We start from the raw sequence: 90,424 nt of genomic DNA on the forward strand, positions 1-90,424 counted from the left end.
CACGGTGAAGTTGTTCGCGCACCGGCCGGAGAACGACCACTTCCACGGCTACCTGCTCGACGACGTTCGCACCGGGATCGAGATCCTGCGCGAGATCGTGACCGCCGGTTACCGGCCTTCGGTGGCGCGGGTCTACTCCGAGCAGGACGCCGCCCAGCACTTCGCGCACTTCGCCGACGGCAAGTGCGTCGCGGTCTTCCTCGCCGAAGGACCGGCCGGGCTCGCCGAGGCCACCAGCGCGGAGATCGACCGGGTGGTGCGCGAGCACGCGCACGAACGCGTCGAGCCGGAATTGATCCGCGAGTGGTTCGACGACCTGAACTGGGGCCCGGACAAGATCCTCGCCGAACAGCGGACCATGCTCGCCGAACGGCGACTCGGCTACACCACGGAGGTATCCGCCAACTGGTCGGTGATCGGCGACATCTACGAGGCCGTCATCGCCCGGATCACCGCGGAATTCCCGCGCTTCGCGGACATCACGCTGCTCGGCGGGCACTCCTCGCACAGCTACCAGACCGGCACCAACATGTACTTCGTCTACGACTACCGCATCAATTGCGAGCCGCGGGAGGAGATCATCGAGTACCACGTCCCGCTCAACGCGATCATCGTCGAGGAGACGCTGGCCCGCGGCGGATCGATGGTGCACCACCACGGCATCGGGAAGTACCGCGCGCCGTGGACCGAGCAGGAGCACGGCAGTGCCTACCCGGTGCTGCGCAAGCTCAAGGACGCCTACGACCCCAACGGAATCATGAACCCGGGCACCATCTTCCCCACCGGAGACCGGTGATGGCGGACTACCTGCTCGGCATCGACAACGGCTCCCAGAGCACCAAGGTCGCCGTGTTCGACACGCGCGGCACAGTGCACGCCCGGGCCCGCGTTCCGTTGCGCCCCAACGATTCCCCGCGCCCCGGTGTCGTCGAGCATCCGGACGACGACCTGTGGGATTCCATCGGTGCCGCGACCCGCGCGGCGCTGCGCGACTTCGCAGGCGGTCCGGAGCAGATCCGCGGCGTCGGGATCTGCACGATCCGGTTCTGCCGCGCCATGTTGCGCGCCGACGGCACGCTCGCCCAGCCGGTGCTGAGTTGGATGGACGAACGCGTTTCGCGGCCGTACCAGCACGTGAATCCGGACGTCCGCTACGTCACCACGTCTTCCGGCTACATCACCGCGCGGATGACCGGGCGGTTCCGCGACACGGCGGCGAACTACCAGGGCGTGTGGCCGATCGACACCGACAGCTGGGACTGGGTCGCAGCACCCGACATCCCGCGGGAGATGCTGTTCGAGCTCGTGCAGCCCGGCGAGAAGCTCGGCACCGTCACCGCGCGAGCAGCCGCGCACACCGGGCTGCCGGAAGGTCTGCCGGTGTTCGCCACGGCCAACGACAAGGCGGCCGAGGCGCTCGGCAGCGGCCTCGCCGACGACCGCAGCGTGCTGCTGTCGATGGGCACCTACATCGCCGGCATGACCACCGGAACGCGCAACGTTGCCGACGCCGAGGCGTTCTGGACCAACTTCGCCTGCCGCCCGCGCGAATACCTCTACGAGAGCCGCGGCATCCGCCGCGGCATGTGGACGGTCAGCTGGCTGCGCGACCTGCTCGGCTCCGAAGATTGGCTCAACGAAGGTGCGGCCACCGTACCGGCCGGTTCCGACGGGCTGATCGCGGTGCTGGACTGGCTGGCCCCGGTCGACGCGCCGTTCCGCAAGGGCGCGTTCCTCGGATTCGACGGCAGGCAGGGACCGTTCCACATGTACCGGGCGGTGCTCGAAGCGATCGCGCTGACCATGTGCGCCAACGCGGGCGACATGGCAGGCGAACTGGGCGCGGAGTTCGAGCGAGTGCTGGTCTCCGGCGGTGGCGCCGGATCCGACGTGCTCGTGCAGATCGTCGCCGACGCGTTCGACCGGCCCGCGCGGCGTGCGCAAGGCGGGGCGGAGCTCGGCTCGGCGATCTGCGCAGGCGTCGGGCTCGGCCTCTTCGCCGGTTTCGACGAGGCGGTGGCGGCGATGGTCCGCAATGGCAGCGAGTTCGTTCCCGACCCGGAGGCGCACGAGCAGTACCGGCGGCTGCGCGAGGTGTACCGCGCACTGCCCGGCCACACCGACCCGCTGTTCGCGTGGCTGGCCACCGCCGGGCGGTGAAACCCGCCTACATCGACCAAACGTCCACATTGGACGAGGCGATGGCGGTCGCGCCCGCGCTCAGCGCGGCCAGCACGTCGTTCTTGTCGCAGACCAGCCCGCCCGCGATGATCGGCACGTCGGTGTCGTTGCGCAGCCACTCGATCACCCGCGGCACGCACCCGGGCAGGATTTCGATGTAGTCCGGCCGCGAGATCGCCAACTGCTTGCCGAGGTTGTGGTACGAGAACGAGTCGACGAGGAAGAACCGGTGCACCGCAAGCAATCCGCGCTTCCGGGCCGCCTTGACGATCGACGCCTTGCTGCTGAGCACCCCGTCCGCCCGGGTGCGTTCGCCCACGAACTCCACGGCGACGTCGCGGCTTTCCAGCCCCTCGACCATGTCCACGTTCACCAGCACGACCTTCCCGGCCGCGCGCAGCCGGTCGACCAGGTCCGGCAGCGTCAAGATCGAGCCGCAGAGCAGGAAGACCACGCCTGGTTCCGAGTCGATGACCGAGCGCGCCCCGGCCTCGTCCTTCACGCTCGCCACGACCGGGGAATCCAACAGGACATCACGCACCGGCGCACTATGGCACACCGCCCGCCCGCTGCTTCCGCGCCACGGCCCTCGCCCTGCTCGAATCGCCGTCGTAGCCCGCCTGGCGCTACGCCGCCATGAGCGTCAGCGGGCGGTTTCGGCGGAGCCTGGCCGCACTCGTGTCTTTCCTCGCCGCCGACGAGGCCGGTTTCATCGCCGACCAGATCCACACGCTAGACAGCGGCCGCACGGCCAAGCTGAGCCTGCCTTAGCACTACGTCGTGGCGCCCGAACACTCCGTCGCCGCCAACGACAACGGCTGAGAAATGCGAACGCCGAAACCTGCCGCGGCGATCAGCAGCGTTCGCCCAACGGGTTCAGGCGAGCGGCCGCAGGCTGTCGAACCAGTCCTGCGGCACGTCTCGGGCGCGCGCTACGTACACCGTGACATCGGCCTTCGTGGGTTCGCCGACGACGGCCGCGCGCGCCACCGGCAACCCGCCGACACGCTCGACGCTGCTCACCAGCGGCCCGACCTTGGCACTGGTCGCCGGGGTGAACCGCCCGACCGGCTCCCCATCGAGTCGGACCTGCACCAAGTCCAGCGGCTTGCCCGCCTTCTCGACCGTGATGCCGTGGAGGGTCACCGCGACGTCCTGCCCGGCATACGGCAGCAGGAAGTCGACGTGCTCTTCCTCGCCCGTCACCTGAAACGCATTGCCGAACGGCAGCAGCACGGCGTTGGCGTCACCGGGCATCGACGCCGGGTAGCCGAAGTCCTCGGCTTCCGCGACGAAAAGCGTGACGCGGGCCCGGAATCCGCTCCCGTTGTAGTTCTCGGCGGCCCACACGCGCGCATCGACCGTCACAGCGCAACCTCGAGCGGTGCTGACCGAGACCTGCGGGAAATACCCAGCGGACTTCTCGTGCGGGAGGTAGCCAACGTGGTGCCCGCGCACGAAGACAGCCACCGCATGCCCCGCACCGTGCGGATTGCCGGGGTCGGGCACCAGCACTGCCTTTTCCCGCGACTCGGAGCCGCCGGGCTCCTTGTACTCCGGCGCCCCGGCGAACAGCGCCGCGATGGCCTTCTCGTGAAAGGACTCGCCCGCGACCTCGATCGTGCTCCAGGGACGCCCCCACGGTTCGAGCGGCCGACCCGCCGGGTCTGGCGGTACGTGCTCGTTCCCGGCGCCGGACTTCGGTCGGCGGACCGGTGCGGGTGGCGCGGTGATCGTTGGAGGCCCCGGTTCGGCCGCGTTCGTCGTTGCGGCCGTAGGTGCCGGTAGAGCCGAAGAGACCGCAGCGTCCGCCAGCCGCGCGCTCGTCAGCAACGGCGTTCGCGGACGGGCGCGGAGAGTCCGCTGCCACCACGTCGCGGCCTCGTGCCGCGACAGTTGCAAGGACCAGCCGAGCCCTCCGGATGAGGACAGCGTGACTTCGGAATAGCTCATCACCGGCAGGCGGCGGTTGTTCTTGAAGCGGCGGTCCGGCCCGCCCTTCACGTTGGCGTACTGCCACGTTTCGCCGAGCCGCACTCCATCGCGAGGTATCGAGCCTTCTTCGACGAACCTGATCCGGCGCACGGTCACATCGAGGTGGTTGTAGTCCACGTCGCTCCAGCGACCACCGGACTTCACCAGCAACCTGTCGGGCAGGAACAGCAGGCTGTGCCGCTTTGCCTGCACCGTGGGGACTTCGACGTTCGCGTTCAGCGCGAGCGGCAACCTCGTCGGAAACGACAGGTCGTGCCGCGACACGAGATCACCGGCGCCGGCGTTCGTCTTCCGGTCGTGCGTCCGGTTGAGGTGCGTGCTCGTCTGCACCCGCCATTTGCCATCGGTCCGGGCGAACGCGGGCCACCCGGTGACGAGGTCGTTGAACCACTTGGTCAGGTCCGAATCGACCTCGTAGTGCAGCACGACGCGGCGCCGCGCGAAGCCGACCAGAGCAACGACCAGCGCCGCCACCGCCGGGATGAAAAACAGCGGCACGGCGAAGGAAACGAACGCGCAGACGACGGTCGCCCAACCCCACCCGGTGATCCAGCGCTGCGCGCGGTTGAGCTGGGCTGCGAGTTCGTCGGCCCCGGTGGGCACCAGTTGCTCAGCGCCGGCACCGATCAGGTCGGTGGTCGTGGTGTCGCCGGGCAGGTGGACCGGGCCGCGGTCAACCGCGGGAGCTTTGCTGCTCGGCGTGCGCCTCGTCGTCGTACGGCGAGCACGTGGTCCTGAGCCGGAGTTCGCATGGACCGAGAATGGGCCGACGCCACTGCTGATCCCCAGCCCCCGCGTGCTCACTCGGACGCGAAAGAGTCGTGGCCCGATGCGGACTCCGAAACCCATAGGTCTCAGGATACTCGCGGAAAACGGCGCTGACGCTCGTTCTGACGTTGGACGTCGTTGCCGCGTCCGCTCCGGTGCGTGCGCGAGCGCTGCTCCAATGGGGTCACCACGCGCCGCGACGTTCAACAATCCCGGCGGCAATGCCACCCAGCGCTGAACACGATTTTCCTATGCCGGGTGCGTAATTCGTCTTTGCCACTGGCTCTATTCCGCAACTATTTCGAAAGCACGGATGCGTCGAAGCCGACGGCCTCCAACGCCGCCTTCGGGTCCGCGACGAGCTTCCGGGCGTCCAGATCCATCAGACCGAGAACGCATCCGATCTCGGCCGACACCGCACCACTGTCCTTGGTGACCACCGAGTCGAGGTGGAACGACTTCCCCTCCCCGAAACTCACCTCGCAGGACACCTCGAACCGCTCATCGACCCGCAACTCCTGCCGGAAGTGCACCGTGGTGCTCAGCAGCACCGGGGCCAGGTTCTTCTCGATCAGCCCGTCCCAGTCGCAACCGGCCGCCCGGAACCCGGCTACTCGCGCCACCTCGCCGTACTGGTGGTACACGGCGTGGTTGACGTGACCGAGGGCGTCCAGCTCGTAGCTGCGGACCTGAAGGGGAACACGAATAGCCACCAGCCCACCCTAACTACCGAGCCCGGCGACCGACCGCATTCATGACCACGATCGCAAGCGACCTCGACGGCCGAACACACCACGCGCAACGCGTTTTCGCGGTGGTTCGCTCAGAGCGCGGTGGTGCGCGTCCGGTGCACCTCGGGAAGGGCGTCGATGACGCTACGCAGGTGCTCGCGCATCGCCTGCTCGGCTGCCGCCGGGTCGGTCGCGCAGATCGCCTCGATGATGGCCACGTGCTGGGGCAGCGACACGGAGGGGCGCCCCGGGTGCATGGCCAACCGGAACTGGTGGCGCACGTTCTGGCCGCGCAGCCTGCTGAGCACCTCGTGCGCGGTCTGCTGCCCGCTGACCCGCAGCACCAGCGAGTGCAGCCGCTTGTTCAGCTCGGAGTAGCCCCACACGTCGCCGCCGGAGACGGCGGTCCGCATCTGCTCGCCGATCTCGCGCAGCTCCGACCGGTCCTCGTCGGTGGCGCGTTCCGCGGCCCGCGCCGCGCACAGGCCCTCGACCGCCATGCGGACCTCGGTGATCTCGATGGCCTCCTCCAGCGAGACCGCGCGCACCCGGGCGCCGCGGTTCTGGATGCGCTCGACCAGCCCTTCGGTGGTCAGCTGCACCAGCGCGTTGCGCACCGCCGCTCGGCTGGCGTCGAACTGCTCGGAGAGTTCAGCCTCCACCAAGCGCTGGTTGGGCGCGAAGTCACCCCTGGTGATGGCCTCGCGGATCACGTCGGCCACCGGCGGCTGTGCGGCCGGCTGCTCGGCGTCGCGCTTCGCTGTCGTCACTGCCCTACCCCGTACCGATTTTTGCTAACAATTTTGTCCATCAATGCTAACGGGCGGGTGGACGACCGGTGCGCCCGTCCTCACCGGGCGGACCGCGAACAGCGGCGTTCAGGCGGTGGGCGCGTCACCGGTCAGCCGCCGCAGCCAAGTGATGGTCGCGTCGCAGACATCGGTGGCGGCGCCGAGCTCGTCGAGGTACGAGCGGCAGTCGCGCATCTCGTGCACCCGGCGAGCGGCGTGCCGGCTGCTCCCGTCGATGAGCCGGTCCACGAGTTCGGCGCTGCCCAGCTCGGCCGCGATCTGCTCGCGTGCCCACTGCGCGCATCCCGCGCGCTCGGCGGCCGAGACCGACTCGAGCACGGTGGCGGCCAGGCCCTTCATGAACACGCTCCGCAGCAGCTTCCGCCCGGCCGCGGCACCGACTTCCGCGTCGAGCACCTCCACCGCGGCACCCGCGGGTCCGAACACCTCGGCCACCGTCCCCGCACCGGGGCCCGAGACCACTAGCGGCGTGCGGGCACCGGCGCGCGGGACCGGCGCCAGCACCGCCACATCGGCGACCGGAGTGCCGGGCAGTGCGGCCTCGACGGCGCGCTTGGTCGCCACGTCCGCGCTGTTGAAATCGGCGAAGCACGCACCTGCGCCGGATTCGGCGACCTGACCGGCGGCGTCTTCGGCGAACCGGGCGCCGGTCAACGAGATCACCAGCCCGGCACCGGACGCGGCGCGCGCCGGGGACTCGGCGCGCTCGACGCCGTCCGGGAACGGCACGTCCGCCGGGTCGAAGGCCACCACCGCATGTCCGGCCGCGAGCAGGTCGGCGGCGTAGCACCGTCCTGCCTCCCCCATCCCGAGAACCGCAACGCGCACAACTACCTCCCGCGACATATCGACATCCGAATCGGGTTCAAGCCCGGCATCGGGTTCAACCACGGCGCAACCTGATCGTGGCGGTCGCCAGCGCCATCGTCACCGCCGCGAACAGACCCGTCACCGCGAACGCGGCGAAGCCGTAGTCGGCGTGGCCCGCGGCGAGCAGCGTCCCACCGAGCCAAGGCCCGAAAACCGCGCCGAACCGGCCCACGCCGGCGACCCACCCCAGGGCGGTGTCGCGGTCGCTCGCGCCGTGATGGGCACCGACGGTCGCGTAGACCATGGTCTGCCCGCTGAACAGCAGCAGTCCGGCGAAGAACACCACGACGTAGAGCACCGCGACCGGAAGGTGCGCCCCCAGCAGGTAAACGAAGACCGCGGTCAGCGCGAACCAGATGACGACGATCCGGCGCGGCCCGACGGCGTCGGCGAGGCGGCCCGCAACGAACATGCCGACGATGCCCCCGCCGTTGAGCGCGGTGGAGAACAGCAAGGAGTCGCCGGTCTCGTAGCCGAGATCGCCCATGATCTTCGGAAGCCACTGCCCGACCCCGTAAACCAACATCAAGCCGGCGAACGAAGTGAGCCAGAACAGCGACGTCGTCGACCACTGCCGGTCGCGGAAGAGCGCCTTCAGGCTCTCCAACCGGTCCGGGCGCGCGGACGCGGGTGCCGCGGACGCAAGGGCGTAGCTCGCCTCGACGGCCGCGGCGGCGTCCGGTCGGCCACGAGCCGCCAAGATGGCCGGGGATTCCGGCAGCAGCTTGATCGCGCCGGGCAGCAGGACCACCGCGGGTACCGCGCCCGCGATGAACACCCACCGCCACCCGGCGGTGTCGACCAGCGCCAGTGCGATGAGCGGAGCGATCGCACCGCCCGTCTGGTGCGCGGTCATGATGATGCCGGTGGCCAGGGCTTTGCGGCCGCCGGTGGTGAATTCCATGCCGTAGGCGATCGCGATCGGCAGCAGCGCACCGAGCCCGAATCCGCACAGCAGCCGGAAAAGTCCGAACACGCCCGCGCTCGTGGCCAGCCCGGAGCCGAGGGTGGCCACGGTGAACACGATCACCGAGGCGAACACCGCCGGGCGGCGCCCCACCCAGCGGGTGACCGTGCCGGAAAGGATCGTGCCGACGAGCATCCCGAACGTGGTGTAGCTGCCGATGTCGCCCGCGGTGGCGTCGGTGAGACCGAGATGGCCGTCGCCGATCATCTCGGGCAACGTCGCGCCGTAGACGAAGGTGTCGATGCCGTCGAGCAGGACCAAGGCCCAGCAAACGGCGACGACGATCATGCGCCGCCGGGCGGCGCTGGGTGGTGCGGACGCCGTTGAGTCCGACGGGTCTCGAGTCATGGAGTTCCTCGCTGGGGGCTGTTCATGAGCGGCACCGGCCGCTTGCGGTTCGGGGGTCCCTAATCGATCGGCGCTAATCGATCGGCGGGCTAGTCGATCGGCGGGGTGCCGTGGGTGTGGAAGGACTCGATGGTCTGCAAGCCCCATGCCTGCCCCTTCTCGCGCTCCTTCGCGGTCCAGGTGATCAGCGGCCAGTCGGGGGCCAGCACCAGGCGGGTCAGCGGGTTGCACAGCTCGATGCGGTTGCCGCCCGGCTCGTAGACGTAGAGGAAGAACGTCTGCTGGATGGCGTGCTTGTGCGGTCCGGTCTCGACGAACACACCGGTGTCGACGGCCAGGTCGGCGGCGCGCAGGATGTCCTCGCGGGTGTCGGTGGCGAACGCGATGTGGTGCAGCCGCCCCGCGGAACCGGTCCGATCCTCGGTGTGCACGAGGTCGTAGGACTTCTGGGTGAAGGTCTGCCAGCGGGCCGCGATCTTGCCGTCGTCCAGCCGGATCTGCTCGGTGGGTCGCGCGCCGAGCGCGTCGATGAGGAAGTCGCTGGCCTGCTCGACGTTCGCCGCGAGGTAGTTGACGTGGTCCAGGCGCCGGACGCCGACACCGCGGCCGGGTTTGGCCTGCGGCTGGTTCTTCAGCTCCGGGGCGAGTTCGGGCGGCGCTTCGTACCAGGACGTTTCGTGGTAGAGCGCGATTTCGTGGCCGTCCGGGTCCGTGGTGATCCACAGTGGACCAATGCCGGGCTCGTCCCGGACCCATTCGCCGGAGGCACCGGTTGCTTCCACGGCGGCCTTGCGGCGTTGCAGCGCCTCGGCGGAGGAGCAGCGCAACGCCGTGCGGCCGATGCCGGACCGCTCCCGGCGCGTGACGACCAGGCTGTGGTGCTCGTAGTCGTCCCAGGTCCGAAGGTAGGTGTGGGCGCCGTCCTGGCCGGTGACCGTCAGACCGAGGAAGTCGGTGCAGAACGCGACCGTTTCCGCGGGGCATGGCGTGAAAAGCTGGGCGTGGCCGAGATGGGCGACGTCGCCGAGCGGAGGACGCGTGGGCGTGTCGGCGACCATCCGCTTGAGGGTGCTGAGGTTCTCCGGGACGGCGATGGCGGGCATGAGGTCCTCCTCGGATCAGCGATCGGTGGCGCGCTCGTGCTCCGGCGACGTGGCCTGCAGCCGGATCTTGCGGGTGGCCGGACCGAACAGCGCCAGCGCGAGCGCGCCGACGATCCAGGTACCTGCGATGAAGCCGAAGACCGTCCGGTACCCGTATCCGCTGTAGAGCGCGGCGATGATCAACGGCCCGACCGCGTTCGACAGCCGCCCCAGGCCGTAGGAGATCGAGGTGCCCAGCGAGCGGCCTTCGGTGTCGTAGAGCTCGGGCGAGTAGGCGTAGGCCAGGGACGTGTAGCCGCGTTCGAACAGGTTGACCGCGAAGCCGAAGACGACGACCAGCACCGGGACGAAGGTCAGCCCGTACAACAGGCCGGAACCTGCGATGACCGTTCCGAACACGACCAGGCACCACTTGCGCTCGAACCGGTCGGTGACCTGCGCGGCCAGCAAGGACCCCAGCGGTGCGCCGACGGTGGTCAGCGCGACGAAGAAGACGGAGTCCTCCACGCTGACGCCTTCGGCGGCCAGCAGTGTCGGAGCCCACGAGGAGAAGCCGAAGAACCCGATCGTCTGGGTGATCCACAGCACCGAAAGCAGCGCGGTCCGCGAGAGGAACTTCCGGTCTCTGAGCACGGCCGATCCGGGCTTGGCGGCGCGAGCCTCGCCGACCGGCCCGACGGCCGCGGGCAGTTCTCCGTGCTCCGCCGCCGCCTTGGCCTCCAGTCCTCGCAGCACCGCCTCCGCGTCGTTGTGGCGGCCGCGGGATTCCAGCCACTGCGGGGATTCGACCAGGTTGCGCAGGAACAGCAGGAACAGCACGCCCGCAGCGCCCCACAGGTAGACCAGGCGCCAGGTTTGCTCGCCGAGCGGGACCACCGCCGAGGCGATGAGGTTCGTGACCGGGGTCCCGCAGATCCCGATCATGATCACGTACGCCTGGAACTTCCCGCGCTGGGCCCGCGGGAAGAGTTCGTTGAGGTAGACGACCGCGACCACGGTCATCGCCGAGAGCCCGGCGCTGGTCAGGATCCGGAACAGGCCCATCGACGCGATGTCCCAGGCGAACACCGTCGCCAACGACCACACCGAGAACCACGTCGTAGTCAGCGTCAGGGCCCGCTTTCGACCGAGCCGGTCGGCGAGCCCACCGGCCACCACCGAGCCGAGGAACATGCCGACGAACGACAGCGACGTCACGTAGGCGATGTGCTCGACGTCGGCGCCCCATTGCTGGCGCACTTTGGGCGCGGTGATGGCGAAGGTGTTGATGTCGGCGAACTCGAAGAAGTAGGCGAAGGCCAGCGCGGCGATCGTGCGCTTGTGGAACCTCGAGATCGGTAACCGGTCCAGCCGGTTGGCCGAGTTCGCGACCCGGTCGGGCCCGTCCCGATCAGCGGACTGCTGCACTGCGGTCTCCTCATGGCAAGAGCGGGCTTCGTCGCCCGGTGTTCGCTCCGGTGGTTCAGGCGGGCTCGTCCGGCCAGTACAGCCGCATCGGGTTGTCCACGAGCAGCGCCTGCCGCTGCTGGGCGGTGACCGCGATCCGGGGGACGTGGTCCAGCAGCAGACCGTCGTCGGGCATGTGGTCGGTCAAGTTCGGGTGCGGCCAGTCGGTGCCCCACAGGACCCGGTCGGGGAACGCCTCGACGACGCGGCGCGCGAACGGGACGACGTCTGCGTAGGCGTGCTGCTCGCCGCCGAGGGCGGGCGGGCCGGTCTTGGACAGGCGTTCGGGGCAGGAAACCTTCACCCACGCCCCGCTGCGCGCCACGAAGTCGAGGAACTCGGCGAATTCCGGGCCGTCGCGGTCTTTCGCGACGTCGGGGCGTCCCATGTGGTCCACCACCAGCGGGACCGGCAGGGACAGGAAGAACTCCGCCAGCCCGGGCAGGTCCGGGGCTTCGAAGTAGACGACCGCGTGCCAGCCCAGCGGGGCGATCTTCGCGGCGATGGTCTCCAGCGCCCGCATCGGCACGGTCTCGACCAGCCGCTTGACGAAGTTGAAGCGAACACCGCGCACACCCGCCGAATGCAGCCGCTCGAGCTCTTCCCGCGGCACATCGGCGTCCACTGTGGCCACTCCGCGGGCGGAGCCGCCGGAGGCGCGCAGCGCGTCGAGCAGGGCGCTGTTGTCCTTGCCGTGGCAGGTCGCCTGCACGATGACGTTGCGCGCCAAGCCGAGGTGATCGCGCAGTCCGAACAGCTGCTCCTTGGTGCCGTCCACCGGCGTGTACTTGCGCTCCGGGGCGAACGGAAACCGCGCGGCGGGGCCGAAAACGTGGCAATGCGCGTCGACGGCCCCGGCGGGCGGGACGAACGTGGGGCTGCTGGGTTTCGAGGCCCAGGGCAGCCATCCGGGAGTGACTTCGGGCGCGGTGCTCATCGATCTCCTCCTGCCGCCCGGGCGGACGACATGCGTCGTTGCATTCGAGGCGACGATCGGTCGTCAGTCGCGGTAGGTCAGTCCCAGATCGGCCAGCTTGGGACGCATGCCGTAGAGGTCCAGGCCGAGCACGCCGTCCTGGAAGCGGGTGCGCTTGCCCGCCTCGCTGTCCTCGCGCCCGGCCGCGGCCTTGGCGACGTCGGCCGCCTCGGCCACGGGCACCACGACGACGCCGTCGGTGTCGGCGACGATCACGTCGCCCGGGTTGACCAGCGCGTTGGCCACCACGACGGGCACGTTGACCGAGCCGAGAGTGGCCTTCACGGTGCCCTTCGCGTTGATGGCGCGGGAGAACACCGGGAAGTCCATCTCGCGCAGCTCGTCGGTGTCCCGGCAACCGCCGTCGATGACCAGCCCACCGGCACCGCGGGCACGCAGCGAGGTGGCCAGCAGCTCGCCGAAGAAACCGTCCTCGCACTCGGTGGTGCAGCCGGCCACGAGCACGTCACCGTCCTGGACCTGCTCGGCGGCGACGTGCAGCATCCAGTTGTCGCCCGGTTGCAACAGCACGGTGACGGCCGTGCCGCAGAGCTTCGCGCCCTGGTAGACGGGGCGGATGTACGGCCGCATCAAGCCGATTCGGCCCATGGCCTCGTGCACCGTGGCCACGCCGAACCTCGACAGGGCCTCGACGGCCTCGCGATCGGCGCGCTCGATGGTGCGGTGAACGACTCCGAGTTCGTGCACGGTGCGGACTCCTTCGTGGTGAGTGGTTCAGCGGCCCTGTGTCGTCAACCGGCCCTGGGCGGTCAACCGCGCATCCAGCCGCGGGTAGACGCGTCGGGCGTTGCGCTCTTCGACCGCTTCAAGGGATTCCTCGGTGAGCCCGGCGTTTTCGACGTAGCGGCGGGTGTCGTCGAAGTGCTGCCCGGTGCGGGGGTCGATGCCGCGGACGGCGCCGACCATCTCCGAGGCGAACAGGACGGACTCGTGCGGGATCACGTCGAGCAGGAGATCGATGCCGGGTTGGTGGTACACGCAGGTGTCGAAGAAGACGTTGCCCAGCAAGGCTTCCTCGGGCTCCGGCTTGTCCAAGGCCTGTGCCAGACCGCGGAATCGACCCCAGTGGTAGGGAACCCCGCCTCCCCCGTGCGGGATCACCAACCGCAGCCCGGGAAAATCGGTGAACAGGTCGCCCTGCAACAGCTGCATGAACGCCGTGGTGTCCGCGTTGAGGTAGTGCGCGCCGGTGGTGTGGAAGGCCGGATTGCAACTGGTGGACACGTGCACCATGGCCGGCACGTCCAACTCGGCGAGCTTGTCCCACACCGGGTACCAGTGCCGGTCGGTCAACGGCGGCGAAGTCCAGTGCCCGCCGGAGGGATCGGGGTTGACGTTCACCGCGACCGCGCCCAGCTCCCGCACCGCACGTTCCAGCTCGGGCACGACGGTCGCCGGGTCCGACCCGGGCGATTGGGGAAGCATCGCGGCGAACGCGAAGCGCTCGGGGTAGAGCTCCGCGACGCGGTGGCACAGGTCGTTGCAGATCCGCGCCCATGCCGAGGAAGTCTCGAAATCACCGATGTGGTGGGCCATGAACGAGGCGCGCGGCGAGAACACGGTCACGTCGATGCCGCGCTCGTCCATCTGACGCAGCTGATGCGGCTCGACCGACTCGCGGATCTCGTCGTCGCTGATGATCGGCCCTGCGGAATCGGGCCGCTGCGACGGGTCGGTCAGCCCGGCGACCTGGGCCTCGCGCCAGCGACCGAGCGGCGCAGGGGCGGTGGTGTAGTGACCGTGCACGTCGATGATCAAGCGAACTGCTCCTTCGTGCGGGGTGTCCAGCGGGATGCCGGGACGAGGACGTCGCCGGACATCAGCAGGCGCGCGGTGCGCAGCAGCGCCGAGCGCACGACGCGCGGCGGATCGGAGGAGTCGAGTCCGAGGGTCACGCTGAACTCGCCCGAGGGATGTTCCACCGAGACGGTCGGTTCAGTGCCGACCAGACCGGTGGCGACGTCGTGGGCGACGCTTCCGTCGAGCACGCAGGCGGTCGCCGCGGTGACCGCCGCCAGCACGCCGATGGACTGGTGCGCCACCCGCGGGATGAGACTCCGGGTGGACAAGCTGCCGCCGCGCTGGGGCGGCGCCACCAGGGTCATCTTCGGGTAGTTCTTGTCCGTGACGTCGCCGAGGCCCATGGCCTCGCCGCAGACCAGGCGCAGCGCCTCCACCTCGTCCTTGAGGTCGTCGTCGCCGTCGATCTCGGCGGGCGGCTCGTAGCCGGTGCGGCCCAGTCGCGCGGCCTCGACGATCACCAGCGGCTGACCGTTGTCGATCAGCGTCACGTCGACCGGCCCGAGCCCGGGGATCTCGACGGTGTCCCGCACGTTCCCGGTGGGCAGCAGCGCGCCTGCCACCGAGCCCGCGGTGTCGAGGAACCCGATCTCGATCGGCGCGGCACCCCCGGGAACACCGTCGATGCGGGCAGCACCGGCGTATTCGACGTACCGCTGCCCGTCCGGACCCGCGGGCGTGCGGACCGCGATCTCGGCGACCATCCCGGTGTTGCGCGTCAGCACCCGCGCGGTGGTGCGGTCGCCGCTCGGGACGACCATGGCGGTCTCGATGGCGAACGGCAGCACCGCGGCGAGCATGTTCCCGCAGTTCGCCGTCACGTCGACGGTCGTGCCGCCGGGCTGCGCCTGCCCGAACGTCCACTCCACGTCGATCCCGGGCCGCGTGCCCGGACGCACGATCCCGAGCTTGCTGGTCAGCGGGTGCGCTCCGCCGATTCCGTCGATCTGCCGCTGGTCGGGGGATCCGAGTGCGGCGAGCAGCACGGCGTCGCGGGTCGTGACGTCCGCGGGCAGCGCCCGCTCGTCGAAGAACGGTCCCCGCGAGGTGCCGCCACGCATGAACAGGCACGGGATCGCGGTCTGCGAACCGCGGCGGCGCGAGCGCGCGGCGGGGCCGTCGGCGTCGACGGGCATGGCACTCCTCCATCGAGTCGTCGCGAGCGCGAGGTCCTTCATCGGCTCTCCGGCAAGCTAGACTATGAACACGATTGTTCACAATCTTTTCGACAAAATTCCTCGCCATCTTGCGCATCGCGTGCGATCGGCTTGCGCCGGGACGAGCGGCGATCACGGCGGCACTACGCTCGGACCGCGCCGCGGCACCGTGGACGCGGCCACTGCCGGCGGCCCGTGACCTGGCCGCCCGGCCGGCGACGCACAAGGAGCACCTGTGAAGTACAGCCCCTCGACCGAGAAGAATCCGCTGCCTTACTCGCCGTTCAAGAGCTGCACCGTTCCCCGGCCCATCGGATGGCTCTCCAGCATCAGCACCGACGGCGCCGAGAACCTCGCGCCCTACAGCCAGTGGCAGAACCTGACCTTCGATCCCCCGATGGTCATGTTCTCGGCCAACCAGTACCCCGACGGACGCCGCAAGGACACCGTCCGCAACGCCGAGCAGACGGGCTGGTTCGTCTGGAACATGGCCACCTGGGACCTGCGCGATGCCGTCAACATCAGCGCGATGGAGCTGTCCCCGCACGAGAGCGAGTTCGACCGGGCGGGAGTCACCCGCTCCGAGGCGGACCTGGCGCCCGGGCCGATGGTCGCCGAAAGCCCTTGCCACTTCGAGTGCCGGTACCTGTCCACGCAGCGGCTGCCCGGCGAGAGCAACGTCGGCACCGTCGACGTGGTCTTCGCCCGCGTCGAACGCATCCACGTCGATGACTCGGTCATCGGCGACAACGGCAAGCTGGACATCCGGACCATCCAGCCGATCGCCCGCATGGGCTACTTCGACTACACCGTCATCACCGAGACATTCGAGATGCGCGTCCCCGGTTCCAGCGCGGAGGCGCAGTACGGCCTCCAAGGGCAGTCGGCCTGACTGCTCAGGCCCCGCGCGCCGAGGCTTCGCGCCGGGCCTGCTCCGGCCCCGCCGATGCCGGGCCTGAGTCAGCGTTCGCGCCACCTCGGCGTCAGTCCTTCCGGCCTCGCGACGACCGAGCACGTTGATGCGCCTTGGTGCACCATCGCCTCCGTGCCCGGCAGCAGGGAGGTCACCGTGGTCCAACCGCAGGTCGCAGAACGACGTGGCCGCTGACCGGGGCCGTGCGCCGGTGACGCGGCCACGTCGCCCCGCACGCTCGTACTCGCGGAAGTGAGCTCGTCGTGATGGGCGGCGGTGAGCAGCACGAGGAGCGATCGACCGTGGTCCGGCTCGGCCGCAGGGCGTGGGCATTGCTGGGCATCGTCGGCGTGCTCGTCATCGCCTGGCTGGTCGTCTCGCAGCTCGCGGTCGTGGTGGTGCCGGTGCTGCTGGCGCTGTTCGTCGCCGCCGCGCTGGCTCCGCTGGTGAACCTGCTCGGCCGGCTGCACGTGCCGCGGCCGCTGGCCGCGCTGATCGCGGTCGTGCTCGGGCTCGCGGTGATCGCGGCAGCCGTCTGGCTCGTGGTGCCCGCCTTCGTCGCGCAGCTCCCGCAGCTGTCCTCCGCGCTGGGGCAGGCGACCGAGCAGCTCGACCGGGTGCTCTCCCGCACGCCCTTCTTCGGCCCGGGTGTGCACGTGCGGGCCATCGTCGGAAGCCTCACGACGCAATTCTTCGGCGGCGGCTCGATCCCGGCCGCGCTCGGCACCGTGGCCACGGTGTTGTCCTCGGTCGTGCTGCTGCTGGTGGTGGTGCTGTTCTACCTGGCCGAGGGGCGTTGGCTCGCGGCTGCGCTGGTCGGCTGGCTGCCCGCGGCGCGGCAGGACGAGGTTTGGCGGGTGCTGGCGCGGTTGTGGCAGGTCGTCGGCCGCTACTTCCGCGCGCTGCTCGTCGTCGCGCTGTTCGACGCGGTGTTCATCGGCGCCGGCCTGGCGCTGCTGGGTGTTCCGCTGGCGCTGCCGCTGGCCGTGCTGGTCTACCTGGGCGCTTTCCTGCCTTACCTCGGGGCCGTGCTCTCGGGAATGCTGGCGGTGCTGGTCGCGGCGGCCGAGCGCGGACTGCTCACCGCCGTGCTGGTGCTCGTGGTCGTGCTGGTCGTGCAGCAGATCGAAGGCAACGTGATCCAACCCGTGGTGATGGGCAAGATCGTTCGCGTGCCCGCGTTCGTGGTCCTGGTGGCCATCGCCATCGGGTCCGCGCTGCTGGGCGTGCTGGGCGCCTTCCTCGCGGTGCCGGTCGCGGCCTGCGTCGAGCACATCATGCGGCACCTCAGCGGACGCACTGCGGAGAGCTGAGCCGCGCTCAGCCCTGCGTTCGCTCCGCTTCCGGGTCGCCGCGGAGCCTTTCCAGCCGAGCCGCGAGCATGAGCTCGAGCGCCTGGCTGAGCGCGAAGACCAGCGAGGCCAGGAACCCACCCACCGGCCACGCCACACCGGTGGGCAGCACCGACGCTGCCAGGATCGCCGCCCCGAGCCCGAGACCGACCGAAACGATGTCCAATGCGGTCCCCAGCAGGACCACCGATCGAGGCGCCGCGCCGGCGTGGCGACGGAACCCGTGGGTGGTCAACGCCTGCAGAACGGCGAACGCCACGACCGCGCACAGCGCGAACCCCGCGATGTCGAGCAGCGTCGGCGCTCGTGCCAGCTGGTTGAGCGCCCCGTACGACGAGGTGATCGTGATGGAGAAACCGAACGCCGCGCTGTTGTCGATCACGGCGGTCTGCAGTCCCACGCGGGCGCTGCGCCTGGCGTGGGAGGCTTCGCTGTCCGGCCCCGGATCCATGAGCGCACGGTAAGGGATCCGGGACGATCGTGATCGGCGATGGACGCCCGAACGGCGCCGTTTGTAGCGTCGGGGCCATGTCCGACGACACCGCTGTGCAACGGCACCTGATCCGCTACTCGGGCGGCGGCGCCTTCAGCCCCGGAATCATCGATCGCGCCGCGGGCAGTTCGGTGTTCACCGAGGACGGGCGCGAGCTGCTCGACTTCACCTCGGGGCAGATGAGCGCGATCCTCGGCCACGCGCACCCGGAGATCGTCGCGACGGTCCGGGAGCAGGTGGGCCGCCTGGACCACGTCTACAGCGGCATGCTCAGCCGCCCGGTCCTCGAGCTGGCCCGGCGGCTGGCGGGGACGCTGCCGGAGCCGCTGGACAAGGCGGTGCTGCTCACGACCGGTGCCGAGGCGAACGAAGCCGCCCTGCGGATGGCCAAGCTCGTCACCGGCGGGCACGAGGTCGTCTCGTTCGCCCGCTCCTGGCACGGCATGACGCAGGCCGCCGCGAGCGCCACCTACAGCGCCGGGCGCGTCGGCTACGGGCCCGGCGCCAGCGGCAACTTCGCGCTGCCCGTCCCGGACAGCTTCCGGCCCGGCATCGTCGACGCCGATGGGAACCTGGACTGGCGCCGCCAGCTCGACCTCGGCTTCGAGCTGATCGATGCGCAGTCGGTCGGCAGCCTCGCGGCCTGCCTGGTCGAGCCGATCCTGAGCTCCGGTGGCGTCGTCGACCTCCCGCCCGGCTACCTGGCCGCGCTGCGGGACAAGTGCCACGAGCGGGGCATGTTGCTGATCCTGGACGAGGCGCAGACCGGGCTGTGCCGTACCGGCGACTGGTACGCGTTCGAGCGCGATGGCGTCGTCCCGGACATCCTCACGCTGTCCAAGACCCTCGGCGCAGGGCTGCCGTTGGCGGCGGTGCTCACCAGCGCCGAGATCGAGCAGCGAGCCCACGACCGCGGGTTCCTGTTCTTCACCACGCACGTCAACGACCCGCTGCCCGCCGCCGTCGGGAACGCGGTCCTGGACGTGCTCGCCCGCGACCGCCTGGACCTTCGCGCCCGCGAACTCGGCGACCGGCTGCGCAGCGGACTTGCCGAGCTCAGCGAGCGGCACGAGGTGATCGGGGACGTCCGCGGCCGCGGACTGCTGATCGGGATGGAGCTGACCGGCGACCCCGATTCAGCCGGGAACGCCGACGCGCCCGGAAACGCCGATGAGCCCAGGAACGCCGATGAGATGGGTGCCGCGGTGACCCGGCGCTGCGCCGAGCTCGGCTTGCACATGAACATCGTGCAGCTGCCGGGTATGGGCGGGACGTTCCGCATCGCTCCGCCGCTGACCGCCACCGAATCCGAGATCGACCGCAGCCTCGCGATCCTCGACACCGCCCTGAAGGACCTGCCGGGCTGACGTTGCTCGCGTCACCGCTCCGCGGCCGTGACGCCCGAGTTCGCCCGCAGCCCGGTGAGCCGGCACAGCGCGGCGAAGCCGTCATCGGTCCCGGGCCAGTGCCTGCGCACCGCGGGCGCGCCCGCACGGCGCACGAGCGAGCGCAGCACCAGCGTGACGACGATGACGTCGTCGGCCCAGCCGAGCACCGGGATGAAGTCGGGCACGAGGTCGATCGGGAGCGCGAGGTAGCCCAGCACCAGCCCGACGCGCCAGCGAACACCACGCGGGGCGTCCCGGTCGGCCAGCAGCCGCCGCAGCAGCCGCAGCGAGTCGGGCAGCAACCGCGCCGCCTCCCGCAGCACGCCCCGGCTCGGACTCGAGGTCGCGAGCGCGGCGACGAGCGCGGCGACGAGCGCGACCCAGGCCAGCACCAGGCACCCGGCGGTGCCCGCTAGCAACTCGCCCCAGCTCAATGCGTTCACGTCGGCTCTCCCGTCGGGGCTCGGGCGTGCGGGACTGCTCCGCAGTGTAGGCAGCGCCGCGCGCGGCTCGGACGACTCGCCGGGACCGCGGAAGCCGGGCTGCGGCCGAACGCCGTCGGAGGGCCCGGGCGCCATCGAAACCGGGCGCCACCGAAGCGGGGCGCCACCGAAGGGCAGCGCGCCAGGCGCGAGCCTTCCCACGTCCAGGCTACCGGGCGGCAACTCGTGATCAATCGAGAGCCGGTTCAGCAATAAGGCACAGCAGTGATCCTGATTACAACCTCGCTGCCCTGGGTTATTGTTGATGTGATGCGCAGCACGCTCGAGAGGTGGCGAGTGACCTGTGCTGTCCGAGAACGGACGGTCGCGGCTCCTGCTCGGCGTAGACGAGCGGTGGCTGCCTGCCCACTTCGGTCCGGCCGGGTGCTGACGTTCCGGGAACCAACGGTCCGGTGTGGACACCAGGGATCACGGGCGAGCGAGTCCGCCGCGGCTTTCCGGAATCGGCGTGCTGGGTTCGGCGACGAGAGGCGGTTTTCGTGAGCAGCGAGATCAAGCGCACGCGTGATCACGGGTGTGGCGCACACGTGCACAGCAGGAGGTGGGACCGATGACGGCCACTGCAGACGATCGGCAAGCCGAATTGACCGCAGCGGGCCTGTGCGGCCAGAACAAGGCGACGCTGGGGCGGATGCTCGGCACCGGGAACGTCGAGCACGCCGAGGAGGGTCCGGACGGCCGGATGCGCGCCACGGTCCGGATCCGGGAGGACGAACTGTGCTGGGACCCGGCGACGATCATCCTGCCGCACGGCGGTGACCTCGAGCTCACGGTCATCAACGACGACAAGAACACGCACTGCGCGGTGCTGCCCAGCAACGGCGACAACATGATCATTTGGTTGGTGAACCACTCCAAGGGCACGGCCGATCTCCGGCTGCAAGGGCCCGGTTACTACTGGTACAGCTCCACGACCGGCAACGACGAAGGCCGCGGCCTCACCGGCGCGATCGTCGTCAGCGGCGACGTCCCCAAGCACGCCCGGCTCGACCGTCCCGCCCAGCCGCGCCCGTAGACAGGAGCACATCATGACCGACTACGTCGATGCAGGTCAGGCCGTCCCGCTCGGGACGCTCAGCAACGTCAAGGGCAGCGCGCCCGCCACCGGGAACGTCGATTACGAGCGCGTGCGCAACGCCCGGTCGGAGCCGCAGAACTGGCTGACCTACTACGGCACCTACGACGGTCAGCGCTACAGCAGCCTGGATCAGATCAGCAAGGACAACGTCAAAAGCCTTTCGCCCGCCTGGGTGTTCCAGGCCGGTTCGACGGGGCTGCACTCCGGCGCGTCGACCTACTCCTTCGAAGCCGCCCCCATCGTCGTGGAGGGCATCATGTACGTGTCCGGCCCGGACGGGAAGGTCTGGGCGCTGGATGCGGAGACCGGCGAAGAGCTCTGGCGCTACAAGCACGCCTCCCCCTTCGACGTCTCGCTGTGCTGCGGGAACGTCAACCGCGGCGTGGCCGTGGGGCACGGCAAGGTCTACCTCGCCACGCTCAACGCCCACCTGGTGGCGCTGGACGCCCGGACCGGCGAGCCCGTCTGGGACGTGACCATCGGCGACGTGCGCGCCGGGGAGAGCCGCACCGTGGCGCCGCTGCTGGTCAAGGACATGGTTCTGGTCGGCAGCTCGGGCGGGGAGTTCGGCACCCGCGGGAACCTAGACGCGTTCGACGCGCACACCGGGGAGCGCCGCTGGCGCTGCTACACGATCCCCAAGCCCGGTGAGCCCGGATCCGAAACCTGGCCCGCCGACGGCGAGGCGTGGCAACGCGGCGGGGGCAACTGCTGGGTCACCCCCACCTACGATCCGGACCTGAACCTGATCTACCAGGGCACCGGCAACCCGGCACCGGACTTCGACGGCGCCGTGCGTCCTGGCGACAACCTCTACACCGACTGCGTCATCGCCGTGGACGCCGACACCGGCGAGATCCGCTGGCACTACCAGTTCACCCCGCACGACCTGTGGGACTACGACTCCACGATGGAGAACCTGCTGTTCGAGCACGAGGGGCGCAAGCTGCTCGCGCACGCGGACAAGAACGGCTACTTCTTCGTCCTGGACGCGGTCAACGGCGAGCTGGTCCGGGTGTTCCCGTTCGTCGACCGGATCACCTGGGGCGAGATCAGCCCCGAAGGCGAGGTCACCGCCAAGGTCTACCCGGACGCGGAAGGCGTGCCGGTGCACTTCTGGCCGGGACCGGCCGGAGGCAAGGAATGGACGCACATGGCCTACAGCCCGCAGACGGGGCTGATCTACGTGCCGGTGCAGGAAGTCGGGGCCACCGCCACCCGCCGACGCCGCGAGTTCAAGGAAAGCATCCCGTACTGGGGCGCGGGAGTCGCCGTGGACCTCGACGACCACTACGGGTACGTGGCCGCCATCGACCCGCTCACCGGCGAGGAGAAGTGGCGCTGGCGCAACGAGTACCCGATGTGCGCCTCGGTGCTGACCACGGCGGGCGGGCTGGTGTTCACCGGACTGCCCACGGGTGAGTTCGTCGCCCTGGACGCCGTGACCGGCGAGAAGGTGTGGCAGTTCCAGTGCGGCAGCGGGCACCACAGCAGCCCGACCACCTACAGCGTCGACGGCCGCCAGTACATCGCGGTCCCGACCGGTTGGGGCGGCTGGATCGAGGGCTTCCTGCCCGGGCTGCTCGGGGGCTCGGCGGGCGACGCGCTGTTCTCCTTCGCACTGCCGGAGTAAGACCGCAGCGGGGCGTCGGCTCGGAACCGACGCCCCGCGAGGTCCCGATCGACTCGAGAGGACGGGACACCGTGCAACTCCACGGCCGCGACGACGGCGGGGTCGCCCGGCTGCCCGGGGAACCGGCGAGCGCATGAGCACCGATCGAACATTGGCGCAGCCGCAGACCAGGAGATGGATCTGCGAGCTCTGCGGCTGGGTTTACGACCCCGAAGAAGGCGACCCCGACGGCGGCATCCCGCCGGGGACGCGCTTCGAGGAGATCCCCGACGACTGGATGTGCCCGATCTGCGGGGCGACGAAGTCGGATTTCCGCGAGCTCGAGCCGGGCGAGCAGATCCCGATGTAGTGCGACCCCCGATGCAATGAGGCCCCGACGCATGAGGACGCTGATCGATGATCGCCGGGTACGACCACTTCGTCACCCTCGCCGATTCGCTGCAGTGGGACGAGTTCGCCCTCGACCTCGACGCCGACGTCCAGGCGTGGCCCCGATTGCGGGACGCGGAGCGCACCCAGCTGCTCGGACTGACGGCCGGCTTCTGCATCGGTGAGAACTCGGTCGCGGGCGAGCTCGGTTCGTTCCAGGTCGCCGCGGGCGACGAGTCGATGGCGGCGGCCTTCCGCGCGCAGGAGCGCGACGAGAAGCGGCACGCGCGGTTCTTCGACCGCGTCGCGGCCGAAGTGGCCGCCGTCCCGGGAGCCGACGTCCCGGCCCGGCTCGACGTGCTGCGCGAGCACGTCAGCCCCGAGATCGTGGAGCTGTTCGAGAAGCGGCTGCCCGCCATCGCCAAGCAGCTCGCCGACGACCACTCGGGGCTGGTTCCCGCGGTCGGGCTCTACCACATGATCCTCGAGGGCGTGGTCCTGCTGGCGGCCCAGCACGCCATGCTCGACGCGCTCGAGCACCTGTCGGTGCAGCTGCCGGGGCTGCACAAGGGCATGGAGCTGGTCCTGCGCGACGAGCGCTGGCACATCGGGTTCGGCTCGCGGGTCATCCAGAACGCCGAGATCCTCGACGACGAGATGGAGGAACTGCTGCGGGCGGGCGAGCAGGCATCCTCCGCGTGGGGAGAGCTGATCTCGCCCGATGCCATCGAGAAGACCGCGCAACTGCACCGGCGCAGGCTCAAAGCCGTCAACATCAAGTTCTGGTGAGCGTGCGCCCTCGGCGAGCGTGCTCGCTAACGCCGCACGACAGCTCCGAGCCATCCGGAGCACTCGATTCCCGGTCCGCAGCAGCGCGATCGACACGAGCGCTGCTCATTACAAGCACGGTGCACCTCGGCTATGGTCGATGTGACACACAGCACCTATGGCACGGCGCTGTCGTGCAGCTGAAAGGGGGTGCAGACATATGGAGTCGGAAACCCCGCAATGGGAGCCGCCCCGGTTCGAGGAAATCGGTTGCGCGGCCGAGGTGACGATGTACGTCGCCCAGGTCGAAGACTGAAACCGGCGAGCGTTTCTCGAGGCCACCACGGACATCGGCCCGCCGGTGCCCGCGGTGGCCGCCTCGCCGCCGGAGCCGCGAGAGTCGCCGCAACCTCCCGGATCAACTGTGGACACAAGGAGTCGGCGTGCTGGTGCGAGTGCTGGGTTCTGCGGCGGGAGGCGGTTTCCCGCAGTGGAACTGCGGATGCCCGTGTTGCCGGGCGGTGCGGGAGGGTTCCCGGCCGTGCCTGCCACGCACCCAGTCATCGATCGCGATCAGCGCCGACCACGAGCAGTGGTTCCTGGTCAACGCATCGCCGGACGTGCGCGCCCAGCTGGAGGCGTCGCCGGCGCTGCTGCCCGCCGCGGGCAGGGCGACACCGCTGCAAGGGGTGCTGCTCACCGACGCCGAGCTGGATCACGCGCTGGGCCTGTTGCTGCTGCGCGAGGCCGAATCGCTGGAATTGCACGCCACCGCCGCGGTGCACGAGACGCTGCGCACGGACAACTCCTTGCTGGCCACGTTGCAGGCCTACTGCCCGGTGAAGTGGCGGGAGGTCGTGCCCGGCGAGGACGTGGCGCTCGGCAACGGCCTGAGCTATCGGGCGTTCGACGTCCCCACCACCAAGCGGTCCCGCTTCGGGCCTGATCGAGGCCCCGGCAGGGTCGTGGGCTACCGCTTCACCGACGAACGCTCCGGACGTGCCGCGGTCTGCCTGCCCGGAGTTCAGGAGATCACCGGCCAGGTGCGCGAACAGCTGCGGGACTGCACCGGCCTGTTCATCGACGGGACGTGCTTCAGCGACGACGAAATGCCGCGGCTCGGCCTGGCGAGCAAGACCTCCCGCGAGATGGGGCACCTGCCGATGAGCGGTCCCGGCGGCAGCCTGGAGCAGCTCGCCGAGCTGCCCATCGAGCGCAAGATCTACGTGCACCTGAACAACACCAACCCGGTGCTGCTGGACGACTCGCCCGAACGGCGCGAGGTCGAGCGGCTCGGGTTCGAAATCGCCACCGACGGGACAGAGGTGCAGATCCGACCGTGACGGCACTCGACGAAACGCGGACTTCCGCGGGCACCGAGGAATTCGTGGCCGCGTTGCGCGCCCACGCGCAGCGATACCACCACCAGCACCCCTTCCACGTGCGCATGAACGAGGGCAGGCTGAGCCGCGAGCAGATCCGCGGCTGGGTGGCGAACCGCTACTACTACCAGGAATGCATCCCGATCAAGGACGCGGCGATCCTGTCGAACTGCCCCGATCCGGCGGTGCGGCGCCGCTGGATCCGGCGGATCCTCGATCACGACGGGACCGCGGACGAGCCCGGCGGCATCGAGGCGTGGCTGCGGCTGGCCGAGGCAGTGGGCCTGAGCCGCGAAGAGGTCCGCGACGAGCGGCACGTCGTGCCCGGGGTGCGGTTCGCCGTCGACGCCTACGTGACCTTCGCCCGCACCCGGCCGTGGACCGAGGCGGTCGCTTCCTCGCTGACCGAGCTGTTCGCACCGGACCTGATGAGCCGCAGGCTCGCCGCGTTCGAGCAGCACTACTTCTGGGTCGACCGCGATGGGCTGGCCTACTTCCGCAACCGCCTGGAGCAGGCCCCGCGCGACTCCGAGCACGGCCTGCAGGTGACCACCGAGCGGTGCCGCTCGGCCGCGGAGCAAGAACGGGCGCTGGCGGCGCTGTCGTTCAAGTGCGACGTCCTCTGGAGCATGCTCGATGCCATCGACCAAGCCCACCCCGGCTGAGCCCGCCCGGCTGCCGGACTCGGCCCGGCCGCACCTGACGACCGGGTTGCGGTTGACCTTCGACGAGGTCCGCGCGCGGCACGTGCTGCTGGGTCCGGAATCGGTGCTGGTGCTCAACCCGACCGGCGCGGCCATCCTGCGGCTCTGCGACGGGCGGCGGGACATCGGCGAGCTGATCGCCGAACTGCAGGCGCAGTTCGCAGGTGTCGAGCCCGGCGAGGTGCGCGCCTTCCTCGACCACCTCGCCGCCAAGCGGTGCGTGGAGGCCGCCCATGACCGACATGACTCCTAGCCCGTTCGGCCTGCTGGCCGAGCTGACCTACGCCTGCCCGCTGCATTGCGCGTACTGCTCGAACCCGCTCAACCTGGCCGACTACCGGGACGAACTGTCCACTGCGGACTGGCAGCGCGTGCTGCGCGAGGCGCGCGATCTCGGCGTGCTGCAGTTGCACCTCTCCGGCGGGGAACCGTTGCAGCGCCGCGACATCGTCGAGATCGTGCGCACCGGCAGCGAACTCGGGATGTACACGAACCTGATCACCAGTGCGCTCGGACTGTCCCGCAGGCGTGCCGAAGAGCTGCGCGCGACCGGTCTCGACCACGTGCAGATCAGCGTGCAGGCCGACGAGCCCGCCACCTCGGACCGGATCGCAGGCACCCGTTCCTTCGCCCGCAAAGCCGAGGCCGCCCGCATGGTCAAGGAACTGGGGTGGCCGCTGACGGTGAACGTGGTGCTGCACCGGCAGAACCTCGACCGCATCGCCGAAATCGTGGCCCTGGCCGAGGAGTTGGGCGCCGACCGGCTCGAACTCGCCAACACGCAGTACTACGGCTGGGCCTGGCGCAACCGGGACGTATTGCTGCCCAGTCGCGACCAGATCGAGCGGGCCGAACAGGTCGTGCGATCAGAGCGGGAACGCCTGCCGCACATGGAAATCATCCACGTGCTGCCCGACTACTACAGCCAGTACCCCAAGGCGTGCATGGGCGGATGGGCGCAACGCCAGCTCACCATCGCGCCCAACGGGGACGCCCTGCCCTGCCCGGCAGCGCAATCGTTGCCGCTGCCGCGGGAAAGCGTGCGCGAGCGCCCGTTGGCGCGGATCTGGCAGGAGTCGCCGCTGTTCGAGGCGTTCCGCGGCACGGACTGGATGCCCGAGCCGTGCCGGAGCTGTTCGCGCCGCGACGTCGACTTCGGCGGCTGCCGCTGCCAAGCGTTCCAACTCACCGGCGACGCCGCGCGCACCGACCCGGTCTGCCACCTCTCGCCGGACCGCGAACTCGTCGACCAGGCGGTACGTGCGGCCAACGCGAGCGAGGAAACCGTCCGCGGCGAGCTCACCCCGCGGCCGCATCCGCGAGACCAGCGTTGACGGGCTAATCGCTGTCCAGGGGAACCTCACCGAAGGCCATCAGGCTGATGACGAAGTAACCGATGTAGAGCGCGAGCAGAACGGCCCCGTGCCAGCGGCGCAACCGCCCGGTCGCCAGGAAGATCGCCGAGAGGACCGTCATCACCAGCAGCACGGGAAGGTGCCAGGACAGCACGTTCGCGTTGACCGTGATGGCCCCGCCCACCAGCAGCACGATGCCGAGCTTGCCGGTCACCGAGAACACGATGCTGCCGATGACGTTGGCGACGCCGATCTCCGGCGCGCCCCTGCGTGCGGGCTCCACGGTCAGGAAGAGGTCCTCGAGGGAGAGCACCAGCGTCGCGATCGTGACGCCGAAGACGGTGCCGTCGATGCCGAACTCGTCGAGGATCCCGTCGGTGCCCTGTCCCGCGATGCTGGCTCCGACGACGAGACCGGCCAACGCCAGCACCGCGAGCGCGAGACCGGCCCACAGGGGCCGTTGACGGGCTTGCACGAAGCCCTGGTCGACGCGCAGGTCGTTCGGGAGGGCGAGTCCGCCGGAACCGGAGGGCCCTGCGTCGTCCGCCGCATCGTCGCTTTCGGCCGCTGCGGCGGTTGGCGTCGCCGCTGCACCGGTGCGGGTGCCGACCTTCTCGACCTGCTCGTAGAGCTCGGCGTTGCGGAACACCGGGCGTCGCGATGTGTATTCGCGATAGCCGATCCAGCACACGAACGCCACGAACAGGACCAGCAGCACGATGCCCGTGACCGATGTCAGCGCCCCGGTCAAGGCCAGGGCCCACAGCACGACCGGCCCTGCCACGAAAAGCGCGAGGTAATCCTTGGGAACGTCGACGCGGCACGGAGCGATCAGCGCTGCCAACGCCAGCACGATCCCCGTCATCGCGATCGTCGTGCCGATCACCGTGCCCAGGGCCACGTGCTCCAGTTCGTCGACGTTGAGCACGATGCCGAATGCCAGATCGTCGAACTCGATCCCGGTGAACACGACCGCGATGAGGAACAGCGAGACCGCCCACCTGCTGGCCACGCCGACCAGGAACCCGATGAGCTTCTCGGCGCTGTAGACCAGCAGTGCGATGCCCAATGCGAACTCGACGACCGGGATCACGGGAAACTCCTCGCCGAGCCGACGTCAGGGAGATCCGATCATGCTGCCCCGCTGCGCGCGGGTTTGCAACACCGTTTCCCCGGCCGGTCGCCGGTGCGCACTCCGGCCGAGCGGCCGAACGACACCCGGTGCGCCTGTGGCGAGATCACCGTCCGGACGGCGTGCGCGTCCGGACCCTCGAGCCCAGCACGACGCTTTACCGCACCAGCCATCTCCCATAACCTGACGATCATGACCGCTTGCAGCTCCCGTCCGGAGCGGCGGTGAGGCCATGAGCGTCGCGAACCTGCACGAACGGACCTTCACGGTCCAACCGCAGGCAGTGGGTGCGCTGCTCGACGCGCTCGCGGCCGAGGGAGATCCCACGTGGCCCGGCGACATCTGGCCCGCCCTGCGCCTGGACCGCCCGCTCGGCATCGGGGCGACGGGAGGACACGGACCGATCCGCTACCACGTGGTGGCCTACGTCCCCGGCCAGCGGGTGCGGTTCCGGTTCGACCGGCCGCACGGGTTCGACGGTTTCCACGAGTTCATCGTGCTGCCCGACCATGACGGCACGGTGCTCCAGCACAAGATCGCCATGCGAGTGCGTGGTCCTGCGCTCTTGACGTGGCCCCTGGTCTTCGGCCCGCTGCACGACGCTCTGCTGGAGGACCTGCTCGATCGTGCGGAGGAACACCTCACCGACGGCGTCGCTCGACGCGCCCGGTGGAGCTGGTGGGTCCGAGTGCTGCGTCGCCTGTCGATGCCGCGGCGCAAGACCTCCCGGGCGCAGGCGGGCGAGTCCGCCTAGTCGCGCGAGAGTCCTCAGTGGACCAATCGGCGAGCGATTCGGGGGAACCTCGGCCGCGCGGCGCGGCTAGCACTGCTCGTTCAGCCAGGCCGCGGTCGCCTCGGCAGCAGCTGTGCCGGGAAGCAGGGGTATGCCGTGCCCGCAGTCGAGCACGTTCAGGTGCGCGCCAACGTGGTCGGCGAGTTCGCGCAACGCCGACACGGGCACGAGCGGATCCCGCTCCCCCGCGACGATTCGCACCGGGCACCGCAACGGATCGACGTCGACCGGCAGCCGGAACCGGACCGCGTCGAGGACCGCGACCGGGGACTCGCCGACCAGTGTTCGCGCCCACGCCCGCGCGGTGGCCCGGCCCGCGTCGTCGTCGAGATCCAGGTGGTCGAAGAACATGCTGGTGGCGGTGCTGACGTCCGGCGGCCGCCACAGGCGGTCCGGACGCGGCCGCACCGGGATCGGTTCGGCACCGAAGCCCCGCGGCACGACGGGAGCCACCAACACGAGCGCGGCCACGTTGCCGTGCCGGCACGCCCAGTCGAGGCAGGCGAATCCGCCCATGCTGTGTCCAATGAGGACCGCCGGGCGCCGCAACCGATCGAGCACCCTGGACAGTTCGCCGCCGGCGTCGGCAACACTGCGCAAGGAACGCCCGAGCGCATCGGCCACCGGCGCCGAACCGAACCGGCCGAACCAGTTCGGCGCGTACGTGCGCCATCCCGCCGCTGCCAGCACCGAGCTCCATTGCCGCCAGCACCAGGCGCCGTGGCATCCGCCGTGCAGCAGCACGACGGGCGGCCGATCATCCGCCGGCTCGGGGTCCGGGCCTGCGACCTCGACAACGACACCGTTCCACCGCACGCGCTCGGCGAACACCACACCACCCTCCGTTCCTCCGCCCCAGCCGGCGAGATCGAGCACGGCGGTCCGACGTTAGCGGGCGAGGAAGGGAAGTTGCGGTGATCGCGCGCATTCCACTCCGATGATGTAGCGATGGAAGAGCTGCTTCCGCTCCGCGCCCGTCCGACTGCCGAGCTCCACGGGCAATATTTCCCAAGAACCCGAGCGCTTTGACCATTATTCGTCCACATTGGACATCTTGTTTCCTGCCGCCGGAAGCAACGCCTTGGTCCGTCCGGACCACCACCCCCGCTGCAATTCGGCGAAGACCGCCCGAGCCATTCATTTCCGCCTCAATTGACCGATCAAATCGAATATTGACCGGCATTTCCAGCCGGGCTACGTTCAGCTCGTGGCGATCCCGGCGTACTTGCGCATCCGCACCGAACTGGAGCAGCAGATCCAGTCCGGTGCGCTGGCGCCGGGTACGCGGCTGCCCACGGAGGCCGAACTCCAGCAGCGGTACTCGGTCGGCCGCGCCACCGCGCAGCGGGTGCTGACCGAGCTGTCCCGGGCCGGACTGGTGGAACGCCACCGGCGGCGCGGCACCTTCGTCGCCGACGGTGCACGGCAGGAGAACCTGCTGCGCATGGTGCATCCGGCGCTGCACGGCCCGGAGATTCCGGGACCGCACGCGGTGGATTCGGCCATGGTGATCCCCGCCGAGGACGCCGACGTCGCCCTTCCCGGCATCACCGGGGACGCGCCGGTGAACCAATTGCGGCGGCTGAAGTTCGACGTCGAGCACAACCCGATCGCAGTCGAGCTCGCCGCCGTCCCGTTCTCGCTGGCACCACGCCTGTTCGACGAGAACCTGGAACACCTCACGGTGCACGACTACTTCGCCCGCAACCGGATTCCGGTGGCGAAGTCGCGCGTGTACGTCGACCCGATTCCGCTCGATGCGGCGACCGCGGCCCGCTTCGGCACCGAGCCGGGCCGGGCCGTGATCCGGTTGCGCCGGTTGACCTGGCTGACCGGCGGTGGGCTGGCCGAGGCCATGTGGCACATCATCCGGCCCGACCTGGTCGAGTTCTTCGTCGAGCAATCCGTGCTGGCCACCTGATACGACTTCGCGTCCGCCCGGGGATCTGCGCTTCCCGGCCGATTCCTGCTGCCGCTGCTCCCGCAGCACGGCTTTTCCGCTCGCACTCGCAGAATGGGAGCCACCAATGACCTCACCACGCGTCGCGGTGGTCGGCACCGGCGTCATCGGCGCCATGACGGCATGGCGCCTGGCCCGGCGCGGAGCCGACGTGATCGCACTGGACGCCCTTTCCCCGGGACACGACCGCGGAGCCTCGGCCGGCGAGTCCCGCATCTTCCGCACGCTCTACAAGGAGGGATCCGGTTACGTGCCGCTGCTGCAGCGATCCGGCGCGCTGTGGCGCGAGCTGGAACTGAGCACCGGCACCCGGCTGCTGACGATGTGCGGAGGCCTCACCATCGGTCCGCGCGAGCACGCCGATGTCCGAGCCGTGCGCCGCTGCGCCGAGGAGCACGACCTCGACCACGAGGTCCTGGACACCGCGGCGGCTCGGCAGCGCTTCGCGCAGCACCGGATCGACGACGACGAGATCATGGTGTTCGATCCGGCGGCGGGCGTGCTGCGGCCCGAACCCGCGGTGCAAGCAGCGCTGCACGCGGCCGGGCTCGCGGGCGCGTCGATCCTGCCCTACCACCGGGTCGACGATGTCGCCGAAACCGCGCGGGGATGGCGAATCACCAGCGGTGCCACGCACTTCGACGTCGACCACGTCGTGTTCGCCCCGGGCCCGTGGGCGCGGCAGCTGGACCCGCTGAGCACGCTTCCCGTCGAGATCCGGTTGATCACCGCGTACTGGTTCGCGACCCGCGACACCGCCGCGCACCGGCCGGACCGGTTGCCGATCGCGATCCGCCGCCACCGGGACGCCGGGTTCTCCTGCTTCCCGGTGCTGGACGGGGTCGGCATCAAGATCATCCCGCATCACCTCGGATGGCCGGTCCTGCACGACCCGGCCGCGCTGCCCCGTTCGGCCGAGCCGGAGTACGCCCGCGCGGCTTCGGAAGCCGCCCGGCGGCTGCTGCCCGGGGTCGTGCCGCACCCGGTGCGGATCGGCACCTACGCCGAGGGCTTCACGCCGGACGAGCACGCCCTGCTGGGCCCGCTACCCGGGCACCGCAACGCCACCGTCATGACCGGCTTCTCCGGGCACGGCTTCAAGCTCGCCCCGGTCTTCGGCGAGCTCGGCGCCGAGCTGGCGCTCGGGGAACCCGCCAGCCACGACATCACCGCGCTGGACCCCGGCCGCCGCGCGGACTGAGAACCGTCCACACAGGACCCCTGGAGGCAACCGTGCCCACCGGTTCCACCGCCCAAATCGCCGGAGTCGTCCTCGCCAGCCTGCTGGTGATCGGTTTCGGAGTGGCCATGTCGGTCCATTTCGGACGCAAGGCGAAGACCGCGCAGGACTGGCTGTCGGCCGGCGAGTCGCTGCCGCTGGTCGTAGTGATCATCACGCAGTTCGCGACCGCGACCGGCGGCGGGGTGCTCATCGCGCACGTCGGCATCGGCTACCGCTCGGGCTGGTCGGTCTTCGCCTACGAGGGCTGCGTGCTGGTCGGCTTCCTCGGGTTGATGCTGATCGCCAAATGGCTGCGGCAGCAGCGGTTCACCACCGTTCCGGACGTCGTGACCCGGCTGTTCGGCAGGCATCGGATGGTCACCGCCATCGCCGCGCTGGCCGCCCTGGTGGTGCCGTTCGGCTGGCTGGCGACCCAGTTCGTGGCCTTCGCCCAGCTTTTCGGCCGGCTGACCGGGATGCCGGACGCCGCGCTGATCGTCGTGATCATGCTGGCATCGCTGCTGTTCGTGCTGCCGGGCGGAATGACGTCGGTGGCCTGGACGGACTTCGTGTTCGGCATCTTGATGATCGTTCTGTCGCTCGGCGTCGCGGCCTACGCGGTCGACCTGGCAGGCGGCTGGCGGCAGATCACCGAGACCGTGCCGCGGCAGCTGTGGGGCTGGGGCGGGTTCACCGCGGCCGGCGGGGAGCAGCTCTGGCTCTGGATCGCCGCGATCGTGCCGGGCACGCTGACCAACCAGCTCTACTACCAGCGCGTGTTCGCCACCAAGAAGGTCTCCGACGCCCGGCGCGGGCTCGCGCTGTCCGGGCTGACGATGCTCATCGGCGGCGTCTACGCCGGATGCATCGGGCTCGCGGTGCACTCGCTGAACCCGGGTCTGACCAACGAGGAGGACGCGGCCGGATGGCTGCTGACCCGGCTGCCGAGCTGGCTGGTGGTGGTCTTCGGCGCGTTCCTGGTCTCGACGATCGTCTCGACCACGGGCGCCGCCCTGCAATCCGTGGTCGCCAACCTGACCAGGGACGTCTACCACAACATCGTGGGCGGCGAGCACGACGAACGCCGGACCGTGCGGCTGTCGCGGACGATCACGGTCGCGGTATCCCTGTTGGCCGCGGTGCTGGCGATCCTGTTCCCCAAGGCGCTGACCTGGCTGGTGGCCACCTACGCCTACTCGGCCGCGGCGCTGGCCGCGCCCATCTTCCTCGGCTACCTGCTGCACCGGCGACGTCGGCTGACACCGGCGACCGCGATCGCCAGCATGATCGCCGGGGTCGCGGGCTGCGCGGCCGCCCAGCTGGCGGACACGACCGTTCCGTACGCGGTGTACGGGATCGCCGCCTCGGCCGCGGTGCTGCTGGTATTGGCGATGCTCGCACCCGCCGACCGCGACCAGACCCCGCACGCGGGAGTGAGGAGCTGAGCATGCGGATCGCCGTCATCGGACTCGGAGTGCTGGGCGCCAGTGCCGCCCGTTCGCTGAGCCTCGCCGGCGCCGAGGTGACCGTGTTCGAACGGTCCGGCGCCCTCGCCGGAACCTCCGGAACCTCGTTCGCCTGGACCAACTCGCACAACAAGAACCCGCGCGCTTACCACGATCTCAACGTCGCCGGGATGGCCGAGCACGAGGCGCTCGCGGCGGATCCGGGACCGCACCGGCGCTGGTTCGCGCGGACCGGCAACCTGGAGTGGGCCGCCGACGAGGCCGGAACCGAGCGGCTCGCCGCTTCGGTCGCCGAGCTCGCGGCCCGCGACTACCCGGTCGGCTGGATCACTCCCGGACGTGCCCGCGAACTGGTCCCGGACCTGCGGGTTCCCGCCGGGATCGAGGACATCGCCTACTACCCGACCGAAGGTCACGTCGTACCGGCACTCCTGCTGGCGCGGTTGTGGGGCCAGGCAAGGGATCTCGGGGCGCGGTTGCGCTGTCCTGCCGAGGTCCTCGGTCTGTCCGAAGTGGAGCGAGGAGTGCGGATCGAGCTGGCCGACGGCACCGCCGAAGCCGACGCGGTGGTGCTCGCGGCGGGGCGGTGGACCGAGGAGCTGAGCGCCGCAGCGGGCTGCCGGATACCGATGGCCGCACCGGACGCCGCGGGCTCGGCGACCGTCGGTCTGCTCGGCTACACCAGCCCCCTGCCGGTGCGGATGGACCGGGTGCTCACCACGCCGAAGCTCAACGTCCGCCCGGACGGCGGCGGCCGACTGGTCGTCCAGGGCCTGGATCTCGACGCCGACGCGGATCCGGCCGCGCCCCCGGCGGTGAACGGCCGGCACGCGCAGGAGCTGCGCGGCAGGCTCACCGAACTGCTGGGGCAAGCCGCCGGGTTGGAATCCTTGCGGGTGGGCCAGCGAGCCATGCCCGCCGACGGGCTCACCGTCGCCGGATTCCTCGGCGGCAGCGGACGGATCTACGCGATGGCCACCCACAGCGGCATCACGCTCGGGCCACTGCTCGGCAAGCTCGCGGCACAAGAGATCACCACCGGCGACCCCGCGGAGGCGCTGGCGCCGTTCCGGCCGGACCGCCTGATCGGCAGGTCCGGCCTACCGCCGCTGACACCGGCCCGCTTCGCCGGACAGCAGTGAGCCCCGGTGAAACGTTCGGCGGTGAAGGCGAGCAGGGCGGTCACGCGGTCCGCTCCGGGTGCGGAACGCCTCGGAACCGCACCGCGCGGCCGACCTGCTCATGTCTTCGCGGAGGCTCCGAGGCGTTCTCCCAGCGCTAGCGCGCGGCGTCGTACTCCTCGTCGGTGACGTGCCTGCCCCAGGTGACGGGATTGCCGGACTCGTCGTTCTGCTGCATGGCGACGTGCACCATGAACCGGTTCGGGGCAGCGCCGTGCCAGTGGTTCTCCCCCGGCTCGAAGAACACGCGGTCGCCGGGATGCACCGTCTCGACCGGGCCGCCTTCGCGCTGGCACAGTCCCACGCCCTCGGTGACGAAGATCGTCTGGCCGTGCGGGTGGGTATGCCACGCGGTGCGCGCTCCCGGGGTGAAATGCACGTTGGCGGCGCCGAACGCGGAGCCGGCGGCCGGTGCGGCGACGGCGTCGATGTAGACATCGCCGGTGAACCAGTCCGCGGGCCCCTGCTGGGTGTCCATGCTGCTGCTTCGGGTGATCTGCACGAGGTGCTCGCTTTCGTTGTCTGCTGGTGCTCGCAGGGCATACCGGTTCCGGCCGGACGGGCTACGTGCTCTGGGCGCCGTCGACGACCAGTGCGTGACCCGAGCGGCCGCCGACCCGGGAACCGCTCGTACCGAGCCACGCCCGTCAGCCGGTTCCACGATGTCCGCTTTCCACCCAACCCCGCACGAGGCGAGCGTGGGAGGAACCGTTCAACGGGGTACTGCCAGCACCCCGCTGACCAGAACCTGACCGCGCCGACCCGCCAGGTTCCTTCGCCGCCGACCGTGCGCGCGCACGTCCTAGTCCGCGCGGGTTCCTGCGGAGTCGGGTCTCGCGATCAAGGTTTCGATCATGTGCGTGCGGGCCTTCTCGATTCCCGCGAGGACGACCGCGCGGATCTCGTCGGCGGAGTCGGTGCGAATGATGTCCACGAGCCGCTGGTGGTTGGTGGCGGTGTACGGGTGGCCGAGCGCGCCCTGCAGGTTCAGGAAGCGCTCGATCTCTTCGTGCAGCGCGTTGATGGTCTGCGTCATCAGGGGAATGCGCCCCAGTTCCGCGATGCGCACGTGGAACAGCCGGTTCGCTTCGTGCCGCGCGGCCGGTTCGTCCGCTGCGCGGACGGTCGAGTCGCTGAGTTCTTCGAGCGCGTCCAGCTCGGCTGCGGTCGATCGCTGGGACGCGAGCACGGCCGCCTCGGGCTCCAGGAGCGTGCGCATGTGGTAGGTGTCCTGCAGCTCGCCGATGTCGACGGACTTCACGAAGGTGCCGCGCCGGGGCACCACGACCACGAGCCCTTCGCGGCGCAGTGCGTTCATCGCCTCGCGGATCGGGGTGCGGCTCATCCCGTACTGCTCGGCGAGCGGGCCGTCCATGATGACCTCGCCGGGCCGGAGCCTGCACCGCAGGATGTCCCGTTTCAGCGACGCGTACGCGCGTTCGGACATCGAGGCTTGCCGACTCACACCTACCGCTCCTACTGACTCCCCGCCCGATCAAGTCGGGTTGACGCACCTCGCGAGCCGACTCTAGCATCCGCCGTGAAATATCACGGTGTACATCACAGGGATCCACAACGCGGTGGTGCTCCCCCGGCCGGCGCTGTGGCGGTGGTTGCCCTGGCCGATCAGGGCTTGGAGAGATGATGCGAGTACCCGGCGATGTGCGATCCGGCGTCTGCACCAACCGCCTGTTCCGGGCGCTGAGCGCGCTCGAACGCGCGGGCAACAAGCTCCCGCACCCGTTCTGGCTGTTCGTCATCCTGTCCCTGGTCCTGGGTGCGGCGAGCGCAGCACTGTCCATGATGGACGTTCGGGTCACGCTGCCTTCGACCGGCGAGACGGCCGCGGTGCGCAACCTCTTCTCCGTGCACGGCGCGAAATTCGCCATCGAGTCGGCGTTGACCAACTACGCGGAGTTCCCGCCGCTGGCGACCATCGTCGTGGTGCTGCTCGGGGTGAGCGTCGCCGAACGCAGCGGGCTGCTCACCGCGCTGCTGCAAGGCACCGTGCGCCGATTACCGGTGGGATGGCTGACCTTCGCGATCGCGCTGTGCTCGATGATCGCCCACGTGATGAGCGATTCGGCGTACCTGATCATGATTCCGCTGGGTGCGCTCGCCTTCCGGACCGCCGGACGCAGCCCGGTGCTCGGGCTGATGGTCGCGTATGCGGCAACCGCGGTCGGCTTCAACTCCAGCCCGCTGGTCACCCCGCAGGACGCGATCCGATCCACGTTGTCGATGGCGGCGGCGCGGATCGTCGACCCGGGCTACACGATCACCCCGCTGGCGACCTACTACTTCACCGCGGTGTCCTCGATCGTGCTCTCGGCCGCGATCGCGCTGCTCGTCGACCGGGTGCTCGCGCATCGGCCCGAGTTCGGCGCGGACACCCTCGAACAGGATTTCCGCACCGCGGAGGGCTTGTTCAACAAGTCCACGGGCGCCGCACCCGAAGGCGAGATGTCGGCGACGCAGCTGCGAGCGCTGCGCACGACCGGTGCCGTGTTCCTGGTCTGCGCCGCGGGCATCGCCGCGATGCTGCTTCCCGGTTCCCCGTTCCGCGGCGAGGGCGGCAGCATCGTCGAGTCGCCGGTCGTCGAGAACGTCGCGGTGTTCATCTCGGTGGTCTTCGGCCTGCTGGGGATCGTCTACGGCCGCATCACCCGCACCATCCCGTCCTTGGGCGAGGTTCCGGCCGCGATGGCCGAGGGCGTGCGGTCCCTCGTGCCGGTGCTCGTGCTCTTCTTCGCCGTCGCGCAGTTCCTCGCGTATTTCGAATGGACCAACATCGGGTCGGTGATCAGCGTCAACGGCGCCGAGTTGCTGCGGTCGCTGCAGGTCCCGCACCTCGCGCTGCTGCTGATCATCGTGCTGAGCATCAGCTGCCTGAACATCTTGATCACCAGCGGCTCGGCGATGTGGTCGATCCTGGCGCCGGTCGTGATCCCGATGACGATGTACCTGGGCATGCGGCCGGAGGCGGCCATGGCCGCCTTCATGATCGGCGACTCGGTGACGAACTGCGTCACGCCGCTCAACGGCTACTTCGTGCTCGCGCTCGGATTCGTCCAGCAATTCCGCAAAGGCGCAGGTGTCGGCACCCTGCTGTCGTTCACGACACCCATCGCCGTCGTCGTGCTCGTGGTGTGGGGCGGGTTCTTCGCGCTCTGGTACGGAGCGGGAATTCCGCTCGGTCCCGGAGTCGGCATCCGCTAGCTCGTCCGCAGGTGCACGGACCCGGGCGGGACGCGCTCGGGAAGCTCTCTCGAAAGGAACCAGTGTTGGGAACGATCGCAATCGTCGGGGCGGGCAACGTCGGCCAGGCGATCGCCGGGCACATGGCGGTGCTGGAGCACGACGTCCGGCTGTTCTCGCCGTGGGAGGCGGATTTCGACGCCGTCCGCGCCGCCGGCGGGATCGAGCTGACCGGCGAGCTCACCGGGCACGGGCTGCCCGGTCTGCTGACCACGAACCTCGCAGCAGCCGTGCGCGGCGCGGACGTCGTGGTGGTGGCGGTACCCGCCTTCGCGCAGGCGAGCCTCTCGGAACAGCTCGCCGAGCTGCTGGAGCCCGGCCAGGTCGTCCTGTTCCAGCCCAGCACCCTCGGCAGCAGCCTCGAGCTGACCCGGCACTTCGCCCGCAGCGAGCGGAAACCGTGCCTGATCGCCGAGACCGCGACCAGCCTCTACACGTGCCGGCTGCGCGGTCCGGCGCAGGTGTACGTCGGCGCCATCAAGCAGTCGGTGCACCTCGCGAGCATCCCCGGCGCATCGGTCGACGCGGCGCGCGAGCGTCTCCGGCCCTACTTCGGCGACCGGTACGTCGGGGACGGCGACACGTTGTCGGTGGGACTGGCCAACTGCAACGCGATCTACCACGTCCCGCCGACGGTGCTGAACATCAAGACGGTGGAGGACGCCGCGGGCCTCGCCCAGCACACCCTGGTCACTCCGCGGGTCGCCGAGGTCATCCACGAGCTGGACCTGGAACGGCTCGCGCTGGCGCGAGAGCTCGGCGTGACCGCGGGCAGCTTCTGGGACTTCCTCGAAACTTCGTACGGGGTGACCGAGGGCAGTTACGTGGAGCGCATCGAGCAGGGATACGGACGGCAGGCCTTCCCCGAGCCGGATTCCCTCACGCACCGGTACTTCACCGAGGACATCCCGTTCGGACTGGTCATCTGGAATTCGCTGGCGCAGCAGATCGGCTTGTCGCTGCCGCTGACCGACTCGTTCGTCCGGCTCGGCAGCGTGCTGTGCGGTCGCGACTGGGTGGCCGAGGGGCGGACCGCGGATCTGCTGGGACTGCAAGGTGCCGATGCCGAGCGGATCAGAGCCGCGTTCCGCAACGGCGACCAGCAGGCCCTCAGACGGTCAAGTTCGGCAGGTGCGGAGTGATCTCGTCGGCCGGAACCTCTTCGTAGCCGTCTTCGGTGATCAGCGCGAGGGTGGGGTAGATGGCCCGGACGGAGTCCGGGCCTCCGGTGGCGCTGTCGTCGTCGGCCGCGTCGAACAAGGCTTGCAGCGCCACCTGGACGACGTTCGCCCGGTCCATCTCCGGGTCGTGCAGTTTCTTCAGCGCTCCCCTGGCGAAGAACCAGCCCGAACCGGCGCCGCCGTAGTACTTCTCCTCCGCCGGTGCGCCGGTGATGTCGAAGGTGTAGATCCGGGCCTGCTGCCGTATCCGGTCCCAGCCGGCGAACAACGGGGTGGCCACCAGGTTCAGCTCGAGCTGCGGCAGGTTCGCGCGGACCATGGCCGATACCCGGTTCACCTTGGCCGGGAAGCTGAGTTCGGCGTGTTCGATCTTCTCGAAGTGCTCCAGCTCCACCTGGAACAGCTGCACCATCTCCTTGCCCACTCCGACGGTGCCCGCGAAGGCGAGGCAGGACGCGTGATCGGCGGGTTCGAGCTTGCGGAGATCGCGCTGCGCGATGAGGTTGCCCATGGTGGCCCGGCGGTCACCGGCGACCAGCACACCGTCCCGGTAGCGCACCGCGAAGATGGTCGTGCCGTGCACCTGCTCGGCGCCGGGAGCCGCTTGCGGCAGCGCGTACGGCGCGCAGCCGCGCAGCAGTTCGGCGAACGAGGAGCTGCGATGTCCCCACACGGCTTCCACCGATCCCGGCACGGGCGACTGGGACGTCAAGTCATCGCTCCTTCCCATCGAACACGGCAAGATCACCGGTCGTAGCGTTCCAGATGCCGCACGCTCGCGCTAGCAGTCGTGGTCGTCGCGGGTCTCACCTGCGGATGAGCCCGCGCGCTTGCGCGGCGGCCAGGGCCGCGGTGCGGGATTCGACGCCGAGCTTGTCGTAGATGTGCACCAGGTGCGTCTTCACGGTGGCTTGGCTCAGGTACAGGCGGCGGCTGATCTCCGCATTCGACAAGCCGTCCGCGAGCAGCTGGAGCACGTCGAGTTCGCGGCGCGACAGCGACGTGCCGGGTCGCCGCATGCGGTGCACGAGCCGGTCGGCGACCGTCGGCGCGAGTGCCGAGCGGCCCGCCGCGGCGGCGCGCACGGCCGCGGTCAGCTCCTCCGGCGGGGCGTCCTTGAGCAGGTATCCGGTGGCGCCGGCTTCGATGGCGGCGAGGATGTCGGCGTCGGTGTCGTAGGTGGTCAGCACGAGCACCCGCGGCGGCTCCGGGCGGGCCGTGATCGCGGCGGTGGCGTCGCTGCCGTGCATTCCGGCGCCGAACCGCAGGTCCATCAGCACCACGTCGACCGTTGCGGCGAGTCCGATCGCGCGTTCGGCGTCGTCGGCCTCGGCGGTGACCTCGAAGTCGGGCTCGGTGTCCAGGACCGCGCGCAGGCCCGCCCGCACGACGGGGTGGTCGTCGGCCAGCAGCAGCCGGATCGGCTCGGTCACCGCGGCACCTCCTTGCGGCCCTGCAGCGGGAAAGCCGCGGCCAGTGCGGTCCCGCGACCCGGCTCGGATTCGACCGCCAGGGTGCCGCCGAGGTCCGCGGTGCGCGCACGCATCCCGGCCAGGCCGAACCCGGACTCAGCGGAAGCCGACTCGTCGGCCGCGGCCGCCGGGTCGAAACCGGTCCCGTCGTCGAGGACGTCGAGCGTGATCGAGTCGTCCATGTACGTGAGCGTGACCGCGACGTGCGTCGCTCGCGCGTGCGCGACGGTGTTGGCCACCGCGGATTGCGCGATGCGCAGCAGAGCCGCCTCGATCGGGGTGGCGACGGTGATCGGCGTGCCGCTGAGGTGGAACTCCACGGGCAGTCCTGCGCGCTCGGTGGTGTTCGCGCACAGCCGCCGCAACGCCGCGGGCAGCGGCTCGTCGTCGAGGGCCGGCGGGGTCAGGTCGTGCACGAAGCGGCGTGCTTCGGCGAGGTTGTCCTGCGCGGTCCGCCTGGCGCGGGTGACGTGCTCCGCGGCGGCGCCCTCCGGCAGCGAGCGTTCCGCGGCGCGCAGCAGCAGCTGGATGCTGGACAGGCCTTGGGCGAGGGTGTCGTGGATCTCGCGGGCCAGCCTCCCGCGCTCTTCGAGCACTCCCGCGGTTCGTTCGGCTTCGGCGAGGTCGTTGCGCGCGGTTTCCAGCTCGTCGAGCAGCCGCCGCCGATGCTCGCTCTCGCGGTACAACGCCTGGTAGGCCAGCACGGTGGCGACCGCGACGGCGGCACCGATGATCGGGCCGATCGCAGCCGCGGGGCTGAACCGGCCCGCGTGCCAGGCGAACCCGCCGATCGCGAGCAGGGTGCTCGCCGCGACCGCGCTCACCCCCGCGCGCAGCGGCAGCAGGTGCAGTTGCAGGAAGAACAGCGGGAACGCCAGCCACACGCCGTCCGGTGTCAGCGCGAGCAGCACCAGCCAGGCGATGACCAGCACGCCCAGCCACCCGGCGGCGGCGCGCGGTGAGCGGCGGATGCGCGGCAGCGCCGGGCCCGCCGCGTAGACCGCGCCCATCGCCACCGCCGCGAGGCTGATCGCCGTGGCGTAGGGCGCACCGCCCAGCGCGCCGCGCAGCGCGGCCAGCACGAGCAGGGCGGCCATCAGCAGGTGCAGGCACACCCGCAGGATCCGCAGCGGCCGGGTCAACGTTTCTGGATGCACAACACCCCCACCGTAGGCGCCGCGCGACCGGCGGCATCAACCGAAAGGTTGATTTCCGGCCGCACCTTCTGAACTGCGCGAACGATGCCCGCGTGCGATTGCCCGGCCCGCCCGGCTTGGAAGCGTGGTCGAGGCAATCGCACTACGCATCAGCGTCGTCCCGGAAGGTGGATGAAGATCGTGTTCGTGGCGTGGAGGGACCTGCGTTTCGCCAAGGGGCGATTCGCCCTCATGGGCACCGTCGTGGTGCTGATGACCTTGCTGGTCGGGATGCTGTCCGGGCTCACCGCGGGCCTGGGCAGGGAAAGCACCTCCGCCATCGCGGAGCTGCCCGCCGACCACATCGCTTTCTCGGCGCCCGCGCAGGGCGACGACCCGTCGTTCACCGAGTCAGCCGTCGCTGCACGGGACTGGCAGGAGTGGGCGGCGGTGCCCGGGGTGGATCGCGCCGATCCGGTGGGCATCACCACCGGCAAGGCCAACGCGGGTGACCGCGCGGCCGCGGCCTCGGTGCTCGGCGTGCAGCCCGGGGCTCCGGTGGCGCCGCAGGAGATCGCGCCGGGATCGGCGGTGCTGTCCGCGGGCGCGGCCGAGGATCTCGACGCGCGTCCCGGCGACGAAGTAGCTCTCAACGGCCAGCGGCTGCGGGTCAGCGGTCTCGCCGGAGACGCATCGTTCAGCCACACGCCGGTGATCTGGACCGGCCTCGCCGATTGGCAACGCCTCGCGCCCGGCGGTTCCGGCGAGCACGCCACCGTCGTCGCGCTGAGCACCAGCGGCCAGGTTCCGCTGGCGGCGACCGACGCCCGGCTGGGCACCCACACCCTGTCGCGTTCGGATTCGCTGGCGGCGATCGGGTCCTACTCCTCGGAGAACGCTTCGCTGCAGACGATGCAGGCGTTCCTGTTCGCGATCGCCGCGTTGGTGGTGGGCGCGTTCTTCACCGTCTGGACCATCCAGCGCAGCCGCGACGTCGCGGTGCTCAAGGCACTCGGCGCGACCACCGGCTATCTGCTGCGCGACGCGCTGGGCCAGGCCTTGATCCTGCTGGTCGGCGGCACGGCGCTGGGCACCGCGATCGCCGCCGGTCTCGGAGCGCTGGCCGCGGGAACCGTGCCGTTCGTGCTCGACGCGGGAACCGTGCTGCTGCCCGCCGTGGTGATGATCGTGCTCGGCGCGCTCGGCGCCGCCCTCTCGCTGCGCCGCATCACCGCGGTCGACCCGCTCATCGCGCTCGGCGCTTCCCGCTGACCCGCGCATCCCGACCTCCGAGGAGATCTCAGACCATGAGCCTGCACCTTTCCGGCATCACCCTGACCTACCCCGACGGCGACGGGTACATCACCGCGCTGGACCGGGTTTCCCTCGACGTGCCCAGCGGCACCGTCACTGCCGTGGCCGGGCCGTCCGGTTCCGGCAAGTCGAGCCTGCTGGCCGTCGCCGCCACCCTGATCACGCCGGACTCCGGCTCGGTCGTCATCGACGGCACCGCCGCCACCGGTCTCGGCGCGGCCGGGCGCGCGGCGCTGCGGCGCGGCCGCATCGGGATGATCTTCCAGCAGCCGAACCTGCTGGACTCGCTCACCGCCGCCGAGCAGATCGAGGTGATGGCGCACCTCGACAGCCGCTCCCCGCGCGCCGCGCGGGGGCACGCCCGCGAACTGCTCGACGCGGTCGGGCTGGCCGACCACGCGCACCGCCGTCCGCACCAGCTCTCCGGTGGGCAGCGCCAGCGGGTCAACATCGCGCGAGCCCTGGCCAACGACCCGGCGGTGCTGCTGGTCGACGAGCCCACCAGCGCGCTCGACCACGAACGCGGAGCGGCCGTGATCGAGCTGCTGTTCGAGCTGACCCACCGCACCGGAGCCGCGACCGTGCTCGTCACCCACGACCGGGCGTGCCTGGGCGAGGTCGACGACCTCGTGGAGGTGGTCGACGGGCGCGTGTTCGCCCCGGAAACGGCCACGACGGCCCTGCACACTCGCTGAACATCCGGGAAACGAGATGAAGAAATCCTACTACGCCGCACTCACCTACATGATCCTCGGTCTGGTGGCCGGGGTGTACTACCGCGAAATCGCCAAGGCGCACGGATTCACCGGGGAAACTCAGCTCAGTGTGGTGCACACGCATCTGCTCGCGCTGGGAATGCTGTTCTTCCTCATCGTGCTGGTGCTGGAACGGACGTTCCGACTCAGCGCGAACCGGTGGTTCGCCCCGTTCTTCTGGTTCTACAACGCGGGGCTGGTCGTCACGACCGGTGTTCTGGTCTACCACGGCACGTCGACCGTTCTCGGCGGGACGACCGGTGCGGCCGTGTCCGGAATCGCCGGGCTCGGGCACATCCTGCTGACCGCGGGCCTGGTGTTCCTGTTCATCAACTTGCACGGCCGCGCGATCGGCGGACGGGCCGAGTCCGCGTCGACGCCCGGGTGACCCGGCCACGCGAATTCCCAATCGGCGACTCAGCACGATCAGACCGGCATATTTCCCCACTCCCGCAAAGGAGAATGACGATGTTCTACGCCACCAACCGGCTGCACGTGCCGCCGGACAAAGCGCAGGATTTCGAGGAGCAGTTCACCGGCAACATGCGCAAATACCTGCCCGGAGTTCCGGGCCTGCGGCGCAGCACCCTGCTGCGCCCAGCCGCCGCCGGCGAGCCATACCTCTCGATCAACGAATTCGACACCGAAGCGCATTTCCGCGCCTGGGTCGATTCCGATTCGTTCAAGCAGGCGCACGCCCGCAACAGCGGCATGGTCCGGAACATCACCTCGAACCAGGTGGAGACCTTCGAGTCCGTCGAGGTGCTCTGAGTCCGCGGGGCCGCCCCGATCCGAAACGGGGCGGCCCGCCGCTGAGGCACGGCATCATTGCGCACCGGCGCTGCGCACCCGAACCCGACGACCACTCGTTCAGTCGCTGGTCACCGACGTCCACCGACTGCAATTCTGCGGAAGACCCGACAACGAACCACCCGCGGAACCGCACGGGCGATCGGGGCCCGGCGTCGGCGTTGGGGGTGCTTGCCGCGTGCCGAGACCTGCCACCAGGCCGGTGCTCGCGATCAAGAGCAAGTCGGGCGAGCTGGAGGCCGTGTCCAACGAACCCGCCACGCACGTCCAGGTCATGATCGAACTCCTGCCGGGCGTGCTGCCGGAGGCCCCGATCGGCAAGCAGGTCCTGAACGTCGCCGTGGACGCGGTCGCGGAGGGCAACCCGGTATGGCTCGACACCACCTGGCTGCCCGCCGGTAATGCCGCCGCGAGCACGCCCGCCCCGGTGCTCACCGATTTCGACGGCGTTCTCGACGAGATCATCCAAGAGATGATTCCGGGCCACGACGAGCCGATCCTGCTCCCGGTCGTCGCGGCCGATGCCGACGACCGGCGACTCCGCGCGATGCGCGAGTTCCTCCAGCACAAACCCCGTCCCGTGGTGGTGCGCGCGCGCCGCGCAGCGTCGGCCGACGTCGAACCGTGGGCGCGGATCGAGCGAATCGCCACCGCGCTGCGAATCGGGGTGGAGGACCTGCACCTGGTCTTCGACGAGGGCTACCTGCCATCCGTCCCGGACCACCGCGTCGAGGCCCTGGGCAAGAACATCACCGGATTGAACGCTCGCCACGGCTGCGCGTCGATCACCGTGCTGGGCGGCTCGATCCCGAAGGAGCGAACCGGCTTCGACACGCGCACCCGCGAACGAACCGAGATCCGGCTTTGGAAGAACGCACGGGCCGACTGCGACGGCTCCCTGCGCTACGGCGACTACGGCGTCGTCCACCCCGTCCCGCGGTCGAAGAAGAAGGGCTCGGGCGCCCCGAACCCCTACCTGCACTACACCGTCCCCGGAGGCGTTCTCTCGTTCGCACGCCACGTCCCGGACCGCAACGGCCGCGCCTTGCCGACCGGCGCTGCCGAGCGGTTCTTCCGGGATGTCGCCGAAGAACTCGTGCGGCGGCCGGAATTCGCCGGGCCGAGCTTCTCCTGGGGCGACGAGAAGCTGTACTCCTGCCGGGAGGACCCGGCCATCCCGATCGGCCGTGCGGACAAGTGGATCGCGCTGGCCACCTCGCATCACCTGGCGCACCTGTCCAGGGACATGGACGCGAGCTGAACCGCGTCCGCTGCGCGGAGCTATCGCTGCGCACCGCTGACATGCAATGCCGAAATGCAGCGCGGTATACAGCCGTGCTCCGGCTGCCCCGGTAGGTCGCGGGTCTGCGCAGCGGCGCGATGAACACCCGCACTGAACCGGCCGAGATCATCGACACCGGGCCGCTGGTCGTGCTCGCCGCGAGGGGCTTGGAAAGCCGCGAGCTCTCACAGTTCGAGGGTCAGCTTCGCGCCGCGGGCCCGTGAGCAGCACGTCATCATCTTGTCGTTGCGGCGGCGTTCGGTCCGGGTGAGCACGTGGTCGCGGTGATCGACCTCGCCGTCGCGGACCGAAACCTCGCAGGTGCCGCACAAGCCCTGCTCGCAATCGCTGGGTACGTCGACATCGGCTTCGCGCAGCGCGGCGAGCACCGAGCGATCGGCGGCCACTCGGACGGTGCGGCCGGATTCCGCGAGTTCGACGTCGAAGGCGTGCTCGTGGGCGGGATCGAGCGCACCCCGATCGGCCTCGAACCGCTCCACGCGCAAAGCGTTCTGCGGCCAACGGGCGGTCGCCGTTTCGAGCGCGGCGAGCAGCCGTTGCGGGCCGCAAGCGTAGATCTGGGTGTCCTCGCGCGGATCGGCGAGCAGTTCGTCGACGTTCAACCGCCCGCCCTGGTCCGAGCAGTGCACGGTGAGCCGATTCCCGTGATCGCGGATGAGCCGGGCCAGCAGCACCATGGCACCGGCTGATCTGCCGCAGTAGTGGATTTCGTAGTCGCTGCCCGCGCGCAGCGCCGCATCGGCCATCGCGATGATCGGCGTGATGCCGATGCCTCCCGCGATGAACACGTAGTGCCCGGCATCCGGTTCGAGCTTGAAGTTGTTGCGGGGGCCGCGCAGGTTCAGCTGGTCGCCGACGCGGAGCCGGTCGTGGACGTACTCCGATCCTCCGCGGCCGCCGGGTTCGCGGAAAACCGCGATCTGGTACCGCGTGCGGTCCGCGGGATCGCCGCACAACGAGTACTGCCGGGACATCCCGTTCAGCTCGATGTCCACATGCGCGCCGGGTGACCACGAAGGCAGCGGTTCCGCCCTGGTGTCGACGAGCGTGATCCGCGCGATGCCCGCGGCGGCTTGCTCGATCGATTCCACCTCGACGGGCCGCGTGATGGTGCGCCGGGGCGGTTCGCCGATCGTCACCGGCCGCGAATTGCGGGCCGTGCCGGGATTCGCGCGCTCGGGGTTGTCTCGCGGATCCCACCGCACCCGGACGTGCTCCGGACCGCGGAAGGAGGTGTTGGGCAGGTAGTGGAACCGCTGATCGGGAACGAGTTCCAGGTGCGGCAGCCGGGTGGTGATCTCCTCCAGGAAGATCTGCAGTTCCATCCGGGCGAGGTTCTTGCCCATGCACTGGTGGCTGCCGTAGCCGAAGGTGAGGTGATCTCGCGCGTTCTCCCGCCGGATGTCCACCTCGTCGGGGTCGTGGAAGTGCCGCTCGTCGTGGTTGGCCGAGGAGTTGACGATCAGCAGCTTGGCGCCTTCGGGAACGGTCACGTCGCCGATCCGGGTCCGCGCGGTCGTGATGCGGCGCCAGGCGGCGACCGAACCGGAATGGCGCAGGCATTCCTCCACGGTGTTCGGGATGAGCGCGGGGTCGGCGCAGATCTCCCGCCACGCGCCGCGGTTTTCCAGCAGCAGCCGGAACGCGTTCGCCGCGGCGTGCGCGGTGGTCTCGTGCGCGGCGACGATCCCGGCCATCATGATCGAGTGCAGGTAGGAGTCGGTGATGACCTCGGGCAGCCGCCGCTGCATCCGAATGGCGTAGGGCATCCATCCCGGTCCGGACGGGTCCTTGCGCAGCTTCTCCAGCACCTCGCCCGCGTACTGCCAGAACTTGCCGACCGTGTCGGCCACCGCGACCTGCTGCTCGGGAGTGGGCCGTCCCCAGGTGTTGACGGTGTGCGCCACGGAGTACTCGCGGAGCTTGTCCATGTCCTCCTCGGGCACGCCGAGAAAGTGCAACGCGACCGTCAGCGGAACCTCGTAGAGCAGTTCGTCGACCAGGTCCGCCTCGCCGGTGTCGATGAAGCGGTCGACGCGCTCGCGGACCAGGCGGCGCACCACGGGCTCTTGCTGAGCCAGCGCGGCTGCGGTGAACGGCTCCATCAGCGCCCGGCGACGCGGCATGTGCGCCGGTTCGTCCTCGTTCACCAGCGTGCGGGCCATGGCGTAGTCGTGGCGGCGCAGCACCTCGGTGGCTTCCGCGGAGACCGGCGTGATCTTCTCCAGCGCGATCGACGGGGAGAACCGGATGTTGTCCTGGAAGATCGCCTTGACGTCCGCGTAGCGGGTGACCACCCAATAGCCCAGAACAGGGCTGTAGAACACCGGCTCTTCGGCGCGCGACCAGCGCAGCGATCCCGGCGGGTCCTGCTGGTAGTCCTCGCCGAACGGGTCGAACGAGCGCGCCTGCGCGGAGCAGCCGTCCTCCGGCGGCACCGGTGGTGGCTGCGCGAACGGGCACTGGGTGGCGGTCCGGCCGTCCGTTCCGCCGTTTTCGCTGGGGCTGGATTCATCGATCTGCATGTCTTCAACACCTATCCAGCGGATGTGCGCACGGCAACAATTGTATGGACCGGGACGCACATGGAGGTGCCGTGGACGAAATGTCTCAGGATTCCGGCAACGACGGGCGCGCCGTCATCGGACTGCACGGGTGGTTCGGGTCGGCGACCGCGTGGCAGCCGCTGGCGGCCCACTTGGAGAACTCGCAGTTCGGTTACCACTTCATGGACTTCCGCGGGTACGGCTCACGGGCCGGTGCGTCCGGCCGCTTCACCATCGCGGAAGCGGCCGCGGACGTGCTGGAGTTCGCCGACGAGCTCGGGCTGGAACGCTTCTGCCTGCTCGGCCACTCCATGGGTGGCAGCGTGATGCAGCGGGTCTACGCCGACGCGCCGGAGCGGGTCCGCGCCATGTTCGGCATCTCGCCGGTTCCGGCGAGCGGCATACCGTTCGACGACGCCACGTGGGAACTGTTCCGTTCGGCCGCGGACAGCGCGGAGGTGCGGCGCCAGATCATCGACTTCACCACCGGCGGCAGGCTCGAACCGCGGCAGCTGGACGCCATGGTCGAGCACTCGGTGCGCAACAGCGAAGTCCCGGCGGTGTCCGCTTATCTGGAAGCTTGGGCCAGCACCGACTTCCACTCCGAGATCAACGGCGCCCGGGTGCCCGTAAAGGTGCTCATCGGCCGCAACGATCCTGCCGTGCACGCCGAGCTGATCCGGTCCACGTTCGGGCAGTGGTACCCGCACTTCGACCTGATCGAGTTCGCGGACGCGGGCCACTACGCCGCCGAGGAGGTTCCCGAGCGGACCGCGGAAGTCATCGAGGAATTCCTGCGGGACGCGGCCGGGTGAAGCCGCACCGGCAAGCTCGGTGCGGCACCGCCTGGCCGGAAACCGTTCATGCGCAACGAATTCACTCCGGCACCGGCACGATCGCGCGGGCGGCCGCGGGCACGCATTCGCAGGTTACCGGCAGCGGCGCGAACGGTTCACCGTCGGCGTGACCGACGATGTCCGTAGTGGACACTCGCACGCGGACGGCGCGATAAGTCGTCACCTGCGGGTGCTCGACGTGTTCTCCGGTGTAGATCGCAGGCAGCAGGCGCACGAGCTCGGTGAGCCGCCGATGCTCGATGACGGTGACGTCGAGCAAGCCGTCGGTTTGGTCCGCGTGCGGGCAGATCCGCATCCCGCCGCCGTAGGTCGCACCGTTGCCGACCGCCACCAGCATCGCGGGCACCGCCATCCGCCGGTCGTCCAGTTCGAGCACGTAGTCGCGGGGGCGCAGCGCGATGAGTTCGATCAGCACCGCGAGGTTGTAGCGCAGCTTGCCGCGCGGCCACCGCAGCCGGTTGGTGCGTTCGGTGACCTTGGCGTCGAAACCGCCCGCGAGAACGGTGCCGAACCAGCGGTCCCCGGCTCGTCCCAGATCGATCGGGCGCACCGCGCCGGTCGCCACCACCCGGGCGGCGGCGACGGGGTCGTGCCGCGGAATTCCCAGCATCCGCGCGTGGTCGTTGCCGGTTCCCGCCGGGATCACTCCGAACGGCGTGGAAGTTCCCGCCACCGCCTGCAATGCGATGTTGACGAGTCCGTCACCGCCGCACGCCACGAGTGCGCCGGTGCCCGCGGCGACGGCCCGGTGCGCCAGCGCCGCGGACTCGGCCGCGTCCTTGCCCATCAGCGTGGTCACCGCAATCCCGCGGGCACGCAGGTACCGCAGTGCCCGCAGTGCTGCGGCCGCACCGCGGGATCGCCCGGAGTTCGGATTGACCAGCAGGCTGACGTCGCTGATCACGGGATCAGCTTGCCGGGGTTGAGCACACCGGATGGGTCCACAGTGGACTTCACGGCACGCAGCACTTCCAGGCCGAGTTCGCCGACCTCGTCGGCCATCCATTCCCGGTGGTCCAGCCCCACCGCGTGGTGGTGGGTGATGGTGGCCGACGAGGCGCTCATGGCATCGCTCGCCGCGCGTTTGGCCTGGCGCCACTGGGCAACCGGGTCCTCTCCACGCGCGCAGGCGACCGTGAAGTACAGCGAGGCACCGGTCGAGTACACGTGCGAGACGTGGCACATGATCATCGGCGGCGTGCCCTGGGCTTGCAGCGATTCGGTCAGCGCGTCGCGCACGGCCGCATAGGTGGCGCCGAGGTTGGACCAGCTGGTCGCGGTCTCCAGCGTTTCCGCCAGTGCGTTGACGTCGAGCAGCGCATCCCGCAAGTACGGACCGTGGTAGCGGCCGCGCGCCCAATCCTCGGCGGGTTTCGGGCCCAGCGACGTGCCACCGGCCCGCGCCAGCAGCTCCGCGGCCCGCTCGTGCGCGCCGGGCTGGGCGCCTTCGTGGCGGGTCACCAGCAGGCACCCACCGGAAGGGCTGCCCTCGCCGACATCGTGCGCCAGCGCGAGGTTCAGCATCGTCTCGGTCTCGTCGGACAGCCGGGCGACGGTCGGCAGCGCGCCTTCCTGGGCCAGCGTGCGCAGCGCCCGCGCGCCGGTGTCGAAGTCCGGGAACGACCAGGCCTCGGACCGGACCTCCTGCGGTTTCGGCCGCACCCGCACGGTCACCTCGGTGATCGTGCCGAACGCCCCTTCCGAACCGAGGAACAGCTGCCGCAGGTCCGGCCCCGCGGCCGAGGCGGGCGCGCGGCCGAGGTCGAGCGTGCCGCGCGGTGTCGCGACCCGCAGCCGCACCACCATGCCGTCGAACCGGCCGTAACCCGCGGAAGCCTGGCCGGACGAGCGGGTGGCCGCGAAGCCGCCGATGCTGGCGTGCTCGAAGCTCTGCGGGAAATGGCCCAGCGTGTAGCCCTGCGCGCCGAGCAGCTCCTCGGCTTCCGGGCCCCGCAGCCCGGCCTGCAACGTGGCCGTCTGCGACTCGGTGTCGAGCTCGACGAGCTCGTCGAGGTGGCGCAGGTCCAGCGCGACGACCGAGCCGAAGCCGCCGCCGTCCGGCTCGAGACCACCGACCACGCTCGTCCCGCCGCCGAACGGGATCACCGCGACCCGCTGCGCGGCGCAGGTTTCCAGGACCGCGCAGACCTCGTCGTGCGTGCCGGGGAACAGGATCGCGTCGGGGACGGACTCCAAGTCCCCGGCGCGCCGCCGCAGCAGATCCGGTGTGCTCTTGCCGCCCGCGTGCAGCAGCCGGGTGTCGTCGTCGGTGCGGACCCGGTCCGCGCCCACGATCTCCGCCAGCGCGCCGCGGGCTTCAGCAGGCAGCGCGCAGGGCCGCAGGCTGATGTCCGCGCGGTCCACGGACTGCGTGTCGCGATGCGTGATCCCGAGGCCCTGCTCGACCAAGGTGCGCACGTCGGCGGACAGGGGGCTGGCGGCATCGGCGGTGCCCCAGGCGTTCCAGACGGAGTCCGGGGTGCGGTGCTCGGGTTTCGTCATGCGTTACAGTTTTACACATGACGTCAAATCGTAACGACGGCGTCGACGACGGGGACGCCAAGGACTGGGTCGCCAAGGACTGGGCCACCAACGACCGGGCCATCCTGGACGCCGCGGCCCAGACCGTCCTCGCGGTCGGCATGCGCCGCACCACGCTGGCCGAAGTCGCCCGCAGGGCGGGGGTGAGCCGCCCGACGGTGTACCGGCGCTGGGCCGATGTGCGGACGCTGACCGCCGATCTGCTCACCCGGGAACTCGTCGCCCTGCTGCCTGCCGAGGGCACCGACGGCGAGCGTGCTCTCGGCATCGACCGGATCGTGCGGACCACCGCCGCGGCGCGCACCCACCCGCTGTTCCGCAAGATCCTGGAAACCGATCCCGAGCTGCTGATCACCTACGTCTTCGACCGGCTCGGGGCCAGCCAGCACCGCATCCTCGAGCTGCTGACCTCGGCGATCCGGCAGGGCCAGCAGGACGGCACGATCCGGGACGGCGACCCGGACGAACTCGCCGCCATGGTCCTGCTGGTGATCCAGTCCGCGGTGCTCTCGGCCCGCATCGTGGCCGACCCGCTGCCCCCCGAACGTCTCGACGCCCAGTTGCGCGCCTTGCTGGAGTCCTACCTTCGTCCCGAGGAGTGAGTTCCGGATGTCCTCGTTGAACGCCCACCGCCGCGCCCGCGACCTGGCCGAGCTGGCCGAGCAGGGCTCGGTCGACGTGCTGGTCGTCGGAGGCGGTGCGACCGGCGCGGGCGTCGCGCTCGACGCGGCGTCCCGCGGCCTGAGCGTGGCGCTGGCCGAGAAGCACGACCTGGCCTTCGGCACCAGCCGGTGGAGCTCGAAGCTGGTGCACGGCGGCCTGCGGTACTTGGCTTCCGGCAACGTCGGGATCGCCTACGAAAGCGCCGTCGAGCGGCGGATCCTGATGGAGCGCACCGCGCCGCACCTGGTGCGTGCGCTGCCGCAGCTCGTACCGCTGATTCCCGGTGTCGCGGCGAAGCAGGCGGCGCTCACCGGGCTCGGGTTCCTGGCGGGCGATCTGCTCCGCCGCGGCTCCGGCACGTCGAGCGCGACGCTGCCCGCGCCGCGGCGCGCGTCCGGAGCCGAGGTGCGGCGGATGGTGCCCACCGTCCGGCCCGACCGGCTGCGGGGCGGGCTGCTGTCCTGGGACGGGCAGCTCTGCGACGACGCCCGGCTGGTCGTCGGGCTCGCGCGCACCGCAGCGGCCTACGGTGCGCGGGTGCTCACCCGCTGCGCAGCCGAGCAGGTCACCGGTGACGGTGCGGTGCTGCGCGATCGGCGCACCGGCGAGACGACGCAGCTCAAGGCGCGCGCGGTGATCAACGCGGCCGGCGTGTGGACCGGCGAGGTCGCGCCCGAGCTGCGATTGCGCCCGAGCAGGGGTACCCACCTCGTGGTGCCCGACTCGGCGTTCGGCGGCCTGGACGCGGGGCTGACGGTGCCGGTGCCCGGGACCACGAACCGCTTCGTGTTCGCCCTGCCCGCCGGTTCCGGCAGGGTCTACGTCGGGCTCACCGACGAGGAGCAGAACGGTCCGATCCCGGACGTTCCCAGCTCCTCCCCGCACGAGGTCGAGTTCCTGCTCGACACGATCAACTCCGCGCTGGCCCGGCCGATCCGCGAAACCGACGTGCTGGGCACCTACTCCGGGCTGCGTCCGCTGCTGGACAGCGGCGGCGAGGGCGAGAGCTCGGACCTCTCCCGCGACCACGCGGTGCTGACCGGGTCGAACGGGACGATCAGCGTGGTGGGCGGCAAGCTGACGACCTACCGGAAGATGGCGCAGGACGCCGTCGACGCCGCGCAGCTGCCCGCTCGGCCGTGCCGCACCCGGAACCTGCCGCTCATCGGCGCGGCGACGCCCGCAGGTCTGTCCAGAGTGGACGCTTCGCCGCGGTTGATCGCCCGCTACGGCACGGAAGCGCCTGCGGTCGTCGCGGAGGCGGAAGGTGACGCGCGGTTGCTCGAACCCGTCGACGGGCTCGACGTCACGCCCGCCGAACTGCGCTACGCCGTGCGGCACGAGGGCGCGCTCGACGCCGCGGACCTCCTCGACCGGCGGACCCGGATCGGGCTGGTCGAGGCGGACCGGGCGCGAGCGGTGCCTGCGGCGGAGGAAGCGCTCGCCGAGTAGCGGCAGTGCGCGGTGCCGGTTGCTCAGGAACTCGCCGCAAGCTAGCGGCACCGCTCCGGGAAAACCCGGAAAACCGCGCCGCACGAGCGGAAATCAGGTGCTGCGTCCGGCCTCGACCAGTGATCCGCGGAGGAACTCGACCAGTTCTTGGTGCGCGTCGAGCGGCAGCACGTTCGCGACGTACTGGTCCGGCCGGACGAGCACGACGGCCCCGCGTTCCCGGTCCACGCCGCGCAGCTCGAAGATGTCGGCAGCCGGATCGGGGCAGAAGACCTTCTCGTAGTCGACGAGCCCGAACGGCCCCTTCCGCGGCAGCAGGACCGGCGGCAGGTCCGCCACGGTGACATCGCGATGCCCCTGTTGGAGCACCGCCCGGACGTCGATCACCGAGTCGGGCTCGGCGCCGGGCGGGGTGAACCGGGCGATCGGCGAGTTCTCCGCGGCCAGAAACCCGGTCAGGGCGCGGAATCGGGAGCCGGACCCGCCCGGGTGCGCGCGATCCGCGAACACGTAGGCGCGCCAGGCGCCGTCCGCGCGGGCCGCGTGGCCGAGGTGCATCGGCTTCGCGTCCGCCAGCCGCACGACCGGCGCGGAATGCAACCGCGTCCCGATCCGGAAGCCGTCGGCCAAGTCCTGATGAGCGGGTAGCGCGGTGAGCACGGACGGCTCGTAGCGCACCGCGACCCCGGCGGTGAACCGGCCCTGCTCGCGGAAGTAGCGCTGGAACCGCGCCGGATCGGCGTCCTGCCCGTCCGGCCGGGCGCTGAACAGCGCGGCGAACTCGCGGTCGAAATCGATGAGTTCCTGCGCGACCTGTTGGCGCTCCTCGGAGTAGGTGCGCAACACCTCGGGGCGCGAGGTCCCGCGCAGCACGGTCGCGAGTTTCCACCCGAGGTTCCAGGCGTCGGCCATCGAGACGTTCATGCCCTGCCCGGCCTTCGCGCTGTGCGTGTGGCAGGCGTCGCCCGCGATGAAAACCCGGGGCAGCCTGTCGTCGTCCGCCTCGTCGGGGACGTCGTCGAAGCGGTCGCAGAGGCGCTGTCCGACCTCGTAGACCGCCCACCAACCCACGTGCTGCACGTCGAGGGTGTACGGGTGCAGGATCCGATTCGCCACCGCGGCGAGCTTTTCCGGCGTCACACTGCGATTTCGCAGCATCTCGGCGTCGCGGTCGTTGTCCAGCTCGATGTAGAGCCGCACGAGGTGGCCGCCTTCGCGCGGGATGACCAGGATGCCGCCCTCCCGCGAGTTGATCACGGATTTCAGCCGGATGTCCGGGAAATCGGTGACGGCGAGAACGTCCAGCACGCCCCAAACCTGGTTCGTCGCATCGCCTTCGAGGCTGCGGCCGATGGCCTGCCTGGTGGCGCTGCGCGAACCGTCGCAACCGACGACGTAGCGGGCGTTGATCGTCGAGGTCTCGCCGGTCGGTTCGGCGCCTTCGACGTGCTGCAGCGTGACCGCGACCGGGTGCTCGGCGGAGGCGTCGACCTGCACGTCGCCGGCGTGCAGGCCGTGGAACGGCTCGGCGCGGGTGGCGCTGCGGCGCATGTGCTCGCGCAGGTAGGTCAGCATCCGCGCCTGGTTGACGATCATGTGCGGCATCTCGGAGAGGTCGTCCTCGACGTCTTCGACCCGCCCGGTGCGCGTGATCGATGCGCCGTCGGCCGGATCGGGCCGCCAGAAGGTCACCTCGTTGACCTGGTAGCCCTCGTGGATGAGCCGGTCGGCCAACCCGAACGCCTCGAAGATCTCCACCGTGCGGCACGCGACGCCGTCGGCCTGGCCGACCTCGAGCGGCCCGTCCCGCCGGTCGACGAGCACGGTGTGGATCTCGGGGAACTCGGCGAGCTGGGCCGCCAGCAGCAGCCCGGCCGGGCCGGCACCGATGATCACGACGTCGGCCGTGTCCGGCAGGCCCGCCGGACGTTCGGACAGCGCCGGGTGGGGTTCCGCGACGAACGGATCCCCGGGCTTGTAGCCGTTGAGGTAGAACTGCACTGAACTGGCTCCTCCGCGCATCGGACTCCCCGCCGTCCAAGGTGGACGGCGCCGGGCCCGCGGGCTGACAACCTCCATCGTGCGTCCGCTACGCCCTGCCGGAACAGGTTGTTCTGCCATGGAGAACCCTTCGGCGCATCACGGACGCCGCCCGGGAACCTCCTCGGCGACCTCGTGCAGCGCGGCCGCCAGCGCTCCCACTCCCGGCGGGACGGCGCCTTCCCGCGTGGCGAACGCGATGGTGCGGGTCAGCGCCGGGGTGACCGGAACGAGGCGCACACCGGGATAGCCCTCCACCGCGGGCCGCGGTACCAGCGTGACGGCCAGCCCGCCCGCGACCAGCGTCATCTGCGTCTGGAAGTCGTCCACGACGAACCTGACCTCCGGTTCGATGCCGCAGCGCCGCATGGCTTGGTTCTGCGCGTCGTGGTGGTCGGTGCCGGGTCTGCACGCCGTCCACACCTCGTCGTGCAGCTGATCGAGGGCGACTGTCTCGCAATCGGCCAAGGGGTGCTGCGCGCTCACGGCCAAGTGCACGTCGTGCACCACGAGCGGCTCCATCCGGACGCGCGGCGGCACCCGCACTTGCAGCGTGGACCAGTTCTCCACGAGCACGACGTCGAGCTCGCGGCTGCGCAGCAGCGGGACCATGTCGACCGCCTCGCCGCTGCGCGCGCTCGGCGCCAGTTCCGGGTGCCGCTCGGCGACCAGCCGCAACGCCGGGCCGAGCAGCAGGCCGAACGTGCTGTTGATGGCTCCGATCCGCAACGGACCCACCACGCGGCCGTGCAACGTGGCCAGCGAGTGCTCGGTCTCGCTGACGGTGCGCGCGACGCGCTGCGCCGCCTCGGCCGCGAGGTGACCGGCCGCGGTCAGCCGCACGCCGCGGCCGTCCGGTTCGAGCAGCACGGATCGGGTCTCGCGCTCCAGCTTGCGGATCTGCTGCGTGACGGCGGGACCGGTGACGTGCAGGGTCGCCGCGGCCGCTCCGATCGAGCCGTGCTCGGCGATCGCGGCCAGGACGCGGAGCCGCTCCCAGTTCAACATGTAACCCAAACTAATCGAATACCGGCACAAAGACTAAGTTGTGCTGCGCTGACTGCGTCGTCAGGGTGGAAGCGTGACTGTGCACGAGGGGAAGACGTCTGCCGCAAGCCCGAACCGCGTTCCCGCGTTGTGGGTCGCGCTCGGAGCCGCGTCGCTGTCGGTGTCGGCGGTGCTGATCACGCTCGCCGACGTCTCGGCGCCGACCGCCGCGTTCTACCGGTGCGCGCTCGCGCTGATCCCGCTCGCTCCGTTCGTGCTCCGCGATGTCCTGCGGCACGGGTTCCCGGAGCTGCCCGTCGTGGGCATGGCGCTGCTGGGCGGGTCGTTCCTCGGGATCGACTACCTGATGTGGAACGTGAGCATCGCCGATGTCGGTGCGGGCATCGCCACCGTGCTGGTCAACATGCAGGTGGTGCTGTTCCCCCTGGTCATGTGGGCGGTCGCCGGGGTGCGGCCGGCACGGCGGTTCGTCGCGGCGATCCCGATCCTGCTGGTGGGGGTGGCGCTGGCGGGCGGCGTCGTCGGGCCCGGGCCTGCGGGTGGCAACGCGGTGCGCGGCACGCTGCTGTCGCTGGCGGCCGCGCTCGCCTACTCCGGTTACCTCTACTTCGGCCAGCGCTGCGGGGTGCGGGCACCTCGGCACTTCGCGACTCCCGTCTTCCTGGCGACGGCAGCGGCGGCGGTGATGTCCGGTGTCGTCGGCACCGCCACCTCCGGGATCGCGTTCGACCTCGGCCCGGAGTCGTGGTTGTGCCTCGCGCTGGTCGCCCTGTTCGGCCAGGCGATCGGCTGGCTGCTCGTCGGCTACGGCCTGCCGCGGCTCGCTCCGGCGCTGTCGTCGACCCTGCTGCTGTTGCAGCCGATCGGCGCGGCGCTGCTCGGAGCCGTCGTGCTGGACGAGGTCCCGACCGCGACGCAGCTCGCGGGATGCGCGGCGGTCCTGGTCACGGTGTGGGTCACCGCGCTCGGCGGATCGCGCGCCGCGGCCAGGCGGCGGGCGCGGAAACCGGAAGCCGCGCGCGAGGAAGCGGTTCAGGAGTCCTCCTGCGGCTAGGGCCTGCAGGACGAAGATCGGCAGCGCATCTCGCTCGGCCGAACGGATTTCCGCGCCACCGCGCCTGTTCCGCCGACCGCGCCCCGCTGGGAAGGTCGACGGTTGGAGAGATCACGAACACGTCCTAGTCGCGCCTGCAACGCAGATAGTGCTGCATCTCCGGCTCGGCCCCGGTGCTCGTGTCGGTGGGCTGGTAGGCGACCACGTGGTCTTCGAGGATGGTGAACCCCGCTGGCTCGAGCATCCGGCTCAGCTCCTGCCGCGGGTAGCCCGAGACGCGGATTTCGCTGCCGAGGAACGAAGCCTGCTGGTAGTCCTGATCCATCTCGACCATGGACAGCGCCAGCAGCCCGCCGGGGACGAGCAGGCGGCCCAAGGTGGCCAGCATTTCGGCGATCTCCGCGCGCGAGAGCATCAGCAGCGAGAAGAAGGCGGTCGCCGCGTCGAACCGGCCCAGCCCGTCCGCACCGTCCGGTCGCAGCGTCAGCATGTCCCGCCGATGCAGGTCGGCTTCGGGAACGTTGCCGCGGGCCAGCCGCAACATCTCCGCGGAGATGTCGACTCCCGTGACGTCGAAGCCGGCGTCCACGAGCTGAGCCGCCGTGGGAAGCCCGGTACCGCAGCCGAGGTCCAGCACCCGCGCCCGCTGCGGTAATGCGCCCGCCAGCCACTCCCCTGCGGCCAGCTGCGCCTCCCGCTGCCCGAAGGCCGCGTCGTAGGCATCGCCGATGGTGTCGAACGCCGCCGCTTGCTCGCGGCGGCTGCTCTCCGCGAAGTCCCGCACGGATTTCCCCCTCTGGATCGGTTTTTCCTGCCGGTGACCGTCCGTTGCGGACAGCCGGAAGCTCGATCAGCTCGCGAGCCTCAGCAACCGTGCAGGGCGGCGGCAGGCAGGTGCCGTCCGGCGAGGAACTCGACGATCTCCCGCGCCAGCGGTTCCTTCTCCTTGAGGTAGGCCAGCACGACGTCGTCGGAGGGAGAGCTGAAGCTATCGCCGAACATGGCGTTCTCCTCCAATGATTTCGTGGTCAGGCCCAGCTGCATCAGCCGGTATTTGACCAGGTCCTCCGAGCTGGCGTACTCGTAGATCGGACTGTAGCCGGTCATCCCGTAGGAAGCGGTGAAGTTCTCGAAGAAGACCCGCGCCACGTCCCGCTGCTCGGCGAGATCCTGCTGGTAGCGGGCGATCCCGTCGTTCATCACCGTGATGTCGTTGCGCCTGCAGTAATCCACGGCGTGCACGTACATCGCGAGCTTGTCGCCGAGCAGGATCAGGTTCTTGCGATGGGTGAGGATGTCGTCTTCGAGGTTGGCCAGCGCGATGCTGCGCAGGCTTCCGCTGATGTCCTCGACGGCGACCTCGCGCACGAGGTCACCGAAGCGCCCGCGCAGCTCGTCGACGCGGAGTTGGAACAGCGCGGTACCCGGGTGCCCGCTGGTGACGTTGAACAGGTGCACGGGGATGCCCTGCAGCATGAGCGATGCGGCGACCAAGGTGCTGTCCCGGCCGCCGCTGAACAGGACGAGCTGGGCGGCGTGCGGATCAGGGCTGGTGCTCATTCGTGCCTCCTCGGCGGTGGTTGGTTCGAGCCTGCCGGCTCGGCGACGTCCGCAGGTGGGGTCAGTGGAGGTCACCCAGGTACACGGCGTCCGCGGCGCGCATCGGCACGTGTTCGCGCAGGTGGTCGGCGAGACCGCTGGGATAGAGCGAATCGGGGTCGAGATCGGCCACCGGGAGCCACGCCAGGGATCGCTGGTCGGTGTCCGGTCGTTCGGGCGTGGGAGCAGCGGCCCGGGCCTCCTGCCGCGCGACCAGGAAGATGGCGTGCAGCTGCTGATCAGGGCGCTTGTTGCGGAGGTGGGAGTGGCGCTCGGGCAGGAACTCCCAAACGTGCCACAACGGACCCACGACGATCGGCAGCCCGGTCTCCTCGCGGAACTCCCGCCGTGCGGCCTCGTCCAGTCGTTCGCCCCGCCGCTGCTTGCCGCCCGGGAGCACGTACCAGGTCCCGAACTCGCGGTTGCGGTTCTCTATCAATAGGCAGTTTCCGGATTCCACCAGCAGACCGCGTGCGCAAACAGTCATCGCCATTCGATGGACCAAACCGTCGCACCCCTCCGCGCCAGGTCTTCCGCAATACCGGAAGTGTCCATCGCTGGACATCGCACCGGGAGAGGCCGGCGGCGCAATTCACCCGCACGGACGTACACGCGCTTGCGGACCGGCGAAGTATTCTGCACCGGAAATTCATTCCAGCGGCCGGAGACAGCGGCGAAAAGCACTGCTGACGCGTCCGGCGCCGGCCACCTGCACTTGCGGCTCGAAACGAAAATGTTGGGCGACATGTCATATTCTCGGGATTCACTGACCGTTTGCAAATCTGCGCCCCACCATCTGCGCGGCCTGGTCGAACTGCGTCAGGACGGCGCACACCGCCTGCAGCGGCGGGGATTCGACGACTGGTCCCACTGGGACGTCGCATCGGCGACCGAAGCCGACCACGAGGCCGGAGGTCTTTACGTGGTAGTCGCCGGAACGGAGGTGGCGGCCGGCATCCGCGTCAGCGGCGAGGGGCACCCGGATCTCTGGTTCGACCACGAGCGCCGCGAGAAGTCCGTCTACGCCGACCGGTTCGTCGTCAAACGCCGTTACGGCGCAACAGGTCTGGGCCGGTTGCTGCTGGATTGGATGGCGGACCGCGGCGCGCGCGAAGAACTGGCGTGGATCCGCGGCGACACCTGGGCCGACCACCGGGCGCTCCAGCGGTACTATCTGCGCCTGGGATTCCGGCACGTCCGGACCGCGCTGCTGCCGGACACCGGCGAGGTGTGGCTGGCTCAGCTGCCTACCGGCGCGAGCCAGGTCCGGCTGCACGATGCCCACAGCGGCCCGCTGCTGCCTGCCCGCTGATCGCCGCGGACGGGGAAGCAGCACGCGAGTTCTGCGAAGAACCCGATGCGCCGATCACGTTCTTCTATCTACAGTGGACCGAGGCGGCACAGATTCCTCTGTAGACTTGTGCGCGCCATGTCGGGTCGGCCGCTGCTAGTCCGCTGCCGAACCGGTTCCCGCTCCCGAACCGATTCCCAGTGCCGGAACCGGTGCTGCCCCGACGGACCGCTGCGGTGGTAGCGCCACGGCGTGCGGCCCGATCCGGATCTCGGTGGCCACACCGGCATCGTCGGCAAGCACGGCGCTGAAGGCGACCGCGTAGGCATCGGCGACCAGCAAGGAGTGCGCCTTTTCCGCAGCGTCCCCGGCAGGCGCCAGGTCGGCCGCCGTAACCGTGATCGGCACCAGCACGCCGGTGCGGGACTCGGTGATCGCGGCCCGCCCGGTGCTGTGCAGCCAGGCCGCCACCGGCGAAGCGAGCGGCTCGACGTGCACCGCGATGCTGCCGCTGCGGCCGGTGTGCCGGGCCGACGACCGCAGGGCCAGCTGACGGGCCGCCGACTGCCCGGCGGCGTGCGCGCCCGCGATGAGCGCCTGCCATTCGTCGCAGGGTTGGAACATGTCCGGTTCGTCGTCGTTCGTACTCATTACCGCCACCAAGGCTGGTCGAGGCGCCGCGCGCCGGTCCGGCCGCGGAAACCACTGCACATCGATCTGGCGCAGGCTCGCTGCTCGACCTCCGCTCGGCGCCACCGGGATGCCCTGGGCGCACGCCCCGACAAACCCTGCTGAGGAGTCGCTACGACCGGCGCTGCGGCGCGCACCGTGTGACGTCCTGGCTGTTCACCGCGCCAGGCTCGGCCTTGTACGGTAGTCGTGGTTGAGCCGACAGCCCTGAATCGAAGCCTTACCGAACGTGACAGTCTGATGGAGTGTTCGCGTCGGTTCCTTGTCCGGGGTTGTTGTCCCGCGGCTGCGCGCAAGCAGGCGGGACAGGGATGTCGTGCGGGACCTGTTGATCCCTTCGCTGGCTGCCTCGCCATCGAGGAGGTAGTCATGACCACCGTCGCTCCCGGTGCGCCGGATACGCCGCAGCGCGGTCCCACCGAACCGGCCCAATCGGCCGACACGAGTGCAGGAAACGGCCTGGCGTTGCGGGTGGGGCGCCCGAGCAGCAACTCGATCGTAATCGGCATCGCCGGTGAGCTGGACACCACCACCGCCCCGCGCCTGCACGAACTTCTTGCGCCCCGGCTGTCCTCGAGGGCCGAGACCGTCATCCTCGATCTTTCCGGATTGCGATTCCTGGGCGTGGCCGGGCTGGAGCTGCTGGCCCACGCGCGCCGGGTCGCCGACGGCCGCTCGATGACGGTATGCATCGTGGACGGTCCGGTGTGCGTGGAACGAGCTCTTCGGGCCGCCGGATGGCACCGGGTGGTGCCGACCTTCGGCAGCGTGCAAGCGGCCGTGGCCGAGATGACCGGCCGCGAAAGCGCGCAACCGCTGCCCTGAGCGCACCGCAGGATGGAAGTCGGACGTCGCCTACTGCTGCTCGTCTTCCGGACGGTCGGCGGGCGGTTCCGTATCCAAACAGGACAGTGAGCGGCACAACGGCGACCGACCCACACCTCGCGTGGATCGGTCGCCGTGCGTCGGAACCGGCCTCAGCGCATGGCGCCGAGGGTTAGCGTGAACACCTCGGGGTCACCCGCGTTGACCTTGCCGCTGTGGTCCTCGCCGGCGTTCGAGCTCACGTCGTCGTAGGCGAACGCGTAGCCCTTGCCGTCGGGCAGGTTCTCGTGCACCACGCGCGCGTAGTGGTTGGTGATGTCGTTCTTGTAGAAGGTCGCCGGGTCCTCCTCGTGCGGCTGGTTCGGGTTGATCAGCAGCGTGGTGCGGTTGAACGCCGCCGCCAGCCGCGGCACGATCGCCAGCCGTTCCTGCGAGTCGCTGTCCGGGTTGTTCGCGAACGGGCCGCTGTTGCAGCCCCAGATGTCCACTGAGGACGGCTTGGCGAACCGCTCGGCGCCGAACACCAGCTCCTCGCCCTCGACCTTGCCTTCCAGGATGCCGATGTCCTCGCGCTGGGTGTCGATGAACAGCGACTCACCCGCGTACTTGGAGTACGCCTCGTCGACGTAGGGCTCCAGGTACCCCTCGAAGTCGGCCGCGCGGTGGTTCGGGTTGAGCACCCGCACGACCCTGCCGTCGGCCTCCTGCACCAGGTTCGGCCAGTTCTCGCCCTGGTCGCGCAGGCCCTGGGCGACCTTGTCCAGCGCCCCGGTGGGCATGCCCGGAACTTCCTGGTCGCCGCTGGGCGCCTTGAGGTGCAGCCCGATCGGTGCGGCGACGAAGTCGACGTAGCTGATGTTGGCGTAGAGCTGCTCGCCGTTGAGGGTGAACTCCGCGAACGTCCAGTCCTTGCCGAAGTTCGGGTCTTCATTGGAGACGAAGTTCGGGTGCACCACCGAGGTCGCACCGTCGGCGCCCTTCACGACCTGGAATTCCAGCGTGTCGTTGAGGGCGAAGTAGACCCGCGCACCGTACATCCGCGGGACGGTGACCTCGACGGTGCCGTCCACCGGGATGCCCGCTTCCGGGCCCACCGGCTCCGGCTCGGTGCCGCCGGCCTCCGGGAACAACGGGGTGCCGTCCTGCTTGATGAAAACGGCCTTGTTCTCGGCCTCGGAGAAACCGGCGATGTACGCGGTCGCCGGACCGCCGGAGTCGTTCTTCAGCACGAACTTCAGGCTCTCCGGCGCCGCCGAAGCGAACGGCGCGCTGATCGCCTGCGCCCAGAACGGGGAGCTCAGGGCGGCAGCGGAGTAGCCGAGAAACCGCCGGCGAGAAACCATGGTGGGGGACCTCCAGGGGGACAACAGGACCGCCTCGGAAGGCGGCCATCCTCTCGTTATCGATTCCGAGAGTCTGCTCGGTCCAGACCTTTCCTTGATACCCCCAAAAGGAGCACAATTCACCACATTTAAACAGCATTCAACGCTACCGCTCGGTGATGCCGGAAAAAGCAAGCGACAGGCGACATTCAGCCACAAAACTGGGAAAGGCGCGCGAGGCGGACGCCGCTCAGCTCCGTCGTCGCAGGTCGGTTCGCGTCCGGAACGGGTCAGCACCCACCGCGGACGGGTTTTCGGGGGAGCCGGAGGCCGCCCGGCTCCGGCGCCGGGGTGGCGCACCCGCACGGTCACCGCTGCGCGACGAGGCGCTTGGTGGTGCGCCGGAACGACCAGACGACGACCAGTGCGGCCAGCACCGTCAGCGGCGTGCCCATCACGACCTTCGCCACGGCCAGCCAGGTCGTGGAATCGGCCAGGTACAGCCATTCCTTCACGACGAACCGGGCGCCGAACACCAGCGCCGCGGCGGCGGTGGCGATGTCGTGCGTGCGCAGCACGCCCTTGTCGCTGCGCCACTCGTGCTCACCGCCGTGCATCGCGTTCCAGATCACGCCGGTCAGCGGCCGGCGCGCCAGCACCGAACCGAAGGTGACGAGGAAACCCGCCAGCGCCGCCCAGATCCCGATGACGAAGAAGTCCTTCGCCGAGCCGGTCGCCGCGACGACTCCGACGGCGACCGCCAGGCCCAGCAACCCGCCGACCGCGGACGACCAGCGTTCCCCGCGCAGCAGCCGGAATCCGGTCAGCGCTACGCCGGCCGCGATCGAGATCCCGATCGTCACCGGCAGCGGCAGGAACGCGTTGGCCGCCACGAACACGATGACCGGCAGCGTCGAGTAGACGAATCCCATCGGGCCGCCCATCTGCTCGAGCAGCGTCTGCGGTGTGCTGGCCTGCGCCCGCTCGGTGCGGTGCGATTCGCGGGTTTCCTGCTGGTCGATCATGATCTTGCCCCCTCGGGCCGTTGGTGTGGTGGATCCAGGAGAAGCCGTGCCGCAACGGCACACTCAAGCCCGAGCGCCGGTGAAGCGGGCCACATGTGTTAGCCGAGCCCGCCTCCGGCTGCGACGCGACCGGCCTCGACGACCGAGCTCGGCTCGACGTCGGGCGAACCTCGCGACGAGGCATGATCAGCCGTCGTGGAAGCGGACCTGCGCGAGCCGCACCGGCTGCTCGCACACCCCGAGGTCACCCGCCACATCGACTTCGACCGCCCCTGCGCATTGCTGCAGAGCGGCACGATGCACCACCTCGCCGACGACGAGAACCCCGGCGAGATCATGCGGGCCTATCGGGACGCGTTGCCATCCGGCTCCTACGTCGCCATGTGGCACTTCTGGGACACGGCGGAGGATCGCCGGAGGACAGCGCTTTCGCCAAGGAGATGCAGCAGCGGTTGACCGGCAGCACCACGGGCACCGGCCGGTTCCGCAACCGCGCCGAGATCGCGGCCTTCCTGGACGGGCTCGAGCTGGTCGATCCCGGGCTGGTGATGCTGCACGAGTGGTGGCCGGAAGGCCCGCGGACCGCCCCGCTGACCCAGATGGACAAGGTGTTCCTCAGCGGCGTCGCCCGCAAGCCCTGAGCCGCCGGGCGCGCTCCCCGCCTACCGGCAGCGCTCATGCCGACGTCGATGCAGTGATCCGCTCGAGCCCCGCCGCCGCGCGCAGCAGCACGTGTTCCCGCCAAGGCGCGGCGGCCAGCTGCAAGCCCACCGGCATCCCGGATTCCGGGTGCCTGCCGCAGGGCACCGTGATCGACGGACCGCCGTACATCGACCAGACGTAGGTGTACCGCGCGATTTCGCGGGTCGATGCCGCGAGATCCACCGAATCGCGGGCGGGCACATCGGTCGGCAGTGTCGGCGTCAAGATGACGTCCTGCGAAGCGAACACCTCGTCCACGCGCTGCCGGAACCGCTGCCGCCACCGCCGCGCCTTTTCGGACCGCCCGGCGGAAATGCCCGCACCGAGGCGCAACCGCCGGAGCACGTCGGGATCGATCGTCCCGGGCGCATCGCGCAGCCGGTCGCGGTGCAGTGCGGCGGCCTCGGGATACAGGATCTCCAGCATCCGGTCCTGCGCGTGCTCGGCGTCCGGCACTTCCTGCGACCGCACCCGCGCTCCGTGCTCGCGCAACGAGGCGACCGCCGCGGCCAGCACCTCCCGCACTCCGGAATCCAGCCCGTCGGCGAAGAAACCCGTCGCCACACCTACCCGCAGATCGGCGAGGCCGTCGTCGAGCGCCGTTTCGACCGGGGTGCGGCTGCCTTCGACCGAAGTGCCGTCGCCGTCCAGGTGGTCGAGCGCGGCGAGCATCGCCGCGGCGGTGCGCACGTCCGGGGCGATCGGCGTGACCGTGTCGAACGACGGGCTCACCGGCAGCACGCCGCGATTCGACATCCGTCCCAGCGTGGGCCGCAGACCCACCACCTCGTTCACCGCGGCGGGCACGCGGCCGGAACCGCCGGTGTCGGTCCCGAGCGCCGCGTCCGCGATGCCCGCCGCGACCGCGACGGACGATCCGCTGCTGGAGCCGCCCGAGATGCGGCGGTCGTCGAGCGCGTTTCGGCAGTCACCGAAGGCGTCGTTGCGGCCGGTGACGCCCATGGCGAACTCGGTCATGTTGTTCTTGCCGACGATCACCGCGCCCGCTTCGCGCAGCAATCGGACCACCGTGGCGTCGCAGGAGGCGGTCCGGCCGTGGTGCGGTGAGCCCGCCGTGCTCGGCACTCCGGCGACGTCGATGTTGTCCTTCAAGGCCACGGCCGTGCCGTGCAGCGGTCCGCGCGTGTGCGCCGGGGTGGCGTCCAGTTCTTCCGCGCGCTGCCGGGCCTGCTCGTCCAACAGCGTGATGTAGGCGCGCAGCCGGGGATCGCGCTGCCGGGCCCGCGTCAGCAACTCGTCGATCCGTTCGCGGACCGGGCTCATGCGCGCCTCCTTCGCGCCCGGGACGACCCGGACGCAGCAGCGAATCGGGGCGGATCAGCGCACGGCACCGACACCGGTCCAGCAGTGCGACCGCTCGGGATGCTCGACAGGGCTGTCCGGACGCCACTGCGAAGCCCACACGATGCCCGGATCGACGAGATCGAGATCGAGCGCGGAGAACAGGCCGGCGAGTTCGTCATGACCGCGGAAAGTCGCCGGCGTGGTGGTCCGCGCCAGCATCTCGGTGATCCGGGCCGCCCGCTCCTCCTGCCCGTCGGCGGTGACGTGGCTGACGGCCACGACGCTGCCCGGAGCGAGGTCGCGCGTGTAGCGCCCGACCAGCGACGCGAGGTCGTGCTCGTGGCCGACGTAGTGCAGCACCGCCACCATCAGCAACGCCACGGGCCGGGAGAAGTCGAGCCGCTGCACCGCCGGTGCGGACAGGATCGCGTCGGGATCGCGGACATCGGCGTCGACCAGGGCGACGCGGTCCTGCAGGCCCCACGCGGACAGCAATTGCCGGGTGTGGGCGACCGCGATGGGCTCGTTGTCCACGTACACCACCTGAGCGGCCGGGTTCCCGCGGTGCGCGATCTCGTGCACGTTGCCGACCGTGGGAATCCCCGAGCCCAGGTCGAGGAACTGGTCGATGCCGCGTTCCAGCGCGAACCGCACGGCCCGGTGCAGGAACCCGCGGTTGTCCCGCGCCACGTACGGGCCCGAACCCACGACCTCGTGGATCCGCTCGGCCTCGGCTCGGTCGACGGCGAAGTTGTGGTTGCCGCCGAGGTCGTAGTCGTAGATCCGCGCCGCGTTCGGCACGTCCGGCTGCGGTTCGCTGGTTCCGCTGTATGCGTCGAATGAATCCACAGCCGGATGATCGTCGATCAGCGCGCGAACTCGCCACCCCCGCCGGGCTTCCGGCTCGCGGAACACCGAGCAATCCGGCTCGCGAGGCCAACCCAGCCATCCGGTTCAGGAGGACAATCCAGCCTCCGGTTCGCGAGGAACACCGCGAGTCCGAGCACACAGCGATACGCGCGATCACTGCCCGTCGTCCGCGGAAATCCAGCATTTTGGTCTCTACCTGTTCGTGGCATGATGCGGCCCGCTGCGCGAGGAGGACCCACGTTCATGCTGATCAAAAGCAGTGCACGCGAGCTCGACAGCTCGCTCGACGACGGCTATCTGGACCGCACCCCGTACTTCCAGTTCATCCTGCTGTCGTTGCTGTTCCCGATGTGGGGCGCGGCCGCCGGGCTCAACGACGTCCTCATCGCGCAGTTCAAGTCGGTGTTCACGCTCAGCGACGCCGCGGCGGCGTTCGTGCAGAGCGCGTTCTACGGCGGGTATTTCCTGATCGCGATCCCCGCATCGCGGTTCATCAAGCACACCTCGTACAAAGCCGCGGTGATGGCCGGGCTGGCGCTCTACATCGTGGGCTGCTGGCTGTTCTTCCCCGCATCGCAGATGGCCACCTACAGCATGTTCCTGGTGGCCATCTTCGCCATCGCGGTGGGACTGAGCTTCCTGGAGACCTCGGCCAACACCTACAGCTCGATGCTCGGTCCGCGCCGGACCTCGACGCTGCGGCTCAACATCAGCCAGACCTTCACGCCGCTGGGCAACCTGGCGGGCATCATCCTGGGCAAGTACCTCGTCTTCGACGACACCGCCTCGCTCGAGCAGCAGATCCGGTCCGTGCAGGGCGCCGAACGCCAAGAGCTCGTAGACCGGCTGCTGGGCCAGACCCTGTTGCCGTACAAGTACATCCTCGCCGTGCTCGTGGTGCTGCTCGTGCTGTTCGCGATCACCCAGTACCCGCGGTGCCGCCCCAGCGCGGAGGCCGCGTCGAAGAAGGCGCAAGCCTCGATCGGCGAGACGCTGAAGTACCTCTCGACCAATGCGATGTTCCTGAAGGGCATCGCCGCGCAGTTCTTGTACGTCGGCCTGCAGACCGCGGTGTGGTCGTTCACGATCCGGCTGGCGCTGGAGACGATGCCGGGGCTCAACGAGCACGGCGCCACCGACTACATGATCTTCGGCTTCATCGCGTTCTTCATCGGCAAGTTCCCGGCGAACTTCCTCATGAGCCGGTTTTCCGCCTCGCACGTGCTGATCGCGTACGGAGCGATCGGCGCCGTCGTGCTGACCGCCGTCTCGTTCGGCCCGGTGGGTTGGGCGGTTTGGGGCGTGGTGCTCACGAACCTGCTCATGGGCCCGTGCTGGCCCACGATCTTCGGACGCACGCTGGACACCATCGAGGACAAGCGCTACCAGGAGACCGGTGGGGCCGTCCTCGTCATGGCGATCGTGGGCGGCGCGATCATTCCGGCCGTGCAAGGCGCGGTCTCGGACGTGAGCGGGTCGCTGCAGTTCTCGTTCCTGGTCGGCGCGGTGTGCTTCGCGGCCATCATGCTGTTCTTCATCGACCAGGCCAGGCACCGGAGCCCAGCCGTCGAACCCGGTTGATCCGCTCCGGACCACCCGCGAGTGGCGGATGCGCGCGAAGGCGCCCAGCGGGTGCGCGCGACCAGCCGGGGAACCACCTGCTTCGTGCCGGGACGTCAGGCCTGCAGCAACGTCGCGCTCCGAGGGGAAGCTGCTGCGGGCGCATCCCGTTGAGCAGCGGCATCCCCATCGATGGACAACGGGGGCGACTCGTCGAGCCGTCGTCCCGGGCCCGGCACATGTCGTCCGACCGCGCGGATCAGCCGGAGTCGGCTTGCCCCTTGCTGCCGAGCCCGATCAGGGCGCGCCGCAAAACGTCGGCCTGGGCGGGGTTGTAGAGGTCGTCGACGGCCTTGACCATCGTTTCCTCGACGAACTGCGGGCCGTGCGGGGCGTCGGAATGCGATTCGGCCAAGCCGGGGTGCTTCGCCAGTAGCTCGCGGAAGTATGGGACCAAGCGCTCGGCCAAGGCGATGCGGGTCGGTTCGTCGGCGTCGGCGGGCAGCTCGTTGAACTCGGCGTCCGTGGGGTCGTCGGGCAGGTCCTGCAGCATGTCCGCGTAGGTCTGCAGGTATCCGGGTCCGAGCACCCGGGTCATGACGGTGACGAAGCCGCGGTCGGCATCGGAGAGCCCGGTGGCCGGGGCGAACTCGGGCGGCAGGTCGGCTGGCGCCGAGCGGCGCAGGATGACGCCGAGTTCGACCCGCGCCCGTTGCAGCCGCTCGATGGTCGCGGCGAGTTCGGCGTCGAGCGTGCGCAGCGCGTCCTCGGGGTGCTCGTCGGTGTCTCCCATGGCTGCGATCTGCGACAGCGAGAACCCTAGATCGACCAAGCGCTTGATCCGCAACAGCCGGACCAGGTGGGCGACGCCGTACTGCTTGTAGCCGTTGGCGCGCCGCTCCGGCTCGGTCAGCAGGCCGACCTCGTGGTAGTGCCGCACCGCCCGCAAGCTCGTACCGGCGAGCTCGGCGAGTTCACGGGTGCTCCAGGCCACCGACCGTCACCTCATTTCCGCGTAGGCGCCGCTGAAGACGTCGCCGCCGGCGCGATCCGCCGAGGCGATGCCAGTCGAAACCGTGCCGTCGCGGCATGGTCAAGCGCCGGGGTGATCCGGTGACCTGATTCACCTCGGGTGCCGAGCGATCACGGCGCACGGCGAAGCTCGCGAGCTACTCGTCGGACTCGCCGGCCTCGTGCCCCGCGACCGTCGCGGTCGTCAGCGGGCTCGCCGCCTGGGCGGTGGCGGTGAGTTCGCGCAGGGTGCCGAGCAGTTCGCGGTTCGCCTCCGCGTCGAAGCGGTCGAGGGCGCACTGCAGGGCGTGCGGGACACCGGTGAGCCGCGAGCGCAGTTCGTACCCGGCGTCGGTCAGGCTCACCAGCACCCGCGATTCGTTGTCGCTGGCGCGGCGCCGCTCGACCAGCCCGTGCGCTTCGAGCCGCTTCAGCAGCGGTGACACGGTTCCGTAGTCCAGCTGCAGCGTCTCGGTCAGATCCTTGACCGGGCGGGTGTCGCGTTCCCACAGCACCAGCAGCACGAGGTACTGCGGATACGTCACCCCGAGCTCGTTGAGCAGCGGCCGGTACAGCTCGGTGACGGCCCGCGAGGCGGCGTAGAGCGCGAAGCACAGCTGGTTGTCCAGCTGCAGGCCCTCCGGGTTCTCCGGCTCGGCGGGCCGCGGTTCCTGCGAGGTCGTCATTCCCCCGACGCTAGACCTCGCGGGGCCGGAGCTCAATGTCCTGGACTCCCAGGCCTTGGTGCCTCATGAGGTGTGGTCGCCGCCCGCACCGGCAACCCCTGAGCACGAGCGACCGATGGCCGTGCGGGCATGAGTGGTTGCGTGCAGGCAGGCCGACACATAGTGTGCGATCACCTGGAGCACCAGTTCCTGGAGCACAAGTTAGGCCGTGGATCGGCGGACCGGCGCGCTGCACGAGCGAGCAGCCGCGACGGCTCATCGACGCCGGTGCCCGGCAGTACCCGCATTTCGCAGGAGGACGACCATGAGCATTGTTTACACCGCGACGGCCACTTCCAGCGGCGGCGGCCGGGACGGGCAGGTGCGCTCGTCGGACGGCCGGATCGACGCGCCGGTGCGGATGCCGTCGGCGATGGGCGGCAACGGCGAGGGCACCAACCCCGAGCAGCTGTTCGCCGCGGCCTACGCCACCTGCTTCCACGGCGCGATGCGGCTGGCCGCCAAGGACAAGGGCACCGCGGTCCCGGACGACGCGACGATCGACGCCGAGGTCGGCATCGGCCCGGACGACACCAGCTTCGGCGTGACCGCGACGCTGACCGGGCACTTCCCGGGCCTGGACCAGCAGACGGCCGACGACCTGATGCACGGCGCACACCAGGTGTGCCCCTACTCCAAGGCGACCCGCGGCAACATCGAGGTCACGCTGCGCGCGACCGTGTGACCGTCCCCCGCAAGGGATTGGAGACCGCAGCCGTTGAGTTTGATCAGCAGTTCCGGAATCGCCCACGCGCGCTTGACCGTCACCGACATCGAGCGGTCGAAGGCGTTCTACGAGCACGTTTTCGGCTGGCCGGTGGTGATCGACGCATCGGACCGGGCCGGTGAGCCCGGCGTGCACGACTCGCCGGAGCAGTTCTACGGCGGAACCGTGTACCGAACCCCGTCGGGAGAGCTGTTCGGACTGCGCCCGGTGGCACCCGCGGGACAACGGTTCGATTCCGCGCAAACCGGCCTGGACCACGTCAGCTTCCAGGTCGAAGCACGGGAGGACCTGGTGACCGCCCGCCAGCGGCTCGCCGCGGCGGAGATCCCGCACGGGGAGGTCATCGACCTGCCGGACTCGGGCCTGTCGATCCTGTCGTTCAGCGATCCCGACGGGATCCACCTGGAACTGACCGCTCCCCTGGCCTGAGCGGAAGCAGGACCCGCCTCCCGGGCGCGGGACGTTGCACGCCTCCGCGGGGAGCCGTGCCCGGGAGGCCGGGCCGACGAGGCCGAGTCAAGGAGGCCGGGCGAACGAGGCCGGGCGAACACCGACGACGAAGAACGAGGAGCAATCATGCGAGCCGTGCAGGTCTCCGAACCGGGAGGTCCGCTGGAACTCGTCGAGCGCGACGTTCCCGAAGTCCGCGACGACCAGGTCCGGGTGCGCGTGCAAGCCTGCGGGGTCTGCCACAGCGACATGTGGGCCAAGGAAGGCGCGCTGCCCATCACCCCGTACCCGATCATTCCCGGTCACGAGATCGTGGGGATCATCGACGAGCTCGGCCCCGCGGTGACCGGTCCGTGGCAGCGCGGCGACCGGGTGGGGATCGGCTGGTTCGGCGGGTCCTGCCTGCACTGCGATTCCTGCCGCCGGGGCGACTTCATCACCTGCGCGAACGGGAAGATCCCCGGCATCACCTTCGACGGCGGCTACGCCGACAACGTCGTGGTCTCCGCCGACGCACTGGCCCGGATACCGGAGGAGCTGTCCGCGGTCGAGGCCGCGCCGCTGCTGTGCGCGGGCGTGACGACCTACCACGCGCTGCGCGAGAGCACGGCCCGTCCCGGTGACCGCGTCGCCGTGCTCGGCGTCGGCGGGCTCGGGCACCTGGGCATCCAGTTCGCCGCGCGGATGGGCATGGAGGTCGTGGCGATCTCCCGCGGCACCGGCAAGGCCGACCTCGCCCGGCAGCTCGGCGCGCACCGGCACATCGACAGCGAAGCCACCGATCCGGCCGAGGAGTTGGCCGCGCTCGGCGGCGCGCAGGTCGTGCTGGCCACCGCTGCGAGCGGGGCGGCGGTCAGCGCGCTCGTGCCCGGGCTCGCGCCGCGGGGCCAGTTGCTGGTGCTCGGGGCGCCGAGCGACCCGCTGCAGGTGCAGGCACCTTCGTTGATCATGCCGGGTGCCGCGGTCGTCGGCCATCCTTCCGGGACCTCGAAGGATTCCGAGGACACGCTGCGGTTCAGCAGGCTGACCGGGGTCCAGTCGATGATCGAGACCATGCCGCTGGAGCAGGCACCGGACGCCTACGCGAAGATGATCAACAACGAGGCGCGGTTCCGCATGGTCCTCACCACCTGATCCGTCCGCGCGGGTGGCTCCGGCGCGGTCGGCGACAGCGGCGCCGTCCGGCCGGAGCGCCGACCCGGTCCGTGCTACCGGCGAGCGGAACGGATCGTGCGACGACCTTCGAGAACCCGCGACATCCGAGCCCGTTTCATGCTGGAATACTGGCGGAATCCGGTTCCCCTGACAGAAACGCTGGCCGTGCCACCGAACAACACCGCAGCCATGAGCACCGGGCCCGTGAACACCGGCACCGAGGCGGCCGCACGGGTCGCCGACGTGCTGCTGCTGTTCACCGGCGGCCGGACCTACCTCGGCGTCAGCACGATCGGCCGGGAACTCGGCATCTCCAAAGCCGTCGTCTACCGCATCCTGCAATCGCTGGTCTCGCGCGAAGTCCTGGTGACCGACCCCGACGGTTACCGGCTGGGCCCGGCCGCGGTGGCGCTCGGGGCGAGCGCGCTGCGGCGCTCCGACGCCCGCACGGCCGCGGCGCCCGTGCTGCGGCGACTGCGCGACGAGACCGGTGAGACCACGACGCTGTCCGGGCTGGTCGGCGACGAGCGGGTCTACCTCGACCAGTTCGAGAGCGGCGCCGAGATCAAGATGACCGTCGAGGCGGGCAGGCGGTTCCCGCTGCACGCCGGGTCGTCGGGCAAGGCGATTCTGGCGCACCTGCCGGAGGACCGGCGTGCGGCGGTGCTCTCCGGCGAGCTCGGCGCGCTCACCGAGCGGACCGTGACCGACCGGGCGGCGCTGCGCGACGAGCTGGCCGCGATCGCCGAGGACGGTGTCGCGGTGTCGCTCGGTGAGCGACAGGTGGGTGCCGGGTCGGTCGCGGCGCCGCTGATCGGCCCGGACGGCGAGGTGCACGGCGCGATCAGCGTCTGCGGTCCCGAGCACCGCTTCAGCCCGGACAAGATCGAGCGCTACCGCGAGCTCGTGCGCGCGGCCACCGCGGAGATCGCCCGGAACTGGGCGGTTCCGCCCGCCGCGAGCGGGCGCTGAGCCGCTTCAGCGCCCGCGCCGAAGGTACCTGCCGACCGGCTCGTCCTGCAGCTTGCCGCCTGCGAACACGTGGTGGCCGCGCACGAAGGTGTCGGTGATCTTCGCCGACATCGGGAAACCTTCGAACGGCGTGTACTCCTGAGTGGACTCCGACTCGGCAGCCCGCACCGTCCACGACGCATTCGGGTCCACGAGGGCGAAATCGGCGTCGTAGCCCTCCGCCAGCGTTCCCTTGTGCAGCAATCCGTACCGCTGCGCCGGGTTCTGCGCCGTCAGCTTCGCGATCCGCTGCGGTGACAGGCCCCGCTTTGCGCCCTCGCCGACCAGGCCGGGCAGCAGGTACTCCGCGCCGCCGAAGCCCGATTTGGCGAGGAAGACGTCGTCGCGCTCGGCGCCGAACTTCATCTCGTCGCGGCAACAGGCGTGGTCGCTGACGATCCAGTCCACCTCACCGGCGAGCACGTGGCCCCACAGCGCCTCGAGGTCCTCCCGCTCGCGCAGCGGCGGATTCACCTTGCCACCGATGCCGCTCGCAGTGTCCACATCGGCCAGCAGGTGCCCGACGGTGACCTCGCGGCGGAAATCCACGTGCGGGAACGTCCGCGCCATCCGCAGCGCCGCGTCCAGCGCTTTTTCCGAGGAAAGGTGCAGCAGGTTGATGTTCGCCAGCCCGGTCTCGTGCGCCAGGTAGGACGCGATGGTGACCGCGAGCCCTTCGGAGTGCGGCGGGCGGGAGGCGCTGTAGGCGCGCAGGCCGGACAGCTCGCCCTCCTGCTCCACCAGCTCGGTGTACGCCGTCATGATCTCCGCTGTCTCGCAGTGCAGCGACAGCGACAGGTACGGCGCGTACTCGGTGAAGACCTCGCGGGCTCGCTGCACACCGCGCATCACGAACTCGAAGTGCGCGAGGTCGTAGCGCTCTTCGGGCGGAATCATCAGGAAGTCGCTCTGGCTGCCCGAGCGCCCGTGCAGGCCGTGGCTGCCGTAGAACATGAAGATCTTGAACGACGTGACGCCGTGTTCCTCGACCAGGTATGGGATTTCCTCGATGTGCCGGGCCATCATCGGCGCCAGGTGGAAGGCGTAGTCCACGTGCGCGTTGCCTTCGGCGGCCGAGAGCACTTCGGGGAAGAATTCCCGGTAGCTGCCGCCTTTGTTCAGGTAGTACTGCCCGGTGCGCATGTAGGTCAGCGCCGTGGTGACCCCGCCTTGGGCACTCGCCCTGCTCTCCGAGCCGGTGTCGGTGGCGAGGTCGTTGTAGATGCCCCAGTGCTGGTGCGCGTCGACCACGCCAGGAAACGCCAGCAGCCCCCGCCCCTCGACGACCCGTGCGACATCGTCGCGCGCCAGACCCGGCGCGATGCGAACGATCTTGCCGTCGTTGACCGCGATGTCGACCAGGTCGGGCCGGTCGTCGTCGGGGTCCTCCGGGCGCACCACCCGGACGTCGGTGACCAGTAGTTCGGTTGTCGCCATTCGTGCTCCTCACTGAGCCTGTTGCGGTCGGGCCGCCCGGCGACGGGCGATGTCGTCGCGGCCAAATAGGACAGTCCGAACGCGGGTAGCAGGCCGTTTCCCGCGAGATAGCCCGCCGCGCCGTGCCCGGAGATCCCCGCTGCCGCTCCCCCGGCCGCGTACAGCCCGGGAATCGGCCGGTCGTGCCGGTCGACGACCGCGGCGTGCTCGTCGACCAGCAGCCCGCCTTGGGTGTGGAACAGCGCGGGCACCACGCGCACCGCCGCGTACTCGGGAACCAGCGCGTGATCCCAGTTGGTGCGGCCGAACGGATCGGCCCGCTCGCCGCGCGCGTACTTCGCGGTGTTCGCCAGTTCTCCGGTCAGCTCGCGTTCCGGCAGGCCGGTCGCGCGGGCGAGTCCCGCCGCGTCCCCGGACCGCACCACGACGCCCGAGTCGACCGTGTCGCGGAAGTCCTGAAAGACCTGGCACCGCTGGAAAACCGCCTCGTCCAGCACGATCCAGCCGGTTCCGCCGGGCCGGGCGGCCAGTTCCGCGGCGAACTCGGAGTAGCCGCGCAGCTCGTCGCCGAACCGCTGCCCGGTGCTGTCGACCAGGATTGCGCCTTGCACGACCGTGGCCCAGCCGACGAGCGTGCCCGCGCCCGCGGCGACCGCGCTGTGGCCCTGGTAGGCGTCGAGGTAGCCGGTCGCGGCGCCGAGCTTCTCGCCGATCCGGAGCGCATCGCCCCGCGAGTGGTCACCGCCCCGGTACAGCGCATCCGCGATCTCCGGCAGGTGCCGCCGCACGAGCTCCGGGTCCGCGCCGAAACCGTTGGTGGCCAACAGGATCGCGCGCGTCGGAATCTCCTCCTCGGCGCCGTCCGGATAGCGCACCACCGCCGCGCGGACCCGCCCGCCCTCGGTCCGCACGTCGACCAGCCGCGCGGGAACGAGCATGTCCACATCGGAGTGCCCGGCGGCCGCGCGCGCCAAGTGGTCGATCACCGCCGAGCCGTGACGTCCCGGTACCGAGTGGCAGCGCGGCACCGCGTGGCCGGGATAGGTGAAGTCGGTGACCAGCGACAGCGGTAACCCCACGACGTCGGCGAGCCATTCGACGAGTTCCGCGCTGACCGCGGCCAGCGTGCGCGCGAGGCGGGGTTCGGCCAGGCCGCCGGTCTTGGCCGCGATGTCGGCGAGGAACCGTTCCGGGGAGTCCTGCACACCGGCTCCGGCCTGCCACCGCGATCCGGCTGCGGGGAACATCGCCGTGGACATCGAGGTGTTGTTGCCGCGGCGGAAGTGCTCGTCGGCCTCCACCACGAGCACGCTCAGCCCGTGCTCGGCCGCGCGCAGCGCGCCCGCCAGCCCGCCGCCCGCACCCGCGATCACGACGTCCACCCGATCGTCCATGCGCCTCGACCTCCCGTCGTTCCCCTGGAAGAAACAATGGGAACCGCTTGGCGGGCAGCCTGACACCGCAGGTGAACCGGCGTCAACGGTCGACCGCTCTTGACTTGCAGCGCGATCGGCGCGAGCTTGTCCCTGTGCGGCAAGAGCGCCACCGGAAAGCAAGCCGCTCTTTGTTCCCATCAGGGAAACACTCGGCATCGAGCCCGATTCGCCGCTCGCAGACCCGAAATTGGCTCTCAGAAAGGCAGGTGCGCCGATGGCGGATGCGCTCTCCGGGATTCGCGTTCTCGACACGGCGACGCTGTTCGCCGGGCCGCTGGCCGCCACGATGCTCGCCGACTACGGCGCGGAGGTCATCAAGATCGAGCACCCGAACGGCGATCCGGTGCGCGGGCACGGCGCGCAGCGCGACGGCGTCGGGTTGTGGTGGAAGATGCTCGGCCGCGGCAAGCAGGCGATGACGCTGTACCTCGGTTCCCCGGAGGGGCAGGAGATCTTCCGCCGGATGGTCGCCGACGCCGACGTCGTGATCGAGAACTTCCGTCCCGGAACGCTGGAGCGCTGGGGGCTCGGCTACGAGGAACTGCGCCGGATCAACCCGGGCATCGTGCTGGCCCGCGTGACCGGTTTCGGGCAGACCGGGCCGTACGCGAAGCGACCGGGCTTCGGGACGCTGGCCGAGGCGATGAGCGGGTTCGCCGCGATCACCGGCGAGCCGGACGGCCCGCCGACGCTGCCGCCGTTCGGCCTCGCCGACGGGATCGCCGCACTGGCCACCTCGTTCGCGGTGCTCACGGCGCTGCGCGCCCGCGAGCACACCGGCAGCGGCCAGGTAGTCGACCTCGCGATCATCGAGCCGATCCTCACCCTGCTGGGCCCGCAGATCATCGCCTACGACCAGCTCGGCGTCCTGCAGGAACGCACCGGCAACCGCTCCAACAACAACGCGCCGCGCAACACCTACCGGACCCGCGACGGCGGCTGGGTCGCGATCTCCACCAGCGCCCAGTCGATCGCCGAACGGGTCGTGCGGCTGGTCGGCAGGCCGGATCTGGCCGAGCAGCCGTGGTTCGCGAGCGGGGCCGAGCGCGCGCAGCACGCCGACGAGCTCGACGAAGCGGTCGGCTCGTGGATCGCCGAACGCGATCGCGCGGAGGTGATCGAGGCGTTCGAGCAGGCGCAAGCCGCGATCGCCCCGATCTACACCGCGGCCGACATCGTGCAGGACCCGCAGTACGAAGCGCTCGGCACGATCGCGACGCTGCCCGACGACGAGCTCGGGCCGGTGCGGATGCAGAACGTGCTGTTCCGGCTGTCGGAAACCCCGGGTCAGATCAGCTCGACCGGTCCGCCCATCGGCGCGCACACCGAGGAAGTGCTCGCACGCTACGACGTCACCGGCGCGGCGCTGGACGAGCTGCGGGACAAGGGCGTGATCCGATGAGACCCGCGCGCAGCTGGCTCTACGTGCCGGGTGACCGGCCGGAGCGCATCGGCAAAGCACTCGCCTCGGACGCCGACGAGGTGATCCTCGACCTGGAGGACGCCGTCGCCCCCGCGGCCAAAGACGAGGCACGCCGAGCGGTGCTGGCCACACTCGCCGACGGGCACCGCGCGCACGTTCGGATCAACGCCACGGACGGTTCGCAGGGACGGGCCGACGTCGAGGCGCTGGCGGCCGCTCCGGGCGCGCTCGCGGGCGTGCGGGTGCCCAAGTGCGAGGACCCCGGCGAGCTGGGCCGGGTGGCCGACGCGCTCGGCGTGGCCGTGCATCCCGTGGTGGAGTCCGCGTTCGGCGTGGAGCACGCATACGCGCTGGCCACCGCGCATCCGCTGGTGGCGGGGATTTCGCTCGGCGAGGCCGACCTCGCCGCGGACCTGCGGGTTCCCGGCGTCGAGTCGCTCACCTGGCCGCGCTCGCGCATCGTCGTCGCGGCACGTGCGGCCGGGTTGCCGAGCCCGGTGCAGAGCGCGTGGACAGCCGTCCGCGATCTGGACGGCCTGCGCGCCGACACCGAAGCGGGCCGGAAAGCCGGATTCTTCGGGCGTTCGGTGCTGCATCCGGCGCAGATTCCCGTGGTGCACGAAGCGTGCGCACCCGATCCGGACGAAGTCGCGCGAGCTCGGTCCCTCGTGGACGCGCTGCGCGTGACCGACGAAGCCGCGTGGATCGACCACTCCGGACGTTTCGTCGACGCGGCGGTCGTCGAGCAGGCCAGGTGGCTGCTTTCGATCACCGGCGAAGGGACCAGCAGGCGCACCGGCAACGACGCCGAATCCGTCCACAAAGTACAGACCGACCAGCGGGACGGGACCGCCCGGCAAGACCGCCACAGCGCCGAACACACGAACAACGACGAAGGGCACGCCCCATGACGACCACCGAGGACCCGCTGCTGGCGGCGATCGCGGGCGGAGTCCGGCTGATCGAGCTCGGCCAGCCGTTCTTCACCGGGATGCCGTGCTCACCGAACCATCCCGGGTTCCGGATGACGCTCAACCGCCGCCACGGCGACATGCGGCGGGCCGACGGCGGCTCCGCGGCCAACGAGATCATCGTCACCGGCGGGCACGTCGGCACCCACATCGACGCGCTCTCGCACGTGAGCCATCGCGGTGAGCTGCACGGCGGGATCGACGCGGCCGAAGCCCAGCAGGGCGGCGCGTTCTCCGCGCACGGAGCCGAGAACCTGCCGGGCCTGCTGCGGCGCGGCGTGCTGCTCGACGTCGCCGCCGTGCACGACGTCCCGACGCTGCCGGCCGGATATGGCGTCACCGCCGAGGATTTGGCGACGGCCGCGCGGCGCGCGGACGTCGAGCCGGCCGGAGGCGACGTCGCGCTGATCCGCACCGGCTGGGCGCGCAACTTCACCGACCAGACCGCTTACCTGGGCAAGGAAACGGGAGTTCCCGGGGCGACGGAACAGGCGGCGCAGTGGCTCGCCGCACGCGGGATCGTCGCCACCGGCGCAGACACCACCGCCTACGAGCAGATCCCCGCGGGTGCCGGGCACTCGCTGCTTCCGGTGCACCGGGTTCTGCTGGTGGAGTCCGGGATCTTCATCATGGAGCACCTGAACCTCGAATCCCTCGCAGAGCAGGGCATCGCGGAGTTCGCGTTCCTGCTCGCTCCGCTGCGCATCACCGGCGGCACCGGCTCGCCCATCCGCCCGCTGGCGGCGGTGAGCGCATGACGACGCCGGTTCAGCGCCTCGCCGAGTTCGCGGCCTCGGTGCGCGCGCGAGGACTTCCCGAGCGGCTGCGCGACGACTCCGCCCGCAGGGTGCTGGACGTGCTGGGCAACAGCCTCGCCGCCACCTCCGAAGCACCGGCGGCCGCGGTCGGAACGCTGGTCCGTGAGTGGGGCGGGCAGGGCCGCGCGAGTGCGATCGGCGGCGGGCGGCTGCCGGAGCCGAGCGCCGCGCTGCTGAACGGAACGCTGGCGCACTCGCTCGACTTCGACGACACCCACCTGCCGTCGGTGCTGCACCCTTCCGCGTCGGTCGTTCCCGCCGCGCTGGCCGTCGCCGAGTCGCGCGGGGCGAGCGGAGCGCAGCTGCTCGACGCCGTCGGCGTCGGTGTCGAGATCACCGTCCGGGTCGGAATGGCGGGCTACGACCGGGAATTGGGCAACTCGGTGTTCTTCGAGCGGGGACTGCACGCCACCGCCATCTGCGGCGCGCTCGGTGGCGCCGCGGCCGCCGCGATGTTGTCCGATGTGGACGCAGAGGGCATCGCGGACGCGCTCGGCGTCGCGGCCAGCATGGGTTCCGGGCTACTGGAGGCGAACCGCACCGGCGGCACGGTCAAACGGGTGCACTGCGGCTGGGCCGCGCATTCGGCGGTGACCGCAGCGGGCCTCGCACGCACCGGGATCACCGGTCCGCCGACCGTGCTGGAAGGCAGGTTCGGCCTGCTGCAAGCCTTCTGCGGCGACCAGGCCGACCTCGACGCGCTGCTCGACGGACTCGGCGAGCACTGGGAAATGCCCGGCATCTTCTTCAAACCGTATCCCTGCAATCACTTCACCCACGCCGGAGTCGACGCCGCGCTGCGGTTGCGGGCGCGGGGCGTGGCGCCGGACGAGATCGAAAGCATCGAATTGGGCGCGCCGACCGCGGTCCTGCGCACCATCGGCGAACCGCGCGAGGAGAAAACCGCCCCGAAATCCGGCTACCACGCCGCTTTCTCCGGCCCCTACACCGTTGCGGCGGCGTTGCTCGGCGGCGGCGGGCTAGGGCTTTTCCACGAGGACTTCACCGACGCCGCGGCCGCCGATCCGGAACGACTCGCGCTCGCCGCGAAGGTCACCTGCGTCCCCGACGCGGAGTGCGACGAGATCTTCCCGCACCAATTCCCGGCGGTGCTGCGCGCACGGCTGCGCGACGGAACCGAACTCACCGAGCGCGTCACGCACAACCGCGGTGGCGACGGCAATCCGCTCTCGGCGGAAGAACTCGCCACGAAGTTCCGCCGCAACGCCGCCCGCGCGGTCACCGGCCGGCGCGCCGAGCGGATCACCGAACTCACCTACGGCCTGGCCGACCTGCCCGCGGTCAGCACGCTCACCGACCAGCTCACCGACTGACGACCGAGGGACGACAACATGCCCACCACCCGTTTTCGCTGGATCACGATCGGACTGGTCGTCTCGCTGATCGTCATCAACTACATCGACCGCAGCGCGGTGTCGTTCGCGGTCCGCCCGCTGCAGGACGAGTTCGGCATCAGCACCACCCAGTACGGCGCGATCTCCAGCGCGTTCGCGGTCGGGTACATGGTGTTCACGTTCCTGTCGGGGTTCCTGGTGGACCGGTTCGGCCCGCGCCGCGTGCTGCTGACGGCCATCGTGCTGTTCTCGCTGGCCACCGCGCTGATCCCGCTGGCGGGCGGGTTCGCCGGACTGCTGCTGATCCGCATGGTCCTCGGCGTCGGCGAGGCGCCCGCGCTGCCCGGCGCGACCAGGTTGGTCAGCAGCTGGCTCCCGCCGCGCGAGCAGGGCCTCGCCCTGTCCCTGATCGGCGGGGTCGCGGTGTCCGGCAGCCTGCTGATCGGCGGTCCGCTGCTGACGCAGCTGATCGGCCTGACCGGCTGGCGCGGCATGTTCTGGGTGATGGGCTGCGTCGGCGTGGTATGGGCGTTGCTCGCCTTCTGGCTGCTGCGCAACACTCCCGGCCAGAGCCCGTACGCAGGTGACCGCGAACGCGCCCACATCGCCGGCGGGCGGGGCAACACCTCCGACGCACTCCCGCGCGTTGCGAACCAGGGCGGCCTGCTGGCGAACTGGAACCTCTGGCTCGTCGCTATCGGCTTCTTCTCCTGGGGCTTCATGTTCTGGGGCTTCATGTTCTGGCTGCCCGAGTACTTCCAGCGCACGCACGGGCTGAGCATCGAAAGCGTCGGCGCCTTCTCCATCGCGCCGTGGGCGGCCGGTGTGCTCGGCGCGCTGCTGGGCGGCGTGCTGGTCGACCGCCGCTACGCGCGCACCGGCAACCCCCGCACCCGCTTGACGATCATCGGCTGCGCGATGCTGGCCGCGGGCGCCGCGCTGATCCCCGTGCTGACCACCTCGAGCCTGACCGTCGCGCTGATCTTCATCTCGATCGGCGTCGGCTGCGGCTTCATCACCGCAGGCATCTGGTTCGTCGCCGCCATCGACGCCGCGCCCGGCCGACCGGCCAGCGCGGCCGGGTTCGTCGACGCGGCGTTCGCCCTCGCGGGCATCATCGCGCCGTCCATCATGGGCTTCGTCGTCGACCGCACCGGCACGTTCACCAGCGGATTCGTCCTGATGAGCTGCCTGGCTGCGGCAAGCGCGCTGTTGTTGCTGCTCACCGGCACGAACCCGCGCCAGGCGGCGGCCACCGCCCCGGCACCGTCCAACGCGGCATCCGGGGACTGAGGAGTGTTCGGGAAGCGGTTCGCGTAGGTGGTCGGGCAGCGGAACCCCGGGCGGCTGACGGCTCCGGGATCTCCTCCTGACGTAGTGCCGCTGTCCTCGCCAGAAGACGCCCGAGAACCCCGCCGGTGGTCGGGCCGAGTCCTCGGGCACCGCAAGCGGCCGACGCCGCCTCCTCAACAGAACCTAGCCGGCAGCATCCCCGCGGTTCCCGGCTCAGTAGCCGCGCGCGACCCACTCGTCGAAGTGCTCTCTGACCTCGCCGATGGTCGTGCTCGCGCCGTGCCCGGGGTGCACGCGGGTCCGTTCCGGCAGCGGCAGCAGCCGGTCCCGGATCGAGGCGGTGATCGCCCCGAAGTCGGAGAACGACCGGCCGGTGGCGCCCGGACCGCCCGCGAACAACGTGTCCCCGGTGAACACCACACCCAGGTCCGGGCAGTACAGGCAGACCGAACCGGGCGAATGTCCCGGTGTGTGGAGGACTTGCAACGCCGCCCGCCCCACGCCGAGCTGCTGGCGGTCGGCGAGCCGGTGATCGGGGACCTGGTAGGGGTGGGTCAGCCGCCAGACCGGAAGATCGTGCGGGTGCAGGAAAACCGCCGCTCCGACGGCCTCGGCGAGGTCCGGTGCGCAACGAACGTGATCATCGTGGGCGTGCGTGGCCAGCACCGCGCGCACCGCGCGGTCCGCCACCAGCTCACGGATCCGGTCGACGTCGTGCGGGGCATCGATGACCACGCATTCGCGCTCGTCGCCGACGACCCACGCGTTGTTGCTGACCTCGTGGATCTCCCCGTCCAGGCAGAACTTCCCGGTCGTCGTGGTGTGGTCGATGCGCACGCCCATCAGAACGTGACCACCGAACGCAGCACCTCGCCGCGGTGCATCTTCTCGAACGCCGACTCCACGTCGTCGAGCCCGATCCGCTCGGTGACGAACCGCTCCAGCGGCAGCCTGCCCTGCTCGTGCAACTCCGCGAGCATCGGGAAGTCCCGTTCCGGCAGGCAGTCCCCGTACCAGCTCGACTTCAGCGCCCCGCCGCGGGCGAACACGTCCAGCAGCGGCAGTTCCAGCCGCATCTCCGGGGAAGGCACGCCGACCAGCACGACCGTGCCCGCGAGGTCGCGCGCGTAGAAGGCTTGAGTGTAGGTCTGCGGCACTCCGACCGCGTCCACTACGACGTCGGCACCGTTGCCGCCGGTGAGTTCCCGGATGGCTTCCACGGTGTCGGACTCCGCTGCGTTGACGGTGTGCGTCGCGCCGAACTCGCGCGCCCAGTCCAGCTTCACCGGGTCCTTGTCCACCGCGATGATCCGGCGAGCACCCGCCATCGCAGCCCCGGCGATCGAGCCGTCGCCGACGCCGCCGCAGCCGATCACCGCCACCGAATCACCGGGCCCGGCGTTTCCGGTGTTGACCGCCGCACCGATCCCGGCCATCACTCCGCAGCCCAGCAAACCCACCACCGCGGGCTCCGCCGACGGCGCGACCTTGGTGCACTGTCCGGAGTGGACGAGCGTCCGCTCGGCGAACCCGCCGATTCCCAGCGCGGGCGAAAGGGGCGTGCCGTCGGCGAGCGTCATGGGCGCAGCCGCGTTGTGCGTGTCGAAGCAGTACTGCGGACGGCCTCTGCGGCAAGCCCGGCAGACACCGCACACCGCGCGCCAGTTGAGCACGACGAAGTCGCCGGGCGCCAAGTCCCGCACGCCGTCGCCGACCGAGTCGACGACGCCCGCGACCTCGTGCCCGAGCAGGAACGGGAATTCGTCGTTGATGCCGCCTTCGCGGTAATGCAGGTCGGTGTGGCAGACCCCGCACGCCTGCACGCGCACGACGGCCTCACCGGGTCCTGGATCGGGGACATGGATCGTGGTGACTTCGACCGGCTTGCCCTTCCCGGTCGCCACAACGCCACGCACTTCGGTCACGACAATCTCCAATTCGGGGTCGACCGGTTCGGTCCTTATCGGGCAGTCCTTGGCGGCTCGTTGTTCACCCGACGTACTCGGCGGCCGCGTCGATCAGCCAGTCGGTGACGTACCGGGCGAACGAGGCGCGCACGATCAGCCAGTAGCTCGGCGGCTGCACGTCCCGGCACACCAGGATCACTCCGGCGCGCGCCAGCAACGTCTGCGCGCAACGGTCCGGCCCGAAGCTGCGCGGATGCAGGTCGAGCGCGCATCCCTTGTTCAGCACTTCGCGGGCGCTCGGCCCGGACACTTCGATGATCGTCCGGTTCGCCGAGACGTCGACCACCGCTCCGTGCTCGTCGCCCAGCGCCGTGCTCAAGGTGTCCTGCATGGACTCGGCGGTGCCTTCGCGGCCCAGCAGCAACCATTCGTCCGGTCCCAGCCAGAGCACCAGCAGGTCACCGGTCCGAACCACGCTGCCCGGCAAGTTCGGCAGCATCGCACCGATCGCGGTGCCGATCCGCCCGCCCGCGAGGCCTTTCGGGTCCACGCGCAGATCGACCTGCGCGGTGAACGGGATCTCGGCGATGCGGACCGCGTCCGGCGCGGAATGCCGGGCGAGCGTACCCGCACGGGCGGACAACGGGGATTCGCCGTAGGGCTCAGCCATCGCGACGCGCTCCTTCCTTGTCGTACAACACGGGTTCGGTTACTTCGAGCGGAACGAGCCGGTTGCCCACGAGGCTGTAGATGGTGGCGCCGATCCGGTCCCGCCCGCCTTTCACCAGTGCCAACGAGAAACCTGTCCGGAGCGCTGCACTGCGGTAGCTGGAGGTGACGTGCCCGAGCATCGGGACCGGAGGTTCCGGCAGCTCGGCGCTGCCGACCAGCGCAGCGCCCTCCGGCAGCACCAGGTCGGGATTCTTCGGCAGCAGCCCCACGAGGTGCTTGCGGTCGGTGCGCGCGGTGTCGCTGCGGCTGAAGGACCGCTTGCCGAGGAAGTCGTCCTTCTTCTTCGACACCGCCCAGCTCATCCCGAGGTCGTGCGGAGTGACCGTGCCGTCGGTGTCCTGCCCGACGATGGGAAAACCCTTCTCCGCACGCAGGACGTGCATGGTCTCGGTGCCGTACGGGGTGATCTTGAAGGGTTCGCCCGCGTCGTAGAGCGCTTCCCACACCTCGCGCCCGTACCACCGCGGAACGTTGATCTCGAAAGCGAGCTCGCCGGAGAAGCTGATCCGGCACACCCGCGCCCGCCGGCCCGCGACGATCCCGTCCCGCCAGGACATGAACGGGAAGCTGTCGTTGTCCAGCTCGATGCCCGAGGCCACGCGGCTCAGCACCGCCCGCGAATCCGGCCCGGCCAGCGCGATGGTCGCCCAGTGCTCGGTGACCGAGGTCAGGTGCACCTGCAGGTTGGTCCACTCGGTCTGCAGCCAGTCCTCCAGCCACTCCAGCACGCCTGCGGCGTTCCCGGACGTGGTGCTGATCAGGTACCGGTGCTCGCCGGTGCGCGTGACGGTGCCGTCGTCGAAGACCATGCCGTCGGCGGTGCACATCACCCCGTACCGGATGCGGCCGACCTTGAGGGTGCTCATCTTGTTCGTGTAGACGAGATCCAGGAATTCGGTCGCATCCGGCCCCTGCACGTCGATCTTGCCCAAAGTGGACACGTCCTGGATGCCCACACCGCCGCGCACCGCGCGGCATTCGCGCAGCACCGCGGTTTGCATCTGCTCCCCGGGCAGCGGGTAGTACCACGGGCGCTTCCACTGCCCCACGTTCTCGAAGGGCGCGCTGTGCTCGACGTGCCAGTCGTGCATGGCGGTGACGCGGATCGGGTCGTAGCGGTCCCCTCTGTCGCGTCCGGCCAGCGCGGCGAAGGTCACCGGCGTGTAGGGAGCGCGGAAGGTCGTCGCCCCGACTTCGGCGAACCGCTTGCCGAGCAGCTCCGCGATGATCCCCGTGGACAGCGGTCCCGACGTCTTGCCCTGGTCGTGCGCGGTGCCGATCGTGGTGAAGCGCTTGACGTGCTCGACCGAGTCCATCCCGGCGCCGATGGCTTTGCGGATGTCGGCGACCGTGGCGTCCCGGGCGAGGTCGACGAACTGGTGGTGCCCTTCGGAATCCGCCGGACTCGGCAGCAACCACACGTCTCGGCCCGCCAGCACGGGCGGATTCTTCGCGACGGGAACCCGGCCCGGTTCCGCGTCGAAACCGGCGGCGCGTGCCGCGTCGACACCCGCTTGCGCACCGCTGTGCAGGCAGTCGGCCGTGGCGAACGAGCCCGCCGCCGCACCCGCCGACCGCACCCTGCGATCGTCCTGTTCGGGCACGAAAGCACCGATTTCCGGGCTGTAGCGGAGTTCTCCCCCGGATTGGCTGTGCAGGTGCACGGCCGGCGTCCATCCACCGGAGGCCAGCAGCAGATCGCAACCGACGACCTGCCGGACGGGCGCCGGGCGGTCCTCGCTGGTGTCCACATTGGTCAGATGTACGCTGGAAATCCGCTCGCTGCCGGATGTTCCGACCACCGCGGCGCTCGGCCGGATGGTGATTCCGCGCTCGATGCACAACGAAGCCCAGTAGGTCGACACGACCTCCCGCGCGTCGACGATGGCGGCGATCTCGACCCCGGCATCGTGCAGGTCGATGGCCGCCCCGTAGGCGCTGTCGTTGGTGGTGAACACGACCGCGCGCCGCCCCGGAAGCACGCCGTACCGGTGCAAGTACGTCCGCGCCGCTGAGGCAAGCATCGTGCCGGGACGGTCGTTGCCCGCGAACACCAGCGGGCGCTCGTGCGAACCGGTCGCCAGCACCACTTCTCCCGCGCGGATGCGCCAGATCCGCTGGCGGCTGTGCGCGTCGTCGCCGCGGTGCTCCACGGCCACCAAGTAGTTCTGGTCGTAGTGACCGAACACCGTTGTGCGCGGCAGCATTCGCAACTCCTCGCACGAGTCGAGCTCCGCGACCGCCCGCTGCACCCACCGGGTTCCGGCAGCGTTGTCCAGGGTTTCGCCGTTTCCCAGCAGGCTGCCGCCGAACTCCGCATCGGCGTCCGCGATGATCACCCGCGCCCCGCTGCGCGCCGCGTTCAGCGCAGCCGACAGGCCGGCGGGGCCGGCTCCGACGACGAGCACGTCGCACTGGGCGTGCATCGCGTCGTAGCGGGCGGGATCCGGCTCGGTGGCCAGTCGCCCCTGCCCGGGAAGCCCGATGGCTTCGAGCCCGTCGCGCAGCTCGACCGTCGTCGCGGGCAGCATCGGCTCCGGGAACGGCTTTTCGATCTGCACCAACGCGTTCGGTTCTTCCGAGCCCGCGGCGACGATCCCGCGCGGTCGGCCGTAGCGGATGCTGGTACCGACCTGGTGCACGCCGTTGGCCAGCAGGGCCGAGGCGAGCGTGTCGTCTTCGTAGCCTTCGTAGTCACGGCCGTCGAAACGGAAGCGAACGGTGCGCCCGCGGTCGATGCGGCCGCCCTCGGCAAGCCTGTACTCGTTGCTCACCTCGTCACCGTCCTCGGCTCGTCGGCGTGGATCTCGTTGGTGGCGGTGTCCCGGCGCACCGTGAACCATCGGCGGCAACCGGCCTGGTGCGACCAGCGCTCGGCGAACACGCCCTTCGGATTGTCGCGGTAGAACAGGAAACGCGCCCAGTCCACATCGGACACTGCGCCCGGGTCGACCGGGTACTGCACGCCCGACTGGCCGCCGTAGTGGAACTCGGTCTCATTGCGCGGCCCGCACCACGGGCAAGGAATCAGCAACATGGTGAGTCTCCTTCGAGGTTTCTTTGGAAGGATCTGCGCGGCGGTGCCGGCTGCTCAGGTGGTCGCTGCTCAGCGGCTCCGCCGCTGACAAGGCAAAAATCGAAGACCACAGTGCTGACCCTTCAGTGCGCGACGCCCGCCGCGCCGTGCTCGTCGACCAGCGCGCCCGTGGTGAAGCGCTCCAGGCTGAACGGGGCGTTGAGCGGATGCGGTTCGTCGTGGGCGATCGTGTGGGCGTAGCACCAGCCCACTCCGGGCGTGGCCTTGAATCCGCCGGTACCCCAACCACAATTGACGTACAGGCCGTCGAACGGCGTGCGGCCCATGATCGCCGAGGCGTCCGGTGTCACGTCCACGACTCCGGCCCAAGTGCGCAGCACGTGCGCTCGCGCGAACATCGGGAACAGCTCCACGGCCGCGGTCAGCTCCCGCTCGATGGTGTGGAACGACCCCCGCTGCCCGTAGGAGTTGTAGGCGTCCACACCGGCACCGAGGACGAGTTCTCCCTTGTGCGCCTGCGAAACGTAGACGTGCACCGCGTTGGACATGACCACCGTCGGATGCACCGGCTCCAGCAGTTCCGAGACCAATGCCTGCAACGGATGGCTCTGGATCGGCAACCGCAGCCCCAACTCGTCGGCCAGCACCGAGGTGCTCCCGGCCGCAGCCAGCGCGACCTTCCCGGCCCGGATCGGCCCGCGCGTGGTCGCCACGCCCACCACCCGATCACCGACCGTCTCGAACCCGGTGACCCGGCAGTTCTGCACCAGATCCACCCCCATGCGATCCAGCGCGCGAGCGAAACCCCAAGCGACGTGATCGTGCTTGGCGATCCCCGCCCGCGGCTGCCACGTCGCACCGAGCACCGGGTACCGCAGCTCTTGCGAGGTGTTCAGGATCGGGCAGACATCGGCCACCTGCCCGGGATCCAGCCATTCCGCGTCGATGCCGTTGAGCTTGTTCGCCTCGACCCGTCGCACGCTGTCGCGCACCTCTTGCAGCGAGTGCGCCAGGTTCAGCACACCGCGCTGGGAGAACAGCAGCGGATAGTCGAGCTCGTCCGCCAACCCCTCCCACAACTTCAAGGCGTGCTCGTACAGGCCCGCGCTCTCATCCCACAGGTAGTTCGAGCGGATGATCGTCGTGTTGCGGGCCATGTTCCCGCCCGCCAGCCAACCGCTCTCCAGCACTGCGACGTTGGTGATGCCGTGGTTGACCGCGAGGTAGTAGGCCGTGGCCAGGCCGTGCCCGCCACCTCCGACGATCACCACGTCGTACGACGACTTCGGCTCCGGGGATCGCCAGAGCCGGTCCGGGTGTTCGGGCAACTCGGCGCCGGGGGTGCGCGGCGTCATCAGAAACCCCCGTTCAGGTTCGGGTAGAGGGGTTGTGCGTTGGCGAGTGCTTCGACGCGGCCGCGGAGTGCGGTGGTGGTCTCGGTGGTGAGGTCGGGTTGGAGGGCTTCGGCGATGATGTCGGCGACTTCGGTG

At 70.2% G+C, this 90,424-nt stretch carries 88 protein-coding genes (1 of these 88 cut by a window edge); 44 read left to right on the top strand and 44 right to left on the bottom strand.

The annotated features are described in order from the left end of the window. Together INP57_RS25225 and INP57_RS25230 are read left to right on the top strand one after the other, a co-directional pair. Positions 1-796: the 3' portion of an FAD-binding oxidoreductase gene (locus INP57_RS25225; protein ID WP_200072834.1), read on the top strand. Its footprint begins 683 nt before the window's first position; 796 of the gene's 1,479 nt are visible here — the last part of the coding sequence; its start codon lies beyond the left edge, outside the window; it ends in the stop codon at positions 794-796. After that, positions 796-2,160 carry an FGGY-family carbohydrate kinase gene (locus tag INP57_RS25230; RefSeq protein ID WP_200072835.1) on the top strand — a complete coding sequence of 455 codons (1,365 nt, stop codon included), beginning with the start codon at positions 796-798 and terminating at the stop codon, positions 2,158-2,160. Before INP57_RS25225 ends, INP57_RS25230 begins: the two co-directional genes overlap by 1 nt. Before the next feature lie 7 nt (positions 2,161-2,167). On the opposite strand, the gene INP57_RS25235 is transcribed toward INP57_RS25230, so the two are convergent. From INP57_RS25235 to INP57_RS25290, 12 genes are all read right to left on the bottom strand, one after another. Continuing rightward, positions 2,168-2,722 (bottom strand): glycerol-3-phosphate responsive antiterminator, encoded by a 555-nt coding sequence (locus INP57_RS25235; RefSeq protein ID WP_295149007.1) that lies wholly within the window; start codon positions 2,720-2,722, stop codon positions 2,168-2,170. 335 nt (positions 2,723-3,057) lie between these two features. After that, complete coding sequence (locus INP57_RS25240; RefSeq protein ID WP_200072837.1) at positions 3,058-4,779, bottom strand: hypothetical protein; 1,722 nt, start codon at positions 4,777-4,779, stop codon at positions 3,058-3,060. Positions 4,780-5,240: 461 nt separating this feature from the next. Further along, positions 5,241-5,657 carry an acyl-CoA thioesterase gene (locus tag INP57_RS25245; protein ID WP_200072838.1) on the bottom strand — a complete coding sequence of 139 codons (417 nt, stop codon included), beginning with the start codon at positions 5,655-5,657 and terminating at the stop codon, positions 5,241-5,243. A gap of 110 nt (positions 5,658-5,767) precedes the next feature. Beyond that, positions 5,768-6,445 carry a GntR family transcriptional regulator gene (locus INP57_RS25250; protein ID WP_200072839.1) on the bottom strand — a complete coding sequence of 226 codons (678 nt, stop codon included), beginning with the start codon at positions 6,443-6,445 and terminating at the stop codon, positions 5,768-5,770. 108 nt (positions 6,446-6,553) lie between these two features. After that, positions 6,554-7,294 (bottom strand): NAD(P)-dependent oxidoreductase, encoded by a 741-nt coding sequence (locus tag INP57_RS25255; protein WP_200072840.1) that lies wholly within the window; start codon positions 7,292-7,294, stop codon positions 6,554-6,556. A 76-nt stretch (positions 7,295-7,370) separates the two neighbouring features. Next, complete coding sequence (locus INP57_RS25260) at positions 7,371-8,672, bottom strand: MFS transporter (RefSeq protein ID WP_200072841.1); 1,302 nt, start codon at positions 8,670-8,672, stop codon at positions 7,371-7,373. An 89-nt stretch (positions 8,673-8,761) separates the two neighbouring features. Continuing rightward, positions 8,762-9,775 (bottom strand): VOC family protein, encoded by a 1,014-nt coding sequence (locus tag INP57_RS25265; protein ID WP_233628257.1) that lies wholly within the window; start codon positions 9,773-9,775, stop codon positions 8,762-8,764. Between the two features lie 15 nt (positions 9,776-9,790). Continuing rightward, on the bottom strand, positions 9,791-11,182 hold the full coding sequence (locus INP57_RS25270) for an MFS transporter (RefSeq protein WP_200072842.1): 1,392 nt from the start codon (positions 11,180-11,182) through the stop codon (positions 9,791-9,793). Between the two features lie 55 nt (positions 11,183-11,237). Next, positions 11,238-12,158 carry an amidohydrolase family protein gene (locus INP57_RS25275; protein WP_200072843.1) on the bottom strand — a complete coding sequence of 307 codons (921 nt, stop codon included), beginning with the start codon at positions 12,156-12,158 and terminating at the stop codon, positions 11,238-11,240. 63 nt (positions 12,159-12,221) lie between these two features. Further along, positions 12,222-12,905 carry a 4-carboxy-4-hydroxy-2-oxoadipate aldolase/oxaloacetate decarboxylase gene (gene ligK / locus INP57_RS25280; protein WP_200072844.1) on the bottom strand — a complete coding sequence of 228 codons (684 nt, stop codon included), beginning with the start codon at positions 12,903-12,905 and terminating at the stop codon, positions 12,222-12,224. A 27-nt stretch (positions 12,906-12,932) separates the two neighbouring features. Beyond that, on the bottom strand, positions 12,933-13,976 hold the full coding sequence (locus tag INP57_RS25285) for an amidohydrolase family protein (RefSeq protein ID WP_200072845.1): 1,044 nt from the start codon (positions 13,974-13,976) through the stop codon (positions 12,933-12,935). Further along, positions 13,973-15,154 (bottom strand): 4-oxalomesaconate tautomerase, encoded by a 1,182-nt coding sequence (locus tag INP57_RS25290; RefSeq protein WP_200072846.1) that lies wholly within the window; start codon positions 15,152-15,154, stop codon positions 13,973-13,975. The genes INP57_RS25285 and INP57_RS25290 overlap by 4 nt, the downstream gene beginning before the upstream one ends. A 256-nt stretch (positions 15,155-15,410) precedes the next feature. On the opposite strand from INP57_RS25290, the gene INP57_RS25295 reads away from it, so the two are divergent. Then, positions 15,411-16,067, top strand: coding sequence for a flavin reductase family protein (locus INP57_RS25295; RefSeq protein ID WP_200072847.1), 657 nt, complete (start codon positions 15,411-15,413; stop codon positions 16,065-16,067). A gap of 287 nt (positions 16,068-16,354) precedes the next feature. Further along, a complete protein-coding gene (locus tag INP57_RS25300; RefSeq protein WP_200072848.1) occupies positions 16,355-17,401 on the top strand; it encodes an AI-2E family transporter in 1,047 nt (348 codons plus the stop codon). A gap of 7 nt (positions 17,402-17,408) precedes the next feature. On the opposite strand, the gene INP57_RS25305 is transcribed toward INP57_RS25300, so the two are convergent. Then, entirely contained in the window at positions 17,409-17,891 is a 483-nt protein-coding gene (locus tag INP57_RS25305; RefSeq protein ID WP_200072849.1) for a hypothetical protein, read from the bottom strand. 77 nt (positions 17,892-17,968) lie between these two features. Here INP57_RS25305 and INP57_RS25310 point away from each other — a divergent pair, with 77 nt between their 5' ends. Then, on the top strand, positions 17,969-19,300 hold the full coding sequence (locus tag INP57_RS25310) for an aspartate aminotransferase family protein (RefSeq protein WP_200072850.1): 1,332 nt from the start codon (positions 17,969-17,971) through the stop codon (positions 19,298-19,300). A gap of 11 nt (positions 19,301-19,311) precedes the next feature. Here INP57_RS25310 and INP57_RS25315 read toward each other — a convergent pair whose 3' ends face one another. Further along, positions 19,312-19,755: a YkvA family protein gene (locus tag INP57_RS25315; RefSeq protein WP_233628274.1), complete on the bottom strand. Its 444-nt coding sequence runs from the start codon at positions 19,753-19,755 to the stop codon at positions 19,312-19,314. 619 nt (positions 19,756-20,374) lie between these two features. Here INP57_RS25315 and INP57_RS25320 point away from each other — a divergent pair. The 9 genes from INP57_RS25320 to pqqE all read left to right on the top strand — a co-directional run bounded on the left by INP57_RS25320 (position 20,375) and on the right by pqqE (position 27,092). Further along, on the top strand, positions 20,375-20,839 hold the full coding sequence (locus INP57_RS25320) for an MSMEG_3727 family PQQ-associated protein (RefSeq protein WP_200072852.1): 465 nt from the start codon (positions 20,375-20,377) through the stop codon (positions 20,837-20,839). 13 nt (positions 20,840-20,852) lie between these two features. Beyond that, the gene (locus INP57_RS25325) at positions 20,853-22,535 is read left to right on the top strand and encodes a PQQ-dependent dehydrogenase, methanol/ethanol family (RefSeq protein WP_200072853.1); all 1,683 of its coding nucleotides are present in this window, start codon (positions 20,853-20,855) and stop codon (positions 22,533-22,535) included. A gap of 133 nt (positions 22,536-22,668) precedes the next feature. After that, positions 22,669-22,884: a rubredoxin gene (rd, locus tag INP57_RS25330; protein WP_200072854.1), complete on the top strand. Its 216-nt coding sequence runs from the start codon at positions 22,669-22,671 to the stop codon at positions 22,882-22,884. Positions 22,885-22,931: 47 nt separating this feature from the next. Beyond that, positions 22,932-23,693, top strand: coding sequence for a ferritin family protein (locus INP57_RS25335; protein ID WP_200072855.1), 762 nt, complete (start codon positions 22,932-22,934; stop codon positions 23,691-23,693). 199 nt (positions 23,694-23,892) lie between these two features. Continuing rightward, a complete protein-coding gene (gene pqqA, locus INP57_RS25340) occupies positions 23,893-23,988 on the top strand; it encodes a pyrroloquinoline quinone precursor peptide PqqA (RefSeq protein WP_200072856.1) in 96 nt (31 codons plus the stop codon). A 127-nt stretch (positions 23,989-24,115) separates the two neighbouring features. Further along, the gene (pqqB, locus tag INP57_RS25345) at positions 24,116-25,015 is read left to right on the top strand and encodes a pyrroloquinoline quinone biosynthesis protein PqqB (protein WP_200072857.1); all 900 of its coding nucleotides are present in this window, start codon (positions 24,116-24,118) and stop codon (positions 25,013-25,015) included. Beyond that, on the top strand, positions 25,012-25,719 hold the full coding sequence (gene pqqC / locus INP57_RS25350) for a pyrroloquinoline-quinone synthase PqqC (RefSeq protein WP_200072858.1): 708 nt from the start codon (positions 25,012-25,014) through the stop codon (positions 25,717-25,719). The genes pqqB and pqqC overlap by 4 nt, the downstream gene beginning before the upstream one ends. After that, positions 25,691-26,011 carry a pyrroloquinoline quinone biosynthesis peptide chaperone PqqD gene (pqqD, locus tag INP57_RS25355; protein ID WP_200072859.1) on the top strand — a complete coding sequence of 107 codons (321 nt, stop codon included), beginning with the start codon at positions 25,691-25,693 and terminating at the stop codon, positions 26,009-26,011. The genes pqqC and pqqD overlap by 29 nt, the downstream gene beginning before the upstream one ends. Continuing rightward, the gene (gene pqqE, locus INP57_RS25360; RefSeq protein ID WP_200072922.1) at positions 26,001-27,092 is read left to right on the top strand and encodes a pyrroloquinoline quinone biosynthesis protein PqqE; all 1,092 of its coding nucleotides are present in this window, start codon (positions 26,001-26,003) and stop codon (positions 27,090-27,092) included. The genes pqqD and pqqE overlap by 11 nt, the downstream gene beginning before the upstream one ends. A 4-nt stretch (positions 27,093-27,096) precedes the next feature. Here the strand turns inward: pqqE and INP57_RS25365 are convergent, their stop codons facing one another. Next, entirely contained in the window at positions 27,097-28,206 is a 1,110-nt protein-coding gene (locus INP57_RS25365; RefSeq protein WP_200072860.1) for a sodium:calcium antiporter, read from the bottom strand. 271 nt (positions 28,207-28,477) lie between these two features. Here INP57_RS25365 and INP57_RS25370 point away from each other — a divergent pair, with 271 nt between their 5' ends. Continuing rightward, on the top strand, positions 28,478-28,999 hold the full coding sequence (locus INP57_RS25370) for an SRPBCC family protein (protein ID WP_200072861.1): 522 nt from the start codon (positions 28,478-28,480) through the stop codon (positions 28,997-28,999). A 66-nt stretch (positions 29,000-29,065) separates the two neighbouring features. On the opposite strand, the gene INP57_RS25375 is transcribed toward INP57_RS25370, so the two are convergent. Beyond that, positions 29,066-29,914 carry an alpha/beta fold hydrolase gene (locus INP57_RS25375; RefSeq protein WP_200072862.1) on the bottom strand — a complete coding sequence of 283 codons (849 nt, stop codon included), beginning with the start codon at positions 29,912-29,914 and terminating at the stop codon, positions 29,066-29,068. A 331-nt stretch (positions 29,915-30,245) separates the two neighbouring features. Here INP57_RS25375 and INP57_RS25380 point away from each other — a divergent pair, with 331 nt between their 5' ends. The 4 genes from INP57_RS25380 (at position 30,246) to INP57_RS25395 (ending at position 34,828) form a co-directional block, all read left to right on the top strand. Next, positions 30,246-30,959 (top strand): GntR family transcriptional regulator, encoded by a 714-nt coding sequence (locus INP57_RS25380; protein ID WP_200072863.1) that lies wholly within the window; start codon positions 30,246-30,248, stop codon positions 30,957-30,959. 106 nt (positions 30,960-31,065) lie between these two features. After that, positions 31,066-32,199 carry an N-methyl-L-tryptophan oxidase gene (solA, locus tag INP57_RS25385; RefSeq protein ID WP_200072864.1) on the top strand — a complete coding sequence of 378 codons (1,134 nt, stop codon included), beginning with the start codon at positions 31,066-31,068 and terminating at the stop codon, positions 32,197-32,199. A gap of 32 nt (positions 32,200-32,231) precedes the next feature. Beyond that, a complete protein-coding gene (locus INP57_RS25390; RefSeq protein ID WP_200072865.1) occupies positions 32,232-33,665 on the top strand; it encodes a sodium:solute symporter family protein in 1,434 nt (477 codons plus the stop codon). Between the two features lie 2 nt (positions 33,666-33,667). Continuing rightward, positions 33,668-34,828 (top strand): NAD(P)/FAD-dependent oxidoreductase, encoded by a 1,161-nt coding sequence (locus tag INP57_RS25395; protein WP_200072866.1) that lies wholly within the window; start codon positions 33,668-33,670, stop codon positions 34,826-34,828. Between the two features lie 136 nt (positions 34,829-34,964). Here INP57_RS25395 and INP57_RS25400 read toward each other — a convergent pair whose 3' ends face one another. Together INP57_RS25400 and INP57_RS25405 are read right to left on the bottom strand one after the other, a co-directional pair. Next, positions 34,965-35,369, bottom strand: a complete 405-nt coding sequence (locus INP57_RS25400; protein ID WP_200072867.1) for a (R)-mandelonitrile lyase — start codon at positions 35,367-35,369, stop codon at positions 34,965-34,967. Positions 35,370-35,669: 300 nt separating this feature from the next. Continuing rightward, positions 35,670-36,332 (bottom strand): GntR family transcriptional regulator, encoded by a 663-nt coding sequence (locus INP57_RS25405; RefSeq protein WP_200072868.1) that lies wholly within the window; start codon positions 36,330-36,332, stop codon positions 35,670-35,672. 179 nt (positions 36,333-36,511) lie between these two features. Between INP57_RS25405 and INP57_RS25410 the strand changes: the two genes are divergently transcribed. Both INP57_RS25410 and INP57_RS25415 read left to right on the top strand, forming a co-directional pair. After that, a complete protein-coding gene (locus INP57_RS25410) occupies positions 36,512-38,086 on the top strand; it encodes an AbgT family transporter (protein WP_200072869.1) in 1,575 nt (524 codons plus the stop codon). 65 nt (positions 38,087-38,151) lie between these two features. Beyond that, positions 38,152-39,267, top strand: a complete 1,116-nt coding sequence (locus tag INP57_RS25415) for an NAD/NADP octopine/nopaline dehydrogenase family protein (protein WP_200072870.1) — start codon at positions 38,152-38,154, stop codon at positions 39,265-39,267. Here INP57_RS25415 and prcB read toward each other — a convergent pair. The 3 genes from prcB to INP57_RS25430 all read right to left on the bottom strand — a co-directional run bounded on the left by prcB (position 39,236) and on the right by INP57_RS25430 (position 41,920). Continuing rightward, positions 39,236-40,018, bottom strand: coding sequence for a proteasome subunit beta (gene prcB, locus INP57_RS25420; RefSeq protein WP_200072871.1), 783 nt, complete (start codon positions 40,016-40,018; stop codon positions 39,236-39,238). The genes INP57_RS25415 and prcB overlap by 32 nt on opposite strands. 94 nt (positions 40,019-40,112) lie before the next feature. Continuing rightward, positions 40,113-40,739: a response regulator gene (locus INP57_RS25425; protein ID WP_200072872.1), complete on the bottom strand. Its 627-nt coding sequence runs from the start codon at positions 40,737-40,739 to the stop codon at positions 40,113-40,115. Next, on the bottom strand, positions 40,736-41,920 hold the full coding sequence (locus INP57_RS25430; RefSeq protein WP_445326518.1) for a sensor histidine kinase: 1,185 nt from the start codon (positions 41,918-41,920) through the stop codon (positions 40,736-40,738). Before INP57_RS25430 ends, INP57_RS25425 begins: the two co-directional genes overlap by 4 nt. 195 nt (positions 41,921-42,115) lie before the next feature. Here INP57_RS25430 and INP57_RS25435 point away from each other — a divergent pair, with 195 nt between their 5' ends. From INP57_RS25435 to INP57_RS25455, 5 genes are all read left to right on the top strand, one after another. Further along, complete coding sequence (locus INP57_RS25435; RefSeq protein WP_200072924.1) at positions 42,116-43,186, top strand: ABC transporter permease; 1,071 nt, start codon at positions 42,116-42,118, stop codon at positions 43,184-43,186. Between the two features lie 35 nt (positions 43,187-43,221). After that, a complete protein-coding gene (locus INP57_RS25440; protein WP_200072873.1) occupies positions 43,222-43,923 on the top strand; it encodes an ABC transporter ATP-binding protein in 702 nt (233 codons plus the stop codon). A gap of 16 nt (positions 43,924-43,939) precedes the next feature. Further along, positions 43,940-44,371 carry a DUF2871 domain-containing protein gene (locus INP57_RS25445; protein ID WP_200072874.1) on the top strand — a complete coding sequence of 144 codons (432 nt, stop codon included), beginning with the start codon at positions 43,940-43,942 and terminating at the stop codon, positions 44,369-44,371. An 80-nt stretch (positions 44,372-44,451) separates the two neighbouring features. Next, a complete protein-coding gene (locus INP57_RS25450; protein ID WP_200072875.1) occupies positions 44,452-44,754 on the top strand; it encodes an antibiotic biosynthesis monooxygenase family protein in 303 nt (100 codons plus the stop codon). Positions 44,755-44,971: 217 nt separating this feature from the next. Next, positions 44,972-46,054, top strand: a complete 1,083-nt coding sequence (locus INP57_RS25455; RefSeq protein WP_200072876.1) for a beta family protein — start codon at positions 44,972-44,974, stop codon at positions 46,052-46,054. Between the two features lie 206 nt (positions 46,055-46,260). On the opposite strand, the gene INP57_RS25460 is transcribed toward INP57_RS25455, so the two are convergent. Next, on the bottom strand, positions 46,261-48,621 hold the full coding sequence (locus INP57_RS25460) for a cytochrome P450/oxidoreductase (protein ID WP_200072877.1): 2,361 nt from the start codon (positions 48,619-48,621) through the stop codon (positions 46,261-46,263). Between the two features lie 80 nt (positions 48,622-48,701). On the opposite strand from INP57_RS25460, the gene INP57_RS25465 reads away from it, so the two are divergent. After that, positions 48,702-49,457, top strand: coding sequence for an alpha/beta fold hydrolase (locus INP57_RS25465; RefSeq protein ID WP_200072925.1), 756 nt, complete (start codon positions 48,702-48,704; stop codon positions 49,455-49,457). 61 nt (positions 49,458-49,518) lie between these two features. Here INP57_RS25465 and INP57_RS25470 read toward each other — a convergent pair whose 3' ends face one another. Together INP57_RS25470 and INP57_RS25475 are read right to left on the bottom strand one after the other, a co-directional pair. Then, positions 49,519-50,403 carry a diacylglycerol kinase gene (locus tag INP57_RS25470; RefSeq protein WP_200072878.1) on the bottom strand — a complete coding sequence of 295 codons (885 nt, stop codon included), beginning with the start codon at positions 50,401-50,403 and terminating at the stop codon, positions 49,519-49,521. Beyond that, entirely contained in the window at positions 50,400-52,001 is a 1,602-nt protein-coding gene (locus INP57_RS25475; RefSeq protein WP_200072879.1) for an FAD-binding oxidoreductase, read from the bottom strand. The genes INP57_RS25470 and INP57_RS25475 overlap by 4 nt, the downstream gene beginning before the upstream one ends. Before the next feature lie 17 nt (positions 52,002-52,018). On the opposite strand from INP57_RS25475, the gene INP57_RS25480 reads away from it, so the two are divergent. Both INP57_RS25480 and INP57_RS25485 read left to right on the top strand, forming a co-directional pair. Continuing rightward, positions 52,019-52,642: a TetR/AcrR family transcriptional regulator gene (locus tag INP57_RS25480; RefSeq protein ID WP_200072880.1), complete on the top strand. Its 624-nt coding sequence runs from the start codon at positions 52,019-52,021 to the stop codon at positions 52,640-52,642. A 7-nt stretch (positions 52,643-52,649) separates the two neighbouring features. Then, entirely contained in the window at positions 52,650-54,155 is a 1,506-nt protein-coding gene (locus INP57_RS25485) for a glycerol-3-phosphate dehydrogenase/oxidase (protein ID WP_200072881.1), read from the top strand. Between the two features lie 93 nt (positions 54,156-54,248). On the opposite strand, the gene INP57_RS25490 is transcribed toward INP57_RS25485, so the two are convergent. Then, complete coding sequence (locus tag INP57_RS25490; protein ID WP_200072882.1) at positions 54,249-56,156, bottom strand: FAD-dependent monooxygenase; 1,908 nt, start codon at positions 56,154-56,156, stop codon at positions 54,249-54,251. 138 nt (positions 56,157-56,294) lie between these two features. Then, the gene (locus INP57_RS25495; RefSeq protein ID WP_200072883.1) at positions 56,295-57,203 is read right to left on the bottom strand and encodes a LysR family transcriptional regulator; all 909 of its coding nucleotides are present in this window, start codon (positions 57,201-57,203) and stop codon (positions 56,295-56,297) included. 73 nt (positions 57,204-57,276) lie between these two features. Between INP57_RS25495 and INP57_RS25500 the strand changes: the two genes are divergently transcribed. Then, on the top strand, positions 57,277-58,257 hold the full coding sequence (locus tag INP57_RS25500) for a DMT family transporter (protein WP_200072884.1): 981 nt from the start codon (positions 57,277-57,279) through the stop codon (positions 58,255-58,257). 124 nt (positions 58,258-58,381) lie between these two features. Here INP57_RS25500 and INP57_RS25505 read toward each other — a convergent pair whose 3' ends face one another. The 3 genes from INP57_RS25505 to INP57_RS25515 all read right to left on the bottom strand — a co-directional run bounded on the left by INP57_RS25505 (position 58,382) and on the right by INP57_RS25515 (position 60,343). Continuing rightward, the gene (locus INP57_RS25505; RefSeq protein WP_200072885.1) at positions 58,382-59,041 is read right to left on the bottom strand and encodes a class I SAM-dependent DNA methyltransferase; all 660 of its coding nucleotides are present in this window, start codon (positions 59,039-59,041) and stop codon (positions 58,382-58,384) included. An 80-nt stretch (positions 59,042-59,121) separates the two neighbouring features. After that, the gene (locus INP57_RS25510) at positions 59,122-59,817 is read right to left on the bottom strand and encodes a hypothetical protein (protein WP_200072886.1); all 696 of its coding nucleotides are present in this window, start codon (positions 59,815-59,817) and stop codon (positions 59,122-59,124) included. A 61-nt stretch (positions 59,818-59,878) separates the two neighbouring features. After that, positions 59,879-60,343, bottom strand: a complete 465-nt coding sequence (locus INP57_RS25515) for an NUDIX domain-containing protein (protein ID WP_200072887.1) — start codon at positions 60,341-60,343, stop codon at positions 59,879-59,881. Between the two features lie 129 nt (positions 60,344-60,472). Between INP57_RS25515 and INP57_RS25520 the strand changes: the two genes are divergently transcribed. Beyond that, positions 60,473-61,168 carry a GNAT family N-acetyltransferase gene (locus INP57_RS25520; RefSeq protein WP_200072888.1) on the top strand — a complete coding sequence of 232 codons (696 nt, stop codon included), beginning with the start codon at positions 60,473-60,475 and terminating at the stop codon, positions 61,166-61,168. A 135-nt stretch (positions 61,169-61,303) separates the two neighbouring features. Here the strand turns inward: INP57_RS25520 and INP57_RS25525 are convergent, their stop codons facing one another. After that, positions 61,304-61,798: a hypothetical protein gene (locus INP57_RS25525; protein WP_200072889.1), complete on the bottom strand. Its 495-nt coding sequence runs from the start codon at positions 61,796-61,798 to the stop codon at positions 61,304-61,306. A gap of 408 nt (positions 61,799-62,206) precedes the next feature. Here INP57_RS25525 and INP57_RS25530 point away from each other — a divergent pair, with 408 nt between their 5' ends. After that, entirely contained in the window at positions 62,207-62,662 is a 456-nt protein-coding gene (locus INP57_RS25530) for an STAS domain-containing protein (protein ID WP_200072890.1), read from the top strand. 152 nt (positions 62,663-62,814) lie between these two features. On the opposite strand, the gene INP57_RS25535 is transcribed toward INP57_RS25530, so the two are convergent. Together INP57_RS25535 and INP57_RS25540 are read right to left on the bottom strand one after the other, a co-directional pair. Continuing rightward, positions 62,815-64,005: a beta-1,3-glucanase family protein gene (locus INP57_RS25535; RefSeq protein WP_200072891.1), complete on the bottom strand. Its 1,191-nt coding sequence runs from the start codon at positions 64,003-64,005 to the stop codon at positions 62,815-62,817. A 347-nt stretch (positions 64,006-64,352) separates the two neighbouring features. Beyond that, positions 64,353-65,009 (bottom strand): DUF3159 domain-containing protein, encoded by a 657-nt coding sequence (locus INP57_RS25540; RefSeq protein ID WP_200072892.1) that lies wholly within the window; start codon positions 65,007-65,009, stop codon positions 64,353-64,355. A gap of 195 nt (positions 65,010-65,204) precedes the next feature. On the opposite strand from INP57_RS25540, the gene INP57_RS30145 reads away from it, so the two are divergent. Together INP57_RS30145 and INP57_RS30150 are read left to right on the top strand one after the other, a co-directional pair. After that, a complete protein-coding gene (locus INP57_RS30145; RefSeq protein WP_307850275.1) occupies positions 65,205-65,465 on the top strand; it encodes an SAM-dependent methyltransferase in 261 nt (86 codons plus the stop codon). Further along, positions 65,450-65,650 (top strand): SAM-dependent methyltransferase, encoded by a 201-nt coding sequence (locus INP57_RS30150; RefSeq protein WP_255520958.1) that lies wholly within the window; start codon positions 65,450-65,452, stop codon positions 65,648-65,650. The genes INP57_RS30145 and INP57_RS30150 overlap by 16 nt, the downstream gene beginning before the upstream one ends. A gap of 34 nt (positions 65,651-65,684) precedes the next feature. Here INP57_RS30150 and INP57_RS25550 read toward each other — a convergent pair whose 3' ends face one another. Both INP57_RS25550 and INP57_RS25555 read right to left on the bottom strand, forming a co-directional pair. Next, a complete protein-coding gene (locus tag INP57_RS25550; RefSeq protein WP_200072893.1) occupies positions 65,685-66,995 on the bottom strand; it encodes an amidase in 1,311 nt (436 codons plus the stop codon). 54 nt (positions 66,996-67,049) lie between these two features. Then, on the bottom strand, positions 67,050-67,865 hold the full coding sequence (locus INP57_RS25555) for an SAM-dependent methyltransferase (RefSeq protein WP_200072894.1): 816 nt from the start codon (positions 67,863-67,865) through the stop codon (positions 67,050-67,052). A 264-nt stretch (positions 67,866-68,129) separates the two neighbouring features. On the opposite strand from INP57_RS25555, the gene fucP reads away from it, so the two are divergent. Continuing rightward, the gene (gene fucP / locus INP57_RS25560) at positions 68,130-69,467 is read left to right on the top strand and encodes an L-fucose:H+ symporter permease (protein ID WP_200072895.1); all 1,338 of its coding nucleotides are present in this window, start codon (positions 68,130-68,132) and stop codon (positions 69,465-69,467) included. Between the two features lie 238 nt (positions 69,468-69,705). Here fucP and INP57_RS25565 read toward each other — a convergent pair whose 3' ends face one another. Continuing rightward, positions 69,706-70,440: a helix-turn-helix domain-containing protein gene (locus INP57_RS25565; RefSeq protein WP_200072896.1), complete on the bottom strand. Its 735-nt coding sequence runs from the start codon at positions 70,438-70,440 to the stop codon at positions 69,706-69,708. 175 nt (positions 70,441-70,615) lie between these two features. After that, positions 70,616-71,143, bottom strand: a complete 528-nt coding sequence (locus tag INP57_RS25570) for a MarR family winged helix-turn-helix transcriptional regulator (protein WP_200072897.1) — start codon at positions 71,141-71,143, stop codon at positions 70,616-70,618. A gap of 304 nt (positions 71,144-71,447) precedes the next feature. Here INP57_RS25570 and INP57_RS25575 point away from each other — a divergent pair, with 304 nt between their 5' ends. The 4 genes from INP57_RS25575 (at position 71,448) to INP57_RS25590 (ending at position 74,486) form a co-directional block, all read left to right on the top strand. Further along, positions 71,448-71,867 (top strand): organic hydroperoxide resistance protein, encoded by a 420-nt coding sequence (locus INP57_RS25575; protein ID WP_200072898.1) that lies wholly within the window; start codon positions 71,448-71,450, stop codon positions 71,865-71,867. 39 nt (positions 71,868-71,906) lie between these two features. Further along, entirely contained in the window at positions 71,907-72,338 is a 432-nt protein-coding gene (locus tag INP57_RS25580; RefSeq protein ID WP_255520966.1) for a VOC family protein, read from the top strand. A 147-nt stretch (positions 72,339-72,485) separates the two neighbouring features. Continuing rightward, positions 72,486-73,493 carry an alcohol dehydrogenase gene (locus INP57_RS25585; RefSeq protein ID WP_200072900.1) on the top strand — a complete coding sequence of 336 codons (1,008 nt, stop codon included), beginning with the start codon at positions 72,486-72,488 and terminating at the stop codon, positions 73,491-73,493. Positions 73,494-73,703: 210 nt separating this feature from the next. Further along, entirely contained in the window at positions 73,704-74,486 is a 783-nt protein-coding gene (locus tag INP57_RS25590; protein WP_200072901.1) for an IclR family transcriptional regulator, read from the top strand. Positions 74,487-74,492: 6 nt separating this feature from the next. On the opposite strand, the gene INP57_RS25595 is transcribed toward INP57_RS25590, so the two are convergent. Continuing rightward, positions 74,493-75,776, bottom strand: a complete 1,284-nt coding sequence (locus INP57_RS25595; protein WP_307850276.1) for a dihydroorotase — start codon at positions 75,774-75,776, stop codon at positions 74,493-74,495. Beyond that, complete coding sequence (locus INP57_RS25600; protein WP_233628261.1) at positions 75,674-77,356, bottom strand: FAD-dependent oxidoreductase; 1,683 nt, start codon at positions 77,354-77,356, stop codon at positions 75,674-75,676. Before INP57_RS25600 ends, INP57_RS25595 begins: the two co-directional genes overlap by 103 nt. Positions 77,357-77,612: 256 nt before the next feature. Here INP57_RS25600 and INP57_RS25605 point away from each other — a divergent pair, with 256 nt between their 5' ends. From INP57_RS25605 to INP57_RS25625, 5 genes are read left to right on the top strand one after another with little or no spacing between them, the layout of a single operon-like run. Continuing rightward, positions 77,613-78,800: a CaiB/BaiF CoA transferase family protein gene (locus INP57_RS25605; RefSeq protein WP_200072903.1), complete on the top strand. Its 1,188-nt coding sequence runs from the start codon at positions 77,613-77,615 to the stop codon at positions 78,798-78,800. After that, positions 78,797-79,732, top strand: a complete 936-nt coding sequence (locus INP57_RS25610) for an HpcH/HpaI aldolase/citrate lyase family protein (RefSeq protein ID WP_200072904.1) — start codon at positions 78,797-78,799, stop codon at positions 79,730-79,732. Before INP57_RS25605 ends, INP57_RS25610 begins: the two co-directional genes overlap by 4 nt. Beyond that, complete coding sequence (locus tag INP57_RS25615; protein ID WP_200072905.1) at positions 79,729-80,550, top strand: cyclase family protein; 822 nt, start codon at positions 79,729-79,731, stop codon at positions 80,548-80,550. Before INP57_RS25610 ends, INP57_RS25615 begins: the two co-directional genes overlap by 4 nt. Then, positions 80,547-81,944, top strand: a complete 1,398-nt coding sequence (locus INP57_RS25620; protein ID WP_200072906.1) for an MmgE/PrpD family protein — start codon at positions 80,547-80,549, stop codon at positions 81,942-81,944. The genes INP57_RS25615 and INP57_RS25620 overlap by 4 nt, the downstream gene beginning before the upstream one ends. An 18-nt stretch (positions 81,945-81,962) precedes the next feature. Continuing rightward, positions 81,963-83,258: an MFS transporter gene (locus tag INP57_RS25625; RefSeq protein WP_200072907.1), complete on the top strand. Its 1,296-nt coding sequence runs from the start codon at positions 81,963-81,965 to the stop codon at positions 83,256-83,258. Positions 83,259-83,471: 213 nt separating this feature from the next. Here INP57_RS25625 and INP57_RS25630 read toward each other — a convergent pair whose 3' ends face one another. From INP57_RS25630 to INP57_RS25655, 6 genes are all read right to left on the bottom strand, one after another. Further along, positions 83,472-84,101, bottom strand: coding sequence for an MBL fold metallo-hydrolase (locus INP57_RS25630; RefSeq protein WP_200072908.1), 630 nt, complete (start codon positions 84,099-84,101; stop codon positions 83,472-83,474). Beyond that, positions 84,101-85,183, bottom strand: a complete 1,083-nt coding sequence (locus INP57_RS25635) for an S-(hydroxymethyl)mycothiol dehydrogenase (protein ID WP_200072909.1) — start codon at positions 85,181-85,183, stop codon at positions 84,101-84,103. Before INP57_RS25635 ends, INP57_RS25630 begins: the two co-directional genes overlap by 1 nt. A gap of 64 nt (positions 85,184-85,247) precedes the next feature. Then, a complete protein-coding gene (locus INP57_RS25640) occupies positions 85,248-85,835 on the bottom strand; it encodes a sarcosine oxidase subunit gamma (RefSeq protein ID WP_200072910.1) in 588 nt (195 codons plus the stop codon). Then, positions 85,828-88,671, bottom strand: a complete 2,844-nt coding sequence (locus tag INP57_RS25645) for a 2Fe-2S iron-sulfur cluster-binding protein (RefSeq protein ID WP_307850277.1) — start codon at positions 88,669-88,671, stop codon at positions 85,828-85,830. The genes INP57_RS25640 and INP57_RS25645 overlap by 8 nt, the downstream gene beginning before the upstream one ends. Beyond that, positions 88,668-88,934, bottom strand: a complete 267-nt coding sequence (locus INP57_RS25650; protein WP_200072912.1) for a sarcosine oxidase subunit delta — start codon at positions 88,932-88,934, stop codon at positions 88,668-88,670. The genes INP57_RS25645 and INP57_RS25650 overlap by 4 nt, the downstream gene beginning before the upstream one ends. A gap of 122 nt (positions 88,935-89,056) precedes the next feature. After that, the gene (locus tag INP57_RS25655) at positions 89,057-90,289 is read right to left on the bottom strand and encodes a sarcosine oxidase subunit beta family protein (protein ID WP_200072913.1); all 1,233 of its coding nucleotides are present in this window, start codon (positions 90,287-90,289) and stop codon (positions 89,057-89,059) included. Positions 90,290-90,424 lie beyond the last annotated feature (135 nt).

Source organism: Saccharopolyspora galaxeae (genome assembly GCF_016526145.1).
Lineage (GTDB): Bacteria > Actinomycetota > Actinomycetes > Mycobacteriales > Pseudonocardiaceae > Saccharopolyspora_C > Saccharopolyspora_C galaxeae.

What these genes read in the sequence shown, in the direction of transcription:
- INP57_RS25495 (WP_200072883.1), bottom strand. Translation starts at nt 57,203, where the DNA reads ATGTTGAACTGGGAGCGGCTCCGCGTCCTGGCCGCGATCGCCGAGCAC.
- INP57_RS25290 (WP_200072846.1), bottom strand. Translation starts at nt 15,154, where the DNA reads ATGCCCGTCGACGCCGACGGCCCCGCCGCGCGCTCGCGCCGCCGCGGT.
- solA (WP_200072864.1), top strand. Translation starts at nt 31,066, where the DNA reads ATGACCTCACCACGCGTCGCGGTGGTCGGCACCGGCGTCATCGGCGCC.
- INP57_RS25535 (WP_200072891.1), bottom strand. Translation starts at nt 64,005, where the DNA reads ATGGTTTCTCGCCGGCGGTTTCTCGGCTACTCCGCTGCCGCCCTGAGC.
- INP57_RS25575 (WP_200072898.1), top strand. Translation starts at nt 71,448, where the DNA reads ATGAGCATTGTTTACACCGCGACGGCCACTTCCAGCGGCGGCGGCCGG.
- INP57_RS25630 (WP_200072908.1), bottom strand. Translation starts at nt 84,101, where the DNA reads ATGGGCGTGCGCATCGACCACACCACGACGACCGGGAAGTTCTGCCTG.
- INP57_RS25590 (WP_200072901.1), top strand. Translation starts at nt 73,704, where the DNA reads ATGAGCACCGGGCCCGTGAACACCGGCACCGAGGCGGCCGCACGGGTC.
- INP57_RS25440 (WP_200072873.1), top strand. Translation starts at nt 43,222, where the DNA reads ATGAGCCTGCACCTTTCCGGCATCACCCTGACCTACCCCGACGGCGAC.
- INP57_RS25540 (WP_200072892.1), bottom strand. Translation starts at nt 65,009, where the DNA reads ATGATCGACCAGCAGGAAACCCGCGAATCGCACCGCACCGAGCGGGCG.
- INP57_RS25570 (WP_200072897.1), bottom strand. Translation starts at nt 71,143, where the DNA reads ATGACGACCTCGCAGGAACCGCGGCCCGCCGAGCCGGAGAACCCGGAG.
- INP57_RS25275 (WP_200072843.1), bottom strand. Translation starts at nt 12,158, where the DNA reads ATGAGCACCGCGCCCGAAGTCACTCCCGGATGGCTGCCCTGGGCCTCG.
- INP57_RS25655 (WP_200072913.1), bottom strand. Translation starts at nt 90,289, where the DNA reads ATGACGCCGCGCACCCCCGGCGCCGAGTTGCCCGAACACCCGGACCGG.
- INP57_RS25465 (WP_200072925.1), top strand. Translation starts at nt 48,702, where the DNA reads ATGTCTCAGGATTCCGGCAACGACGGGCGCGCCGTCATCGGACTGCAC.
- rd (WP_200072854.1), top strand. Translation starts at nt 22,669, where the DNA reads ATGAGCACCGATCGAACATTGGCGCAGCCGCAGACCAGGAGATGGATC.
- INP57_RS25255 (WP_200072840.1), bottom strand. Translation starts at nt 7,294, where the DNA reads ATGGGGGAGGCAGGACGGTGCTACGCCGCCGACCTGCTCGCGGCCGGA.
- INP57_RS25650 (WP_200072912.1), bottom strand. Translation starts at nt 88,934, where the DNA reads ATGTTGCTGATTCCTTGCCCGTGGTGCGGGCCGCGCAATGAGACCGAG.
- INP57_RS25445 (WP_200072874.1), top strand. Translation starts at nt 43,940, where the DNA reads ATGAAGAAATCCTACTACGCCGCACTCACCTACATGATCCTCGGTCTG.
- INP57_RS25450 (WP_200072875.1), top strand. Translation starts at nt 44,452, where the DNA reads ATGTTCTACGCCACCAACCGGCTGCACGTGCCGCCGGACAAAGCGCAG.
- pqqA (WP_200072856.1), top strand. Translation starts at nt 23,893, where the DNA reads ATGGAGTCGGAAACCCCGCAATGGGAGCCGCCCCGGTTCGAGGAAATC.
- INP57_RS25370 (WP_200072861.1), top strand. Translation starts at nt 28,478, where the DNA reads ATGAGCGTCGCGAACCTGCACGAACGGACCTTCACGGTCCAACCGCAG.
- INP57_RS25320 (WP_200072852.1), top strand. Translation starts at nt 20,375, where the DNA reads ATGACGGCCACTGCAGACGATCGGCAAGCCGAATTGACCGCAGCGGGC.
- INP57_RS25410 (WP_200072869.1), top strand. Translation starts at nt 36,512, where the DNA reads ATGCGAGTACCCGGCGATGTGCGATCCGGCGTCTGCACCAACCGCCTG.
- INP57_RS25515 (WP_200072887.1), bottom strand. Translation starts at nt 60,343, where the DNA reads ATGACTGTTTGCGCACGCGGTCTGCTGGTGGAATCCGGAAACTGCCTA.
- INP57_RS25305 (WP_200072849.1), bottom strand. Translation starts at nt 17,891, where the DNA reads ATGGATCCGGGGCCGGACAGCGAAGCCTCCCACGCCAGGCGCAGCGCC.
- INP57_RS25610 (WP_200072904.1), top strand. Translation starts at nt 78,797, where the DNA reads ATGAGACCCGCGCGCAGCTGGCTCTACGTGCCGGGTGACCGGCCGGAG.
- INP57_RS25310 (WP_200072850.1), top strand. Translation starts at nt 17,969, where the DNA reads ATGTCCGACGACACCGCTGTGCAACGGCACCTGATCCGCTACTCGGGC.
- fucP (WP_200072895.1), top strand. Translation starts at nt 68,130, where the DNA reads ATGCTGATCAAAAGCAGTGCACGCGAGCTCGACAGCTCGCTCGACGAC.
- INP57_RS25460 (WP_200072877.1), bottom strand. Translation starts at nt 48,621, where the DNA reads ATGCAGATCGATGAATCCAGCCCCAGCGAAAACGGCGGAACGGACGGC.
- INP57_RS25510 (WP_200072886.1), bottom strand. Translation starts at nt 59,817, where the DNA reads ATGAGCACCAGCCCTGATCCGCACGCCGCCCAGCTCGTCCTGTTCAGC.
- INP57_RS25605 (WP_200072903.1), top strand. Translation starts at nt 77,613, where the DNA reads ATGGCGGATGCGCTCTCCGGGATTCGCGTTCTCGACACGGCGACGCTG.
- INP57_RS25475 (WP_200072879.1), bottom strand. Translation starts at nt 52,001, where the DNA reads ATGACGAAACCCGAGCACCGCACCCCGGACTCCGTCTGGAACGCCTGG.
- INP57_RS25525 (WP_200072889.1), bottom strand. Translation starts at nt 61,798, where the DNA reads ATGAGTACGAACGACGACGAACCGGACATGTTCCAACCCTGCGACGAA.
- INP57_RS25600 (WP_233628261.1), bottom strand. Translation starts at nt 77,356, where the DNA reads ATGGACGATCGGGTGGACGTCGTGATCGCGGGTGCGGGCGGCGGGCTG.
- INP57_RS25480 (WP_200072880.1), top strand. Translation starts at nt 52,019, where the DNA reads ATGACGTCAAATCGTAACGACGGCGTCGACGACGGGGACGCCAAGGAC.
- INP57_RS25530 (WP_200072890.1), top strand. Translation starts at nt 62,207, where the DNA reads ATGACCACCGTCGCTCCCGGTGCGCCGGATACGCCGCAGCGCGGTCCC.
- INP57_RS25260 (WP_200072841.1), bottom strand. Translation starts at nt 8,672, where the DNA reads ATGACTCGAGACCCGTCGGACTCAACGGCGTCCGCACCACCCAGCGCC.
- pqqD (WP_200072859.1), top strand. Translation starts at nt 25,691, where the DNA reads ATGCCATCGACCAAGCCCACCCCGGCTGAGCCCGCCCGGCTGCCGGAC.
- INP57_RS25265 (WP_233628257.1), bottom strand. Translation starts at nt 9,775, where the DNA reads ATGCCCGCCATCGCCGTCCCGGAGAACCTCAGCACCCTCAAGCGGATG.
- INP57_RS25395 (WP_200072866.1), top strand. Translation starts at nt 33,668, where the DNA reads ATGCGGATCGCCGTCATCGGACTCGGAGTGCTGGGCGCCAGTGCCGCC.
- INP57_RS25620 (WP_200072906.1), top strand. Translation starts at nt 80,547, where the DNA reads ATGACGACGCCGGTTCAGCGCCTCGCCGAGTTCGCGGCCTCGGTGCGC.
- INP57_RS25230 (WP_200072835.1), top strand. Translation starts at nt 796, where the DNA reads ATGGCGGACTACCTGCTCGGCATCGACAACGGCTCCCAGAGCACCAAG.
- INP57_RS25325 (WP_200072853.1), top strand. Translation starts at nt 20,853, where the DNA reads ATGACCGACTACGTCGATGCAGGTCAGGCCGTCCCGCTCGGGACGCTC.
- INP57_RS25640 (WP_200072910.1), bottom strand. Translation starts at nt 85,835, where the DNA reads ATGGCTGAGCCCTACGGCGAATCCCCGTTGTCCGCCCGTGCGGGTACG.
- INP57_RS30150 (WP_255520958.1), top strand. Translation starts at nt 65,450, where the DNA reads ATGCAGCAGCGGTTGACCGGCAGCACCACGGGCACCGGCCGGTTCCGC.
- INP57_RS25485 (WP_200072881.1), top strand. Translation starts at nt 52,650, where the DNA reads ATGTCCTCGTTGAACGCCCACCGCCGCGCCCGCGACCTGGCCGAGCTG.
- INP57_RS25585 (WP_200072900.1), top strand. Translation starts at nt 72,486, where the DNA reads ATGCGAGCCGTGCAGGTCTCCGAACCGGGAGGTCCGCTGGAACTCGTC.
- INP57_RS25300 (WP_200072848.1), top strand. Translation starts at nt 16,355, where the DNA reads ATGGGCGGCGGTGAGCAGCACGAGGAGCGATCGACCGTGGTCCGGCTC.
- INP57_RS25550 (WP_200072893.1), bottom strand. Translation starts at nt 66,995, where the DNA reads ATGAGCCCGGTCCGCGAACGGATCGACGAGTTGCTGACGCGGGCCCGG.
- pqqE (WP_200072922.1), top strand. Translation starts at nt 26,001, where the DNA reads ATGACTCCTAGCCCGTTCGGCCTGCTGGCCGAGCTGACCTACGCCTGC.
- INP57_RS25625 (WP_200072907.1), top strand. Translation starts at nt 81,963, where the DNA reads ATGCCCACCACCCGTTTTCGCTGGATCACGATCGGACTGGTCGTCTCG.
- INP57_RS25615 (WP_200072905.1), top strand. Translation starts at nt 79,729, where the DNA reads ATGACGACCACCGAGGACCCGCTGCTGGCGGCGATCGCGGGCGGAGTC.
- INP57_RS25335 (WP_200072855.1), top strand. Translation starts at nt 22,932, where the DNA reads ATGATCGCCGGGTACGACCACTTCGTCACCCTCGCCGATTCGCTGCAG.